The organism is Ramlibacter paludis, from assembly GCF_022012305.1.
In the GTDB taxonomy this organism is placed as follows: domain Bacteria; phylum Pseudomonadota; class Gammaproteobacteria; order Burkholderiales; family Burkholderiaceae_C; genus Ramlibacter; species Ramlibacter paludis.
This window is the reverse complement of the sequence record NZ_JAKLTM010000002.1, coordinates 670084-782267: the sequence shown is the minus strand read 5'-3', so window position 1 is coordinate 782267 and position 112184 is coordinate 670084. Positions and strand designations below refer to the sequence as shown.

At 69.0% G+C, this 112184-nt stretch carries 102 protein-coding genes, 2 tRNA genes and 1 pseudogene (2 of these 105 only partly in view); 54 read left to right on the top strand and 51 right to left on the bottom strand.

Annotation, left to right across the window (positions count from 1 at the left end; genetic code table 11):
* The 18 genes from LZ009_RS10400 to LZ009_RS10315 all read right to left on the bottom strand — a co-directional run.
* Positions 1–2037, bottom strand: the 5' portion of a protein-coding gene (locus LZ009_RS10400) for a phage tail protein (protein WP_275697836.1). Its footprint begins 87 nt before the window's first position; only the first 2037 of its 2124 coding nucleotides appear in the window; the start codon lies at positions 2035–2037; its stop codon lies beyond the left edge, outside the window.
* Positions 2037–4316 (bottom strand): putative baseplate assembly protein, encoded by a 2280-nt coding sequence (locus tag LZ009_RS10395; RefSeq protein WP_275697835.1) that lies wholly within the window; start codon positions 4314–4316, stop codon positions 2037–2039. Before LZ009_RS10395 ends, LZ009_RS10400 begins: the two co-directional genes overlap by 1 nt.
* Positions 4317–4323: 7 nt before the next feature.
* Positions 4324–4728 carry a GPW/gp25 family protein gene (locus tag LZ009_RS10390; protein WP_275697834.1) on the bottom strand — a complete coding sequence of 135 codons (405 nt, stop codon included), beginning with the start codon at positions 4726–4728 and terminating at the stop codon, positions 4324–4326.
* Positions 4725–6515 carry a hypothetical protein gene (locus LZ009_RS10385; protein ID WP_275697833.1) on the bottom strand — a complete coding sequence of 597 codons (1791 nt, stop codon included), beginning with the start codon at positions 6513–6515 and terminating at the stop codon, positions 4725–4727. The genes LZ009_RS10390 and LZ009_RS10385 overlap by 4 nt, the downstream gene beginning before the upstream one ends.
* The gene (locus tag LZ009_RS10380; RefSeq protein ID WP_275697832.1) at positions 6512–7180 is read right to left on the bottom strand and encodes a phage baseplate assembly protein V; all 669 of its coding nucleotides are present in this window, start codon (positions 7178–7180) and stop codon (positions 6512–6514) included. The genes LZ009_RS10385 and LZ009_RS10380 overlap by 4 nt, the downstream gene beginning before the upstream one ends.
* Positions 7181–7274: 94 nt before the next feature.
* Positions 7275–8369, bottom strand: a complete 1095-nt coding sequence (locus LZ009_RS10375) for a phage late control D family protein (protein WP_275697831.1) — start codon at positions 8367–8369, stop codon at positions 7275–7277.
* 12 nt (positions 8370–8381) lie between these two features.
* On the bottom strand, positions 8382–8555 hold the full coding sequence (locus LZ009_RS10370; RefSeq protein WP_275697830.1) for a hypothetical protein: 174 nt from the start codon (positions 8553–8555) through the stop codon (positions 8382–8384).
* A gap of 19 nt (positions 8556–8574) precedes the next feature.
* Entirely contained in the window at positions 8575–9762 is a 1188-nt protein-coding gene (locus tag LZ009_RS10365; RefSeq protein WP_275697829.1) for a CIS tube protein, read from the bottom strand.
* Entirely contained in the window at positions 9759–10313 is a 555-nt protein-coding gene (locus LZ009_RS10360; protein WP_275697828.1) for a phage tail protein, read from the bottom strand. The genes LZ009_RS10365 and LZ009_RS10360 overlap by 4 nt, the downstream gene beginning before the upstream one ends.
* Positions 10314–10317: 4 nt before the next feature.
* A complete protein-coding gene (locus LZ009_RS10355) occupies positions 10318–12315 on the bottom strand; it encodes a phage tail sheath C-terminal domain-containing protein (protein ID WP_275697827.1) in 1998 nt (665 codons plus the stop codon).
* A gap of 5 nt (positions 12316–12320) precedes the next feature.
* A complete protein-coding gene (locus tag LZ009_RS10350) occupies positions 12321–12770 on the bottom strand; it encodes a phage tail protein (RefSeq protein ID WP_275697826.1) in 450 nt (149 codons plus the stop codon).
* 13 nt (positions 12771–12783) lie between these two features.
* On the bottom strand, positions 12784–14652 hold the full coding sequence (locus LZ009_RS10345; RefSeq protein WP_275697825.1) for a phage tail sheath family protein: 1869 nt from the start codon (positions 14650–14652) through the stop codon (positions 12784–12786).
* A gap of 32 nt (positions 14653–14684) precedes the next feature.
* Positions 14685–15602 (bottom strand): hypothetical protein, encoded by a 918-nt coding sequence (locus LZ009_RS10340; protein ID WP_275697824.1) that lies wholly within the window; start codon positions 15600–15602, stop codon positions 14685–14687.
* The gene (locus LZ009_RS10335; RefSeq protein WP_275697823.1) at positions 15599–16222 is read right to left on the bottom strand and encodes a Pvc16 family protein; all 624 of its coding nucleotides are present in this window, start codon (positions 16220–16222) and stop codon (positions 15599–15601) included. Before LZ009_RS10335 ends, LZ009_RS10340 begins: the two co-directional genes overlap by 4 nt.
* A gap of 9 nt (positions 16223–16231) precedes the next feature.
* The gene (locus LZ009_RS10330; RefSeq protein WP_275697822.1) at positions 16232–16543 is read right to left on the bottom strand and encodes a hypothetical protein; all 312 of its coding nucleotides are present in this window, start codon (positions 16541–16543) and stop codon (positions 16232–16234) included.
* Between the two features lie 159 nt (positions 16544–16702).
* Entirely contained in the window at positions 16703–17974 is a 1272-nt protein-coding gene (locus LZ009_RS10325; protein WP_275697821.1) for a sigma-54 interaction domain-containing protein, read from the bottom strand.
* A 138-nt stretch (positions 17975–18112) separates the two neighbouring features.
* Positions 18113–18883, bottom strand: a complete 771-nt coding sequence (xth, locus tag LZ009_RS10320) for an exodeoxyribonuclease III (RefSeq protein WP_275697820.1) — start codon at positions 18881–18883, stop codon at positions 18113–18115.
* A 46-nt stretch (positions 18884–18929) separates the two neighbouring features.
* Positions 18930–19005, bottom strand: a tRNA-Lys gene (locus tag LZ009_RS10315).
* Between the two features lie 115 nt (positions 19006–19120).
* Here LZ009_RS10315 and LZ009_RS10310 point away from each other — a divergent pair.
* Complete coding sequence (locus tag LZ009_RS10310; RefSeq protein WP_430300232.1) at positions 19121–20941, top strand: aminopeptidase P family protein; 1821 nt, start codon at positions 19121–19123, stop codon at positions 20939–20941.
* Between the two features lie 44 nt (positions 20942–20985).
* Here the strand turns inward: LZ009_RS10310 and LZ009_RS10305 are convergent.
* From LZ009_RS10305 to LZ009_RS10290, 4 genes are all read right to left on the bottom strand, one after another.
* A tRNA-Ala gene (locus tag LZ009_RS10305) sits at positions 20986–21061 on the bottom strand.
* A 45-nt stretch (positions 21062–21106) separates the two neighbouring features.
* Positions 21107–22465, bottom strand: a complete 1359-nt coding sequence (locus tag LZ009_RS10300; RefSeq protein ID WP_275697818.1) for an NAD(P)H-dependent oxidoreductase — start codon at positions 22463–22465, stop codon at positions 21107–21109.
* Between the two features lies 1 nt (position 22466).
* On the bottom strand, positions 22467–23348 hold the full coding sequence (locus LZ009_RS10295; RefSeq protein WP_275697817.1) for a phytanoyl-CoA dioxygenase family protein: 882 nt from the start codon (positions 23346–23348) through the stop codon (positions 22467–22469).
* 34 nt (positions 23349–23382) lie between these two features.
* The gene (locus tag LZ009_RS10290; protein ID WP_275697816.1) at positions 23383–24066 is read right to left on the bottom strand and encodes a GntR family transcriptional regulator; all 684 of its coding nucleotides are present in this window, start codon (positions 24064–24066) and stop codon (positions 23383–23385) included.
* Positions 24067–24174: 108 nt separating this feature from the next.
* Here LZ009_RS10290 and LZ009_RS10285 point away from each other — a divergent pair, with 108 nt between their 5' ends.
* Positions 24175–25026 (top strand): alpha/beta hydrolase, encoded by an 852-nt coding sequence (locus LZ009_RS10285; RefSeq protein ID WP_275697815.1) that lies wholly within the window; start codon positions 24175–24177, stop codon positions 25024–25026.
* Positions 25027–25114: 88 nt separating this feature from the next.
* Here the strand turns inward: LZ009_RS10285 and LZ009_RS10280 are convergent, their stop codons facing one another.
* Positions 25115–26092 (bottom strand): GMP reductase, encoded by a 978-nt coding sequence (locus LZ009_RS10280; protein WP_275697814.1) that lies wholly within the window; start codon positions 26090–26092, stop codon positions 25115–25117.
* A 138-nt stretch (positions 26093–26230) separates the two neighbouring features.
* Entirely contained in the window at positions 26231–26905 is a 675-nt protein-coding gene (locus LZ009_RS10275) for a hypothetical protein (RefSeq protein WP_275697813.1), read from the bottom strand.
* A gap of 30 nt (positions 26906–26935) precedes the next feature.
* Here LZ009_RS10275 and LZ009_RS10270 point away from each other — a divergent pair, with 30 nt between their 5' ends.
* Positions 26936–29347, top strand: coding sequence for a UvrD-helicase domain-containing protein (locus LZ009_RS10270; protein WP_275697812.1), 2412 nt, complete (start codon positions 26936–26938; stop codon positions 29345–29347).
* Between the two features lie 16 nt (positions 29348–29363).
* Here LZ009_RS10270 and LZ009_RS10265 read toward each other — a convergent pair whose 3' ends face one another.
* Positions 29364–29819 carry a hypothetical protein gene (locus LZ009_RS10265; protein ID WP_275697811.1) on the bottom strand — a complete coding sequence of 152 codons (456 nt, stop codon included), beginning with the start codon at positions 29817–29819 and terminating at the stop codon, positions 29364–29366.
* Positions 29820–29920: 101 nt separating this feature from the next.
* Between LZ009_RS10265 and LZ009_RS10260 the strand changes: the two genes are divergently transcribed.
* Positions 29921–30400 (top strand): hypothetical protein, encoded by a 480-nt coding sequence (locus LZ009_RS10260; RefSeq protein ID WP_275697810.1) that lies wholly within the window; start codon positions 29921–29923, stop codon positions 30398–30400.
* A gap of 42 nt (positions 30401–30442) precedes the next feature.
* On the opposite strand, the gene LZ009_RS10255 is transcribed toward LZ009_RS10260, so the two are convergent.
* From LZ009_RS10255 to LZ009_RS10240, 4 genes are all read right to left on the bottom strand, one after another.
* Positions 30443–31189, bottom strand: a complete 747-nt coding sequence (locus tag LZ009_RS10255) for a FecR domain-containing protein (protein ID WP_275697809.1) — start codon at positions 31187–31189, stop codon at positions 30443–30445.
* Complete coding sequence (locus tag LZ009_RS10250) at positions 31186–31968, bottom strand: BPSS1780 family membrane protein (RefSeq protein ID WP_275697808.1); 783 nt, start codon at positions 31966–31968, stop codon at positions 31186–31188. The genes LZ009_RS10255 and LZ009_RS10250 overlap by 4 nt, the downstream gene beginning before the upstream one ends.
* 105 nt (positions 31969–32073) lie before the next feature.
* Positions 32074–33045 carry a homoserine kinase gene (locus LZ009_RS10245; RefSeq protein WP_275697807.1) on the bottom strand — a complete coding sequence of 324 codons (972 nt, stop codon included), beginning with the start codon at positions 33043–33045 and terminating at the stop codon, positions 32074–32076.
* Position 33046: 1 nt separating this feature from the next.
* Entirely contained in the window at positions 33047–33364 is a 318-nt protein-coding gene (locus tag LZ009_RS10240; RefSeq protein WP_275697806.1) for a hypothetical protein, read from the bottom strand.
* Between the two features lie 65 nt (positions 33365–33429).
* On the opposite strand from LZ009_RS10240, the gene polA reads away from it, so the two are divergent.
* The gene (gene polA / locus LZ009_RS10235) at positions 33430–36252 is read left to right on the top strand and encodes a DNA polymerase I (protein WP_275697805.1); all 2823 of its coding nucleotides are present in this window, start codon (positions 33430–33432) and stop codon (positions 36250–36252) included.
* A gap of 5 nt (positions 36253–36257) precedes the next feature.
* On the opposite strand, the gene LZ009_RS10230 is transcribed toward polA, so the two are convergent.
* Entirely contained in the window at positions 36258–36446 is a 189-nt protein-coding gene (locus LZ009_RS10230) for a 4-oxalocrotonate tautomerase (protein WP_275697804.1), read from the bottom strand.
* Between the two features lie 50 nt (positions 36447–36496).
* On the opposite strand from LZ009_RS10230, the gene LZ009_RS10225 reads away from it, so the two are divergent.
* From LZ009_RS10225 to LZ009_RS10205, 5 genes are all read left to right on the top strand, one after another.
* Entirely contained in the window at positions 36497–37339 is an 843-nt protein-coding gene (locus tag LZ009_RS10225; RefSeq protein ID WP_275697803.1) for a dienelactone hydrolase family protein, read from the top strand.
* Between the two features lie 46 nt (positions 37340–37385).
* Positions 37386–38204 (top strand): ZIP family metal transporter, encoded by an 819-nt coding sequence (locus LZ009_RS10220; protein ID WP_275697802.1) that lies wholly within the window; start codon positions 37386–37388, stop codon positions 38202–38204.
* A gap of 131 nt (positions 38205–38335) precedes the next feature.
* Positions 38336–39505: a hypothetical protein gene (locus LZ009_RS10215; protein WP_275697801.1), complete on the top strand. Its 1170-nt coding sequence runs from the start codon at positions 38336–38338 to the stop codon at positions 39503–39505.
* Between the two features lie 66 nt (positions 39506–39571).
* Positions 39572–40186 (top strand): DUF4142 domain-containing protein, encoded by a 615-nt coding sequence (locus tag LZ009_RS10210; protein ID WP_275697800.1) that lies wholly within the window; start codon positions 39572–39574, stop codon positions 40184–40186.
* 16 nt (positions 40187–40202) lie between these two features.
* A complete protein-coding gene (locus LZ009_RS10205; protein ID WP_275697799.1) occupies positions 40203–40787 on the top strand; it encodes a DUF4142 domain-containing protein in 585 nt (194 codons plus the stop codon).
* Between the two features lie 3 nt (positions 40788–40790).
* Here LZ009_RS10205 and LZ009_RS10200 read toward each other — a convergent pair whose 3' ends face one another.
* The gene (locus LZ009_RS10200; protein WP_275697798.1) at positions 40791–41255 is read right to left on the bottom strand and encodes a DUF4019 domain-containing protein; all 465 of its coding nucleotides are present in this window, start codon (positions 41253–41255) and stop codon (positions 40791–40793) included.
* A 50-nt stretch (positions 41256–41305) separates the two neighbouring features.
* A complete protein-coding gene (locus LZ009_RS10195) occupies positions 41306–42214 on the bottom strand; it encodes a DUF72 domain-containing protein (RefSeq protein WP_275697797.1) in 909 nt (302 codons plus the stop codon).
* Between the two features lie 29 nt (positions 42215–42243).
* Between LZ009_RS10195 and LZ009_RS10190 the strand changes: the two genes are divergently transcribed.
* From LZ009_RS10190 to LZ009_RS10145, 10 genes are all read left to right on the top strand, one after another.
* A complete protein-coding gene (locus LZ009_RS10190; protein ID WP_275697796.1) occupies positions 42244–44313 on the top strand; it encodes an ATP-dependent helicase in 2070 nt (689 codons plus the stop codon).
* Positions 44314–44334: 21 nt separating this feature from the next.
* Positions 44335–45030 (top strand): tyrosine-protein phosphatase, encoded by a 696-nt coding sequence (locus LZ009_RS10185; protein ID WP_275697795.1) that lies wholly within the window; start codon positions 44335–44337, stop codon positions 45028–45030.
* Between the two features lie 163 nt (positions 45031–45193).
* A complete protein-coding gene (locus LZ009_RS10180) occupies positions 45194–45556 on the top strand; it encodes a serine/threonine protein kinase (RefSeq protein ID WP_275697794.1) in 363 nt (120 codons plus the stop codon).
* A 19-nt stretch (positions 45557–45575) separates the two neighbouring features.
* A complete protein-coding gene (locus LZ009_RS10175) occupies positions 45576–46397 on the top strand; it encodes an alpha/beta hydrolase (RefSeq protein WP_275697793.1) in 822 nt (273 codons plus the stop codon).
* Positions 46398–46505: 108 nt separating this feature from the next.
* The gene (locus tag LZ009_RS10170) at positions 46506–47825 is read left to right on the top strand and encodes a cation:proton antiporter (protein WP_275697792.1); all 1320 of its coding nucleotides are present in this window, start codon (positions 46506–46508) and stop codon (positions 47823–47825) included.
* A gap of 104 nt (positions 47826–47929) precedes the next feature.
* Positions 47930–48430: a hemerythrin domain-containing protein gene (locus LZ009_RS10165; RefSeq protein WP_275697791.1), complete on the top strand. Its 501-nt coding sequence runs from the start codon at positions 47930–47932 to the stop codon at positions 48428–48430.
* 140 nt (positions 48431–48570) lie between these two features.
* Positions 48571–48876 (top strand): hypothetical protein, encoded by a 306-nt coding sequence (locus LZ009_RS10160; RefSeq protein WP_275697790.1) that lies wholly within the window; start codon positions 48571–48573, stop codon positions 48874–48876.
* Entirely contained in the window at positions 48876–49172 is a 297-nt protein-coding gene (locus LZ009_RS10155; protein ID WP_275697789.1) for a hypothetical protein, read from the top strand. Before LZ009_RS10160 ends, LZ009_RS10155 begins: the two co-directional genes overlap by 1 nt.
* Positions 49173–49258: 86 nt before the next feature.
* Positions 49259–50326, top strand: coding sequence for an adenosine deaminase (gene add / locus LZ009_RS10150; RefSeq protein ID WP_275697788.1), 1068 nt, complete (start codon positions 49259–49261; stop codon positions 50324–50326).
* On the top strand, positions 50323–51300 hold the full coding sequence (locus tag LZ009_RS10145) for a Bug family tripartite tricarboxylate transporter substrate binding protein (RefSeq protein WP_275697787.1): 978 nt from the start codon (positions 50323–50325) through the stop codon (positions 51298–51300). Before add ends, LZ009_RS10145 begins: the two co-directional genes overlap by 4 nt.
* A 9-nt stretch (positions 51301–51309) precedes the next feature.
* Here LZ009_RS10145 and LZ009_RS10140 read toward each other — a convergent pair whose 3' ends face one another.
* The 3 genes from LZ009_RS10140 to LZ009_RS10130 all read right to left on the bottom strand — a co-directional run bounded on the left by LZ009_RS10140 (position 51310) and on the right by LZ009_RS10130 (position 54336).
* Positions 51310–52194 carry a sulfurtransferase gene (locus LZ009_RS10140; protein ID WP_275697786.1) on the bottom strand — a complete coding sequence of 295 codons (885 nt, stop codon included), beginning with the start codon at positions 52192–52194 and terminating at the stop codon, positions 51310–51312.
* Between the two features lie 90 nt (positions 52195–52284).
* The gene (locus LZ009_RS10135; RefSeq protein ID WP_430300227.1) at positions 52285–53184 is read right to left on the bottom strand and encodes a DMT family transporter; all 900 of its coding nucleotides are present in this window, start codon (positions 53182–53184) and stop codon (positions 52285–52287) included.
* Positions 53185–53187: 3 nt separating this feature from the next.
* Positions 53188–54336, bottom strand: coding sequence for an aromatic ring-hydroxylating oxygenase subunit alpha (locus LZ009_RS10130; protein ID WP_275697785.1), 1149 nt, complete (start codon positions 54334–54336; stop codon positions 53188–53190).
* A 136-nt stretch (positions 54337–54472) separates the two neighbouring features.
* Between LZ009_RS10130 and xseB the strand changes: the two genes are divergently transcribed.
* From xseB to LZ009_RS10060, 14 genes are all read left to right on the top strand, one after another.
* Entirely contained in the window at positions 54473–54700 is a 228-nt protein-coding gene (gene xseB, locus LZ009_RS10125; protein ID WP_275697784.1) for an exodeoxyribonuclease VII small subunit, read from the top strand.
* Complete coding sequence (locus LZ009_RS10120; protein ID WP_275697783.1) at positions 54697–55584, top strand: polyprenyl synthetase family protein; 888 nt, start codon at positions 54697–54699, stop codon at positions 55582–55584. The genes xseB and LZ009_RS10120 overlap by 4 nt, the downstream gene beginning before the upstream one ends.
* A gap of 9 nt (positions 55585–55593) precedes the next feature.
* Entirely contained in the window at positions 55594–57480 is a 1887-nt protein-coding gene (dxs, locus tag LZ009_RS10115) for a 1-deoxy-D-xylulose-5-phosphate synthase (protein ID WP_275697782.1), read from the top strand.
* Between the two features lie 139 nt (positions 57481–57619).
* Positions 57620–58699, top strand: coding sequence for a TRAP transporter substrate-binding protein (locus LZ009_RS10110; protein WP_275697781.1), 1080 nt, complete (start codon positions 57620–57622; stop codon positions 58697–58699).
* Between the two features lie 152 nt (positions 58700–58851).
* Positions 58852–59931, top strand: coding sequence for a TRAP transporter substrate-binding protein (locus tag LZ009_RS10105; protein WP_275697780.1), 1080 nt, complete (start codon positions 58852–58854; stop codon positions 59929–59931).
* Positions 59932–60108: 177 nt separating this feature from the next.
* Positions 60109–61191, top strand: coding sequence for a TRAP transporter substrate-binding protein (locus tag LZ009_RS10100; protein ID WP_275697779.1), 1083 nt, complete (start codon positions 60109–60111; stop codon positions 61189–61191).
* A gap of 58 nt (positions 61192–61249) precedes the next feature.
* Positions 61250–62935 carry a cation:proton antiporter domain-containing protein gene (locus LZ009_RS10095; protein ID WP_275697778.1) on the top strand — a complete coding sequence of 562 codons (1686 nt, stop codon included), beginning with the start codon at positions 61250–61252 and terminating at the stop codon, positions 62933–62935.
* Positions 62936–62996: 61 nt separating this feature from the next.
* On the top strand, positions 62997–64019 hold the full coding sequence (locus LZ009_RS10090) for an NAD-dependent epimerase/dehydratase family protein (RefSeq protein WP_275697777.1): 1023 nt from the start codon (positions 62997–62999) through the stop codon (positions 64017–64019).
* Between the two features lies 1 nt (position 64020).
* Positions 64021–65088, top strand: coding sequence for a dihydrodipicolinate synthase family protein (locus LZ009_RS10085; protein WP_275697776.1), 1068 nt, complete (start codon positions 64021–64023; stop codon positions 65086–65088).
* Between the two features lie 176 nt (positions 65089–65264).
* Positions 65265–66275: a tripartite tricarboxylate transporter substrate binding protein gene (locus tag LZ009_RS10080; protein WP_275697775.1), complete on the top strand. Its 1011-nt coding sequence runs from the start codon at positions 65265–65267 to the stop codon at positions 66273–66275.
* Positions 66276–66285: 10 nt separating this feature from the next.
* On the top strand, positions 66286–66807 hold the full coding sequence (locus tag LZ009_RS10075) for a tripartite tricarboxylate transporter TctB family protein (RefSeq protein WP_275697774.1): 522 nt from the start codon (positions 66286–66288) through the stop codon (positions 66805–66807).
* Between the two features lie 7 nt (positions 66808–66814).
* The gene (locus LZ009_RS10070; RefSeq protein WP_275697773.1) at positions 66815–68350 is read left to right on the top strand and encodes a tripartite tricarboxylate transporter permease; all 1536 of its coding nucleotides are present in this window, start codon (positions 66815–66817) and stop codon (positions 68348–68350) included.
* Complete coding sequence (locus LZ009_RS10065; RefSeq protein WP_275697772.1) at positions 68347–69180, top strand: sugar phosphate isomerase/epimerase family protein; 834 nt, start codon at positions 68347–68349, stop codon at positions 69178–69180. Before LZ009_RS10070 ends, LZ009_RS10065 begins: the two co-directional genes overlap by 4 nt.
* Complete coding sequence (locus tag LZ009_RS10060) at positions 69167–70588, top strand: enolase C-terminal domain-like protein (RefSeq protein WP_275697771.1); 1422 nt, start codon at positions 69167–69169, stop codon at positions 70586–70588. The genes LZ009_RS10065 and LZ009_RS10060 overlap by 14 nt, the downstream gene beginning before the upstream one ends.
* On the opposite strand, the gene LZ009_RS10055 is transcribed toward LZ009_RS10060, so the two are convergent.
* Genes LZ009_RS10055 through LZ009_RS10045 form a run of 3 tightly spaced genes read right to left on the bottom strand, consistent with a single transcriptional unit; the run spans position 70585 to position 73174 of the window.
* Entirely contained in the window at positions 70585–71076 is a 492-nt protein-coding gene (locus tag LZ009_RS10055; protein ID WP_275697770.1) for a hypothetical protein, read from the bottom strand. The genes LZ009_RS10060 and LZ009_RS10055 overlap by 4 nt on opposite strands.
* A 1-nt stretch (position 71077) precedes the next feature.
* Entirely contained in the window at positions 71078–72589 is a 1512-nt protein-coding gene (locus LZ009_RS10050) for a TRAP transporter large permease (RefSeq protein ID WP_275697769.1), read from the bottom strand.
* 45 nt (positions 72590–72634) lie between these two features.
* A complete protein-coding gene (locus LZ009_RS10045; protein ID WP_275697768.1) occupies positions 72635–73174 on the bottom strand; it encodes a TRAP transporter small permease subunit in 540 nt (179 codons plus the stop codon).
* 142 nt (positions 73175–73316) lie between these two features.
* Here LZ009_RS10045 and LZ009_RS10040 point away from each other — a divergent pair, with 142 nt between their 5' ends.
* Complete coding sequence (locus LZ009_RS10040) at positions 73317–74576, top strand: SUMF1/EgtB/PvdO family nonheme iron enzyme (RefSeq protein ID WP_275697767.1); 1260 nt, start codon at positions 73317–73319, stop codon at positions 74574–74576.
* 39 nt (positions 74577–74615) lie between these two features.
* Here LZ009_RS10040 and LZ009_RS10035 read toward each other — a convergent pair whose 3' ends face one another.
* Genes LZ009_RS10035 through LZ009_RS10025 form a run of 3 tightly spaced genes read right to left on the bottom strand, consistent with a single transcriptional unit; the run spans position 74616 to position 84578 of the window.
* Positions 74616–75755 carry a substrate-binding domain-containing protein gene (locus LZ009_RS10035; protein ID WP_275697766.1) on the bottom strand — a complete coding sequence of 380 codons (1140 nt, stop codon included), beginning with the start codon at positions 75753–75755 and terminating at the stop codon, positions 74616–74618.
* Between the two features lie 28 nt (positions 75756–75783).
* Positions 75784–77445, bottom strand: a complete 1662-nt coding sequence (locus LZ009_RS10030) for a response regulator (protein WP_275697765.1) — start codon at positions 77443–77445, stop codon at positions 75784–75786.
* On the bottom strand, positions 77442–84578 hold the full coding sequence (locus tag LZ009_RS10025) for a HAMP domain-containing protein (protein ID WP_430300226.1): 7137 nt from the start codon (positions 84576–84578) through the stop codon (positions 77442–77444). Before LZ009_RS10025 ends, LZ009_RS10030 begins: the two co-directional genes overlap by 4 nt.
* A 187-nt stretch (positions 84579–84765) precedes the next feature.
* Between LZ009_RS10025 and LZ009_RS10020 the strand changes: the two genes are divergently transcribed.
* The 3 genes from LZ009_RS10020 to LZ009_RS10010 are packed head-to-tail and all read left to right on the top strand — an operon-like array spanning position 84766 to position 86995.
* Entirely contained in the window at positions 84766–85500 is a 735-nt protein-coding gene (locus LZ009_RS10020) for an ABC transporter permease (protein WP_275697764.1), read from the top strand.
* Positions 85497–86195 carry an ABC transporter ATP-binding protein gene (locus tag LZ009_RS10015; RefSeq protein WP_275697763.1) on the top strand — a complete coding sequence of 233 codons (699 nt, stop codon included), beginning with the start codon at positions 85497–85499 and terminating at the stop codon, positions 86193–86195. Before LZ009_RS10020 ends, LZ009_RS10015 begins: the two co-directional genes overlap by 4 nt.
* Positions 86192–86995, top strand: coding sequence for an ABC transporter substrate-binding protein (locus LZ009_RS10010; protein WP_275697762.1), 804 nt, complete (start codon positions 86192–86194; stop codon positions 86993–86995). Before LZ009_RS10015 ends, LZ009_RS10010 begins: the two co-directional genes overlap by 4 nt.
* 9 nt (positions 86996–87004) lie before the next feature.
* Here LZ009_RS10010 and LZ009_RS10005 read toward each other — a convergent pair whose 3' ends face one another.
* A complete protein-coding gene (locus LZ009_RS10005; RefSeq protein ID WP_275697761.1) occupies positions 87005–87265 on the bottom strand; it encodes a hypothetical protein in 261 nt (86 codons plus the stop codon).
* Positions 87266–87365: 100 nt separating this feature from the next.
* Between LZ009_RS10005 and LZ009_RS10000 the strand changes: the two genes are divergently transcribed.
* Positions 87366–87779, top strand: a complete 414-nt coding sequence (locus tag LZ009_RS10000; protein WP_275697760.1) for a hypothetical protein — start codon at positions 87366–87368, stop codon at positions 87777–87779.
* A gap of 6 nt (positions 87780–87785) precedes the next feature.
* On the opposite strand, the gene LZ009_RS09995 is transcribed toward LZ009_RS10000, so the two are convergent.
* Complete coding sequence (locus tag LZ009_RS09995) at positions 87786–88532, bottom strand: PIG-L deacetylase family protein (protein ID WP_275697759.1); 747 nt, start codon at positions 88530–88532, stop codon at positions 87786–87788.
* A 70-nt stretch (positions 88533–88602) separates the two neighbouring features.
* Between LZ009_RS09995 and LZ009_RS09990 the strand changes: the two genes are divergently transcribed.
* The 9 genes from LZ009_RS09990 to LZ009_RS09950 all read left to right on the top strand — a co-directional run bounded on the left by LZ009_RS09990 (position 88603) and on the right by LZ009_RS09950 (position 101038).
* A complete protein-coding gene (locus tag LZ009_RS09990; protein WP_275697758.1) occupies positions 88603–91305 on the top strand; it encodes a hybrid sensor histidine kinase/response regulator in 2703 nt (900 codons plus the stop codon).
* Position 91306: 1 nt separating this feature from the next.
* Positions 91307–93091: a DUF885 domain-containing protein gene (locus LZ009_RS09985; RefSeq protein ID WP_275697757.1), complete on the top strand. Its 1785-nt coding sequence runs from the start codon at positions 91307–91309 to the stop codon at positions 93089–93091.
* Positions 93092–93188: 97 nt separating this feature from the next.
* A complete protein-coding gene (locus LZ009_RS09980; RefSeq protein WP_275697756.1) occupies positions 93189–93698 on the top strand; it encodes a hypothetical protein in 510 nt (169 codons plus the stop codon).
* Between the two features lie 61 nt (positions 93699–93759).
* Entirely contained in the window at positions 93760–93987 is a 228-nt protein-coding gene (locus LZ009_RS09975; RefSeq protein WP_275697755.1) for a hypothetical protein, read from the top strand.
* Positions 93984–95240 (top strand): DEAD/DEAH box helicase, encoded by a 1257-nt coding sequence (locus LZ009_RS09970; protein WP_275697754.1) that lies wholly within the window; start codon positions 93984–93986, stop codon positions 95238–95240. Before LZ009_RS09975 ends, LZ009_RS09970 begins: the two co-directional genes overlap by 4 nt.
* A 70-nt stretch (positions 95241–95310) precedes the next feature.
* Positions 95311–97533: a patatin-like phospholipase family protein gene (locus LZ009_RS09965; RefSeq protein WP_275697753.1), complete on the top strand. Its 2223-nt coding sequence runs from the start codon at positions 95311–95313 to the stop codon at positions 97531–97533.
* Positions 97530–98441: a pseudouridine-5'-phosphate glycosidase gene (locus LZ009_RS09960; protein ID WP_275697752.1), complete on the top strand. Its 912-nt coding sequence runs from the start codon at positions 97530–97532 to the stop codon at positions 98439–98441. The genes LZ009_RS09965 and LZ009_RS09960 overlap by 4 nt, the downstream gene beginning before the upstream one ends.
* Before the next feature lie 273 nt (positions 98442–98714).
* A complete protein-coding gene (locus LZ009_RS09955) occupies positions 98715–99356 on the top strand; it encodes a hypothetical protein (protein ID WP_275697751.1) in 642 nt (213 codons plus the stop codon).
* 152 nt (positions 99357–99508) lie between these two features.
* The gene (locus LZ009_RS09950; RefSeq protein ID WP_275697750.1) at positions 99509–101038 is read left to right on the top strand and encodes a TIR domain-containing protein; all 1530 of its coding nucleotides are present in this window, start codon (positions 99509–99511) and stop codon (positions 101036–101038) included.
* A gap of 284 nt (positions 101039–101322) precedes the next feature.
* Here the strand turns inward: LZ009_RS09950 and LZ009_RS24360 are convergent, their stop codons facing one another.
* Together LZ009_RS24360 and LZ009_RS09945 are read right to left on the bottom strand one after the other, a co-directional pair.
* Complete coding sequence (locus LZ009_RS24360; protein WP_430300257.1) at positions 101323–101544, bottom strand: hypothetical protein; 222 nt, start codon at positions 101542–101544, stop codon at positions 101323–101325.
* Positions 101545–101556: 12 nt separating this feature from the next.
* Positions 101557–102377: pseudogene (locus LZ009_RS09945) on the bottom strand (IS110 family RNA-guided transposase); the annotation flags it as partial.
* Between the two features lie 306 nt (positions 102378–102683).
* Between LZ009_RS09945 and LZ009_RS09940 the strand changes: the two are divergent.
* From LZ009_RS09940 to LZ009_RS09930, 3 genes are all read left to right on the top strand, one after another.
* Positions 102684–103016 (top strand): hypothetical protein, encoded by a 333-nt coding sequence (locus LZ009_RS09940; protein ID WP_275697749.1) that lies wholly within the window; start codon positions 102684–102686, stop codon positions 103014–103016.
* Between the two features lie 121 nt (positions 103017–103137).
* Complete coding sequence (locus LZ009_RS09935; protein ID WP_275697748.1) at positions 103138–103731, top strand: 2-hydroxychromene-2-carboxylate isomerase; 594 nt, start codon at positions 103138–103140, stop codon at positions 103729–103731.
* Positions 103732–103833: 102 nt separating this feature from the next.
* The gene (locus LZ009_RS09930; RefSeq protein WP_275697747.1) at positions 103834–104274 is read left to right on the top strand and encodes a DUF7673 family protein; all 441 of its coding nucleotides are present in this window, start codon (positions 103834–103836) and stop codon (positions 104272–104274) included.
* Positions 104275–104309: 35 nt separating this feature from the next.
* Here LZ009_RS09930 and LZ009_RS09925 read toward each other — a convergent pair whose 3' ends face one another.
* From LZ009_RS09925 to modA, 4 genes are all read right to left on the bottom strand, one after another.
* Positions 104310–105131 (bottom strand): isocitrate lyase/PEP mutase family protein, encoded by an 822-nt coding sequence (locus LZ009_RS09925; protein WP_275697746.1) that lies wholly within the window; start codon positions 105129–105131, stop codon positions 104310–104312.
* Positions 105132–105261: 130 nt separating this feature from the next.
* Complete coding sequence (gene modC, locus LZ009_RS09920) at positions 105262–106335, bottom strand: molybdenum ABC transporter ATP-binding protein (RefSeq protein WP_275697745.1); 1074 nt, start codon at positions 106333–106335, stop codon at positions 105262–105264.
* Positions 106332–107015 (bottom strand): molybdate ABC transporter permease subunit, encoded by a 684-nt coding sequence (modB, locus tag LZ009_RS09915; protein ID WP_275697744.1) that lies wholly within the window; start codon positions 107013–107015, stop codon positions 106332–106334. Before modB ends, modC begins: the two co-directional genes overlap by 4 nt.
* Complete coding sequence (gene modA / locus LZ009_RS09910) at positions 107012–107737, bottom strand: molybdate ABC transporter substrate-binding protein (RefSeq protein ID WP_275697743.1); 726 nt, start codon at positions 107735–107737, stop codon at positions 107012–107014. Before modA ends, modB begins: the two co-directional genes overlap by 4 nt.
* 81 nt (positions 107738–107818) lie before the next feature.
* Here modA and LZ009_RS09905 point away from each other — a divergent pair, with 81 nt between their 5' ends.
* The gene (locus LZ009_RS09905; RefSeq protein WP_275697742.1) at positions 107819–108562 is read left to right on the top strand and encodes a TOBE domain-containing protein; all 744 of its coding nucleotides are present in this window, start codon (positions 107819–107821) and stop codon (positions 108560–108562) included.
* A gap of 6 nt (positions 108563–108568) precedes the next feature.
* Here the strand turns inward: LZ009_RS09905 and LZ009_RS09900 are convergent, their stop codons facing one another.
* Entirely contained in the window at positions 108569–109090 is a 522-nt protein-coding gene (locus LZ009_RS09900; RefSeq protein WP_275697741.1) for a hypothetical protein, read from the bottom strand.
* 166 nt (positions 109091–109256) lie between these two features.
* On the bottom strand, positions 109257–110384 hold the full coding sequence (locus LZ009_RS09895) for a sigma-54-dependent Fis family transcriptional regulator (RefSeq protein WP_275697740.1): 1128 nt from the start codon (positions 110382–110384) through the stop codon (positions 109257–109259).
* A 173-nt stretch (positions 110385–110557) separates the two neighbouring features.
* Here LZ009_RS09895 and LZ009_RS09890 point away from each other — a divergent pair, with 173 nt between their 5' ends.
* Together LZ009_RS09890 and LZ009_RS09885 are read left to right on the top strand one after the other, a co-directional pair.
* Positions 110558–111031: a (2Fe-2S)-binding protein gene (locus LZ009_RS09890; protein ID WP_275697739.1), complete on the top strand. Its 474-nt coding sequence runs from the start codon at positions 110558–110560 to the stop codon at positions 111029–111031.
* A 10-nt stretch (positions 111032–111041) separates the two neighbouring features.
* Positions 111042–112184, top strand: the beginning of a protein-coding gene (locus tag LZ009_RS09885) for a xanthine dehydrogenase family protein molybdopterin-binding subunit (protein WP_275697738.1). 1233 nt of this gene lie beyond the right edge of the window; the window shows 1143 of its 2376 coding nt (coding positions 1–1143); its start codon is at positions 111042–111044; the stop codon falls past the right edge of the window.

Here is a 112184-nt window from a genome sequence, read left to right as displayed (position 1 = left end):
CGCCGGCTGGAAGCCGGCCGTGCGGCCGATCACGGAGGAGATGCCGATGTGCGAGCCCACGCCCGCGCGCACGCCCGTCTCGGCGGTGCACAGCGTGAAGGCCGTGTGCGCCGGCTTGTGCTGTTCGACCAGGCGGCGCGCGCAGGTGAGCTGCTCGTCGCTCAGCGCGGCGACGATGGTGACGGTGAAGCGATGCGCGAAATCGTCGAAGTCCGGCGGCGGCGCGTCTTCGATGGTGCCGGTCGACGGCTCGCCGATGCGTCCGCCGACGCGGTAGCCGCCGCCCAGCACGGCCTGCGACACCACCGATGCCGGATTGCCGACCACGCCGCCGCCGCGCAAGCGGAACTGCTCGATGATCACCACCTCGGCCCCGGTCAGCAGCTCCAGCATGCGCTGCAGGCTGGCGAGGGTGCCGCGTGTGCGGAACAAGGGTGCGGCCTGCGGGATCAGGCGCCGCTGCACCTCGGGCGGCCAACAGGGGTCGAGCACCAGGCCGACGAATTGCGCGAGCCAGGGCAGCGCAGCGCCGGGCGCGATGCGCGGATCGAGCAGGCGCTGGCGGCCGGCCGCCACCGACTCCCATTCGTCGAGCATGGCGGCAATCGGCGCCAGCAGCCGGTACAGGAATTCGCGCGCGGCCGGTTCGCGCCACAGCGTACGTGGCAGAAGTTGCAGCAGGGCATGGCCCGGATAGGCGACGCGGGCGCCGCGCAGGCGCGGGCTCTTGCTGCGCGTGCCTTCCAGCTGGAACACCAGGAACAGGTAGCGTCCGGGCGGCGCGATGACGGGGGCGTCGTAGAGCGCAAAGCCTTCGGCCGGCGCCACGGTCATCGGACGCAGCGAAGGATCGCGATACAGCGCCTGCGGTTCGCGCTCGTCGAGCGTCCAGCTGGCTTGCGACAACACCGGCAGCACGCCCGCCGGCGTGGGCCCGCCGACCGGTTCGTTGAAAAAATCGAGTTCGTCGCGCGTGAAGGCCCAGAAGCGCAGCGTGGTTCCTTCGGGCAGGCAGGCTTCGACCAGCAGCCGGCCCCAGCGCGATTGGTCGTGCTCGGCGTCGAGCGCCGTCGCGAACAGCAGGCCGGTTTGCTGGTAGCGCCCGCGCGCGGGTGCCGCATGCCGCAGGCCCTGGGCGGTCCAGTAGGCGACGCGGCCGTCGGGCGCCAGTTCGATGCCGCGGCCGTCGTAGTTGGGCGCGACCAAGCCGGCCAGCGGTTCGTCGGTGGGCAGGATCTGTAGGCGCCGCAGCTCCTCGCCCGGGCGCTGCGCGAGGATCAGCACTTGCGAATCCGCCGGCGTAGCGCTCGGCTCGATCAGCAGGTCGGTGCAGAACGCGGCCGGCAGCGTGCGCGGCGCATGCAGCGCGTGCAACTGCGCACTCGGCTGCCCCGCGGCGCTGAGCACCCAGGCGCTGTGGCGGCCCTTGACCTTGGGACCGACCGCGAGCCGCTGCGCGCCGGCGACCAGCGGCCAGTCCATGCGCTGCGGGTCGTCGCACGGCGCCAGTTGCCAGATGCTGCCGTCGGCCAGCAACACGAACACGGCGTCGCCACTGGTGGCGAGGTCGAGCGGCGCCGCCGCGAAAGGCAGGCGGCGCGCGATCTCCTGCTGCCAGGTGTCGACCAGCCAGACCGCCTGGTCTTGCGGATCGGCGACGTACAGGAAGTCGGAAGCATCGCAGGCGAGTGCCAGCGGCACTTGCGGCAGGGCGCCACCGGCCACGTGGTCGCTGCCGGTGACGTCGAAAGGATGGGCCGCCCTTTCATGCACGCCGACCGCGTCGACCCGTCCCCACAGCACGAACTCGATCACGCGTTCCTCGGGCCGCGCGTGGAACAGGCGGCAGTGGCTGTCGAAGGCGAGGCCGGCAAAGCCGCCGGTGAAGGGCGGGCCGCTGTCGGCCGGCGGCGAGATCGGGTCGCTGCTATCGAGCATGACGAGTTCGCCGACGCACGCCGTCTGCTGGTGCACGCACAGCCGCCACTGCGCGCTGCCTTGCAGCACGCGCTGGCCGGTGTCGGGGACGATGCGCATCAGCACACCTCCTTCATCACCGGCACGGCCACCGGCGGCCGCGTGGGTGGTGGCGCGAGGCCGGTGCCGGGGGCCGGCAATTCGGTCTGGTCGTCGACGACGGTGACGGCGGCCAGGGCCGGCACTTCCCAGTCGGCGAGCTTGAGCACGTCGATCGCCGACCAGGTTTCGCCTTTGCCATCCGCGGTGGGCGTCGCGAAGTCCAGGCGCAGGGACTGGATGTATTCCACGCCTTCGACCTGCATGGCCGCGCCTTCGAGCTCGCGCGCCAGCACACGCCGGCCCAGCGGCCAGCCGCGGCCGTCGGGTCCATGCGGTGGCAGGGGCGCGAGGTACTGGCGCAGCAGCATCTCGACCCAATCGCGTACCGCGTCGAGGCCGAAGCCTTCGCGCACCTTCACCGACACCGCTACGGCGATGCGACGATAGGTGGGCGGGATCACATAGAGCTCGGTGGTGACCAGCCGCCAGCGATCGAGCCAGCCGCAAACCTGCGCGAGCTCCCAGGCATCCGGCAGCGGCGCATCGGGATGCTGCGGATCGCGCGCCGGCCACACCACCACGCTGACGCAGCCCGGCTTGCGTTCCCGGCTGGGCGCATGGAACAGCGGCAGGCACTCGGCGCGTGCCAGTTCGAGGCCGGGCGTCTCCAGCGCGAGGCTGGCGAAGTCGTCCTGGCAGACGGCGCGCCAGTTGCGCCGCAGCTCGGTGGGGATGCGGCGCAGCGCGGCATCCAGGCTTTCGTTGTCGACGCCGCCATAGGCGCGCAGCGGGTTCGACAGCTTCACGCCGGGCGGCGCATCGGGGCGGCGCAGCGGCGCGAGCGGCACCGGCGAGGACAAGGTCGCGCCGATCTTGTCGATGGCCTGCGGCGGCACGTTGCCCGCCGCGCCGCGGCTCGTGTGGTAGCGGTTGACGCGGATGCGCTCGCCCAGTTGCGGCGCGCGCGCGCCGAAGCGCACCGTGCCGGCTTCGGCATCGACGCTGAAGTGCGCGTCGCCGGCACCGGAGGCATCGAAGTTCTCCACGCGCAGCCAGTCGGTCCAGGTTCCTTGCTCCTCCACCTGCACTTCGACTGGATAGCGCGCATCGAGCACCACGGGCGCGTCGGCCAGGCGGTAGACCTGGTCCGGCTGGCCCGTGCCGGTGCCGAGCAGTTGCGCGGCCGCCGCGGCCACCTGCACGCAAGGCGCCGCATTGAGCGTGAGCAGCTGCACCTCGCCGATGCGGCTGCCGTCGCTGCGCCAGGCGCGCAGCCAGAACCACAGGCGCTGCGCGCGGTCGTCGTCCAGCTCGGGCGGGAAGGTGCCCGTGCCCGCCAGCCCCGCGGGCGCGGCCGGCGCGCCCAGGACGGCGAGGTCGACCGGCAGTTCCAGCCGCACCGTGCCTTCGCTGGTGAAGCCTTGCGTGGTGTCGCCCGCCACCCGCACGCTGCGGTAGGCCACGCTCCCGTCGGCCTTGGCTTGCGCCAGCGAGGCCTGCCATTGCAGCGTGGGGGCCGGCTGCCCGCAGGCCGGCGCTTCGTCCAGCGTGGGGAACCAGGCCTTGGGCGAGAAGCCGATGGAAAGCGGCAGCGGCTGGCCCGCGACCCGCTTGAGCCCTTGCACCGGGTCGGCCAGCATGGCCGGCGCGATGGGCGGGTCCTTGGGCGCCAGCACCGCGATCCACACGCACTGGTCCACGGTGTTGGAGAAATCGATGGCCGGATCCTTGCCGTCGGAGCCCATGGTCACCGTCTCGTAGGGCGCGACCGTTTCGCCTTCGCCCTGCGCGAGCTGGATGGCGTCGACGCTCGCCTGCACCGTGGTGCGCACGCCGGGGTCGAGATGCGCGATGTACTCGGCCACCTTGCCGGGCTGCGCCAGTTCCTCCTCGCTCAACAGGCTGCGCCGCGCCACGGCCACGCAATCCAGCGGCCACACCGTGAGTTCCTGCTCCAGCGTGAACAGCACCTTGCCGGCCTTGGCCTGGTCGCCCGCATAGAGGCGCACGCCGGCGGCCTGCTTGCTTTCGAAGCGAAGCAGGGCGCGGGCCGCGCGGGCCGGCCGCAGCGGCACGTCCAGCAGCTTGAGGAAGGCGAGGTGCGTCGCCTCGGGAATCTGGTTGAAGCGGAACTGCAGGCCCTCGCCGAGATAGGCAAACAGCTGCAGCAGCGTGATGCCGACGTCGCTGTCGTGGTGGTCGGTCCACTCGGGGGTGTAGACCGGAATGCGGTTGCGCAGTTCGAGGAACAGGTCTTCGAAGCTGCGGTCGTCCAGGACGGGGGCGATCAGCGGCATGGTCGGCTCACCGGTCGCGTTCCAGGTAGAACGGGTACACCAGCACGTCCTGCCGCGCATCGAGCACGTGGGCGTAGTGGATCTCGATCAGCACGCGCGCCGGGTCCTCGGTGCCCGTGACGGCGGTCTGCAGCAGGCGCACCCGCGGCTCCCAGCGGCGCAGGGCCTGCGCGATCTCGCGCTCGATGGCCGCCCGCGTCGTCGGGTTGTTGGGTTGCATCAGGTAGCGGCGCAGGCCGCAGCCGAAGTCTGGCCGCATCACGCGCTCGCCCGGGTCGGTGTCCAGCAGCGTGAAGATCGCCTGCCGCACCTTCTCCGGCCCCGACACCAGCGGCAGCCGGCCGGCCAGCGGCGCCGCGGGCTGGCCCATCCCCTGGCCGAGGCGCTGGTAGCGATCGAGCAGGGCGCTCATGCGACGCTCCCTTTCGTGGGCCAGACGGGCGTGACGCTGTCTTCGTAGACCAGCGGTTCGCCGGATGCGGGCGTGGCGGTCAGCGCCTTGTTGTCGCCGTAGGACTGCGCCAGGCCGGCCAGCGCCGTGTTGGACATTCCGCCCAGGTTGGGCGTCTCCGGCGCCTCGCCGTCGAGGTTCTTGCCGGCGTCCTCCAGCATCAGGTCTTCCAGCGTCGGCTCGCCGCCCTTGCCGTCGGCCAGCAAGGCCTGCAGTTGCGCGGCCGTCTTTGCGACGCCTTCGACCGAGACGGCGAAGTCGGCTTCGAAGTCCACGCCCGGCGGCGTCACGGCCAGGGCCGCATCGACCTTCAGCGACACCGAGACCTGCGGCAGGATGCAGAAGCGCAGCAGCAGCAGGAACCACAGCTGGAACAGGAACACCACGATCGGCAGGAAGATGTTCAGCAGGAACAGCGCCACGATCGTGATGAGCGGGATCGAGAAACTGCAGATCGACGGCGGGCCGATGCCGCCGGGCGACAGGTGCTGCGGCTGGTCGAAGTGCACCGGCGACAGCTTGCCGCGCGGGCGCAGCGCGGTCTGCGCCGCCAGGTCGCGCAGGTCCGGCATGCGGATGGTCACGGGCCGGTTGGCGCTGCCCAGCACGTCGAAGGCAGCGGCGAGGCGGAAGGCCTCGGTCGGCAAGCTCCAGACCAGGCGGCCGTTGCAATCGGGCTGCCGGCCGGCCTTGGGCGGACAGGCGTGGTGCACGCGCACGAAGCACCAGGCTTCGTAGGTGGTGCGGTCGTCGAAGTGCGGCTTGCCCTCGGGGTCGTGCTGCAGGTCCTGCGTGGGCACCACGCCGTAGTAGAAGGTGCGGTTGGCGGCGTCGTGCGTTGCCTCGCGCGGGTCAGGCACCAGCGGCAGCAGCGGGTACACCTGCTCGCCGGAGACGATGTCGGCCACGCGTGCGTCGCCTTCGAGCGGGCGCCATTCGCCGCGCGGTCCCGTGAGGGAACTGCCCGGTGTCGGGAACCAGCCGTCGATGGCCACGGAGACGCCTTGTTCCTGCTGCCACTGCGTGAAGGCCAGGCGCTTGTCGGCCAGCGTGCCGCGCAGGCGGGCCAACAGCGCCGCGCCGGACGGCAGCCACTGCGCCTCGGCCAGGTCCTCCAGCCGCTTCTGCGCGTTGGCGCGCAGCGTGGCGTCGGCCTGCGTGTCGGCGGCCACGCCGGCCAGCGTCTCCAGCTCGAACAAGTCGGCCTCGGCGGCGCGCACTTTCTTCGCCTGCGCCTCCAGCGCCTGCGGCGTGACCGCTTCCGGCAACACGCTGCGGCGGCGACGCACCACGAAGCCGGCCTGGCAGACCTGCTTGCGGTTCACGCGCGGGAAACCCGGCTCATCGCAGTGCAGCTCGCAGCTGACGACGTAGTGGCGGTCGTGCGTCGGCTGGTAGAGCTTGCGCAGCGTGCCCGGCGCCAGCCGTGCGCGGTAGGGATCGGCGGCGGAGCCCTTGGGCAGCGGGTCGCCCTTGGCGTCCAGTGCAAAGAAGGTGGTGAGCTTGCCCAGCTTGCTGCGGGCGCTGACCAGGTCGTGCTCCTGCACCACGTCGACTACCGGGTCGAACTTCAGCGTGTGCTGCGGCTGCTTCATGAACTGCACGATGAAATCGTTGCCGGCCAGCTTCTGCAGCGCCGCCGGCGCGGCGCGGCCGTCGTCGGGCAGGCCCGGCCGCGGCCAGCGGTACCAGGGCCCGACCAGGCGCCAGCGGGCGCCATCGGCATGGATGGCGGCGGTGGCGTTCACCACACGTTCCCCGCGCCCGGCGTGTAGCTGGGCGAGACCACGCCGGACGAAGCGATCAGCGTGGTGCATTGCACGACGCCGTCGCACATCACGGTGCCGGAATGGATGTTGACGGCGGAGGCGGTGATCTCCACCGTGGCATTCGCGGTGACGTTGACCTGGCCCGCGATGTTGATGTTGATCTTGCTGCCGTTGCTGTGCTCGAAGGTGATCTCCTGCGCGCTGTCGTCGAGCACCAGCTGGTGGCCGCTCTTCATCGACAGCGTCACCTTGGCCGCGCCCTCGGTGTCGTCGAACTGCAGCACGCTGCCCGAACGCGTCTTCCAGGTGCGCTTGTTGTTGGCCGACTCGGCCGATTCCGGCAGCGAACGGCTGCCGTTCCAGCAGCACCCCACGATGTAAGGACGCGTCGGGTCGCCGGCTTCGAAGCCCACCACCACCTGCGACTCCACCTCCGGCAGCACCTCGAAGCCCTGGTCCTTGTCGGCGTAAGGCGAGAGCAGGGTGGCCCAGGCCGAAACGCTTTCGCCGGCGGCGCCGAACATCGGGAAGGTGACCTTGATGCGGCCCTTGCCGTCGGGGTCGACCAGGTCGCTCACGATGGCCGGATACAAGCCGAACCAGCGCGGGCCGCCGCCGTCGCGAGGGTTGCGGTCATCAGTCATTGAGAATCCTCCCCCAGGATTGACCGCAGCGCGGTCTGCTCCTCCCCCCTCCGCAAGCGGAGGGGGCGAGCGCCTTCGGGCGGCCGTGCGGCGCTCATGAGAGGTCTCCCAGCCAGGGCCGCTCGGCCTCGAAGTGCGTGCGGTAGCCGGTCTCGAGGTCGAACTGGTGCTTCACGCGCGTGACGTAGAAGCCTTCGCCCTCGAACATGGGGCTGACCCGCTCCAGCTTCAGCAGCGTGCCGACGCGGATGCCGGTGTTGCCGTCGGCGATGCCGGTCACGCCGACGAAGCGGCGCGCGCGCGCCAGCAGGGCGGCCTTGGCGAGCGCGGTGGCCTGCGCATCCTGCACCGGCACCTCGCGCACCCGGTAGCTCACGCGCTCGCCGAAGGCGCGCTCCAGCACCTGTGGGCCATGCGTGTGGCCCTGCGCTTCGCCGGCCACGATGCTCGCGGCGGCCTCTTCGTCGATCGCATCCTGGTCCTGGTCGTCGAAGCCGCCGACCACTACCTTGCTGCGCTGGTGCGCGAGATCCGCCCGCAGCCGCGCCTGCACCAGCGTGCCGCCCTGGATCAACGTCACCTTGTTGCCGTTGCGCTTGTCGCGCGTGGCGACGTGCAGCGCCCCATCGGCCACCCAGACCTCCGCGGCGAGCCGGCGCGCGCGTTCGCGCAGGAAGGCGAGGTCGCTCTGGTTCCACTGCTGCACCAGCGGCCAGCTGGGGCCGTCCAGGTCGGCGCTGGGCGAGAGGCCGTGCTCGGAGGCGATCTGCGACACCAGGTCCGAGTCGCTGACGTTCTCGTAGGTCTTGAAGCGGCGCGTCATGCGCAGGTTCATCAAGGCGTCTTCGGCAAACACCATCACCTCGGCCGCGCGGCCCTGGTCCATCGCCAGCTCCAGGGCGCTCAGCTTGCCTTCGAAGACGGTTTCGCGCGCGTCGCTGGCGCCCATCGCGATGGCCACCGTCTTGCCGAAGTCCAGCACCGCGCCGTCCAGCCAGTTGAGCTTCTCGTCGCGCTCACCCTCGCGTGGGCCGATGGCGACGAAGCTGGCCTGCAGGCGTTTGAGGCCATGCACGTCTTCTTCCACCTGCAGCAACTGCAGGTCGCGCTGCAGCCCGGCCTGCACCTGGCCGTCGACCTTGATCTCGGGCAGGGTCGAGGCTTGCAGCGGGGCGTCGTTGGGGGGCATGCGGTGCTGCCTTCAGTCCTCGAAGCCCCAGGCCGAGGTGCGCAGAGCCAGTTCCGCATCGCGCCTCGCCATCTGCTGCCAGCGGGGCAGCGCATCCGGCTTCGGTTCGCTGCGCGGCGGCTCCGTCGCCTGCTCGGAGGTCTGGATGTCGACCTGGGTGTCGACTTCGTCGATGTGGATGGGCATGGTGGGCTTCCTTCCGGTTTCAGTGCTTGCCCTGGCAGGCGGAGCATCCGCAGCCGCCGCGATGCCGCGTGCCCACGCGCGGCGGCCGGGGCGTTGGCGGACGCGCGACGGCTTGCATCCTGGTGGCGGCGCCGGTGAATTTGGGGCGCAGCGGAACGCCGCTGCCCCAGGGCCGATCCGCCGCATCGGCGGTGGCCGCTCCGGCGTGGCCGAAGGCGCCCAGGCTGGCCGCTGCGCCTTGCTGGTGGGCGCTGCCTTTCACCTGCGCGATGGCGCCCTGCAGGCCGCCGCTCTGCGTCACGGCCTGGCCTTGCCGCACGGGGTCGGCGCTGGCCGACGCGGGCCGTGCTGCCTGCGGGCTGGCGGCGCCGTTGGCCGGGGCCTGTTGCGGCGCCACCAGCGGCAAGGCGGCGGTCGTGCGCGCCGGGTCGCTGCCTTGCGTGGCGCTGCCGGTCGCGCTGCCGCGGCCGCCGCCGGGTGGCAGCGGCACTTCCTGTCCGAGTTCCAGCTTGAGCGGGTTGGAGAGGCCGCTCGCGAGCGCGCGCCAGGCAGCGGGATCGAATCCGGCGCGGGCCGCGAGTTGCGCCAGGCTCTCGCCGGGCAGGGCCTGGACGATGCGGTCCGGCGCGAGGCCGTTGCCTTGCGTGCCCGGCGCGCCCGGCGGCAGGCCCGTGCTGCTGCCGGGAGGCGCGCCACCGGCGGCGGGCGGTGCGGCCGGCGCAGCGGGCGCCGGCGTGTAGGTCCAGCGCGGGTCCTGGCCCTTGATGCTGACCGCCACCTTGGCCCGCAGCGGCACGCCTTCGGCGTCGAAGAGGTCGAGGTCGATGTTGGCGCTTTCCATCGTGCCTTGCACCAGGAAGCCGCCCCACACGAACACGACGCGCGGCGGGGCTTCCTGGCCGGCACCCGCGCCCTTCGGCCGCACGAAACGTTCCACCGATTTGGTCTTTTCCAGCACGCTGACGCCGTGGCCGGTCGTGCCCTCGTCGGCGGTGTCGAACACCAGGTCGAAGCTGACCTGCATCTCGCCGGTGCCGGGCCGCTGCCGCGCCTGCGCGCCGGCCTGCTGGCCGCCGGCCGTGCGATTCGAGATCTGCACGCGCAGCGAGGTCGGGTTGAACTGCACCTCCACCTTGGTGCCGCCCACTTCCTGCGGGTTGTTGCCCGAGCCGATCTCGGCCAGGTAGGCCTTGGTCAATCCGGTCATGCCGCGGCTCCCGGGGGCGGCAGCAGCCGCAGGCCTTCGTGCGCGATGGTGAGTTCCTCGATCGCGATCTCCCCGGTCTTGGCATTGAGTTCGGGGCCGCGGATCTTGGCCGGCAGGCCGCGGTCGAACATCCAGCTGGCACGCACCTGGTTGTCCTGGCCCATCACGTGCACCACGCCGTCGTAGCGCGCCACGGGCCGTACGCCTTCGAGGATGCGCTGCAGCCAGAGCCACAGTTCGGCGTCGACCTGGGCTTCGCCTTCCTTGCGGTAGAAGAGGCCGCGTCTGAGCAGCAGCGGCTGGTACTTGGCGCGGCCGACGCGGCGCACCGTGCCGCTGTTGCGCCCGCCTTCGGTGTACTCCTGCACGTCCATCTCGATCTCGAGGCCGGTGCATTCCTGGAAGGCGCCGCTGCCCAGCCGGGCGCTGCCGCTGGGCTCCGCATAGCCGTCCTGGGCGCCGGGCGGCAACTGGCGCCCGGCCACGATGTCGGGTGCGCGCAGCAGCTGCACTTCGAAGCGGAACGCCGTGAGCAAGGAGGTGTCGGGCATGCGCTCACTCCTCCAGGTTCAGGGTGCCGTCGGCATCGCGCCGCAGCCGCACAAGGATGAACTCGAGCGGCTCGGCCGGCGCGACGCCGATCTCCACCACCAGCTCGCCGCGATCGAGCAGCACGCGTTCGGTGAGCACCCGCACGAAGAAGGATTCGCCCTCCGTGCGGCCGGCGAAGGCGCCGGCGCGGAACAGTCCGCGCAGCAGGCTCTCGATGGCATGGCGCACGTCGCGCCAGAGCGCCGGCCCGTTCGGCTCGAACACCACCCACTGCATGTCGGCCAGCAGCGCGCGGCGCAGCATGAGCAGCAGCCGGCGCACCGAGAGCTGGCGCCACTGCGCATCGCGCGCGAGCGTGCGCGCCGCCACCAGCGCGATGCCGCGCGGCTCGCGCACGTAGCAGTTGATGCCCAGCGGATGCAGAGCGTCGGCGCGGCCTTCCGGCTGCGGCTCGGCGACGTGCACGACTTCGCGGGCGACCTCGTTGGCCGGGCCCCACTGGATGCCGTGCTCCAGCTCGCGCCGCGCGATGATGCCGGCCGCGGCGGCCGAGGGTGTGAGGCGGCGCTCGTAGACCTGGCTGGCTTCGACATCGTCGTTCTTGCGGCGCGCGGGGATCAGCCACGGGTGGTAGGCCGCGACCCAGCTGCTGTCGAACGAGGCGCGCCAGTGTTCGATGCGGCCTTGCGACAGGCCGGGCGGCACGTCCAGGAGTGCGATCCGCAGGTCGTCCTCGCAATACGCCACCACGCGTTGCTGCAGGGCGATGATGGCGTCCAGCCCGGACTGCGTGCGCGGATCGAGCATCAGGCCGGTGAGTGCCGCCGGCGGCACGCTGGACTGCTGCGGGATCGCCTCGGTGACGACGCAGGCGCTGAATTCGGCGCCGGCCGTGCCACGCGGAACCTCGGCGATGAATTCGGGGCCGGCCCATTGCGCCGGCAGGTAGAGGTCGGGCACGCAGACCTGGGTCAGCGGTGCGATGGCGGCCAGCGCGGTGATGCCGCTGCCCGGGATCTCGTCCGCGGCCGACCACAGCGGGTCGAAGAAGTCGTCGGGCACCAGCTCGCCCCAGGCATCCTTGCCATCGTGGAAGCCGCCGGTGCGTGCGAGCAACTGCTCGCATTGCTTGCGCGCCGGCCACAGGTCGCTGCCGGCCCAGCCGGGATGCGGCCACAGGAGCGCCGAGTTCTCGCACAGCACGTTGGCCAGGCCCAGGGGATGGTCGGCCGCGAGCGCCAGGTGCTCGAAGCGTTCGCGCCGGCCGTCGCCGTCGTCGATCTCCAGCACCGCCTCGACCAGTTCGGCACGCACGGGCGGATAAGGCGGGACCGTGTCGAGCTCCACCAGCTTGCGCTCACGCGCGCGTAGCGGGTCGCGCAGGCGCGTGAGCCCGCTGACGCGGGCGAAGCTCAGGTGGCCGTCGGCGTCGGTCAGGCGCAGCGTGTCGCCCGCTTGCAGCGGCGTGCGTGCATCGGCTTCGATGCGGCCGCCGGCGCCGAAGGTCAAGGCAAGTCCCGTGACGCTGAAGGAGACGCTTGCGGACAGGCGATTGCCCCATTCGCCCTCGCTGCGGGCAATGAGGTCAATGGGGCTGGTGAAGCCGCCGGACAGCGTGCCGCTTGCGCAGCGGTCGTCGAAGCGGGCGCTGCGCACCTGCACGATGCGCAGCACCCAGGCACGCCGTCCCCCCTGCTCGAAGAAGCTGGCCACGGCCTGCGGCAGCAGGCCCGGGCCCTCGAAGCCGCCGAAGTGGCGGCGGTAGTCGTCGAAGCTGCGCACCGCCACCGGCACGCTGCGCTGCACCGGCCCCGCGTCGACCACGCGCCGCCAGCCCGTGGATTCGCCGTTGCTGCCCAGCGGCACGCGGGCCGGTCCGCGCGGCGCCACGCCGACGAAGGCGCAGGCGTCCATCCGCTGCGGGTGCAGCAGCGGCTCGGCCACCTCCGGCAGCGCGAACACGCCGGGAGCGCCAAGGGGAACGCGGGTGGTGGCGAGCATGCGGGCTACTCGTAGAGCACGCCTTCGTGCGCGATGTGCAGTTCTTCCATGGCCACTTCGCCGCCGCCCTTGGCCGCGAGCGTCGGGCCGACCCACTTCTTCGGCTGCGCGTTGGCGAGGCGGAAGGCGGCGACCGGCTTGCGGGCCTCGTCGAGCACGGTGATGGTGACGGTGCGGCGGCGGTCGGCGCCTTCGCGCACGTCCTTGACCCACTGGAACAGGTCGGTCGAGCCGATCAGGCCGCGCTTGAGCGTCACGTCCTCCTGCTTGAAGGTGTTGGCCACCTTGCGCACCGTGTTGACCAGGTCGTTGCCGTTGCGGTACTCGGAGTAGTTGATCTCGGTGCCGAGACCGGAGACATCCGAGAAGCCGGCGATGACGCTGGCCTCGTCGCCGTCGCCCAGCGACACGAGGAAGTTGAAGGCGCCGTAGGGGTTGTTGCGTTGCGTGGCCATGGTTCAAGCCTCCTCACACCTTGGAGTCGGCCGTCCACTGGCCGACGCGGAAGATCACGTATTCGGCCGGCCGGCTGGGCGCCAGGCCCACCAGGCAGATCATCCGGCCGTTGTCCAGGTCGTTCTGCGTCATGGTCGTGCGGTCGCAGCGCACGAAGTAGGCTTCCTCGGGCTTCTGGCCGATGAGGGCGCCGTCGCGCCACAGCACGAACATGAAGTCCTCCACCATGCGCCGGATGTTGGCCCACAGGCGGTCGTTGTTCGGCTCGAACACGGCCCACTGCGTGGCCTTGTCGATCGAGTGCTCGATGTAGATGAAAAGGCGCCGGACGTTGACGTACTTCCACTCGGGGTCCGAGCTCATGGTGCGGGCGCCCCAGACGCGGCTGCCGCGGCCCTCGAAGAAGCGCAGGCAGTTCACGCCCTCGGGATTCAGCACGTCCTGGCGCGCGCGGTTGATGTTCAGCTCGAACTTGGTGAGGCCGCGCACCACCTCGTTGGCCGGCGCCTTGTGCACGCCGCGCTCGATGTCGCTGCGGGCATAGATGCCGCAGACGAAGCCCGAGGGCGGCAGCAGCAGCTTGCGCGGCGGCACGCCCGGCACCACCGGGAACAGCGGGTCGAGGATCTCGATCCACGGGTGGTAGAGCGCGCCGTACTTGGTGTCGAACTTGCCGCGGAATTCGCGGATCTCCGAGATCGAGCTGCCATAGGGCGCGTCGACCACCGCGATGCGGTAGCGCTCCTTCTCGGCATGCGCGATCAGGTGGTCGGCCGCGGCCTGGCTCAGTTCCTTGTCGCCGGCGAGGTCGCCGGCGTCGGGCAGGGCGACGATGGCGATGTCCTCGATCTCGCCCAGCGCCTCCAGGCCGGTGGCGCGCAGCAGCACGTTGTCGGGATCGGCTTCCTTGCCGCGCAAGTCGTCGGGCGACGGCAGGTCGCCGTCGTTGCCGCCGAATAGGCGCTTGTCGGCGGATTGCAGGCCCATCATCAGCGAGGCGGCCGCAAAGCGGCTGGCACCCGGCGCCCAGTCCAGCCAGACCAGCGAGTTCTCGTCTTCGGGATCGTCGCGCTCGAGCACCTTGCCGATGAAGCGGCGCTGCGCCGGATGCGCCGCCAGGTACTCATAGTTGTCCGCGCGTTCCGAGCCCTGGTAGACCACGACCCGCAGTTCCACCAAGCTCACCGCCACGCCCGGCACGTCCGGCAGCAGCGCCGGGTTGCCGGTGCTGTCGATGAAGAACTGGTGGCCGTCGCTGTCGGTCTCCACCACGAACAGGTTCGCGCCGGCCAAAGGCGCATTGGCGATCGGCGCCGGTCCCGGCGGCAGCGTCAGTTCGACCACGGCGCCGGCCTTCGCCGTGCGCACCTGCACGCCCCACAGGTGCTTCTGCAGGATGTCGTTGGGGTCGTTGGGCCACTTGAAGGCCAGGTTCTTGCTGCGCACCGTGCGCGTGTCGACCAGCACGTTGCCGTCGTCGCCCGGCCAGCGCGCCACCCATGCCGCGCTGCCCAGCGTCGTCACCACCGGCATCCGGGCGCAGCTGTCGGCGGGCAGCTTGCCCGGCGCCGGCGCGAACACGCGCGAGATGTAGACGCGGCGGCCGCCGTTGTTGAAGAAGGCGCGCACCGCATGGGCCATGTAGTTCACGCGTTCGCCGCTCGCGAGCTGCACGGGCTGCAAGCTGCCATACACGCGCTCGTACTCGGTGAACGAGGTGATCAGCCGCGGCTTGGTGGTGGTGGGCCCGCCGGTGTACTGCACGGGACCCGAGCGCGCCACGCCGGCGAAGCCGGTCGTGCTGGTGGGCACGCCCTCGATCGACTTGGCGCGGAAGCTCACTTCCTCGACGTAGACGCCTGGTGCTAGGTACTCGGGCATGGTGGATCCCTCTGGTTAGCGTGGGTGGACGATCATGGAAACAGGAGGTCGGCGTCGGCGATGGCGACCACCTGGCCGAGCGGCAGCGTGACCGCGATGGGCCCGTGCCGCACATAGCCGGCCGGCGTCGCGGTGCCGCGCAGCACGTCGTTGAGCACCGCCGTGCCGGCCACTTCCAGCGGCAGGCTGGCCAGCGGGTCGGCGGCATCGAAGGCCGGCGCGGCCGGCGGGACGAAGATCCAGGCGTTCAGCGCGATGCTGGCCGGCAGTGCGGCGCCGCCGGTGACCGCGTTCGGACCCAGCACGCCGAGGAACTCGCCGCGGTCGTCGCCGTGCGCGTGGCCCAGGCGCGTTTCGGTGTTGAAGTTGGCGGGCGCGGGGCCGGGCCGCGTGAAGACCACGCGCGTCCAGGCGACCGGTCGCGCGACGGCCAGTGAAGCACCGCGGCGCACGCAGCCGCGCACCGCGCTCGCCTTGGTGGGCAGCGGATAGGCTGCGCCGGGCCAGACCCAGGCCTGCCGCACGTTGACCGCGCCGGCGCTGGGCAGGCCGCCCGCCTGCACCGGCGTGAGCGAGAGGCGGCGCGGCACGTAGTGGCGCGGATCGTTGCCGGTGGCGTACTGCGTGGCGCGCAGGTCGGCCAGGCCGTAGGCACGGGTCACGAGGTTGGTCGGGTCCTGCTCGGGCCCCGCCGGCGGCACGGCCAGCTTGTCCGCGGCGCCGCGCGCGAGCAGGCTGGCAAGGCGGCCCGCATGGCGCAACGCATGGCGGCCGCGCGGATGGAACTGGAAGGCTTGGAGCAGCGGCCGGACGCCCACCGCGCGCAGTTCCGTGGCCCAGTCCTTGCCGACCGCGCTGGCGGCCAGCGCATCGAACCACTCGATGCCGAGCGCGAGGCGGTGCCGCACGTGCGCGACGGCCACGGTGTTGGCGACGGACAGCGGGCTCATGCGGGCACCCTCAGCTCGATGTCCGCATCGGTCACCGGCGGCGGCAGGTCATCAGGCAAGGTGTCGATGCGCACCACGCGCGCCACGTAGGGAATCGAAAGGCGGTAGTCGCCCGGCAGCGAGTCGAAGGTGCGCATCAGCGCCTCGGTCGACACGTCCTCCAGCATCAGCTGCACGTTGTCGGTGGCGGTGGCGGTGGGCTCGTCGACGTACAGCGCCACCGGCGGCAGCGGCGGCTCGTACAGCAGCGGGCCGGACAGCATGCCGCGCCGCTCCAGTGCCTGCAGCGCGCGGCCGATGATCATGTGCTGGTGCTCGGCGTTGTCGGCCCAGGGCGTCAGCAGGTAGTGCAGGTCCAGCGGCAGGTGGCCGCGTCCGTCGGCGTGGCCCACGGCGGACCAGGCGGCACGCATCATCTTGTTGAAGTCGACGCGGTACAGCAGGATCGACAGGCCGTAGTCGCCGAGGATCGGCTTGATCAGGTTGCCGGCCAGGTCTTCCGTGCGGACCAGCGCCGCCTTGGTGGTCTTGCCGGGCACCGGCGGCCGCTCGGCGAAGGCCTGGGCCAGCAGGCGCTCGAGGCTCTTGCCGACGGCGGCGATCGCGGTGAAGCCGGCCATGCGCGCTGCCTAGTGGAGGACGCCGCGGCCCGCGTCGGGCGGCGGCGGCTGCAAGGAACGGGGATCGTCTTCGAGCGCCTGCAGGCGTTCGTCGAGGCCGGGGCCGAGGACGCGCCGATAGCGCGTGCGACCGTCGGCCGCGCGGGCGGATGCGACGACGCCGCAGCCTTCCATCCAGGCCAGCGCGGCTTCGACCAGCAGGGTCGGCGTGTCGTCGGCGAGCCACCAGCGCACGATGCCTTCGCTGGTGTCGCACACGTTGGGGTGCAGCCGCAGGTGGCGGGCAAGGCGCTGCACGGTGGACGGGACGTCGGGCTCCATGACCCACCGCTCTTTGCAACTTCCTTGCCACGTGGCGTTCCCCGGGAGAAACACGCGTGTCCGCCCTGCAAGTGGGACAAATCCGTCCTGCTCCATCGAAGGGAAGAACACGCGCAAGTCCGCGCCGCCATTGGCAACGGCGGCCAGGACAAATTCAGCCTAGGCCTGTTCGCGGAAGTCGCCGGACTCGATGCTGTACTTGCGCATCAGCTCGAAGAAGGCGCGGCGGTTCTTGCCGGCCGCCTGCGCGGCGCGCGTGACGTTGCCGCCGCTGCAGGCGAGCAGCTGCAGGATGAAGCCACGCTCGAAAGTCTCCACCACGCGTGCCTTGGCGCTGCGGAAGGATTCGGGACCGGCGTCGGCCACCGTGATCTCCGGCATGCCGTCGAGGTCGATGTCGGCGGGCCCCAGCACGCCGCCGGGGCACATCAGCACGCCGCGCTCCACCACGTTCTTCAGCTCGCGCACGTTGCCGGGCCAGTCGTGCGCGAGCAGCTTCTGCAACGCGGCGGCGGACAACGCGGGCACCGGCTTCTGCCATTGCGCCGCGGCGCTGCGCAGGAAGTGCAGGGCCAGCTGCGCGATGTCCGTGCGGCGCTCGCGCAGCGAAGGCATGTGCAGCGTCAGCACGTTCAGGCGGTACAGCAGGTCCTGGCGGAAGGTGCTGGTGGCGCGCAGCTGCTCGAGCCGGCGGCTGCTGGCGGCGATGATGCGCACGTCGGCCTGCTCCAGCGCGCTGGAGCCGACGGCGCGGTACGCCTTGTCCTGCAGGAAGCGCAGCAGCTTGCCTTGCGATTCGTAGGGCAGCGAGTCGATCTCGTCGAGGAACAGCGTGCCGCCTTCCGCTTCGCGCACCAGCCCCGCGCGGCCGGCGTGGGCGTGCGTGTAGGCGCCCTTGACGTGGCCGAAGAGCTCGGACTCGAGCAGCTCCGTGGGAATGGCGGCGCAGTTCACGGCGACCCAAGGCCCCTCCGCGCGCGCGGACAGGTAGTGGATGGCCTGCGCGCACAGTTCTTTGCCGGTGCCGGTGTCGCCGAGGATCATCACGCTGGCGTCGTATTTCGCGAACACCGGCAGCCGCGCCACCTGCTGCTGGAACGCAGGGCTTTCGCCGACGAGGGCGCGCAACGCGGGATGCGGGGGCGACGGCGCGCACGCAGGCAGCGCCAGCGGGACAGTGCAGCCGTCGACCGCATCGCGCCGAGCGGCGAGTTGCGCGAGGGCGGCGGCGAGGTCGGGCGCGCTGGCGAGCAGCACGACGAGTTCGTCGCCGGACACGTCGGCATCGAGGTCCGCGCATTCCGCGGCCTGGCCTTCCAGCCGCAGGAAAGAGGCGATCGTTTCGGCCAGCGCGGCCTGGGCCGGCGCTGCGCACACCACGACCCGGGGGGCCGGACCCGGGCGGGGAACAGCAGGTTTCGTTCTGGGCATGAACGGCTCCGTCTTCTTCTGCTGCCGGGAAGCACGTCACCATGATCCGGCAAAGGAATGCGGAGGACACCTTCCCGATTGGGGTAGGGCGGCGGGGTTTTGGTTACCGACTGCTAATGCCGGTGTGCAAGTACGCGCTCAGGACTGGACCTGCATCCATACCGGCGCGTGGTCGCTGGCCTTCTCGCGGCCGCGATGCTCAGCGTCCACGCCGGTGGCGACGAGTCGCTCGCGCAGCGCGGGGCTGACCAGCAGGAAGTCCATGCGAAAGCCCGCGTTGCGCTGGAAGGCCGCGTCGTTGACCCAGAACGTGTAGATGCGCTCCTTGGGATGCAGGTGGCGCGTGACGTCGGTCCAGCCTTGCGCGAGCAGGGACTCGTAGGCTGCGCGGGTCTGCGGCTGCATCACCGCGTCCCAGCGCCAGGCCCAGGCGTTGTAGATGTCGAAGTCGGTGGGCACCACGTTGAAGTCGCCGGCCAGCACCGCGGGTTCGCCGCTGGCGAGCAAGGCCTGCGCGTGCCGGTTGAAGCGGTCGAACCAGGCCAGCTTGTAGTCGAACTTCGGGCCGGGCTGCGGATTGCCGTTGGGCAGGTAGGCCGACGCGACCCGCACGCCGTTCACGCGCGCTTCGAGATAGCGCGCCTGGCCGTCGGCGTCGTCGTAGGGGAGGCCGCGCCGGAGCTCTTCCGGCTGCGTGCCGCGTGCGAGGATGGCGACGCCGTGGTGCCGGGGCTGGCCGTGCCAGACGGCCTCGTAGCCGGCCTCGCGGATCGCATCGATCGGAAAGCGCGGATCGCTGGTCTTGATCTCCTGCAGGCAGGCGACGTCGGGCGCGGTTTCGCGCAGCCAGTCCAGCAGGCGCGGCAGGCGGCCGTTGACGCCGTTGACGTTGTAGGTCGCGATCTTCACGGCGCGACTCTACCCGTGGGGGCGAGGAGACGAGGGGGGGATGGAGTGGTGGGTCCTGTAGGATTCGAACCTACGACCTACGGATTAAGAGTCCGCTGCTCTACCAACTGAGCTAAGAACCCACTGCCGAAAGCGACGTGGCAGGGAGGAGAAAAACCTCGCTCGCTGCCAGGAGCGTGATCATACCAGAGGTTGAGATGGGGCTGCCAGCGGGGGCCGCGGCGACTCTCCAGCAGAATGGCGGCCATGCTCGCCCCGATCTCCCCCATCCGCTCGCGCCTCGAGAGCCTGCGCGCCGCCATGCGTGCGGCAAACGTGCACGCCGTCCTGGTGCCGTCTTCCGATCCTCACGTTTCCGAATACCTGCCCGAGCGCTGGCAGGGTCGTGCCTTTTTCAGCGGCTTCACCGGTTCCACGGCCACGCTCGTCGTCACGCTCGACCAGGCGGCGCTGTTTGCCGACAGCCGTTACTGGAGCCAGGCCGAGAAGGAACTGGCCGGCACCGGCGTGTCGCTGGTGAAGGTGCCCCAGGCCGCGATCAAGCCGGCGCTCGACTGGGTCGCCGCCGAACTGAAGCCCGGCAACACCTTGTCGTTCGACGGACAGGTGCTCAGCCTGGCGGCCGCGCAGCAGGTGCGCGGCGCGATGGAAGCGGCGGGCATCGCCGTGAAGAGCGATGCAGACGTGCTCGACGCAGCCTGGGCCGGCCGTCCGGGCCTGCCCGACGCGAAGGTGTACGAACACGCCGCGCCGGAAGCGACCGTGACGCGCCAGGCGAAGCTTGCCGGGATCCGCGAAGCGATGCAAAAGGCGGGCGCGACCCACCACTTCATCTCGTCGCTCGACGACGTCGCGTGGCTCCTGAACCTGCGCGGCGCCGATGTCAGCTACAACCCGGTCTTCGTGGCGCACGTGCTGCTCGACGCGCAGTCGGCAACCCTGTTCATCGCCGACGGCAAGGTCGACGCCGCCCTCGCAGCGCGGCTCGCGGCCGACGGCGTGAAGCTCGCGCCGTACGCCGAAGCCCCGCGCGCGCTCGGTGCGCTGCCCGCGGATGCGGTGCTGCTCGTCGATCCGCGCCGCATCACGCTCGGCTTGCGCGAAGCCGTGCCCGCGACGGTGCGCGTCGTCGAAGCCGTGAATCCGAGCACGTTCGCCAAGAGCCGCAAGAATGCCCAGGAGGCGGAGTTCGTGCGCCGCGCGATGGCCGAAGACGGCGCCGCGATGTGCGAGTTCTATGCGCGCTTCGAAGGCGCACTCGCGCGCGGCGAGCGTGTTTCCGAACTCACCGTCGACGAATGGATCACGGAAGCCCGCGCGCGCCGTCCCGGTTTCGTGGGACGCTCCTTCAGCACGATCGCCGGCTTCAACGCCAATGGCGCGTTGCCGCACTACCGGGCGACGGAAGACTCGTACTCCTGGATCGAAGGCGACGGGCTGCTGCTCATCGACTCCGGCGCGCAGTATCTGGGTGGCACCACCGACATCACGCGCGTCTGGCCCATCGGCCGGATCACGGCCGCGCACAAGCGCGACTTCACCCTGGTGCTGCGGGGCATGATCAACCTGTCGCTCGCCGTGTTCCCGCGCGGCACGCCGGGGCCGATGCTCGATGCGATCGCACGGCTGCCGCTCTGGCAGGCGGGCTGCGATTTCGGCCACGGCACCGGCCACGGCGTGGGCTACTTCATGAACGTGCACGAAGGCCCGCAGACCATCTCGCGCGCCGTCGTCGAGCCGCACATGGCCATGGAGCCGGGCATGATCACGTCGAACGAGCCCGGGCTCTACCGGGCCGGCCAATGGGGCGTGCGCATCGAGAACCTCGTGCTGAACGTGGCGGTGGACACGCCGGAGCAGGGAAAGTTCGGCGACATGCTGGCTTTCGAGACGCTCACGCTGTGCCCGATCGACACGCGCTGCATCGACAAGTCGCTGATGCGCGCCGACGAGATCGCCTGGCTGAACGAGTACCACGCGACAGTGCGCAAGCGCCTGGCGCCGCTGGTGACGGGGGTTGCGCTCGACTGGCTGGTCGCGCGGACCGAGCCGCTCTGAGCCAAGAAAAAAGGCCTCGAAGATCGAGGCCTTTGGAAAGATTGTGGTGGAGAGGAGGAGGATCGAACTCCCGACCTTCGCATTGCGAACGCGACGCTCTCCCAGCTGAGCTACCCCCCCACAACGATTCGTATTCTAGCAAAAGCCGAGCGGCCTTTCCGGCGCTCAGGCGACTTTCAGTTGCGGCGGCGCGAACAGGGCCTCCATCTCGCGCCGGATCCGGTAGGCGTGCGTGCCTGAGTCCATGGCCACGTCGCTCCAGCTCAGGCTCTGTCCCTTCTTCACCGGCCGCACGACCTTGACGTCGTGCGCCAGGCCGAGCGGCAGGCCGCCAAGCCGCACCGAGGCTTCCGCCGGCAGCAGCTTGCCCCAGACCGTGTAGCCGCCTTCGCCGTCGAGGATTTCGCCGGGCGCGAGATCGCGCTTGGCCGTCGCCACCACGTCGGCGTTCCAGCAGGTGGCCACGCCGGTCGCCTCGCCGCGCAGGGCCACGCTTGCCACCGACATCCCGACTTCCAGGCCGATCAGGTGCCAGCGCTTGTAGAGCGTGAAGTAGCGCCCGCTCGGGTCGGTGTGCGCGTTGTATTCCTCGAAGCAGTTCTTCACGTACTCGGTCTCGGCTTCGACCGTGACCCACACGCCCATGCGGATGTCGTAGGGGATCTTGCGGCCGTCCGCCTCCAGCGAGGAGATCACCTCGACCATGCCCTTGCGTTCCAGCACGCCGCCTTCGCTTTGCGGGCGCGTGACGAAGGGGATGTCTTCCACGCTGGCGGGCGGATAGAGCAGGCCGTTGCTGGGCACCGTCAGGCCCGTGGCATTGGCGACGGCGGTGCTTTCGATCGAGGGCTTGGAGCCGTCGAGGAAACTGTTGAACATCTTGGGGTTGAGGCCGCCGCGCTTCGCCTGTTCCGGCGTCAGGCCGTAGTTGCCCCACACCGTCTCGGGCGTCGACTCGCTGAAGTGCGGCAGCCACTTGTGGCCGCGCCCGGCCGCCACCACCGGGAAGCCGCAGGTGCGCGCCCAGTCCACCAGGTCGCAGATCAGCGCCGGCTGGTCGCCGAAGGCCAGCGAATAGATCACGCCGGCCTGCGCCGCCTTGCGCGCCAGCAGCGGGCCGCAGAAGGCGTCGGCTTCCACCGTGACGTTCACCACGTGCTTGCCGTGGGCGAAGGCCTCCAGGCAGTGGTCGACCGCGGCGATCGGATGGCCCGTGCATTCGACGACGACGTCGATGGCCGGGTGGCGCACCAGCGCCTGCCAGTCGGCGCCGATGTGCGTGGCGCCGGTCTTGAGCGCTTCCTCGATCGAGCTGGCCTGCGTGCGTTCCGCCTTCCAGCCCACGCGCGCCAGGTTGGCGCGGGCCGCGTCCGGTGACAGGTCGGCGATGGCGGCGAGGTGCACGCCGGGCGTGCGCGGCACCTGCGCCAGGTACATCGAGCCGAACTTGCCGGCCCCGATCAGGCCGACGCGGATCGGCTTGCCTTCGGCGGCGCGCTTCTGCAGTTGTGCGTGCAGCGACATGTCAGGCGGCCCTCTTCATGTCGGCGAACGGCTCGGAAGACGTGGCCAGGGCGCTGGCGGGCATGCCGGTCTTCCACGGCAAGTCCACCGGGTAGTCCTTCAGCAGGCAGTCGTCCGGCAGCATTTCGATCGGCGCGAAGTCCCGATGCGCGATGTACTCCGGCCGTTTGAAGCGGCGGATGTGGTTGGAGATTGCGCACAGCGACAGGTAGACGCTGACGCGGTTCCAGGGCGACAGGTTGCTGGTCGACGCATGCACCAGGCAGCTGTGGAACAGGATCATCGAGCCGGCCGGGCCCTTGGGCGAGACGATGCCGCCGTTCTTGCCGCCGGCGCGTTCGACCAGCTGCGCGATCAGGGCGTTGTCGACGGTCCACAGCGGGTAGCTGGTGGTGGTGAGGTCGTGCTTCGCATCGACCACGCCCTTCTTGTGGCTGCCGGGGATGAACATCAGCGGGCCGTTGTACTCGTTGACGTCGTCCAGGAAGATCGCGACGTTCATCGCGCGCTCGGTCGGCATCTGGTCGTCGTTGAGCCAGGTGCCGTAGTCCTGGTGCCACTGCCAGACGTCGCCCTCGAAGGCCATCTTGCCGTTGATCTTGAACTGGTGCATGTAGACCTCTTCGTCGAAGAGCTCCATCACCGGCTGCACCATGCGCGGATGGCGCGCCAGGCGCGCAAAGGGTTCGCTGACCATGTGCGCGGCGAAGTTCGTGCGCACCGCGTCGCTGCCCTTTTCGCGCACGTTGAAGGCCTCGCGCCGCGCGTACAGCGCGGGGACGGCGGCGGTCAGCGTGCGCGTTTCCTCCGGCGTGAACTGGCCGGGGAAGAACAGGTAGCCCTCGCGGTCGAACTGTTCGCGCTGTTCCTTCGTCAAGTGCATGGCGGTGTCTCCAGGAGTCTGTCGTTGGCGGATTTCAGGACGGCTGCGCGTCCCGGCTCTTGAGCACGAAGTCCAGCCGCTCGCCCAGGTTGTCGCTGGCGTGGCGGCTGTGTTCCTCGATCAGGCGGGCGGCGGCGTCGCCATCGCCCGCGGCCATCGCCTGCGCGATCGCCTCGTGTTCGTCCCAGACCGCTTCGCGCTGGCCGCTTTGCTGCAGCACCGCGCCCATCACGCGGCGCAGGTGGCGCCAGTGCAGTTGCGCGCTCTGCTCGATCAGCGGGTTGCCGGCGGCGGCGTAGATGGCGGCGTGGAAGGCGAGGTCGGCGTCGATCATGGCCATCACGTCGTCGCCGCGCGCCGCCTTGCGGCCTTGCTGCAGCAGGGCGGCGGGCAGGCGGAAGCGGCGTTCGGCGGCCAGCCGTGCCGCCAGCGCGTCGAGCGCGCCGCGCACCTGGTAGACCTTGCGGATCCAGTCCGGGTCCAGCTGCGCGACCTGCAGGCCGCGGCCCGGCGCATCCTGGACGAAACCATCCTTTTTCAGCAGGCGCAAGGCCTGGAGGACGGGTTGACGCGACACCGCGAGTTGCTGCGCAATGTCTTCCTGCGTGATGCGCTGGCCGGGCGCGAGCGAGCCGTCGCTGATGGCGTCGATCAGGGTGCGGTAGACGCGGTCGACGAGGTCGGGGGCGGCCTCCAGCTGGAGCAGTTGCGCAGGCATGGCTGTATTCTGTATACGGAGTACAGATGGCGTCAACAGCCTAAGAAGTTGCAGAATATGACTACTTGTGTCAAAGTGTTGCAAACGGAAGAGTAGCGAGAGGCAGTAATGGATTCGCACGACGGCGGCTGGCACGACCGCATGTACAACAACCGGGAGCTGGTGCCGGACCACGGGGAGTTCCTGGCGCGCTGGGCCGAATCGTCATCCCGCGCGCGTGCCGCCAACCCTTGCCACCTGGACCTGCGCTACGGCGACCAGCCTGGCGAAACGCTCGACGTGTTCCCGGCGCCGCAGCCGAACGCGCCGGTGCTGGTCTTCATCCACGGCGGCTACTGGCGCGCGCTGGACAAGGCCGACCACTCCTTCATCGCGCCGTCGTTCACCCGGGACGGCGCCTGCGTGGTGATCCCCAACTACGCACTGGCGCCGGCCGTCACGGTGCCGCAGATCACGCTGCAGATGGTGCGGGCCGTCGCCTGGACTTTCCACAACATCGCGCGCTTCGGCGGCGACCCGCGCCGCATCAAGGTGGCGGGGCATTCCGCGGGCGGCCAGCTGGCGGCCATGCTGCTGACCTGCCAGTGGGCGCAGCACGACGCCGCCTTGCCGCGTGACCTCGTGCGCGAGGCGCTGGCGATCTCCGCGCTGCACGACCTGGAACCGATCATGCGCGCGCCCTTCCTGCAGCAGACGCTGGCGCTGACGCCACAGCAGGTGGCGCAGGCCAGCCCGGCGCGGCTGCCGGCGCCGCGGCAGGGGACGCTGTATTCGGTGGTGGGCGGTGCGGAGAGCGAGGAGTACCTGCGCCAGAACCGCCTGATCCACGAGGCCTGGGGCCCGCGCCGCGTGCCGGTGTGCGAGGCGCTGCCGGGGCGGCACCACTTCAGCGTGCTGGATGCGCTGGTGGAGCCGAGCCATCGGCTGCACCAGCTGGCGCTGGACCTGCTGCGGGTCTGAAGAAAAGCCGCGCGCTGCGCGGCCCCTGGATGGATCCCTGCCTGCGCAGGGATGACGCGGCTACGCCCCGCGTGCGGGGCCGCGCGCGTCACATGAGCAGGTGTTCGCCTGCGTTGTCCCCGCCCAGGATCACGTAGTTCACCTTGCGCACGTCCGCCAGCTTCGTCCCGCCCGCATAGCTGATCGACGACTGCAGGTCCTCCTGCATCTCCTTCAGCGTGTCGGCCAGCTTGCCCTTCACCGGCTCGAGGATGCGCTTGCCTTCCACGTGCTTGTACTCGCCCTTGTTGAAGTCCGAGGCGCTGCCGTAGTACTCCTTGAACAGGCGGCCGTCGACTTCCACCGTCTGGCCGGGCGATTCCTCGTGGCCGGCCAGCATGGAGCCGACCATCACCATCGTCGCGCCGAAGCGGATGCTCTTGGCGATGTCGCCGTTCTCGCGGATGCCGCCGTCGGCAATGATCGGCTTGGTCGCGACGCGGGCGCACCACTTCAGCGCCGACAACTGCCAGCCGCCGGTGCCGAAGCCGGTCTTCATGCGCGTGATGCAGACCTTGCCCGGCCCGATGCCGACCTTGGTGGCGTCGGCGCCCCAGTTCTCGAGGTCGATCACCGCTTCCGGCGTGCCGACGTTGCCGGCGATCACGAAAGTCGAAGGCAGCTTCTTCTTCAAGTGGAAGATCATGTTCTTCACCGTGTCGGCGTGGCCGTGCGCGATGTCGATCGTGACGTATTCCGGCGCCAGGCCGGCGGCGGCCAGCTGGTCCACCACCTCGTAGTCGGCCGGCTTCACGCCCACCGAGATCGAGGCGAAGGCCCCCGCTTCCTTCATCTGCCGGGTGAAGGCGACGTTGTCCAGGTCGAAGCGGTGCATGACGTAGAAGTAGCCGTTCTTCGCCAGCCACAGGCAGATCTTCTCGTCCACCACCGTCTTCATGTTGGCCGGCACGACCGGCAATTTGAATTTGCGCCCGCCGAGCTCCATCGAGGGGTCGCATTCCGAACGGCTTTCCACGCGGCACTTGCGCGGCAGCAGCAGGACCTTGTCGTAGTCGAAGATTTCCATTTGATTCCAGGCTCCGGATGACTGTTGAAAAACAGGTTGAGCGCTTGGATCGTGCCCGGCTTGCGCGGTGGAGGGCCCACCAACGAAAAACCGGGCCACAAATGCTTGGGCCCGGTGACTGATTCTACTGCGCTGCCTTCACGGGGAACATTCGGTTTGCGTGATAGCCCTTATCGCGCCGTGCCCATCGGCCAGCACCGCCACCAGCCGCAGGCGGTCGGTACGGCTGCCTTCGTGGATCTGCATCGCGCGGTCCTCGGCCACCAGGTCGCGCGGGCGGGACATCACCTTGTCCCACTCGGGCCGGAACACGTTGCGCACCAGGTTGCGCGGCACCGGGCTGCCCTCCAGCCCGGCCGGCAATTTTTCCACCAGCAGCAGCCAGGCGCGCCAGCGTTCGCGGCCCGGCTGCTTCAGGGTCATCGAGGTGCCGATGTAGTCGTTGAAGGCCTCGCCCTGCGCCAGGCGCAACTGCGCGGCCGGGCCTCCGCGCGCCAGCGTCACGCTGGCCGTGCGTTCGGGCGAGGGCAGCTTGAGTTCGTAGAGCCGGTCCAGCGCTTCGTCCAGCGCCACCGAGGCCAGCGGCGCGTCCTCGCCCTTGCGGCCTGGCAGCACCCAGTCGAGCGCGAGCGTGCCCGGCGCCGCCTTCGGCGTGGCGGGGTCCTGCCAGCAATCGGCGCAATCGGCGTTGACGAAGCGCTCGAGCACGGCCCGGGGCTGCGGCACGTTGTCGCTGGTGCAAAGGGCATGGGCGACCGGCGCCAGGGCCAGCAAGCCCAGCAGGACGCAGCAGGAAGGAAGCAGGCGGAGCATTTGGGGACGGCAGGCTTTCTACAATGCCCTATGTTCCCAGAAGTTGCCGCCGAATCCCCGCTGCTCGCCAATCTCAATCCTGAACAGCGCGCGGCGGTCACTCTGCCGTCCGAGCACGCGCTGATCCTGGCGGGCGCCGGGTCGGGCAAGACCCGCGTCCTCACCACCCGCATCGCCTGGCTGCTGGCCACGGGCCAGATCGGGCCCGCGAACGTGCTGGCTGTCACCTTCACCAACAAGGCCGCCAAGGAAATGATGACGCGGCTGCAGGCCATGCTGCCCGTCAACGTGCGCGGAATGTGGATCGGAACCTTCCACGGCCTGTGCAACCGCTTCCTGCGCGCGCACTACAAGCTGGCCGGGCTGCCGCAGGGCTTCCAGATCCTGGACACGCAGGACCAGCTCTCGGCCATCAAGCGCCTGATGAAGCAGCACAACGTCGACGACGAGCGCTTCCCGGCCAAGGAGACCCAGTGGTCCATCGCCGGCTGGAAGGAAGAGGGTCTGCGGCCCAACATGGTCGAAGTGCGCACCGAGGAGGATCGGCGGAAGGTCGAGATCTACCAGCTGTACGAGGAGCAGTGCCAGCGCGAAGGCGTCGTGGACTTCGCCGAACTCATGCTGCGCAGCTACGAGCTGCTGCGCGACAACGACCCGATCCGCGAGCACTACCAGCGCCGCTTCCACCACATCCTGGTCGACGAGTTCCAGGACACCAACAAGCTGCAGTACGCGTGGCTCAAGATGTTCGCCGGCCCGTCGAACTCGGTGTTTGCCGTCGGCGACGACGACCAGAGCATCTACGCCTTCCGCGGCGCGCGCGTGGGCAACATGGCCGACTTCGTGCGCGAGTTCACGGTGGCGCACCAGATCAAGCTGGAGCAGAACTACCGCAGCTTCAGCAACATCCTCGACTCCGCCAATGCGCTGATTTCGCACAACAAGACCCGCCTGGGCAAGAACCTGCGCACCGACCAGGGTCCCGGCGAGCCGGTGCGCGTGTACGAGTCGCCTACCGACATGGCCGAGGCGCAGTGGATGGTCGAAGAGATCCGCCACCTGGTGCGCGAGGATTTCCCGCGCCACGAGATCGCCGTGCTCTATCGCAGCAACGCGCAGAGCCGGGTGATCGAGACGGCGCTGTTCAATGCGGCCGTGCCGTACCGCGTCTACGGCGGCCTGCGCTTCTTCGAGCGCGCCGAGATCAAGCACGCGTTGAGCTACCTGCGGCTGCTGGAGAATCCGCAGGACGACACCAGCTTCCTGCGCGTGGTGAATTTCCCGGCGCGCGGCATAGGCGCGCGCACCATCGAGCAGCTGCAGGACGCGGCGCGCGTGGCCGGCACTTCGCTGCACGACGCGGTGACGGGCACCACCGGCAAGGCCGGCGCGAACCTGGCGGCGTTCGTGCAGAAGATCGACGCGATGCGCGTGGAGACCGAGGGCCTGACCTTGCGCGAGATCATCGAGGTGATGCTCCAGCGCAGCGGGCTGGTCGACCACTACAAGGCCGAGCGCGACGGCGGCGACCGCATCGAGAACCTGGAAGAACTGGTGAACGCGGCGGAGAGCTTCGTCACCCAGGAAGGCTTCGGCCGTGATGCGGTGGCGCTGCCGGTCGACGAGCTCGGTGGCACCGTGCTGCGCCAGTCGCCCGCCAGCCAGGGCCTGGACCCGAGCTTGCCGGAAATCAACGAGCCGGCGCCCGACTACGTGCCGCCCGATGCCGAGACCGGCGAGACCTTGTCGCCGCTGGCGGCCTTCCTCACGCACGCCGCGCTGGAGTCGGGCGACAACCAGGCGCAGGCCGGCCAGGACGCCGTGCAGCTGATGACGGTGCATGCGGCCAAGGGCCTCGAGTTCGACGCCGTCTTCGTGACCGGCCTGGAAGAGGGCCTGTTCCCCAGCGAACGCTCGCTATCCGACTACGAGGGCCTGGAAGAAGAGCGGCGCCTGATGTACGTGGCGATCACGCGCGCGCGCAAGCGCCTCTACCTCAGTTATTCGCAGACGCGACTGCTGCACGGCCAGACCCGCTACAACGTCAAGAGCCGCTTCTTCGAGGAGCTGCCGGAGTCGGCGCTGAAGTGGCTGACGCCCAAGAACCAGAACTTCGGCGGTTCGTCCTTCGGCTACGGCATGGGCTATCCGAGCACGCGCTACGCCGGTGGGGGTTCAGGCTATGGGCGTGGTGGCAGCAGCAGCGGCAGCGGCAGCGGCAGCGGCAGCGAGACCTTCGCCAGCCCGCCGGTGCCGCCGCAGAAGGCGGAGCCGGCCCACGGCCTGAAGCCGGGACTGAAGGTCTTCCACGCCAAGTTCGGCGAGGGGACGGTGCTGACCCTGGAAGGTTCGGGGCAGGACGCGCGGGCGCAGATCAATTTCCCGCGGCACGGGGCCAAGTGGCTGGCCCTGTCGGTGGCGAAGCTGACGCCGGTGCCTTGAACGCCGGAGCCGGCGCTCAGTCGGCGTACAGCCAGTCGCTCTTCGGCAGTCCCGCGAGGAACTCGCAGGCCTCGGCCACGCAGCCGTTCTGCACGGCCCACTCCGCCTGCTCGCGGAAGCACATGCGCTTGGCCGACGGCGGCGTCGCGGCCCAGGCGGACCCGGTGAGCGGCGGCGAGGGCAACGGCTGCCGGCCGGCGTGATCCTGCAACAGCCGGAAGAACTCCAGCCAGCGCGTGGGCTGGGGGCAGACCCGGTTGTCCTTGCGCAGTTCGGCCATCAGCTCGTACTCTCCGGCTTCCACGGGTGCGAGGCTCAGCTCGGTGCGGGGCGGGGTGGGGCGGGCGCTGAGCGGCATCGGTTCGGTCGGCGCGTCGAAGTCGCCGCCGGGCGGCAGGGTCATCGGCATCGTCGACGCCGGCTCCGTGTCCGCGAACTGTGAAGGCTTCCTGCCCCAGAGCGGCTTGTTCATGCTTCCTCCCTCAGGAAGTGATTGGGTCGAAGCATTGTAACAATGGCTTACAGAATTGCAACAGAGTCAACATTAAGTTCTCTCTTCACCAGGAGCGAAGCATGAAGGAATCCCTGTTGCTGGCAGCTTTGCTGGCTGCCGCCGGTCCGGCCTCGGCCGTCGACACCGTGGAGCCCGCGCCTGCCCGGCGCGCCACGCCGGCCCGCCAGGTCGACCGCCTGGCAACGGCCCGCAGCGCCATCGCGCTGAAGGACTGGGACGGTGCCATGCGCGAATTGACGGTGGCGGTGCGCGAGCAGCCGCAGAACGCCGACGTGCACAACCTCCTGGGCTACACCTACCGCAAGCGGGCCAGCCCGGACATGGCGAAGGCGTACGAGCACTACGGCATGGCGCTGAAGATCAACCCGCAGCACAAGGGCGCGCACGAATACATCGGCGAGGCCTACCTGATCGACAGGAAGCCGCAGCAGGCCGAGCAGCACCTGGCCGAACTCGAGCGCATCTGCGGCGGCCGCGACTGCGAGGAGTACCAGGACCTCGCGAAGTCCATCGCCGAGTACAAGTCGAAGCTGCAGTGACGGGCAGCTTCGTCCCCGCGCAGGCGGGGACCCAGTTCCCAATCAGCGCGGCGTCAGCGGATGCTGCTGGCCCGGGTCCATGTAGCCCGAGCCGTCCTTCACGCCCTTGCGGCCGGCGGCCTGCCAGGCCGTCTGCTGGCCCACCAGGCCGGCGAGGAATTCCAGTTCCTCGTCGGTGTGGTTGATCGCCAGCGCCGGGGTCAGCATGCGGCCCGCGCGCGGCTGCGCCTCGCCCCAGAAGGACTGGTGGTACATCGATTGCGACACGAAGCGCTCGCCGGCGGCCGACATGTCGACGGTGCCGTAGCAGTTGCAGAAGTAGCTGCGGTAGCCCTGGTCGGCAAACACCTCGGTGTAGACGCCGGTGCCGCGGATGCCCGCGGTCAGCGTCGGCGTGACGATCTGGCGGTTGCTGCCGCGGCCCCACACGCTGACCACGGCGCCCGTCAGCATGCGCAGCACGCTGATGGTGTTGAGCGTCTGGCCCCGTTCCACGGTGATGCGCGAGTTCTCGCGCACGTGCAGCGCCGCGTTGCCGATCACGAAGGAGAGGTTGGAGCCCGGCCCGGTCTCGATGCGGTCGCCGGTCTGGATCGACTGCTGGCGCCGCAGCGGCTGGCCATTGAGCAGCGCGTCGCCCTGCATCTCGACGACGTTGCTGCGCTGCTGCGCGTGCGCGGCCGCGAAGCCGCCCCCGGCCGTCCAGGCCAGCGCGCCCTGCAGCACGCTGCGGCGGCGAAACCAGAGCACTTCGTCTTCGGTGCGTCCTTGCAGGATGTGGCTGCTCATCGCGGTTCTCCTCGTTGGTTATCGGATTCTTCGGCGTCCGCGACGAAGCTGTCGCGGAACGAGAAATACATCGACGTGAACAGCATCGCCAGGAAGACGATGCTGAAGGGCGCCAGGAACTGCAGCATCACCACCCGGTTGCCGCCCGACACCAGCAGCAGCAGGATCAGCAGCAGCGACAGCAGCAGGAACCAGGTGGCGGCGTAGGTGACGAAGGCGCGGATGTTGCGCCAGAAGGCGATGGCGCTGAAGAACAGGCTCTTGCCGGGCGTGATGCCGTGCCAGTAGACCAGCGCCGGCGCGAAGGCAAAGAGCACCAGCAGCGGCAGTTGCAGCACGAAGGCCACGAGGATCACGGGCGACAGCTGCACCTTGGCCGGCGCCGACGCCGTGGCCTCGGTGGCCTGGATCGCGGGGCCGGGGAAGAAGAGGGCCAGCGCGCCCAGCAGCACCACGAGGATGGTGACGTGCATCAGCCCCAGCACCAGCATCGCGCGGCTGCAGGCGGGATTGGCGCGGAAGCCCGCGATGAACACGGAGGGCATCGGGAAGATGCCGTTGGTGACGCGGTCGGCGGCGACGAACATGCCCAGCGTCGCGGCCGGCGTCAGCACTGCCAGGGCCACGACGCCGACGAAGGGAATCGCCGCCAGCAAGGCATACGCCGCCCCGTACATGAAGACGAGGCCCGTGAGGCCGAGGGGCTGGCGGAAGAAGGTCTGGATGCCGAGCTTGACCCATTGGATGCCGGTGCGTGCGGGGACGATGTTGAGTTTCACGAACGGATACGCGGCAGGTGCGGGTTTCGATGCAGGTTTGTGCAGACTATCCGCCGGAGCGGGGCAAGTGCGTGAAAAAGTTGACGCAAGTCGCCACGGCGGGCGTCAGAGCGTGCTCGCCGCAACAGGATGGGCGACGCGCTGGCGCAGGACCCGCTCGAAATGGGTCGGGTCGTGCGCCTTGAGCATCGAGGCCTCGCGCGGCAGGTGGAAGTCCCACAGGCGCGAGATCCAGAAGCGCAGCGCCCCGGCGCGCAGCATCGCCGGCAGCAGTTGCCGCTCCGCCGCGGCCAGCGGCCGCACCGCGGCATAGGCCCGGACGAAGGCGCTCGCGCGTTCGGGATCGTGGGTGCCGGTCGGCAGGTCGATCGCCCAGTCGTTCAGGCACACGGCCAGGTCGAACAGCCAGGCATCGACGCCGGCGAAATAGAAGTCGAAGAAGCCGGTGAGCTGGCCGTCCTCGAACATCGTGTTGTCGCGGAACAGGTCCGCATGCACGGGCCCGCGCGGCAGGGCGCGGTAGGCCGAGCTGGAGGCGACGTGGTTCTGGAAGGCCAGCTCGCTGCGCAGGAGGGCCGCCTGCGGCTCGGTGACGAAGGGCAGCACCACCGGCACCGTTTCGTTCCACCAGGGCAGGCCGCGCAGGTTGGGCTGGTGCCGGTTGTAGTCGCGGCCGGCCAGGTGCATGCGGGCCAGCATGGTGCCCACCTGCGCGCAGTGGTCGGCGCTGGGCGCCAGCTCGTGCCGGCCCTCCAGCTTGTTGACCAGCGCCGCCGGCTTGCCCGCCACGGTGTGCAGGATGTCGCCGCTGGCGTCGGCGGCCGGGTCCGGAACCGGGATGCCGTGCTGCGCCAGGTGCTTCATCAGGTGCAGGTAGAAGGGCAGCTGCTCGAAGGTGAGGCGCTCGAACAGCGTCAGCACGAACTCGCGCTCGCCCAGCACGTCGCGCGCCGTGACGAAGTAGTTGGTGTTCTCGATGCCGCTCTGGATGCCGCGCAGCGAGGCCAGCTCGCCCAGCTTCAGCGCGCGCAGCAGCGCGCCGGCCTCGTCTTCCGAGACTTCCGTGAAAACCGCCATCTCAGAATCCGAAGACGTTCCAGACGCGCTGGCTGCGGCCGGCCAGGCCTTCGCGGCTGTCGGCCGGGCGCGTGCGCGCCATGTCGCTCGGCTGGATCTCGTAGCCCGGCACGGCGGCCTTGGGCTGCACCTTCACCGACTTGGTCTGGCCGCCCACGCGCAGTTCGTCGATGGTGGCGTGGTCGTCCTCGGCATGCAGCCGCTCGATCTTCTGGTTGTGGCGCGGCTCGCCGTCGGGCTCGCGGGTGAGGGGAGCCTGGGCCTGCGCGAGCGCGGCCACGGGGAATGCCAGTGCCAACAGGAACGGGATCGAACGCATGCGGCCATTGTAGGCCGTGGTGAGGAACGAACCGCGGCACGTGCCGCAGGCACAATCCCCCTCCTATGAGCGAGACGGACGAAGTTCCCACCCCCGAACCCAAGACCCTGCTGCTGGTCGACGGCTCCAGCTACCTGTACCGGGCCTTCCATGCCATGCCGGACCTGCGTGCCGTGCCGGGCGACCCCGCGAGCCCGGCCACCGGCGCCATCCGCGGCATGATCAACATGATGACGAAGCTGCGGCGCGACGTGCGCGCCGACTACGCCGTCTGCGTGTTCGACGCGCCGGGCAAGACTTTCCGCGACGACCTCTATCCCGACTACAAGGCGACGCGCTCGCCGATGCCGCCGGACCTGCGCGCGCAGATCGACCCGATCCACGAGGTGGTGCGCCTGCTTGGCTGGAAGGTGCTGAACGTCCCCGGCGTCGAAGCCGACGACGTGATCGGCACGCTGGCCTGCGTGGGGACGACCCACGGACTGCAGACGGTGATTTCCAGCGGCGACAAGGACCTGTCGCAGCTGGTGAACGAGAACGTGGTGGTGATCGACACCATGAACGACCGCAAGCGCGACATGGCCGGCGTGGAGGCCGAGTTCGGCGTGCCGCCGCGGCTGATGGTGGACTACCAGACGCTGGTCGGCGACTCGGTCGACAACGTGCCGGGCGTCGACAAGGTCGGCCCGAAAACCGCGGTGAAGCTGCTGACCGAATACGGCTCGCTCGACAACCTGGTCGCGCGCGCCGCCGAAGTGAAAGGCGCCGTCGGCGAGAACCTGCGCAAGGCGCTGGACTGGATCCCCAAGGGCCGCGCGCTGGTGACCATCCGCACCGACTGCGACCTGAAGGACCACATTGCCGGCTTCCCGGCGCTGGAAGACATCGTCATCGGCGGCCAGGACGTCGAGGGCCTGAAGGGCTTCTACGAGCGCTACGGCTTCAAGGGCCTGGTCAAGCAGCTGGAGTCGCACGACGTGCCGCCGGAACTGCTGGAGGAGCACAAGAGCCGCAGGAAGGTCGGCCCGGGCAGCACCGGCGGCCTGTTCGAGGAGCCGGACCTGAGCGGCCTGTCGCAGGCCACCAACCTGCACTACGACACCGTCTTCACCTGGGAAGAGTTCAATCCCTGGCTGGAACGCATCGAAGCCGCGCAGCTGGTGGCGCTGGATACCGAGACCAACTCGCTGGACGAGATGAAGGCCGAGATCGTCGGCCTGTCCTTCAGCACCGAGCCGGGCCTTGCCTGCTACATCCCGCTGGCGCACGACTATCCCGGCGCGCCCGACCAGCTGCCGCGCGACGAGGTGCTGGCGAAGCTGAAGCCATGGCTGGAAAACCCCGAGAAGCACAAGCTGGGGCAGCACGTGAAGTACGACCGCCACGTGTTCGCCAACCACGGCATCGAGGTGCGCGGCTACGTGCACGACACCATGCTGCAAAGCTACGTGCTCGAAGTGCACAAGCCGCACGGGCTCGCGAGCCTCGCCGAGCGCCACCTGGGCCGCAGCGGCATCGACTACGAAACCATCGCCGGCAAGGGCGCGCACCAGATCACCTTCAACCAGGTCTCGATCGACAAGGCCTCCGAGTATTCCTGCGAGGACTCGGACCAGACCCTCGACGTGCACCTGGCGCTGTGGCCCAAGCTGGAGCGCGACGCCAAGCTGAAATTCATCTACGACCTGGAGATGGAGTCCAGCGAGGCGCTGTACCGCGTGGAGCGCAATGGCGTCCTGATCGATGCGACCGCGCTCGCCCAGCAAAGCAACGAGCTGGGCAGCCGCATGATGCAGCTGGAGCGCGAGGCGCACGACCTGGCCGGGCAGCCCTTCAACCTGGGCAGCCCCAAGCAGATCGGCGAAGTGCTGTTCGTGAAACTGGGCTTGCCGGTGAAGCGCAAGACCGCGAGCGGCGCGCCGAGCACGGACGAAGAGGTGCTGCAGGAACTGGCCGAGGACTACCCGCTGCCGGCCAAGCTGCTGGAGCACCGCAGCCTGTCGAAGCTGAAAGGCACTTACACCGACAAGCTGGCGCAGCTGGCGCATCCGCGCACGGGCCGCGTGCACACGCACTACGCGCAGGCGGTGGCGGTGACGGGGCGCCTGTCGTCCAACGACCCCAATCTGCAGAACATCCCGGTGCGCACCGTCGAAGGCCGGCGCGTGCGCGAGGCCTTCATCGCGCCGCCGGGGCACCGCATCGCGAGCGCCGACTACAGCCAGATCGAGCTGCGCATCATGGCGCACATCAGCGAGGACGAGGCGCTGCAGCGCGCCTTCCGCGAGAACCTGGACGTGCACCGCGCCACCGCGGCCGAAGTGTTCGGCGTGGCGCTGGAGGAAGTGTCGAGCGAGCAGCGCCGCTACGCCAAGGTGATCAACTTCGGCCTGATCTACGGCATGAGCAGCTTCGGGCTGGCGCGCAACCTCGGCATCGAGACGGCGGCGGCCAAGAACTACATCGAGCGCTATTTCATGCGCTATCCGGGCGTGAAGCAGTACATGGACGAGACGCGGCTGTCGGCCAAGAGCCGCGGCTACGTGGAAACCGTGTTCGGCCGGCGCCTGTACCTGCCCGAGATCAACTCACCCAACGGCCCGCGCCGCGGCAGCGCCGAGCGCCAGGCCATCAACGCGCCGATGCAGGGCACGGCGGCCGACCTGATCAAGCTGGCGATGTGCAAGGTGCAGGACGTGCTGGACCGCGAGCAGCGCCGCACGAAGATGATCATGCAGGTGCACGACGAACTGGTGTTCGAAGTGCCCGAGGACGAGGTCGACTGGGTGAAGGCCGAGATCCCCCGCCTGATGGCCGGCGTCGCGGAACTGCGCGTGCCGCTGCTGGCCGAGATCGGGGTGGGGGCGAACTGGGAAGAGGCGCACTGACGCCGCTATTTCTTCTCCGACCACAGCTCCCCACCCGTCGCCCAATCCGTCTTCTTGATGTCGAAGAGGATCACGTCGACGCTCTCGGCCTTGCTGCCCAGGGTTTCGACGCAGGCTTGCGTGAGCGCCTGGACGAGGTTCTTCTTCTGTTCCGGCGTGCGGCCTTCGAACATCTCGACGCGGATGGTGGGCATGGGGTTCTCCTTCGTTTGCCTGCCGCGGATTGTGCCTAGACTTGCGCCGCATGAACCGCTCCATGAACCGCCGCACCGCACTGAAGGCCGCCCTCGGCGTGGGCTACGCCGCCGCCGCCGCTCCCCTGGTCGCCCAGACCGCCATCCGCACGTCCTCCGAAGGCCTCGTCACCGGCGAGATCACGTACGAGGTGGACGGCTTCCGGGTGCCGGCCTTCCGCGCCGCGCCGGCCGGCCGCAGCAAGCTGCCGGTGGTGCTGGTGGTGCACGAAGTCTTCGGCGTGCACGAATACATCGCCGACACGGCCCGGCGCTTCGCCCGCGCCGGCTACCTCGCCATCGCGCCGGAGCTGTTCGCGCGCCAGGGCGACCCGGGCAGCTATGGCGAGCTCGCGAAGCTGATGGCCGAAGTCGTGTCGCAGGCGCCCGATGCGCAGGTGCTGGCCGACCTCGATGGGGCGCTGCGCTGGGCGGGCGCGAACGGCGGCGACGTGCAGCGCGCGGCGATCACGGGCTTCTGCTGGGGCGGGCGCATCACCTGGCTGTATGCGGCGCAAGGCCCCGTGAAAGCCGGCGTGGCCTGGTACGGACGCCTGGTCGGCACGCCCAACGCCTTGCAGCCACGCAACCCGGTCGACATCGCGGCGCAGCTGCGCGCGCCGGTGCTCGGGCTCTATGGCGGGGCCGACACCGGCATCCCGCTTGACACGGTTGATAAGATGAAGGCTGTCCTCGCGACCGGCACGCCGGCCGCGCGGGCCTCGCAGTTCGTCGTCTATCCCGACACGCCGCACGCCTTCCACGCCGACTACCGCCCCAGCTTCCGCCCGGGGCCGGCCGAGGACGGCTTCCAGCGCGCGCTGGCCTGGATGCAGGCGAACGGCGCGGCCTGATCCCCATTCACTAGCCGCCGCAGCCGCCTGGAAGAGGCGGCTTTCCATGACCACTGCCTTCACCATCGTGTTAGCCACCTTCGCCGCCGGCATCGGCAGCGTGTGGCTCGCCGCCGGCCTCATGCGCCTGGGCTGGGGACCGGAGCCGCGCGTGCGCGGCTTGAAGGAGCAGCACCTCCTGAGCCTCGCCGCGGGCGCGCTGCTGGCCACCTCGTTCATGCACCTGCTGCCCGAGGCGCTGGAGAGCAGGGCCGGTCCCAAGCCGCTGTTCGCGGTGCTGCTGGTGGGCCTGGTGTTCTTCTTCCTCCTGGACAAGGCGGAGCTCTGGCACCACGGGCACGAGCACCATCACGACGCCGGCGAGGGCGAGCATGACCATCACGGTCACGATCACCATTCGCATCCGCCCGCGCGCAGCGGCGGCTGGGCCGTGCTCACCGGCGACAGCGTGCATTGCTTCGGCGACGGCATCCTCATCGCGTCGGCCTTCATCGCCAACCGCCATCTCGGGCTGGTGGCCGCGCTGGCGGTGCTCGCGCACGAGGTGCCGCACCATATCGGCGACCTCGCGGTGCTGCGCCAGACCAGCCGCAACCGGCGCGCCGCGCTGGTGAAGGTCACGCTCGCCGGCGCGGTCACGCCCCTGGGCGGACTGGTGGGCTGGTGGCTCGTCGACCAGCTGGTGGGTTACCTGCCGTACTTCCTGGTCGTGGCCAGCAGCAGCTTCATCTACGTGGCGCTGGCCGACCTGATCCCGCAACTGCAGAGGCGGTTGGGCGCGCGCGAAACGCTCGCGCAGATCGCCTGGTTGCTCGGCGGCATCGCGCTCGTCACCATCGTGAGTACTTTCGCCCACGCGCACTGAACACGGCGCAAAAGCAGTCCTACGGCCAAGCGGAACTTGTCCGACAAGCTCGTTCCCTGCAGCGTCCTAAGGTTGTGGATCGAAGGAGGCAACACCTCCCTCACAACGACCCACTTCCTGAAGGAGATCAGATGGCTTCGCGTGATTACGACGACCGCGACCGGCAAGGCCGCTGGGGCAGCGACCAGCAGCAGCAGGACCGCGGCCAGGGCTACGGCGGCAACAACCAGCAGCAGGGCGGCGGCTACGGCTCGCAGGGTTCGCAGGTATCGCAGGGCTACGGCCAGCGGTCCGGATCGGAGTTCGGCGGCCAGCAGTCGTCGGGCTATGGCGGCTACGGCGGCGAGAACCACGGCTACGGCCGCGGCAGTTCCGGCGGCGAGTACGGCGGCGGCCATCAGGGCAGCTGGGGCCGGGGTGAGGCGGGCCGCGAGTTCGGCGGCGACCGCGGCGGCATGCAGCAGTCCGGCTACGGCAGCAGCTACGGCGGCAGCACCTACGGGCAAGGCAGCGGCTACGGCGGCGGCAGCCAGGGCTTCGGCGACAACCAGGGCTACGGCGGCGGCAGCCAGGGCTATGGCCAGTCGGGCCAGCGTTATGGCCAGGGTGGCGGCGGCAGCTGGGGCGGCCAGGCCAGCCAGGGCGACTGGGGCCGTTATGGCGGCCAGCAATCCAGCTGGAGCGGCGGCGTCGGCCAGCAAGGCGGATACGGCCAGGGCGGCGGCTACAGCAGCGGCGGCCAGGGCTACGGCCAGATGGGCGGTGGCGGCGGCCAGGGCTACACCGGCGGCAGCTACGGCGGCGGCAGCCAGGGCTATGGCGGCGGCGGCCAGCACAGTAGCGCCAATTACGGCGGCCAGGGCGACACCTACTACCAGGGCAGCTACGGCAGCCGTGGCGGCTCCATGGGCGGCCAGGGCCAGGGCTACGGTGGCGGCAGCCAGGGCTACGTGTCGGGCGTGCAGCAGGGCTACGGTGGCGGTTACGGCAGCGGCCAGCGCCAGCACGACCCCGAGTACCACCAGTGGCGCGAGGAGCAGATCCGCAACCTCGACAACGACTACCAGTCGTGGCGCGAGGAGCGCTACAAGAAGTTCAGCGACGACTTCAGCAGCTGGCGCAGCAGCCGCAGCGGCGGCCAGGGCCAGAACCAGGGCGGCGGCATGAGCGGCGGCGGCGCGAGCGGCAGCTCGGGCTCCGGCAGCTACGGCTCCACCGGCCAGAGCGGCTCCAGCAGCCTGTCGGGTAGCGCGGGCAGCAGCGGCAGCTCGGGAACGTCCTCGTCGTCCAAGACCAAGTGATGCGCAGGCGCGCATGACCACCGCGGCGCCGTCACCGGCGCCGCTTTCATTTCGGGAGAACGAAGAATGAACAAGATCGCTTACGTCGCCGCCGCAGCGCTGGCCCTCGCGCTGGGCGCGGCCCAGGCCCAATCCGCGGCGCCCGGCGCCGGCAGTTCCATGACGGGCGGCCAAGCCGCCCCCGCGGCGCAGCCCGGCACGGGCACGCGCAACATGCCGGACGCGAAGAACAAGCTGGCGCGCGCCGACCGCAAGTTCATCGAGAACGCGGCCGAGGGCGGCATGTTCGAGGCGCAAGCCGGGCAGCTGGGCGCATCCAAGGCCAGCGACGCGCAGGTGAAGAGCTTCGCCAGCATGCTGGTCGACCAGCACACGGCGGCCAATAACGAGCTGGTGAAGCTGGCCAACGCGAAGGGCGTGGAACTGCCGGCGGTACCCGGCCACGGCATGCGGCGCGACATCGACAAGCTCGGCAAGCGCAACGGCGCCGACTTCGACGAGCACTTCGTGCGCGAGGTCGGCATCAAGGCGCACGAGAAGACCATCAAGATGTTCGAGAAGGCCGGCAAGGACGTGAAGGATGCGGAGCTCAAGGCTTTCATCGACAAGACGCTGCCGAGCTTGCGCGACCACCTCGCCATGGCGCAGAAGCTGCCGCAGGCCGGCAAGAAGGGCGCTTGAGCCCTATCATCGGCGCGTGAACACGCTTCGTCTTTCCCGCGCGCCCTTCATCGCTGTCGCGCTGCTGCTGGCGGCCTCGCTGCCGCCCGCCGCGCTGGCCCAGCTCTCGCCCCAGTACTCGCGCGACGCGAGGCCGCTGCCGCCCGCGCAGCGGCAGGAGCGCTACTTCCTGCAGCAGTCGTCGGCCCACGTCCGGCTGCAGGCCGAGGCGTCGCAGCTCGCGCTGGCGCGCAGCAACAATCCGGCGGTGAAGGAGCTGGCCAAGCTGGTGCTCGCGCGGCACCGCACGGCGCAGCCCGAGGTGCTGCGCATGCTGCAGTCGCGCGGCATGGCCATGCCCCTCAGCACCAACGAGGCGAACAAGCTGATCAAGCAGCTGTCCAAGCTCAAGGGCGCGCAGTTCGATCGGCTCTATGTCGAGGAGGCGGTGCTGCGCACCTACCAGATGGACGTGGTGAACTACGAGAAGATGGCGACGCAGGCCGAGGACTCGGTGCTCAAGGCCTGGGTCGAGCGGCAGCTGCCGGTGCTGCGCACCCACGTGGAGCAGGCTTCGCGGGCCTTGCCGGGCGCGTCCCTGCGCGGGCAGCGCGCCGTCTGATCCTCACTTCACCGGCTTGGGGTTGTAGCCCGTCACGCGCCAGCGGCCGTCGCTCTCGCGCACCGTGGTCACGATCTCGTGGACGTTCTCGTTCTTGTACTGGCTGGCGAACAGCACGGTGACGTACTGGCCGTCGGGCCGGCCCGGCAGGCTGGTCTTGTAGATCGCTTCCACGGCCTGGCGTTCGACCAGCGCGCCATAGGGCTGGCGCACCTTGGGAATCGCATCCATCCACGAGCCGAGCGGCACAGTCTGGCGGAACACGGCGCTCGAGGCGTCCCAGGCCGTGCCCCAGTCCTGGCGATCCAGCAGCAGCAGCCAGCCCTGGGCGGCGTTCTTGCCCGCGGTTTCCAGTTCGGCGTTGGCGCTGGCGGCAGCCTGCGGCGCCGCGGCGGGGGCCTGAGCCTGCACGGCGGCGGTGGCGGAAAGGGCCAGGGTGAGCGAGGCGAGGAAGAAAATCGGCTTCATCCGGGGAAGTCTAGCGGCTGCCAACCGGCCTTCCGGCGCGGTACAAGGTTTTACCGGTCGTTTACGGCCAGCAGTTTTCGCATCATGCGCGCGCCGGCCTGGCCCTGGTCTTCGTGGTTGGTGTTGAAGACCACGTGCACCTTGCCGGCCTGCGTGCCCAGGTGGCGGACCTCGGGCACCATCGCCGCCAGTTCGTCCTGGCTGTAGCTGTAGTCGAAGCGGCTGGACGAGGCCGCCAGGCCCTTGCGGTTCCAGGCTTCCTGGTTGCGCCCGTGCAGGCGCACCAGCGCAAGCTGCGGGTTCGTCACTTCCCAGATGCAGGGCACGCAGTTGGCAAAGCCCTGCGGCGAGTCGACCACCGTGTGGACCAGGCCGAGGCTGCGTTCCCAGTCCAGCGTGGCGTCCACGTGGTCGTCCGCGAACCAGCTCTGGTGCCGGAACTCCGCCGCCACGAGATGCCCTGCCATCTGCTCCGCGCAGTGTTCGACGTGCGCGATGCCGACGCGGTTGCGCATCACCCAGGGCGCGAACTGGAGGTGCACGGCGCCGAGCTTGCCCGCGTCGCGCAAGGGCGCGAGTGCTTCGTGGAAGCGGCGCCAGAGTTCCTCGCGGATGTCCTGCGGCAGGTCGGCGTAATACAGCGTGCGTGCAAACGCCGGCCCCAGCGCCTGCTGGATGTCCTTGTGCAGCACCTTCGGGTCGGTCTGGTGGCCGGTGAAGAGGCGGAAGGCCTTGATGTTGAAGGTGAAGCCGTCCGGCGTGCGCTCGGCCCACAGCTGCGTGTTCTGCGGCGTCGGCATGCCGTAGTAGCTGGAGTCCACTTCCACCAGCGGGAACTGCTGCGCGTAGAAGCGCAGGCGCTGCTCGGCGGAGTTGCAGCCGGGTGGGTAGAAGCGGCCGCAGGCGATGAGGGTGGGGTCGGTCCAGGATGCGGACCCCGTCAGGATGGTACCGGTCACTGTACTAATATACAGTTCCAGGAAGCCCCATGCAGTACCCAGACCCCCTCGCCACCCTCAACCCGCAACAGCGCGAAGCCGCCACCCACGGCACGGGCGACAGCGCCGGCGACACGCGCCCGCTGCTGGTGATCGCGGGTGCCGGCTCGGGCAAGACCAACACGCTGGCGCATCGCGTCGCCAACCTGATTCGCCATGGCGCCGACCCGCAGCGGATGATGCTGCTCACCTTCAGCCGGCGCGCCGCGCAGGAGATGGAGCGCCGCGTCGGCGGCGTGCTGCAGCAGGCGCTGGGCCTGCAGAACACGGCCGCCTTGCCCAACCTGCCGTGGAGCGGCACCTTCCACGGCCTGGGCGCGCGGCTGCTGCGCGAGTACGCGCCGCGCATCGGGCTGGAGGACAGCTTCACCATCCACGACCGCGGCGACTCCGAGGACCTGATGGGCCTGGTGCGCCACGAGATCGGCTTCTCCGAAACGAAGAAGCGCTTCCCGCTCAAGGGAACCTGCATGGGCATCTACTCGCGCGTCCTCAACACGCGCGACCCGCTGCCGCTGGTGCTGCAGTCGGTCTACCCGTGGTGCACGCAGTGGGAGGACGAGCTGAAGAAGCTGTTCGGCGCCTACGTCGAGGCCAAGCAGCAGCAGAACGTGCTGGACTACGACGACCTGCTCGGCTTCTGGGCCGACATGATGGCCGAACCCACGCTGGCCGCGGAAAGCGGCGGGCGCTTCGACCACCTGCTGGTCGACGAGTACCAGGACACCAACAGGCTGCAGTCGGAGATCATCCTCGGCATGAAGCCGACGGGGCAGGGCGTGACCGTGGTGGGCGACGACGCGCAGAGCATCTACTCCTTCCGCGGCGCCACGGTGCGCAACATCCTCGACTTCCCGCGCCAGTTCACGCAGGAGGCGCGCATCGTCACGCTGGAGCGCAACTACCGCAGCACCGCGCCCATCCTCGATGCGAGCAACGCAGTGATCGCGGCAGCGCGCGAGCGGCATGCGAAGAACCTGTTCACCGACAAGGCCTCGAGCCAGCGCGCGCAGCTGGTGCTGGTGCCCGACGAAGCGCAGCAGGCGCGCTGGGTCGCCGACCAGGTGCTGCGCCAGCGCGAGGCGGGCAGCACGCTCAAGTCGCAGGCGGTGCTGTTCCGCACCAGCCACCACAGCGCGGCGCTGGAACTGGAGCTCGCCCGCCGCAACATCCCCTTCGTCAAGTTCGGCGGCCTGAAATTCCTGGAGGCGGCGCACGTGAAGGACGTGATGGCGCTGCTGCGTTTCGCCCAGAATCCGCGCGGGCGCATGGCCGGCTTCCGCGTCGCCCAGCTGGTGCCCGGCATAGGCGCCGCCACCGCGACGCGCCTGCTCGAAGCGATGGGCGAAGCCAGCGACCCGCAGCAGGCCCTGCAAGCCTTCGAGCCGCCGGCGCAGGCCAAGGAGGAATGGGCGCAGCTGGCGGCGCTGTTCGCCAAGCTGGATGATCCCGAGCTCGCCTGGCCCGCCGACATGGAACTGGCCAAGAGCTGGTACCTGCCGCAGCTCGAACGCATGCACGACGACGCGCAGGTGCGCAAGCTGGACGTCGAGCAGCTCGCCCGCCTGGCCGCCGGCTACGGCAGCCGCGAGCGCTTCCTCACCGAACTCACGCTCGATCCGCCTGACGCCACCAGCGACCAGAGCGGCCCGCCGCATCGCGACGAGGACTACCTGATCCTCTCCACCATCCACAGCGCCAAGGGCCAGGAATGGAAGGCCGTGCACGTGCTGAACTGCGTCGACGGCTGCATCCCCAGCGACATGGCCACGGGCACCACCGAGGAACTGGAAGAGGAGCGGCGGCTGCTGTACGTGGCGATGACGCGCGCCAGGGAGCACCTGCACCTGCTGGTGCCGCAGCGCTTCTACGTCACCCAGCAAAGCGGAGGCGGCGACCGGCACATGTATGCGGGCCGCACCCGCTTCATCGCGCCCGGCATGGTGCAGCACTTCGAGGAAGTCACCTGGCCCGAGGCGGTGCCGCAGGCCGCGCTGGAAGTGAAGCCCCAGGCGCCGCTGCTGCAAGTCCGGGCCCGGGCCCGTGCTGCATGGAAATAGCGGGCGGGCGAAAATAGCGGGATGCGGCTGACCAGCTCCACCAATTTCCGACCCATCCACTCCCTGCGTCCGGTCCTCTACCGCTCCGACCACCTCGGGGCCCTGAACGACGACGACGCCCGCCAGATCCAGGCCCTGGGCATCACCCGCGTGCTCGACTTCCGCGGCGTCGACGAGCGCACGGCCTTCGCCTGCACGCTGCCCGGCGTCACCGTGCACTCGCTGCCGATCGAGCCCACGATCGTGCAGCAGCTGCAGGCCCTGCTCGCCAGCGGCCGCGACGTGACCGAGGCCGACGTGGTGGCCCACATGCAGGACACCTACCGGGGTTTCGTTCGCCACAACACTGCGCGCTTCGCCGAGTTCTTCGGCCACCTGCTGGAATCGGCCGAACCGACGGTGTTCCACTGCACCGCCGGCAAGGACCGCACCGGCTTCGCCGCGGCCTTGCTGCTGCACGCGGTCGGCGCCAGCCCGCGGCAGGTGATGGAGGACTACCTCCTGACCAACGAGCGGCTCGCCTTTCCCGCCGAAGGCAAGCTGGCCTTCCCGCGGCCGGTGATGCAGGTCCTGTGGCGCGTGCAGCCGGAGTTCCTGCAGGCGGCGCTGGCCGAGGCCGATGCGCTGCACGGCTCGCTCGATGGCTACCTGCGCGAAGGCCTGGGCATCGGTCCGGCGCAGCGCGAACGCCTGCGCGCGCTGTACCTGGCCGCCTGAAGCGGGCTGCTTCCTTCCGCGCCGGCCGCTTGTTGGCTGATTGCCCGCCGCGCTTGATTCCTACGTGATCCCCCTGTAGGAGCCGACAGGTCGTCCATTGGGCGTGGCGAACACTGCGTGTCATGGGAGGTCGAAAGGCCGCCAAGACACAAAAGGAGTCGCAATGCCCAACCAGGAAAACTCCCGCGAAGGGAAGGACACCCGCAAGGCCGAGGACAAGTCCTCGCCCGACTACCGCGGAGACGGCCCGGGCAAGATCGGACTGAACAGCGATGCGCAGCCCGACCTCGTGGCGCCCTCCGGCGTCAACGAGCGCGACCACGGCGCCGCCGACGACAAGCCCATGGGCGGCGGCTCGCTGAACTTCGAGGACGGCGACATGGCCCGTCCCTACGGCAACACCACCCGCACCGGCGGCACCTGGAACGAGAAGAAGCCCAGCGACGCGGGCGAACTCGGCACCCCCGACGTGGGCATGTCCGACCACAACGGCCCGAGCGATCCAGATGCGAAGCGCAGCCGCTAAGGCGATGTCCGGAGGCAACATGGTCTACGCAATCTTTTCCGCTTCGGTGGTCCTGGCGATCGGCGCGATCTACGCCGGCGCCGTCGGCTACCTCTGGTTCCGCCAGGAACGCCTGCTGTTCGAACCCGATCCGTTGGCCCACGACGACCCGATCTGCAGCGACTGCGACACGCGCGAGTACTTCATCGACGTGCCCAATGCGCGGCTGTCCGTGGCGCACCTGCAGTGCCCCAATCCGCGCGGCGTGTTCTTCTTCCTGCACGGCAATTCGGGCAACCTGAAGAAGTGGTTCGTCGAGCTCGACGCCTTCCGCCAGGCCAATTTCGACGTGGTCATGTTCGACTACCGCGGCTTCGGCAAGAGCAGCGGCACCATCGAAAGCGAAGACCAGCTGCGCGCCGACGTCCGGGCGGTGTGGGACCACGTGGCGCCCCAATACGCCGGCAAGCGCGTGGTGATCTCCGGCCAGTCGCTGGGCACGGGCCTCGCCGCCGGCCTGTCCGCCGCACTGGGCGCCGAGGGCAAGGCCCCCGACCTGACGATGCTCGTGTCGCCTTACAGCAGCATGCGTGCCCTGGCCGCCGAGCTGTATCCGTGGGTGCCGACCCAGGTGCTGCGCTACCCGCTCCACACGCTGGAGCACGCCGCGAAGATGCTGGGCCCCGTGATGCTGATCCATGGCGACCGCGACGAGCTGATCCCGATCAAGCACAGCGAGACCCTGGCCAAGGCCATGCGCAACAAGGTCCGCCTGCTGCGGGTGCGTGGCGCCGGCCACAGCGACGTGCACCAGTTCCCCACGGTGCGCAAGGCGCTGAAGTCGGCCCTCGGCCGGCTGTAGGAACCGCCTTTCCTCGCACGCGATCCCTGCCTCGGCGGGGATCGCGCGCTTCTGTTTGCGGCATTTCCCCACACGCCGCGCCGGCCGCTGGCCCAACAATCCGCATGCATGGAATTCGCGATCTGGGCCGTCATCGTCGGCCTGCTGCTGGTGCTGATGGCGCTCGGCTCCACGGTATTGCAGCGCCTGCCGCTGTCGACCGCCATGCTCTACGTGCTGGTGGGACTCGGGGTGAGCCCGTTGTGGCTCGGCATGCTGCCGCTGGAGCCGCGCGCGCACTCGCACATCCTGGAGCGCATGGCCGAGGTCGTCGTGCTGCTGTCCCTCTTCAACGCCGGCCTGAAGCTCAGCCCCGGCCTGCTGGACAGGCGCTGGCGGCTGCCGGTGCGCCTGGCCCTGAACTCGATGGTGATCACGGTGGCGCTGGTGGCGCTCGTGGCGTGGGTCTTCCTCGGCTGGCCGCTGGGCGCCTGCGTCCTCCTGGGAGCAATCCTGGCGCCCACCGATCCCGTGCTGGCCTCGGAAGTGCAGTTGCAGGAAGCCGGTGACCGCGACAAATTGCGCTTTGCCCTGACGGGCGAGGGCGGGCTGAACGACGGCACGGCCTTCCCCTTCGTCATGCTGGGACTCGGCCTGCTGGGCCTGCACGACCTGGGCGAGGGTGGATGGCGCTGGCTGGCCGTCGACGTGCTGTGGAGCACCGCAGCCGGCCTGGGCGTGGGCTGGGTCCTGGGCATCGCCGTGGGCCGCCTGGTGCTGTTCCTGCGCCGCGAGCACAAGGAAGCCGTGGGCCTGGACGACTTCCTCGCGCTCGGCCTGATCGCGCTTTCCTACGGCAGCGCGCTGCTGCTGCATGGTTCCGGCTTCCTGGCGGTGTTCGCGGCGGGAGTTGCCCTGCGCCGGCTGGAGCAGCGCCAGAGCCCGGGCAAGGCCAGCAGCCAGCAGGTGGAGAAAGCCATGGCGCACCCGGACCGCAGCATGGCCGACAACCTGGCGGTCGATCCGCAGCACGCGCCCACCTTCATGGCGCAGGCGGTGCTGCTGTTCAACGAGCAGGCCGAGCGCATCGGCGAGGTGGCGATCGTGATCGCGATCGGCGCCTTGCTCTGGGCCGTGCCCTGGTACGACGCGGCCTGGTGGTTCGTGCCGCTGTTGCTGCTGGTGATCCGCCCGGTGTCGGTGGCCCTGGGCATCCGCGGCGCCGGCGCGTCGCGCAGCCAGCGCTGGCTGATCGGCTGGTTCGGCATCCGCGGCGTGGGCTCGCTGTACTACCTGATGTATGCCTTGAACCATGGCTTGTCCGGCACGCTGGCCGACCAGCTGGTGGGGCTCACAATGGCCGTGATGGTGGCCTCGATCGTGGTCCACGGCGTTTCCGTCACGCCCTTGATGGCCGCCTACGAGAAGCGGTCGCCACGCGCCACCTGACCGCGCAAAGCTGTGCTCCTACATCAAGCCCGATTCCGTGCTGACAGCGCGGCAGGCGCGACAACCTAGAGTGCAGGCAAGACCTGAAAGCATTTGCAAGCACCATGAAAAAACAAGCGCCCGACGCCATCGACCTGCTCGACGCGGACCACCTGGCCGTGCATGCGCTGTTCCAGTCCTACCGCGAGCTGGTGCGCGATCAGGCCAGTGCACTCAAGCGCCGCGCGCTGGCCGAGGAGATCTGCCTCGAGCTGGCGATCCATGCGAAGCTCGAAGAGGAACTGTTCTATCCGGCCGTGCGCGCGTCGCTGCGCGACGACGACCTGCTGGACGAAGTGGAAGACCAGCATGGCAGCCAGCGCGAATTCATCGCGCAGATCCTGGCCACGCGCCCGGAGGACGAGCTGTACGACGCCAAGGTGGCGGTGCTCGGCGAATACGTTGCGCGCCACGTTGCAAAGGAACGTGAGGAAGTGTTCAACCGCGTGCTCGCTTCGCGGCTGGACCTGCAGTCGCTCGGACGCGCCATCACGGTGCGCCAGGCGGAACTGCGCGCCGTGGCGGACGCCTTGCGCGAAGAGGCCCTCGCATCGGCGCTCGCCTGAGGCTTGTCCTACAGGCATCGACCGTTCAGGACGACATGGCGGGAGCCTCCGCCACCCAAAATGATTCGCAACAGCAAATCTGCTGTCCCCCCCGTTAGACCCCCGATTCAGTGAATCGAACAAATCCTGGAGTTTTCCCCATGCAAGAAAAAACCGTTGCCCGTTGCGCTGCCCTGGCCCTGATGGCCGCCCTGAGCCTGTCCATGGCCGCCTGCGGCAAGAAAGAAGTGACCGACACGTCGACGACTTCGTCCACCACGACCACGGTGCCCGCCACTTCGTCGACCGACACCGCCGCCAGCACCACCACGCCGAGCACCGACCCGGCCGCCAGCACCACCGGCAGCGGCACGTCGATGGGCGCTTCGGGCTCGCCGAGCACCAGCACCGACATGAGCGGCACCGCCTCGCCCAGCACCCCGGCGGCGACGACCACCACGCAGTGATGACGAAGAGGTCATCCTGGGGCCTCGCCGGCGTCCTGCTGGCGGCCCTCGCCCTGGGCGGCTGCAACAAGCCCCAGGGCGGCAACACGCCCCAGGCCGAGGCCGGCACGACCGGCGCCGCGACTGCCGGCGCCGCGCCGCAGCCGGGCAGCGGCCTGAACGGCGGACTGGGCACCGGCATGACCGGCAGCTTCCCGTCCACGTCCACGTCCACCGGAGTGACGACCGGCACGCTGGGCAACAACGAAGGCAGCACCAACGCCACCCCCGGCAGCGCAGTCGGCACGCGCCCCTGATCCAGCTGCCCTAACGCTCCCACCGCCGCGCGCGGATGTGGGTACCACGCAGGCAAAACGCAGCGCCGGCGCATTAGCATGGTGCGATGTCCGCGCCGTCGCCCCTGGAACAGTTCCTGCACGCGATTCCCAAGGCGGAATTGCATTGCCACTTGCTGGGCACGGTTCGTCGCGCCACCTTCACCGAGCTCGCGCAGCGCGAGAACGCACCGCTCACTCCCGAAGAAATCCAGGCCTTCTACACCCGTGGCGAGAAGCCCGTCGGCGTGCTGCGCGTGCTGCGCGCCCTTGATGCCTGGCTGATCAAGCAGCCGGCCGACCTGCATCGCCTGGCCTACGAGTACCTGCAGGACGCGGCGGCCCACAACGTGCGCTACGCCGAGTTCTTCTGGAACCCCACCGGAACCGCGCGCGAATCGGGTATCGCCTATCCGCGCGCGCAGTCCGCCATCCTGGCCGCCATCGACGATGCGCAGCGCGACTTCGGCATCATCGGCCGGCTGGTGCCCTCCATCGACCGCGAAGCGGCGCCGGCCGACGCGCTGGAAATGGTGCAGTGGGTCATCGCCAACCGCGACCCGCGCGTGCCCGGCATCGGCATCGATTACCGAGAGAACGACCGGCCGCCGGAACTGTTTGCCGAGGCCTATGCAGCCGCGCGCCGCGCCGGCCTGCGCACCACGGCGCACGCCGGTGAATTCGGCATGCCCTGGACCAACGTGCGCACGGCCGTCGAGGACCTGCAGGTCGATCGCATCGACCACGGCTACACGGTGGTCGACAACCCGGAGTTCGCCGCGCGCTGCGCCGAGCGCGGCATCGTCTTCACCGTGGTGCCCACCAACTCGTACTACCTGCGCACGCTGCCGCCCGAGCGCTGGGCCCTGGACCATCCGATCCGACGCATGCCGGGGCTCGGCCTGCGCATCCATCCCAACACCGACGACCCGACGCTGCACCACGTCGACCCCACGCGGGCCTGGCTCATGATGTCCCGCGACTTCGGCTTCGGGCTGGACGACTTGCGCGGCTTCCTCGTCAACGGCATCGATGCGGCCTGGATGGATGCGAGCGACAAGGCCCGCCTGCGCGCCGCCTGGAGCGCCGAGTTCGACACGCTGCGCGCCGCCCTGAATCCCCAAGGAAACGCATGATCTCCCGCCGCACCCTCCTCGCCCTTTCGGTGGCCGCCAGCTTCGCCGGCGCGGCCGTGGCCCAGCCCCAGTGGCCGGCCGCCAAGCCCATCACCATCATCGTGCCCTTCAGCGCCGGCGGCAGCGTCGACGCCAGCGCGCGCCTGCTGGCCACCAAGCTGGCCGAGCGGCTGAAGCAATCGGTGGTGGTGGAGAACGTCGCCGGCGCCGGCGGCGCGATCGGTGTCGCCAAGGCGGTGTCTTCCGCGCCCGACGGCTACACGCTGGTGATGGGCGCGGACAGCCCCATCGCGATCGCGCGCCTGGTCAACCCGGCGGCGGTGAAATACGACGCCATGAAGGACCTGGCGCCGGTCGGCCTGGTGAACACGGCGCCGATGGTGCTGGTGGCGCGTCCGGGCCTGCCGGCCAACACGCTCGCCGAAGTGATCCAGCTGGCCAAGTCCAAGCCGGGGCAGCTGAGCTACGCGACGTCGGGCATCGGGACCGTGCTGCACCTGGCGATGGAGCTGATCAAGGACCAGTCGAAGACCTTCATCACGCACGTTCCTTATCGCGGCGGTGCGCAGATCGTGACGGACGTCGTCGGCAACCAGGTCGACCTGGCGCTGCTGGTCAGCGTGACGGCCACCCCGCAGGTGCAGGCGAAGAAGATGAAGGCCATCGCGGTCACCGACGACAAGCGGCTGCCGACGCTGCCCGACGTGCCGACGGTGTCGGAAACGCCGGGTTTCAAGGACTACGACGTCGTCTCCTGGACCGGCCTGTTCGCGCCCGCGCACACGCCGGCGGCGATCGTCGACCGGCTGAACCACGAGCTGAACGAAGTGCTGCGCGCCGAGGACGTGAAGGCCAAGATGGCGGAGCAGGGCGCCATCGGCGGCAGCGGCACGCCCGCCGATTTCTCCCGCTTCGTGGCGCGCGAGCAGGAACGCTATGCGCGGATCGTGAAGGCGGCGAACATCAAGGAGTGATCTCGGGGATCAACCCTTCTCCACCGGCAGCTTCGGATTGCGCGACCACTCGCTCCAGCTGCCCGCATACAGCGCCGTCGGCGCGTAACCCGCCAGTTCCATCCCGATCACGTTGGGCACCGCGCTGACGCCGCTGCCGCAGTGGTGCACCACCGTGGCCGGATCGCGGCCGGCGAGCAGCTGCTCGAACTCCGCGCGCAGTTGCGCCGCCGGCTTGAACTTGCCGTCGGCGCCCAGGTTGCTGCCGAAGGGCCGGTTCAGCGCGCCCGGGATGTGCCCGGCCACCGGATCCAGCGGCTCGACCTCGCCCTTGAAGCGCGGCGTCGCGCGCGCGTCGATCAGCGTCTGGCCCTTGCCGAGGCGGTCGACCACGTCCTGCGTGGTGGCCAGCGTGCGCAGCGGCTCGCCCAGCTCGAAATTGGTCTGGAAGTGCGAAGGCTCGTCGCCCGCGCGCACTTCGCCGCCCGCGGCCTGCCAGGCCTGCAGCCCGCCGTCGAGGATGGCGACCGCGTCGTGGCCGGCCCACTTGAGCATCCACCACAGGCGGCCGCAGTAGTTGGCGCCGTTGCGGTCGTAGACCACGGCCTGCATGTCGTTGGCGAAGCCGACGGAAGACAGCCACATCGCGAACTTCTCGCGCCGCGGCAGCGGATGCCGGCCGCCGGAAGCGGCGCCGGCATGCGGCATCACCTGGCCGTCGGGACCGAGGGAGCCCTTGTCGCTCAGGGCATCGTCGAGGTGCGCATAGACCGCGCCCGGAATGTGCGACTGCTGGTAGGCATGCTCGCCCGCCGCCGGGTTCATCAGCTCGAAGCTGCAGTCGAAGATCATGAGCCGGGCCTTGGCGGATTGCAGGGCCTTCAGTTGTTCAACGGAGATGAGCTTGGTGTACATGGCAGGGGCTAGAGGCTGGAGGCTAGGTGTTAGGGCGAGTCTAGAGCCTCTGGGCGCCCTAGTCTCTAGCCTCCAGTCCCCAGTCCCTCGTCAGTGCTCTTCGCCCGGCGCATCCGGCGCCGCCTTCGCGCGCAGGACGGTCGCGGCCACGCCGCTCGCCAGGATCAGCGCCATGCCCACCCAGCCCAGGAGCGGGATCCGGTCGCCGAACAGCAGCAGGCTGTACAGCGCGCCGAACACGATGCCCGCGTACTGCAGGTTGGCCACCACCAGCGTGGCGCCGTGGCTGTACGCACGCGTCATGAAGAGCTGGCCGAGCGAAGCCAGCAGGCCCACTGGAAGCAGCCACAGCGCATGCAGCCAGTCCCAGTCCGACACGCCCGTGAAAGCCATTCCGGCCGCGCCGGCCACCGCCGATCCGACCGCGAAATAGAACACCGTCCGCGATTCCGGCTCACCGATCTTGCCGAGCGCCATGACCTGCATGTAGGCAAAGGCAGCCAGCAAGCCCGACAGCAAGCCGACCAGGCCGGCGAACATCTGGTGCTGCTCCACGGTCGGCCGCAGCATCAGCAGCACGCCGCCGAAGCCGCCCAGGACGGTCAGCGCCAATGCGCCCTGGCGCGCGGGCAAGGGCGCGCCGCTGCGCGGGTTCCAGGCCACCAGCGCGCCGCCGACCAGGAAGGCCGCGACCCAGACGCTGCTCATGTAGTTGAGCGTCATCGCGGTGGCAAGCGGCAGCAGGGCCAGCGCATGGAACCAGGCGCCCAGCGAGGCGACGCCGACCATGCTGCGCCAGGCATGCATGCCCGGGTAGCGCGTGGCCAGGGTCTCGCCGCGCGAGCGGGCCCACAGCCACATCGTCACCATGCCGATGAGGCCGCGCCAGAAGACGAGTTCGGCGGAGGTGAACCAGGCGGAGGCGAACTTGACGCACACCGCCATGGTGGCGAACGCAAGCGACGCCACCAGCATCCAGAGCGCGGCCAAGCGCTACTTCTTCAGCAGGTGCTGCGCGCCGATCGCGCCGCGGTACCACTCGTGGAAGTGCTGCATGCCGTCTTCCATCGGGCTCTGGTAGGGGCCGACCTCGTTGTCGCCGCGCTCCATCAGGGCCTTGCGGCCCGCGTCCATGCGCAGCGCGATCTCGTCGTCCTCCTCGCAGGTCTCCATGTAGGCGGCCTGCTGGGCTTCGACGAACTCGCGTTCGAAGGCGGTGATTTCCTCGGGGTAGAAGAACTCCACCACGTTCAGCGTCTTCTGCGGCCCGCGCGGATGCAGCGTGGAGACCACCAGCACGTTGGGGTACCACTCCACCATCACGTTCGGGTAGAGCGTGAGCCAGATGGCGCCGTACTTGGGCGGGCGGCCCTCGCCGAAGCGCAGCACCTCGTCGTGCCACTTGCGGTACACGTCCGAGCCGGCCTTGCCCAGCTTGCCGGCCACGCCGACGGTCTGCACCGAGTATTCGCGGCCGAACTCCCAGCGCAGGTCCTCGCAGGTGACGAAGTTGCCCAGCCCCGGGTGGAACGGGCCCACGTGGTAGTCCTCGAGGTAGACCTCGATGAAGGTCTTCCAGTTGTAGTCCACCTCGTGCGTGATCACCTTGTCCAGCACGTAGCCGGAAAAATCGAGGTCCGCCTTCGGGCCCAGCTTGGCCAGCGCCCGCGGCACGTCGTAGCCGTTGGACTCGAACAGCAGGCCGTTCCAGTTCTGGAGCCGGTAATTTTTCAGGTTCAGGCAGGGATCGGTGGCGAAGTGCGGCGCGCCCAGCAGCTCACCGGCGGGCGCGGGGCCGCCGGCGCTGTAGGTCCAGCGGTGGAGCGGGCACACGATGTTGCCTCCCGCCGCCGGGTCGTGGCGCACCGAGCCGCGCCCGCGCAGCATCACCGCCTGCCGGTGGCGGCACACGTTGGAGATGAGTTCCACGCCCTGCGGCGTGCGCACGAGCGCGCGGCCCTCCCCTTCGTGCGGGAGCGCGTGGTAGTCGCCGATCTCGGGAACGGCCAGTTCGTGCCCCACATAACGGGGCCCTTGCTGGAAGATGTGGTCCATCTCGCGCTGGAAGAGCGCCTGGTCGAAATAGCTGGAAACGGAGAGTTGGCTTGCGGCCTGCTGTAACTGAAGACTTAAATCAGACATGTCCTGACCTAAAGATCTCCCCCTATGAAGGGGACAGGGCCGCGCTTGGGAGCGCGACGGAGGGGAGGGCGATTGTAGCCCGCCCATCCATGTGGGGGCCGTCAGCCTAAAATCCAGGGTTGACCAAAGCCAATTCATGACCAAGGCCCCTTTCAAGACCCCCGCCAGCTATGAGTCCGCAATGGAAGAGCTCGAGCAGCTCACCGGCCTGATCGAATCGGGCCAGCTGCCGCTCGAACAACTGCTTGCCGGCTACGAACGCGGCGCGGAGCTGCTGAAGTTCTGCCGCGACAAGCTGCAGGCCGTGGAGGAACAGATCAAGGTCCTCGACGCGGGCGTGCTCAAGCCCTGGGCCGGCGAGTGAGTTTCGTCCTGAAGGCCTGGTCGGCCGAACGACTCGGACAGGTGGAACGCGCGCTCTCCGCCTGGGTTCCGCACAAGGCGCCGGCGCAGCTCGGTGAAGCGATGCGCTACGCCGTGCTCGATGGCGGCAAGCGGCTGCGCCCGCTGCTGGTGCTGGCGGCCTGCGAGGCGGTGGGCGGCCACCTCGAAGCGGCGCTGCGCGCGGCCTGCGCCGTCGAACTGATCCACGCCTATTCGCTGGTGCACGACGACATGCCGTGCATGGACAACGACGTCCTGCGCCGCGGCAAGCCCACGGTGCACGTACAGTTCGGCGAGGCCACCGCGCTGCTCGCGGGCGATGCCCTGCAGGCGCTGGCCTTCGAACTGCTCGCGCCCGCGAACGGCGACATCCCGGACGCCGTGCAGGCGCGCCTGTGCCGCCTGTTGGCGCAGGCCGCAGGCCATGCCGGCATGGCCGGGGGCCAGGCCATCGATCTCGCCGCGGTGGGCCAGTCGCTCACCGAAGACCAGCTGCGCGAAATGCACAGCCTGAAGACCGGCGCGCTGCTGCAGGCCAGCGTCATGATGGGCGCGGCCACCGGCGAGATCGGCGCGGCCGCCCGCCAGGGACTGGCCGACTACGGCCGCGCGCTGGGCCTGGCCTTCCAGGTGGTGGACGACATCCTCGACGTCACCGCCGATTCGGCGACACTGGGCAAGACCGCGGGCAAGGACGCCGCGCAGGACAAGCCGACCTACGTCTCGCTGCTGGGCCTGGAGCGCGCCGGCGCCTATTCGCTGGAGCTGCTGCAGCATGCGCGGGCGGCGCTGGCGACCACGCGGCTGGCCGATACGCGGGCGCTGCTGGCGCTGGCCGAGATGGTGGTCATCCGCGAACACTGAGAAGACAAGATGTCCAAGCTTCTGGAAACGATCAACGACCCGGCCGACCTGCGCCGCCTGCCGCGCGCCCAGCTCGCCGGCCTGGCCGAAGAACTGCGTGCGTACGTGCTCGACTCGGTGTCCAAGACCGGCGGGCACCTGAGCTCCAACCTGGGCACGGTGGAACTGACCATCGCGCTGCACTACGTCTTCAACACGCCGGAAGACCGCATCGTCTGGGACGTGGGCCACCAGACCTATCCGCACAAGATCCTGACCGGCCGGCGCGAGCGCATGGCCTCGCTGCGCCAGCTGGGCGGCCTGGCCGGCTTCCCCCAGCGCAGCGAAAGCGCCTACGACCCCTTCGGCACGGCGCACTCCTCGACCAGCATCTCCGCGGCGCTGGGCATGGCGATGGCGGCGAAGCAGAAGGGCGAACAGCGCCACGCGGTGGCCGTGATCGGCGACGGCGCCATGAGCGCGGGCATGGCCTTCGAGGCGCTGAACAACGCCGGCGTGTGCGACTGCAACCTGCTGGTGATCCTGAACGACAACGACATGTCGATCAGCCCGCCGGTGGGCGCGCTCAACCGCTACCTGGCGCAGCTGATGTCGGGCCGCTTCTACGCGGCCACCAAGGAACTGGGCAAGAAGGTGCTGCACGTGGCGCCGCCGCTGTTCGAACTGGCCAAGCGCTTCGAGGAGCAGGCCAAGGGCCTGGTGGTGCCGGCCACGCTGTTCGAGAAGTTCGGCTTCAACTACATCGGCCCCATCGACGGCCACGACCTCGAGTCGCTGATCCCGACGCTGGAGAACATCCGCCAGCTGAAGGGCCCGCAGTTCCTGCACGTGGTGACCCGCAAGGGCCAGGGCTACAAGCTGGCCGAGGCCGACCCGGTCGCCTATCACGGCCCGGGCAAGTTCGATCCCGCCGTGGGCCTGGTGAAGCCGGCCACGCCGCCCAAGCCCACCTTCACGCAGGTGTTCGGCAGCTGGCTGTGCGACATGGCGGCGCAGGACCCGCGCCTGGTGGGCATCACGCCGGCCATGCGCGAAGGTTCCGGCATGGTGGAGTTCCACCAGCGCTTCCCGGACCGCTACTACGACGTCGGCATCGCGGAACAGCATGCCGTGACCTTCGCCGCGGGCATGGCCACCGAGGGCCTGAAGCCGGTGGTGGCGATCTATTCGACTTTCCTGCAGCGCGCCTACGACCAGCTGGTGCACGACGTGGCGCTGCAGAACCTGCCGGTGGTGTTCGCGCTCGATCGTGCCGGCCTGGTCGGCGCCGACGGCCCCACGCATGCGGGCGCCTACGACATTCCCTACCTGCGCTGCATCCCCAACGTCAGCATCGCCTGTCCCGCCGACGAGAACGAGTGCCGCAAGCTGCTGACCACGGCCTACCGGCAGGAGCATCCGGTGGCGGTGCGCTATCCGCGCGGTGCGGGCGCTGGTGTCGCCGTCGAACCCGGACTGCAATCGCTGCCTTTCGGCAAGGGCGAGATCCGGCGCCAGGGCAAGGGCGTGGCGGTGCTGGCCTTCGGCACGCTGCTCTATCCCGCGCTGCAGGCTGCCGAGCGCCTGGACCTCACGGTGGTGAACATGCGCTGGGCCAAGCCGCTGGACACCGAACTGCTCTTGCAGGTCGCGGCTTCGCACGAGGCGCTGGTGACGATCGAAGAGGGCGCCATCATGGGCGGTGCCGGCAGCGCCGTCACCGAGGCCTTGCTGGCCGCGGGCGTGCAGAAGCCGGTGCTGCAACTGGGCCTGCGCGACGAGTTCATCCCGCATGGCGATCCGGCGAAGCTGCTGGCCCTGCAGGGGCTGGATGCGGCGGGGATCGAGGCTTCGATCAACGCGCGCTTTGCGCAGGTGCTGGGGCGCGGTGCGCCCAGCTTGAAGGTCGTTGGCTAGTCGCCGTGCATTCCTGAAGCTTTCCTGACGCCCCGACAGCCTCCCGCAAGGGAAACCCCTCGTTCTCGTAACCGACAGTTTCCTGACAATGGCGCGTCCGGCAGTTGTAGCCGGTTTTACTCACAACGAGGAGCGCTTCATGGATCGTCGATCAGTCATCAAGTCGGCAGGCATTGCCGGCATCCTGGCCGCGGGGGCGGCGCCTGCCGTGCACGCACAGGCCGCGATCCGGTGGCGCCTGGCCTCCAGCTTCCCGAAGTCCCTGGACACCATCTTCGGCGCCGCCGAAGTGTTCGCGGCCAAGGTCAAGGCCATGTCCGGCGGCAAGTTCGAAGTCTCGGTGCACGCGGCCGGCGAGCTGATGCCCGCCTTCGGCGTGGTCGACGGCGTGCAGCAGGGCTCCATCGAAGCGGCCCACACCGCGCCCTATTACTTCTTCGGCAAGAACGAGTGCTTCGCGCTCGGCTGCGCGATTCCCTTCGGCCTCAACAGCCGCCAGATGACCGCGTGGATGGTGGAGGGCAACGGCCTGAAGCTGATGCGCGAGTTCTACGCCAAGTTCAACATCATCAACTTCTGCGGCGGCAACACCGGCGCGCAGATGGGCGGCTGGTACCGCAAGGAAATCAAGACGGTCGCCGACGTCAAGGGCCTGAAGTTCCGCGTGGGCGGCTTCGCCGGCAAGGTGATCGAGCGCATGGGCGGCGTGCCGCAGAACATTCCCGGCGGCGAGATCTATCCCGCGCTGGAAAAGGGCACCATCGACGCCGCCGAATGGGTCGGCCCCTATGACGACCTGAAGCTGGGCTTCAACAAGGTCGCGCCCTTCTACTACTACCCCGGCTGGTGGGAAGGCGGCCCGCAGCTGGACTTCTTCATCAACGACAAGGCGTTCAACGCGCTGTCGGCGGAGAACAAGGCCATCGTGGAATCGGCCGCGTACGAAGCCCACGTGACCATGCAGGCCCGCTACGACGCGCGCAACCCCGCCGCGCTGAAGCAGCTGGTGGCCCAGGGCACCAAGCTGCGTCCCTTCTCCAACGAGATCATGTCGGAGGCCTTCAAGCAGGCCGAGGCGCTGTACAGCGAACTGAACGGCAAGAACGAGGACTGGAAGAAGATCTACGCGGACTACGCCAAGTTCCGCGCCGACCAGAACCTGTGGTTCCGCTTCACCGAAGCCGGCTTCGACCGCTTCATGCAATCGCAGAAGCTGTAAGCCGCGCGAGCGCACCACGACGGGGCCTGCGGGCCCCGTTTTGCTTGCGTCTACGGGTAAGCCCCGGTGCCGCGTGCCAGCGTGCTGAAAGCTTTCGGCTGAAGCCCGAACGCATCATCGCCCACGCAAAAACCACCAAGGAGCAAACCCGCATGGAACGCCGTTCCCTTCTGAAGAATGCCGGCCTTGCCGGCGTGCTGGCCGCCGGCATCGCGCCCGCCGTCCACGCCCAGGCCACGATCCGCTGGCGCCTGGCCTCGAGCTTTCCCAAGTCGCTCGACACCATCTACGGCGCGGCCGAGGTGTTCTCGCAGAACGTGAAGGCGATGACCGGCGGCAAGTTCGAGATCTCCGTGCACGCGGCCGGCGAGCTGATGCCCGCCTTCGGCGTCGTCGACGGCGTGCAGCAGGGCTCGGTGGAGGCCTGCCACACTGTGCCGTACTACTTCTTCGGCAAGGACGAGACCTTCGCCATCGGCGCGGCCATCCCCTTCGGCCTCAACAGCCGGCAGATGAGCGCATGGATGTTCGAGGGCAACGGCCTGAAGCTGATGCGCGAGTTCTACGCCAAGTACAACATGATCAACTTCCCGGGCGGCAACACCGGCTCGCAGATGGGCGGCTGGTTCCGCAAGGAGCTGAAGTCGGTGGCCGACGTGAAGGGCCTGAAGTTCCGCATCGGCGGCTTCGCCGGCCGGATCATCGAACGCATGGGCGGCGTGCCGCAGAACATTCCCGGCGGCGAGATCTATCCCGCGCTGGAAAAGGGCACCATCGACGCGGCCGAATGGGTCGGCCCCTATGACGACCAGAAGCTGGGCTTCCACAAGGTCGCACCCTTCTACTACTACCCCGGCTGGTGGGAAGGCGGCCCCGAGGTCGACTTCTTCATCAACCAGAAGGCCTACGACGCGCTGCCCGCCGAATACAAGGCGATCATCGCCAACGCATCGGGCTACGCGCACGTCGACATGCAGGCCAAGTACGACGCCCGCAACCCGGTGGCGCTCAAGCAGCTGGTGGGCAGCGGCGCCAAGCTGCGTCCCTTCCCGAACGACCTGATGACCGAGGCCTTCAAGATCTCGCAGCAGGTGTACGACGAACTGTCGGCCAAGAACGAGAGCTGGAAGAAGATCTACGCGGACTACGCCAAGTTCCGCGCCGACCAGAACCTGTGGTTCCGTTTCACCGAGGCCACCTTCGACCGCTTCATGCAGGCGCAGAAGCTCTGAGCGATGACCTGAGCGACGCTGCTCATGCAAAACGCCGCACGCCGTGCGGCGTTTTGTTTTCAAGTGCACGGTTTTCGCTTGCATCGCACCGCCGTGGTGCCAGCATCCTGAAAGCTTCCCCCGGGAAGCGCGCGCATCATTCCCGCGCAACGTTTGACACATCAGGAGTCTGAATCCATGGACCGTCGTTCCATCCTCAAGCACGCGGGCGTCGCCGGCGTGCTGGCCGCGGGCGCCGCGCCCGCCGTGCGCGCCCAGGCCGCCGTGCGCTGGCGCCTCGCCTCCAGCTTCCCCAAGTCCCTGGACACCATCTTCGGCAGCGCCCAGGTGATGGCCGAGACCGTGAAGAAGCTTTCGGGCGGCAAGTTCGAGATCTCAACCCACGCCGGCGGCGAGCTGATGCCTCCCTTCGCCGTGGTCGACTCGCTGCAGAACGGCTCGCTGGAAATGGCGCAGACCGCGCCCTACTACTTCACCGGCAAGGACTCCATCTTCGCCTTCGGCTGCGCCGTGCCCTTCGGCCTGACCGCGCGCCAGATGGACGCCTGGATGGAGCACGGCAACGGCCGCAAGCTGATGGACGCGTTCTACGCCAACTACAACATGCGCAGCTTCAGCTCCGGCAACACCGGCACCCAGATGGGCGGCTGGTACCGCAAGGAGATCAAGTCGGTGGCCGACCTCAAGGGCCTGAAGATGCGCATGGGCGGCGGCCTGTTCGGCGAGGCGATGGCCAAGCTGGGCGTGGTGCCGCAGAACATGCCGGCCGGCGACGTCTACTCCGCGCTCGAGAAGGGCACGCTGGACGCCACCGAGTTCGTCGGCCCCTACGACGACGAGAAGCTGGGCTTCAACAAGGTCGCGCCGTACTACTACTACCCCGGCTGGTGGGAAGGCGGCGCCGAGCTGGAGTTCTTCGTGAACACCAAGGCCTTCGACGCGCTGTCGGCGGAGAACAAGGAGATCCTGGTGGCCGCCACCAAGGTCGCCGCCCGCGACATGACCGCCAAGTACGACGCCGTGAATCCCACCGCGCTCAAGCGCCTGGTCGCCGCCAAGACCAAGCTCATGCCCTTCCCCAAGGACGTGATGGACGCCGGCTTCAAGGCCTCGATGGAAGTCTTCGCCGAGCACGAGGCGAAGTCGGCCGAGTTCAAGAAGATCCACCAGGACATGCGCGCGTTCCAGCGCGACCAGATCCTGTGGAGCCGCTTCAGCGAGTACCGCTACGACAGCTACCTGACCACGGTGAAGCTGTAAGCCTTCCGGCAGGCCCGAGTGCCTGCCGAGCTGGAAGCGTCGGGTAAAGTGGTCCGCAATGGACCACGACCTTCCGCTGATCACCACCATCGCAGCCGGCCTGGGCCTGGCCCTCGTCTTCGGCTTCCTGGCCGTGCGGCTGAAACTGCCGGCGCTGGTGGGCTACCTCTTTGCCGGCGTGCTGATCGGCCCCTTCACGCCCGGCTTCGTCGCCGACACCCACATCGCTTCGCAGCTCGCCGAGATCGGCGTGATGCTGCTGATGTTCGGCGTCGGCCTGCACTTTTCGCTGAACGACCTGCTGGCGGTGCGCAAGATCGCGATCCCCGGTGCGATCGTGCAGATCCTCGTGGCCACGGCCATGGGCGTGGGTGCCGCCAAGCTGTGGGGCTGGAGCCTGCCGGCCGCGCTGGTGTTCGGCCTCGCGCTCTCGGTCGCGAGCACGGTGGTGCTGCTGCGCGCGCTGGAAAGCCTGGGCCTGGTGGAAAGCTTCAATGGCCGGGTGGCGGTGGGCTGGCTGGTGGTCGAAGACCTGGCGATGGTGCTGGTTCTCGTGCTGCTGCCGCCGCTGGCCTCGGTGATGACGGGCAAGGGACCGGCGGAAGGCACCAGCCTGTGGCGCAGCGTCGCCGTCACGCTGCTGCAGGTGGGCGTGTTCGTCACGCTGATGCTGGTGGTCGGCCGCCGGCTGTTCCCCTGGCTGCTGTGGCAGGTGCAGAAGGTCGGCTCGCGCGAGCTGTTCACGCTGTGCGTGGTGGCCGCGGCGGTCAGCATCGCCTACGGCGCCACCCACCTGTTCGGGGTGTCCTTCGCGCTGGGCGCCTTCTTTGCCGGCATGGTGCTGCGCGAGTCGCAGTTCAGCCACCGCGCCGCCGAAGAGACCTTGCCGCTGCGCGACGCCTTCGCCGTGCTGTTCTTCGTCTCCGTCGGCATGCTGTTCGATCCCGGCATCCTGGTCGACCAGCCGCTGCGCGTGCTGGCGGTCGTCGCCATCATCGTGGTCGGCAAGTCGCTCGCCGCCGCGTTGCTGGTGCTGTTGCTGCGCTATCCGCTGCACACGGCGCTGACGGTGTCGGCGAGCCTGGCGCAGATCGGCGAGTTCTCCTTCATCCTGATCAGCCTGGGCCTGTCGCTGGGCGTCATGCCACCCGAGGCGCAGAGCCTGGTGGTCGCCGGCGCGCTGATCTCGATCGCGATCAATCCCGTGCTCTTCAAGGGCCTGCAGCCGCTGCAGCGCTGGCTGCTCGCCCGCTCGCAGCTGGCGCGCAACCTCGCGGCGCGCGACGACCCGCTGGCCGAACTGCCAATCACCACCGACGAGAAGTACCTGGCCCGGCAGGTGGTGCTGGTGGGCCATGGCCGCGTGGGCCGCAAGCTGGCCGAAGCGCTGGAGGCGCACGGCATTCCCTACGTGGTGGCGGAGCAGAACCGCGAGATCGTCGCGCGCCTGCGCGAGCAGGGCGTGCCGGCCGTGTCGGGCGACGCCAGCGAGCCGGAGGTGCTGGTGCAGGCGCACGTCGCGCGCGCCCGCATGCTGGTGATCGCCACGCCCGACACGCTGGACGTGCGCAAGATGGCCGCCAATGCGCGCCTGCTGAACCCCGGCATCGAGATCGTCGTGCGCTCGCACAACGAGGACGAGGCGCGGCGGCTGGAGCAGGAAGTGGTGGGCAAGGTGTTCGTCGGCGAGACCGAGCTGGCGCATGCCATGACGCGGCACGTGCTGGAGCGTTGCGCGGTCTAGGGTTCCACCGCATTGCATCAATTCACCATCCGGTGAATAGTGCGGCTTCCCAGGAGAAGCCATGGACCTGCCCGACCGCATTGCCGACCTCGAGGCGCTCAAAGAGCTGATGAGCCGGCCGTCGCCGGAACTGCAAGCAGCCTTGGCGCGTTCGCCCGGCGACCTGATGATCCTCGGCGTGGGCGGCAAGATGGGGCCGACGCTGGCGCGCATGGCCAAGCGCGCCGATCCCGCCCGTCGCGTGATCGGCGTCGCGCGCTTCTCCGAGCCGGGTTTGCAGCAGCGCCTGGAAAGCTGGGGCGTCGAGTGCATCGCCGCCGACCTGCTGTCGCGCGAAGCGCTGGCGCGCCTGCCCGATGCCGCCAGCATCGTCTTCATGGCCGGCCGCAAGTTCGGCTCCACCGGCAGCGAGTGGCTGACGTGGGCGATGAACGCGCACGTGCCGGCGCTGGTGGCCGAGCGCTTCGCCACTTCGCGCATCGTGGCGTTCTCCACCGCCTGCGTCTATCCCTTCGTGTCCACGGCGGGCGACGGCGCGACCGAAGACCAGCCGCCGACCGCGCCCTCGGGCGAATACGCCAACTCCTGCGTGGCGCGCGAACGCCTGTTCCAGCACTTCTCGCACGAGAAGCAGACGCCCGGCCGCCTGCTGCGCCTGTCGTATGCGATCGACATGCGCTACGGCGTGCTGCACGACGTGGCCCGCAAGGTGCTGGCGCGCGAGCCGATCGACCTCGCGATGGGGCACGCCAACATCATCTGGCAGGGCGAGGCCAACGACTGGGCGCTGCGCACGCTGGCGCACTGCACGACGCCGACCACGCCCTTGAACCTCAGTGGACCGAAGGTGAGCATCCGCCAGGTGGCGCAGGCACTGGGCGAACGCCTGGGCGTCGCGCCGGTCCTCACCGGCACGGAAGCGCCCACGGCCTGGCTGGTCGATTGCAGCGAAGCTTTCCGCCTGTTCGGGCCGCCGCAGGTGCCGCTGGAGCGCATGCTGGACTGGACGGCCGACTGGGTGCAGCGCGGCGGCGCCACGCTCGGCAAGCCGACGCACTACGAAGCCCGCGACGGAAAGTACTGACATGCACCGCACGCAGATCCCGGCCGACAGCCTCGCCGTGCTGCGCCGCGGCGCAGCGATTCCCGCGCACCTGCTGGCGCTGGATGCCCAGCGCAAGCTCGACGTGCGCCGCCAGCGCGCGATGACGCGCTACTACCTCGATGCCGGCGCCGGTGGCGTCGCGGTCGGCGTGCATTCCACGCAGTTCGCGATCCGCGAGGTCGGCCTCTACGAACCGGTGCTGGAGCTCGCGATGCGCACGGCGCGCGAGTGGGAGCCCCTGGGCGGGCGCCGGCCGCTGTTCATGGTGGCGGGCCTTGCGGGCAGGACGGAGCAGGCCGTCAAGGAGGCGCGCATCGCGCAGGGCCTCGGCTACCACGCGGGCCTCCTGAGCCTCGCTGCGCTGAAGGGCGCGAGCGAAGACGAGCTGGTCGCGCACTGCGCCGCGGTTGCCGAGGCGATGCCGCTGGTGGGCTTCTACCTGCAGCCGGCGGTGGGCGGCATCCACCTGCCGATGTCCTTCTGGCGGCGCTTCGCCGAAATCGACAACGTGGTGGCCATCAAGATGGCGCCCTTCCACCGCTACCGCACGCTGGACGTGATCCGCGGCGTGGTGGCGGCAGGCGCGGAGGAGCGTGTCACGCTCTACACGGGCAACGACGACCACATCGTGCTGGACCTGCTGGCGCCGTTCACTTTCATGCGCGACGGCGCGCCGGTGACCGTGCGCATCCAGGGTGGCCTGCTGGGGCACTGGAGCGTGTGGACGCGCGCGGCGGTGCAACTGCTCGATCGCATCCACCGCGCGGTGGAGCTGGGCAGCGCGCCGCTGGACCTGCTGGCGCTGGACAGCCAGGTCACCGATTGCAATGCGGCACTGTTCGACGTGGCGCACGACTTCCATGGCTGCATCGCGGGCTGCCACGAGATCCTGCGCAGGCAGGGCTTGCTGGAAGGGACGTGGTGCCTCGATCCGGCCGAGGGATTGAGCGCGGGCCAAGCCGAAGCCTTGACGCGGGTGGCGCGTGATTACCCGCATCTCACGGACGATGCGTTCGTGGCGGAGAACAGGGAGCGTTGGCTCGCGTAGTTTCGTCATTCCCGCGAAGGCGGGAATCCAGAGCTTCCGCATTCGCGGCACGAAAGCCCTGGATCCCCGCCTTCGCGGGGATGACGGATATGAGGGCAACCCGCGTTGACATCCTCCGCCTCTGCCCCGTACATTGACTCAATTAACCGTTTAGGGAATTAAACCGGAGACACCCCATGCAAAAGCGCCTTCTCCTGCAAACCGCCCTGGCCGCTGCCGCCGCATTCGCGCTTGCCGCGCCGGCCGCCGCGCAGAACTGGAAGCCCAGCCGCCCCATCAACCTGATCGTGCCCTGGGCCGCCGGCGGTTCTACCGACCAGGTCACGCGCGTGGCCGCGGCCGAAATGGAGAAGGCCCTGGGCCAGACCATCGTCATCGTCAACCAGCCCGGCGCTTCCGGCGCCATCGGCACCAAGAGCGCGCTGGACGCGCCGAAGGACGGCTACACCTGGACGGCCGGCGCCGCGCAGGACCTGGGCGCCTACCAGTCGCTCGGCTCGGTCAACACCAGCATCAAGGACTGGCACCTGTTCCTGAACGTCGCCAACATCCAGGTGATCGGCGTCAATCCGCAGCGCCCGTGGAAGGATGCCAGGGAGCTGATCGAGGACATGAAGAAGCGCCCCGGCCAGATCAGCGTGGCCACGGCGGGCGTGACCTCCGCCGCGCACGCCGCGATGGACGAGATCGTCAAGGCCACCGGCGTGAAGTACAAGGAAGTTTCCTACGACGGCGGCAATCCCGCGGTGGTCGCCACCGTCGCCGGCGAAGCCGACCTCACCACGCAGCTGGCCGTGGAGCAGGCCGACATGATCCGCGGCAAGCGCCTGCGTCCGCTGGCCACCGTGAGCGACAAGGCCCTGGAGCTGGAAGGCTACGGCACCATCCCGCCGCTGTCCGCCACGCTGCCCGGCTTCCACGCGCCGGCCAACTACTTCGGCATCTTCATTCCCAAGGGCGTGCCCGACGACGTGGTGAAGACCGTCGAGAAGATCTGGCGCGAGCAGATCGTCAAGAGCGAGGCGCTGAAGAAGTACGCCACCAGCCGCGGCGCGCTGTTCAACCCGCTGGCCGGCGAAGACGCGCAGAAGGCCGTCTGGCCCGCCGTGCAGGCCAACGCCTGGAACCTGCACGCGAGCGGCAAGACCAAGGTCGCTCCGGACACCGTGGGCATCCCCAAGCCCTGAGGCCACGCGGATGAACGATGCCGAGCTGGCGCCTGCGCGCGCCGACCTCAAGGACGCGGCCGGCTGGATAGCCTTCGGCATCGCGGTGCTGGTGGGCTCCATCACCATGGACCGGCTGGAGCGGCAGAACATCAACCCGGTCACCGTGCCGGGACTGCTGCCGGGCCTGTTGGGCATCGCGATGATCCTGCTCGGCGCCGTGCTGGGCGTGCGCAGCCTGCGGCGCGGCGCTCTGTCGCAGCCCTTGCCCCCGGCCAGCGCCGAGGACCGCGAGACGCGCAAGCGTGTCTGGATCGCCATCGCGCTGTGCTGCGGCTACGGCATCGTGCTGGTGGGCCACGGCATTCCGTTCTGGATCGCCTCGTCGGTCTACGTCACCGCCTCTATCCTCATCTTCCGCCGCCTGAGCCGCGAGCCCGAGGAGCGCCGCCTGGACGCCAAAGCGTGGATCAACGCGCTGCTGATCGGCGTGCTGTCCTCCGTCATCACCTGGCTCACCTTCGAGAAGCTGTTCCTCGTCCGCCTGCCCTGATTCCTCCATGCTGCAAGGACTGCAAGACCTCGGCTCCGCCTACTGGAGCTTCATGAACCCCATGACCCTGCTCTATGGGCTGGGCGGGGCCTTCGTGGGCATCGTGATGGGCATCCTGCCCGGGCTGTCGGCCACGCTGGCGATCGCGCTGCTGACGACGCTGACCATCAAGCTCAGTGCCAACGATGCGATCCTGGTGCTGATCTGCTCCTACGTCGGCGCCCTGTACGGCGGCTCGCGCACGGCGATCCTGCTGAACATCCCCGGCACCGCGGCCAACGCGGCGTCGTGCGCCGACGGCTACGCGCTGGCGCTGCAGGGCCAGGCCGGCCGCGCGATCGGCATCGCCACCTCGGGCGCCTTCGTCAGCACGCTGATCGGCGTGGTCTGCCTGGCGCTTTTCACGCCGCTGCTGGCGGAGGTCGCGCTGCAGTTCGGCGCCTTCGAATTCTTCTGGCTCGCGCTGTTCGGCGTGACGCTCTCCGGCAGCATCGTCGGCGGCGATCCGCTCAAGGGCTGGCTGATGGGCCTGCTGGGCCTCTTCCTCGCCCAGGTCGGACAGGAGACGCTCTATGCCTACAACCGCTTCACCTTCGATTGGGACGAACTCGCGGGCGGCATCGCGCTGATCCCCGCGCTGGTCGGCGCCTTCGGCCTCGCCGAGGTGCTGACGACGCTGGCCGACCCGGTGGAACGCAAGATCGCGGACCTGAAGGACTCGGTGCTGCCGCGCTGGAAGGAAATCATCCAGTACCGCTGGACCGTACTGCGCTCGGGGATCATCGGCGTGATGACGGGCCTGCTGCCCGGCGTGGGCGAGGACGCCGGCGCCTGGATGTCGTACGCTGCGGCCAAGGCCGCGAGCAAGGAGCCGGAGAAATTCGGCAAGGGCTCGATCGACGGCCTGATGGCGGCCGAGACCGGCGACATGTCCTCGATTCCGGGCCACATCATTCCCTGCCTCGCGCTGGGCATCCCGGGCTCGGCGCCGTCGGCGGTGCTGATGGCCGCCATGATCATCCACGGCGTGCAGCCGGGCCCGATGCTGATGATCCAGAACCCGCAGTTCGTCTACCACGTGGTCGCGATGACCACGCTGGCCTCGATCGCGATCCTGCTGTTCGGCCTGTTCGGGGTGCGGCCGCTGCTGCACGTGCTGAAGGTCCGGCGCAGCATCCTGATGCCCATCGTGTTCCTGCTGTGCACGGTGGGCGCATTCGCCACCGCATCGCGCCTGTTCGACATCTGGATGATGCTGGCGATCGGCATCGGCGCCTTCTTCCTGCGCCGCCGCGGCTACGAGATGGCGCCGCTGGTGCTGGGCCTGGTGCTGGGCCACCTCCTGGACAAGAGCCTGCGCCGCGGCCTGGTGCTGTCGGACGGCAGCATCCTGCCCTTCTTCACGCGGCCGATCGCGATGGCCTTTGCGGCGGTGACGATCTTCACGATCCTGCTGTACGTCAAGCCCTTCAAGGCCATGGTGCAGCGGGCCAAGGCCTGGGTGTTCAACGCGGTGCGCATGCTGTTCGCGCGAAGCGCATGAAGATCGCGCTCTGCAACGAGGTGCTGCAGCCGCTGGCCTTCGATGCGCAGTGCAAGCTGGCGAAGGACCTCGGCTACGACGGGCTCGAACTGGCGCCCTTCACGCTGGCCGAAGACCCGACGCAGCTGACCGATGCCGAAGTCGCGGGAATCCGCCGCACCGCGGAGGACAACGGCCTGCGGATCTTCGGCCTGCACTGGCTGCTGGTGGCGCCGGCGGGCCTGTCCATCGTCAGCGCCGACGCCGCGCTGCGCCTGCGTACGCAGGAAGTGATGGTGCGGCTGGTGGAGATCTGCGCGGCGCTGGGCGGCAGCTACCTGGTGCACGGTTCGCCGAAGCAGCGCAGCGTGCCGGCGGGCAGCACGCGCGAGCAGGCCTCGGCGCGCGCCCGCGATTGCCTGGCGGCCGCGGCGGCCGCCGCCGCGCGCTGCGGCGTCACCTATTGCATCGAGCCGCTGTCGCGCCGCGAGACCGACCTGGTCAACACCGTGGAAGAGGGCGCCCGCATGGTCACCGAGGTCGGCTCGCCGGCCCTGCGGACCATGATCGACTGCAGCGCCGCCGGCCAGGCGGAGGTCGAACCCGTGCACGAAGTGATGCAGCGCTGGCTGCCCACCGGCATGATCGGGCACGTTCAGGTCAACGACCCCAATCGCCGCGGCCCGGGGCAGGGCGACCTGGACTTCGCGCCCATCCTGCGCGTGCTGCGCGCCAACGCGTCGCACTACCCGGGCATCATCGCCGTGGAACCCTTCGATTACGTGCCCGACGGGCCGGGCTGCGCGGCCGAATCCATCCGCTACCTGCGGGAGCTGGATGCCCGTGGCTGAGGCGCCCGTCTTCCGCATCCGCGAAATCGCGCTGTACGAGCGGCCGGTCAAGCTGCGCATGCCGTTCCGCTTCGGCGTGGTGACGCTCACCGAATGCCCGCAGGCCTTCGCGCGCGCCCGCATCGAATTCGCCGACGGCAGCGGCGGCTGGGGTGCGGCGGCGGAGCTGATGGCGCCCAAGTGGTTCGACAAGGACCTGTCCCTCAGCAACGAAGACAACTTCCAGCAGCTGCGGCGCGTGCTGCGGCTGGCCGCCGATGCCTACCTGTCCGACGGGCAGCCGGCCACGGCCTTCGCCCATTTCGCCCGCCACCATGACGCGCACCAGCGGGCCGCGGCGGGCATCGGCTTCAATCCCCTGCTGGCAAGCTACGGGCCGGCGCTGGTCGACCGCGCGGTGCTCGATGCCTTCTGCCGCGCCCGGGGCGTCTCGTTCCAGGCGGCGATGCAAGCCAACCTGCCCGGCATGGGACGCGCGCATCCCCAGTTCACCGGGCTCGATTTCGATGCCTTCCTCGGCACGCTGCAGCCTTCGGCCGGCATCCATGCGCGCCATACCGTGGGCCTGGTCGACGCGATCACGGCGGGCGACCAGAAGGAGCGCGTCGGCGACGGCCTGCCGGAGACGCTGGAGGAGGTGATCGCCGCCTACGGCCACCGCTACTTCAAGCTCAAGGTCGCCGGCCAGGTGCAGGCCGACCTGGCGCGGCTGGAGGCGATCGCCGCGGTGCTCGATCGTTCCGCCGCGCCTTACTTCGCATCGCTCGACGGCAACGAGCAGTACGACAGCGCCGAGGGCGTGCAGGAACTGGTGCGCGGCATCCGTGCCGCGCCGCGGCTGCAGCGCCTGTGGCAGTCCATCCTCTTCATCGAGCAGCCGATCGCGCGCAAGCTGGCACTCGCCGTCGACCTCGGTCGGTCCGACTTCGGCAAGCCGGTGATCATCGACGAGTCCGACGGCGCGCTGGACAGCTTCGTGCAGGCGAGGGACCATGGCTATGCCGGCGTCTCGTCCAAGACCTGCAAGGGCTTCTACAAGTCGGTGCTGAACGCGGCGCGCTGCGCGGCGTGGAACCGCGACGAAGCAGGAGCGCATTACTTCATGTCGGCCGAAGACCTCACGACGCAGGCGGGGCTGTCGGTGCAGCAGGACCTGGCGCTGGTGGACCTGCTGGGGATCGCGCACGTGGAGCGCAACGGGCACCACTACGTCGACGGGATGGCGGCCTTGCCGCGCAGCGAGCAGGAGGCCTTCCTGGCGGCGCATCCCGACGTGTACGAGGACAGCCATGGCGCGGTGCGGTTGCGGATCCGCGACGGGCAGATCGCGATCGGGTCGCTGCAGCAGCCCGGGTTCGCCAGCGGAGCACTGCCGGCGTTCGACACGATGCAGGCGCTGGGCGCCTAGCGCCCCCGGAACTCCGCCAGTTCCTTCACCAGCCGCTCGAACTCCGCCACCATCGCCGGCTCCGCCGCGTAGAACACGTTGAACTTGCCGAGCAGCGTGCGCACGTACAGCCGCGGCGCGATCAGCCACTCCAGCCCTCGCACGCGAATCAGCTTGCCGTAGGCCAGCTCGCGCAGCTCCATCTTCTTGGTCCACACCCAGGTCTGCTTCAGCTGCTCGCCGTCGAGCGTGGTGACGCTGCGCACTATGCACCACCAGGTGTAGAGCATCATCGCCAGCGCGGCGAGGAACCAGGTGGCGAGCGACGAGCCGGCGCCCAGCTTGCCGCCTTGCCACAGCATCACCAGCCAGGCGCAGGCGCCGAAGACCAGCACCGTGGCCAGCGCCTTGAAAGCGGGGGAGTAGGCCGCGCTCTGCATGCGAGGCGGCCGCGAGGGCAGGAAGCGGAAAGGCGGCGGACCGAAGTCGCCGCCCGCGGGCGTTTCCACCTTACTTCTTGAACAGGTCGTCGACCTTCTTCTGCTCGTCGTCCGCGGCCTTCTGCGCCGCGTTCGGGTCGAGCGAGGCCGGCGGCGGCGCGTTCTCGTCGGCCGGCACCTCGATCTTGACCTTGTCCAGGTCGATCTTCTCCTGCTTGTCCAGGAACATGGTGACGGTCTGCGGCACGAAGATCACGATGGCCACCAGCAGCACCTGCATCAGCACCCAGGGCACGGCGCCCAGGTAGATGTCGTTGGACTTCACCGGCGCGTCGATGCGCTTTTCCTTGTACAGCGTGTCGGCGATGCCGCGCAGGTAGAACAGGGCGAAGCCGAAGGGCGGGTGCATGAACGACGTCTGCATGTTCACGCACAGCAGCACGCCGAACCACACCAGGTCGATCCCCATCTTCTCGGCCACCGGGCCCAGCATCGGCAGGATGATGAAGGCGATCTCGAAGAAGTCGAGGAAGAAGGCCAGGAAGAAGATGAAGAGGTTGACGACGATCAGGAAGCCGACCTGGCCGCCCGGCAGCGACGACAGCATGTGCTCCACCCACTTGGCGCCGTCGACGCCCTGGAACACCATGGAGAACACGCGCGAGCCGATCAGGATGAAGACCACCATCGCGGTCAGGCGCATCGTGCCTTCCATCGCCTGCCAGATCAGGTCGCGCGACAGGCGCTTGTGCATGGCCGCCAGCACCAGCGCGCCGACGCAGCCCATGGCGCCGGCTTCCGTCGGCGTGGCGACGGCGGTGTCGATGAAGGGCAGGCCGCCCATCGAGCCCAGCACGGCGAAGATCAGGATGGCCGAGGGAATGATGCCGCGCAGGCACTTCATCCACAGCGCGGCGCCGCTGAGCGTGCGCGCTTCCTTGGGCACGCCCGGCACGTGGTGCGGCTTGATGATGCCCAGCGCGAAGGTGTAGAGCGCGAAAATCAGCACCTGCAGGATGGAAGGGCCCCAGGCGCCCTTGTACATGTCGCCCACCGAACGACCGAGCTGGTCGGCCATCACCACCAGCACCAGCGAAGGCGGCACCAGCTGCGTGATGGTGCCCGAGGCCGCCAGCACGCCCGTGGTGTAGCGCATGTTGTAGCCGTAGCGGATCATCACCGGCATGGAGATCAGGGCCATGGCGATCACCTGGCCGGCCACCGTGCCGGTGATGGCGCCGAGGATGAAGCCCACGATGATCACCGAGTAGCCGAGGCCGCCGCGCACCGGGCCGAACAGCTGGCCCATGGAGTCCAGCATGTCCTCCGCCAATCCGCACTTCTCCAGGATCGCGCCCATGAAGGTGAAGAAGGGAATCGCCAGCAGCAGGTCGTTGGACAGGATGCCGAACACGTTGAGCGGCAGGTTCGCCATGAAGCCGGCGGGGAACCATCCCATCTCGATCGCGTAGAACCCGCTGACGAGGCCCAGCGCCGCCAGCGAGAACGCGACCGGGAAGCCGATCAGCATCACGAACACGAGCGCGCCGAACATGAAGGGCGCGAAATTTTCCATCTGCATGGTGGGAGTCCCGGTGTCTTGTCTTTGTTGGGGCGCGGGGCGTGCTTACTGCACCGGCTTCTCGTAGTGGGTGTCCATCTCGAACTCGCCGCGCAGGTAGGCGATGCGCTTGATGATTTCCGACAGGCCCTGCAGGAACATCAGCCCGAAGCCCACGGGCAGCAGCATCATCGCGGGCCAGCGCACCAGGCCCCCGGCGTTGTTGGACATCTCGTGGGTGAGGTACATCTTCACCAGCAGCGGCCAGGACAGGTAGGCCATGAGCGTCATCACCGGCATCAGGAAGAAAATCAGGCCGAACAGGTCGACGTAGACCGGCGCGTTGCCGCGCAGCTTGCCGTAGATCAGGTCCACGCGCACGTGTTCGTTCAGCTTCAGCACAATGGGCGCGCCCAGCATCACGATGCCGGCGAAGAGGTACCACTGGATCTCGAGCCAGCCGTTGGAGCTGACGTCGAAGCCATAGCGGATGAAGGCGTTGCCGGCGGAGATGAGGGCCGTGAGCAGCACGGCGATGGAGGCCAGCCAGCCAAGCCGCCTGCTGATCCAGTCGACGCCCAGGGCCAATTTGAGGAGGACGGACATGCGCTGCTCCGATTTCTGGTCGTTATGTAGTGAGGGGACCCCGTGGCCCCCTTAAACCGTAAATACTAAACCCCAGCCGCTGAAGCGACCCTGACAAAAACCCACGGGGTTTACCCGGGGCGCGGCCGTCAATAATGGGGCCATGTCCATGACGCAACGCGAGAGCGCAACCGGCGCCGCCGGCGCGGGGGCGCGAGCCCTGGGCCGCGAGCCGCTGTCGCTGGCGCTCATGGACGCGCGCAACTATACGCTGCAAATGCTGGGGCGCTTCGAGCAGGCGCCGGGCCCGGGGCTGCAGGTGCCGCCATCGGCCGACGCGCTGCCGCCCCTGTGGTTGGCAGGCCACGCGGCCTGGCTCGCCGAGTCCTGGATCGCGCGCAACCCGCAGCGTTCGCTGGGTCCGCGCTGCCCGCCGGAGCCGGTGCGCATCGGCTCGGTGGAGCCGCAGGCCGATGGCTGGTTCGATCCCACGGTGGTGCCGCCCGCGCAGCGCTGGTCACCGGAGCAGCCGGTTGGGGAGCACGTCAAGGCCTACCTGCTCGATACGCTGGAGACGACGCTCGAACTCTTGGACAAGACGCCGGACACGGACGACGCGCTCTACTTCTTCCGCATGGCGCTGTTCAACGAGGACCGCGTCGGCGAGCGGCTCGCGGTGCTGGCGCAGGCGGCCGGCGTGCCCGTGGGCTTGGCGTTGCCGGATGGCGCGCAGGCGCGGCCGCCCTTGCTGCTGCCGGCCACGCGCTGGGAGCTCGGTTGGGACGGGCCAGGCTTCGCACTGGGCGTGGAGCAAGGACGGGAAGCCGTCGCGGTGCCCGAGTTCGAGATCGATGCGCAGCCCGTCGCCTGGGCGCAATACGTGGAGTTCATCGACGACGGCGGCTACGACCGGCCGGAACTGTGGCATCCGCAGGGCTGGGCCTGGCTGGAGCAGCAGGCGCAGGCCGAGGGCCGCAGGGGGCCGCGCTACGTGGAGCAGATCGGGGTGGCCAGCGGCGCGGTGCTGCAGTCGCTGTTCGGCCGGCCGACGCGCATGGCGGCGAGCCAGAACGTGATGCACGTGAGCTGGTGGGAGGCCGATGCGTACGCGCGCTGGGCGGGGCGCAGGTTGCCGACCGAGGCCGAGTGGGAGATCGCCGCCGGCGTGGGATCGCGGCGCGGCTTTCGCTGGGGCGAAGTGCGCGAGTGGACGGCGGGCACGCTGCGGCCGTGGGAAGGCTGGCATGCCGATGCCTGGGCGCGGCAGGCGGAGCTCGATCCGGCCCCGGCCTTCGGCGTGGCGCGGGTGCAGCGCGGCGCGTCGTTCGCGACGCGGCCGCGGATGAAGTTGGTGAAGGCGCGGGGGTGGGGGATGCCGGAGAGCGACGGGGAGTTCGTGGGTTTCAGGACCTGCACGGTGTGAGAGGGGCGAGCCGCGGTTCGCCGGCGGGCTCACCACGGCCTACGCGGTTCGTCCCGTAGGCCGTGGTGAGGAACGAACCGCGGCTGCTCCCCGCTTCGGCGGCAGCTCCCACCAGGGCAGCTGCGCCTTCAGGCTCAACACCTCGCCGCTTTTCCACGGCGTGTATCCCGGCAGCGCCGCCAGCGCCTGCCGCCATGCGTCCTGCTGCAACACCGCGCGCAGCGCCGCGACCGGCGGCTCCTCCAGCGCATCCTTCAGGCACACCAGGTAGTAGCGCTCCGACAGCAGCGGCACGAAGTCGAGCCCGCGCGCCCGCGCCGCCGCCTCGATCCCCAGGCCGCAGTCCGCGGCGCCTGCCGCCACTGCCTGCGCCACCGCCGCATGCGAGGGCTCGTCGTGCGCGTAGCCGCCGATGTCTGCAGCCTGCAGTCCGTCGCGCGCCAGCAGTTCGTCGCACAGCAGCCGCGTGCCGCTGCCCAGCGGCCGGTTGACGAAGCGCGCCTGCCGGCGGGCGACGTCGGCGAGGCCCGCCAGCCGCAGCGGATTGCCCGCCTTCACCATCAGGCCCTGGCTGCGTTCGGCAAAGCCGATCAGCTTGTGCCGCCCGGGCTGCAGCAGCGGCTGGTAGGTGCGCTGCGTGACCGAGCCGAGGCCCGGTTGCTGCGAACTGTGGAAGCCGGCCAGCGTGCAGCGGCCTTCGTTGAGCGCCGCGATGGCATCGACGCTGCCGCAGAAGCGCACGTCCAGGTGCAGGTGCGCCTGCTCCACGGCGAAACCGCGCAACAGCGACAGGCCGTCGTCGTGGCTCGCGAACAGCGTCAGCACCTGCGCGCTGTCCTCGAAGGCCACGGCGAAGGCGCGTTCCAGGTCGGCATGCAGTGCCTCGATCTGCGGCGCCAGCCGCGCCTGCGCCTGGCGCTCGGCCCAGAGCAGCTTCTCGCCGAATGGGGACAGGCGCGCGGCCTGGCCCTTTTCCCAGAGGATGAGGGGATGCGCGAGCTCCGCTTCCCAGCGCTTGAGTTCGCCCCAGACGTGGCGGTAGGACCAGCCGAGCGCCTTGGCGGCGCCGGAGATGGAGCCATGTTCGCGCACGGCATGCAGCAGGTCCATCAGCGCGTTGCGGATGCCGCCCTGCGACGGGCGTGCCGCGAAGGCATAGGAGAGCTCGACTTTCCGCATGGGCGGAAGTATGCCCCCCACGCCCGGTTCAATTCGGCGCCGAGGCCGCGCTTCCGAGGACGGCCGCCAGGTCCCCCGGCTCCACCGGCTTGACCAGGTGCGTGTCGAAGCCGGCCTCGCGCGCGGCGCTGCGGTCGTCCTCCTGGCCCCAGCCGGTGACGGCCACGAGCCGCATGTCGGCGCCGCCGGGCAGGGCGCGGATCTGCTTGCAGGCCTGGTAGCCGTTCAGGCCCGGCATGCCGATGTCCAGGAAGGCGAGCTGCGGCTTGAATTCGGCCGCCGCTTCCACGGCCGCCTGGCCGTCGTGCACTTCGCGCACCGCGTAGCCCAGGGTCTGCAGCAGCATCGCCAGCGTGGCCGCGGCGTCGACGTTGTCGTCGGCCACCAGCACCCGCCGCTCGCTGCCTTGCGCCACTTCGACGAACTGCTGCTGCGGCGCCGCCGGGTCGTCCGCCAGGTCGCGCTGCACGGCCAGGGGCAGTTCCACGATGAAGCAGCTGCCGTGGCCCAGGCCCGCGCTCTGCGCATGGATGCTGCCGCCGTGCATCTCGATCAGGCGCCGCGCCAGCGACAGCCCCACCCCGAGCCCGCCGCGCGAACGCGCCAGCGCCGACTCCACCTGCGAGAACATCTCGAAGATCGAATCGAGCCGCTCCGGCGCGATGCCGATGCCCGAGTCGCGCACGGTCACCTCGACCCGGTCGGCCCGCGGCACCGCCACCAGTTCGATGCGGCCGTTGCGGTCGCTGTACTTGGACGCGTTGTTCAGCAGGTTGAGGAAGGCCTGCGCGAGGCGCGTGGCGTCCGCATAGAGCGGCGCGGGCTCGTCCGGCACCGACACGTAGAGCGTGTGGCCGCATTCGTCGATCAGCGGCCGTGCGGTCTCCACCGCTTCCTCGAGGATCTTGCCCAGCTCGACGCGCTCCAGGCGCAGGTCCAGCTTGCCCTGGTTGATGCGGCTCACGTCCATCAGGTCGTCGATCAGGCGCGCCATCGACTTGACCTGGCGGTCGATGATGCCGAAGCCCCATTGCTGCTCGGGCGCGACCAGCCCCTTCAGGCGGAGGATCTGCACGGCGTTGCGGATGGGAGCGAGCGGATTGCGCAGTTCATGCGCCAGCGTCGCGAGGAATTCGTCCTTGCGCTGGTTCGAGATGCGCAGCGCGTCCTCGCTGGCCTTCAGCGCCTCGGTGCGCTCGTGCACGCGCCGGTCGAGGCTGGCATTGAGTTCGGCCAGCGCGTGGTTGGCCGCATGCAGTGCGCGCTCCTTGCGGTGCAGCTCCGCGAACACCGCCACCTTGGAGCGCAGCACGCCGGGGTTCACCGGCTTGTGGAGGTAGTCCACGGCGCCGCTGCCGTAGCCCTCCATCATGTGCTGGTCCTCGTTGTAGTAGGCCGTGAGGAAGATGATGGGGATGCGCGCGGTCTTCTTGCGCTCCTTGACGATGGCCGCCAGCTCGAAGCCGGTCATGCCCGGCATGCGCACGTCCAGCACCAGCACCGCGAACTCGTGCGCCATCAGCGCCAGCAGCGCCTGGTCGCCGGAATTGGCGCGGATCAGCCGGTAGCCCGGGTCGTCCAGCACCGACTCCAGCACCGTCAGGTTCTTCGGCTCGTCGTCGACGATGAGGATGTTGACCGCGTCGCCGGAGACGTCGGCATCGGTCGGACTGTCGATCACGGCGTTCATCGATACAGCCAGACCCGCATGAGGGAGAGCAGTTCGTCGGTGTTGACCGGCTTGGCGATGTAGTCGCTGGCGCCGGCATCGAGGCACTTCTCGCGGTCGCCCTTCATGGCCTTCGCCGTCAGCGCCAGGATCGGCAGGGTGCGGAACTGCTGCTCCTTGCGGATCTCGCGCATGGTCTCGTAGCCGTCCATCTCCGGCATCATGATGTCCATCAGCACCATCGCCAGGTCCGGCGTGCCGTGCACCAGGTCGATCGCGTGGCGGCCGTTGGTGGCGCTGATCACGTCGACCTCGTGGTTCTCCAGCACCGAAGTGAGCGCGAAGATGTTGCGCGCGTCGTCGTCCACCACCAGCACCTTGCGGCCTTGCAGCACCTCGGTCGAGTTGTTCAGCTTCTCGATCAGTTCCTGCTTGGCCTTGGGCAGCTGCGTCACCACGCGGTGCAGGAACAGCGAGGTCTCGTCCAGCAGCCGCTCGGGCGACTGCACGTCCTTCAGCACGATGCTCTTGGCCATCGCGTTCAGGCGCGCGGTTTCCTGCTCGCTCAGGTCCTTGCCGGTGAACACCACCACCGGCACCTCGGCGAGGTCGCCGCCTTCGGCCTGGATCTTCTCCAGCAGCTCGAAGCCGGTCATGTCGGGCAGCCGCAGGTCCAGCACCACGCAGTCGAACTGCTGCTCGCGCAAGGCCTTGAGCGCCTCGTCGCCCTTGCCGACGGCGACGATCTCGATGTCCTCGTGTCCCAGCAGCTCCAGCACGGCGTCGCGCTCGATGTCGTTGTCTTCCACCACCAGCAGGCGGCGGGTGCGCGGCTCGGTGAATTCCTTGATCTTGTCGAAGGCCGCTTCCAGGCCCGAGGTGGTCGGGCCTTTCACCAGGTAGGCAAAGGCGCCGTGGGCCATGCCGTGGCGGCGCTCCTCCTCCATCGTCACCACCTGCACCGGGATGTGGCGCAGGTTCGGGTCCATCTTCAGCTGGTTCAGCACCGTCCAGCCCAGCATGTCGGGCAGGAAGATGTCCAGCGAGATGGCGGACGGCCGGAACTGGCGCGCCAGCGCCAGCCCATGCGCACCGCGGTTGGCCACCAGGCCCTTGAAGCCCTTGTCGCGCGCCAACCCGAGCAGGATGCGGGCGTAGTGCGGGTCGTCCTCGATGACCAGGAAGACGGCGTCGCCGGATTCGATGGTGTCGCGGTCGTCGGCAATGACTTCCTCGCGCGCGTTCGGCAGCGCGATCACCTGGCGGCTGGGCGCGGTGGGGTCGCCTTCGGCGCTGCGGACGACCTTGGCGCCGTCCGGGCCGGTGTAGTGCAGCGGCAGGTACAGCGTGAAGATGCTGCCCTGGCCGTGCACGCTGGAAAGGCGGATCTCGCCGCCCAGCAGCATCGCCAGCTCGCGGCTGATCGCCAGGCCCAGGCCGGTGCCGCCGTACTTGCGCGAGGTGCCGGCGTCGGCCTGCTGGAAGGCCTCGAAGATCAGGCGCTGCTTTTCCGGCGCCACGCCGATGCCGGTGTCTTCCACGGCGAAGGCCACGACGTGCGACGCGTTCTTCAGCACGGGGTGGTCGGGCGTCCAGCCCTGGCTGGCGAGGCCCACCCGCACTTCCACGTGGCCGTTCGAGGTGAACTTCACCGCGTTGGACAGGAGGTTCTTCAGGATCTGCTGCAGCCGCTTGGGGTCGCTGTCCATCGCGCGCGGCAGGTCGTCGGCGAAGCGGATGTGGAAGGGCAAGTTCTTCGCTTCCGCCACATGGCGGAAGTTGCGGTCGATGTTCTGGCGCAGGCTGTTGAAGGTCACTTCCTCCACTTCCACCGTCACCGTGCCCGACTCGATCTTGGACAGGTCCAGGATGTCGTTGATCAGGTGCAGCAGGTCGCTGCCCGAGCTGTTGATGTTGCGCGAGAACTCGATCTGCTTGGCCGACAGGTTGCCCGGCGCGTTCTCGGCCAGCTGCTGCGACAGGATCAGGATCGAATTGAGCGGCGTGCGCAGCTCGTGCGACATGTTGGCCAGGAATTCGGACTTGTACTTGGAGGTGAGGGCCAGTTCCGAGGCCTTTTCCTCCAGCGCCCGGCGGGCCTGTTCCACTTCGCGGTTCTTGCGTTCCACTTCCTCGTTCTGCTCGGCCAGCAGGCGGGCCTTGGTGCCCAGCTCCTCGTTGGTCTGCTGCAGCTCGATCTGGCGCGACTGCAGTTCCACCGTGAGCTGCTGCGACTGCGTCAGCAGGCCTTCGGTGCGCATCGTCGCCTCGATGGTGTTGAACACCGCGCCGATGCTGAGCGCCAGCTGGTCGAGGAAGTTCAGGTTGACCACCGTGAAGGGGTGCAGCGAGGCCAGCTCGATCACCGCCTTGGTCTGGTTCTCGAACAGCACGGGCACCACCACCACGCTGACGTGGCGCGAGGAGCCCAGGCTGGAGACGACCGTGACGAATTCGGACGGCGCGTCGGCCAGCAGGATGCGGCGTTTCTCCACCGCGCACTGGCCGACCAGGCCTTCACCCATGGCGATGGTGGGCGAGAGCTTGACCTCGCCCGCCTGCGCGTAGCTGGAAAGCAGCGAGAGCTCGTTCGGGTTCTCCTCGCTGCTGCCGCAGTGGTAGATGGTGCCCTGGTGCGCGTTGACCAGCGGTGCCAGCTCCGACAGCAGCATCTTGCCCACGGTGCGCAGCTCGCGCTGGCCCTGCAGCATGCCGGTGAAGCGCGCCAGGTTGGTCTTCAACCAGTCCTGCTCGCGGTTCGACTCGGTCGTCTCGCGCAGGTTGGAAATCATCGTGTTGATGTTGTCCTTGAGCTCGGACACCTCGCCCTTGGCTTCCACCTGGATCGAACGCGTCAGGTCGCCCTTGGTCACCGCCGTCGCCACTTCGGCAATGGCGCGCACCTGCGTCGTGAGGTTGGCCGCCAGCAGGTTCACGTTGCCGGTCAGGTCCTTCCAGGTGCCGGCCGCGCCCGGCACGTTGGCCTGGCCGCCCAGCCGCCCGTCCACGCCCACTTCGCGCGCGACGTTGGTCACCTGGTCGGCAAAGATGGCCAGCGTGTCCGTCATGCCGTTGATGGTGTCGGCCAGCGCCGCCACCTCGCCCTTGGCCTGCACCGTCAGGCGCTGGGTCAGGTTGCCGTTGGCCACCGCGGTCACGACCTTCACGATGCCGCGCACCTGCTCGGTGAGGTTGGAGGCCATGAAGTTCACGTTGTCGGTCAGGTCCTTCCAGGTGCCGCCCACGCCGCTCACCTGCGCCTGGCCGCCCAGCTTGCCTTCGGTGCCCACTTCGCGCGCCACGCGCGTCACTTCGCCGGCGAAGGAGTTGAGCTGGTCGACCATCGTGTTGATGGTGTTCTTCAGCTCCAGGATCTCGCCCTTCACGTCCACCGTGATCTTGCGGTTCAGGTCGCCGCGCGCCACGGCCGTCGTCACTTCGGCGATGTTGCGCACCTGCGAGGTGAGGTTGGCGCCCATGGTGTTGACCGAGTCCGTCAGGTCCTTCCAGGTGCCGGCGACGCCGGGCACCACGGCCTGCACGCCCAGGCGGCCTTCGGTTCCCACCTCGCGCGCGACGCGCGTGACTTCCGAGGCGAAGGAGCGCAGCTGCTCCACCATCGTGTTGATGGTCTCCTTCAGCTGGAGAATTTCACCGCGCACGTCCACCGTGATCTTCTTGGACAGGTCGCCGTTGGCCACGGCGATCGTCACGTCGGCGATGTTGCGCACCTGGTTGGTCAGGTTGGACGCCATCGAGTTGACGTTGTCGGTCAGGTCCTTCCAGGTGCCGGCGACGCCCGGCACGGTGGCCTGGCCGCCCAGCTTGCCTTCGGTGCCCACTTCCCGCGCCACCCGCGTCACTTCGGAAGCGAAGGCCGAGAGCTGGTCGACCATCGTGTTGATGGTTTCCTTCAGCTGCAGGATCTCGCCCTTGACGTCCACCGTGATCTTGCGGCCCAGGTCGCCGCGGGCGATGGCCGTGGCCACGTCCGCGATGTTGCGCACCTGGCCGGTCAGGTTGTTGGCCATGGAGTTGACGTTGTCGGTCAAGTCCTTCCAGGTGCCGGCGACGCCGGGCACCTGCGCCTGGCCACCCAGCTTGCCTTCGGTCCCCACTTCACGCGCCACGCGCGACACCTCGGCGGCGAAGGAGCGCAGCTGGTCCACCATGGTGTTGATGGTGATCTTCAGCTCGAGGATCTCGCCCTTCACGTCCACCGTGATCGTCTTGGAGAGGTCGCCGTTGGCCACGGCGGTCGTCACTTCGGCGATGTTGCGGACCTGGCCCGTGAGGTTGGAGGCCATGAAGTTGACGTTGTCGGTCAGGTCCTTCCAGGTGCCGGCCACGCCTTCCACCGCGGCCTGGCCGCCCAGCTTGCCGTCGGTGCCCACTTCGCGGGCCACCCGCGACACTTCGCCGGCAAACGCGTTCAGCTGGTCGACCATGGTGTTCATGGTCTCCTTCAGCTGCAGGATCTCGCCCTTCACGTCCACCGTGATCTTGCGCGAGAGGTCGCCGCGGGCGATGGCCGTGGCCACGTCCGCGATGTTGCGCACCTGGCTGGTGAGGTTGGACGCCATGAAGTTCACGTTGTCCGTGAGGTCCTTCCAGGTGCCGGCCACGCCGGGCACCTGCGCCTGGCCACCGAGCTTGCCTTCGGTACCCACTTCACGCGCGACCCGCGTCACTTCCGAGGCGAAGCCGTTCAACTGGTCGACCATCGTATTGATGGTGTTCTTCAACTCCAGGATCTCGCCCTTCACTTCCACCGTGATCTTGCGCGAGAGGTCGCCGCGGGCCACCGCCGTCGTCACGTCCGCGATGTTGCGGACCTGGCCGGTCAGGTTGTTGGCCATGGAGTTGACGTTGTCGGTCAGGTCCTTCCAGGTGCCGGCGACGCCGCGCACCAGGGCCTGGCCCCCCAGCTTGCCCTCGGTACCCACCTCGCGCGCGACGCGGGTCACTTCCGAAGCGAAGCCGTTGAGCTGGTCCACCATGGTGTTCAGGGTGTTCTTCAGCTCGAGGATCTCGCCCTTCACGTCCACCGTGATCTTCTTGGACAGGTCGCCGTTGGCCACGGCCGTTGCGACGTCGGCGATGTTGCGCACCTGCGCCGTGAGGTTGGACGCCATCGAGTTGACGTTGTCCGTCAAGTCCTTCCAGGTGCCGGCGACACCGAGCACCTGCGCCTGGCCGCCCAGCTTGCCCTCGGTGCCCACTTCGCGCGCGACGCGCGACACTTCGCCGGCGAAGCCGTTCAGCTGGTCCACCATCGTGTTGATGGTGTTCTTCAGTTCCAGGATCTCGCCGCGCACGTCGGCGGTGATCTTCTTGGAGAGGTCGCCGCGCGCCACGGCAGTCGTCACTTCGGCGATGTTGCGCACCTGGCCCGTGAGGTTGGAGGCCATGAAGTTGACCGAGTCGGTCAGGTCCTTCCAGGTGCCGGCGACACCGGGCACCTGCGCCTGGCCCCCCAGCTTGCCTTCGGTGCCCACTTCGCGCGCCACCCGCGTCACTTCCGAGGCGAAGCCGTTGAGCTGGTCCACCATCGTGTTGATGGTTTCCTTCAGCTCCAGGATTTCGCCGCGCACGTCCACGGTGATCTTCTTGGACAGGTCGCCGTTCGCCACGGCGGTCGTCACTTCCGCGATGTTGCGCACCTGGCCGGTGAGGTTGGACGCCATCGAGTTGACGTTGTCGGTCAGGTCCTTCCAGGTGCCGGCGACGCCGGGTACCTGCGCCTGGCCGCCCAGCTTGCCCTCGGTGCCCACCTCGCGCGCCACCCGCGTCACTTCCGACGCGAAGCCGTTCAGCTGGTCCACCATCGTGTTGATGGTTTCCTTCAGCGCCAGGATCTCGCCCTTCACTTCCACCGTGATCTTGGAGGAGAGGTCGCCCTTGGCGATGGCGGTTGCGACGCCGGCGATGTTGCGTACCTGGCCCGTGAGGTTGGAGGCCATGGAGTTGACCGAGTCGGTCAGGTCCTTCCAGGTGCCGGCGATGCCGGGCACCCGCGCCTGGCCCCCCAGCTTGCCTTCCGTGCCCACCTCGCGCGCCACCCGCGTCACTTCGGAGGAGAAGCCGTTCAGCTGGTCCACCATCGTGTTGATGGTTTCCTTGAGCTCCAGGATCTCGCCCTTCACGTCCACCGTGATCTTGCGGCTCAAGTCGCCGCGCGCCACGGCGGTGGTCACCGTCGCGATGTTGCGCACCTGCGAGGTGAGGTTGTTGGCCATGGAGTTGACCGAGTCGGTCAGGTCCTTCCACGTGCCGGCCACGCCGGGCACCACGGCCTGGCCGCCGAGGCGGCCGTCAGTGCCCACCTCGCGCGCCACCCGCGTCACTTCCGAGGCGAAGGAGCGCAGCTGGTCCACCATGGTGTTGGTGGCTTCCTTCAGCTGCAGGATCTCGCCGCGCACATCGACCGTGATCTTCTTGGACAGGTCGCCATTGGCCACGGCGATGGTCACGTCCGCGATGTTCCGCACCTGCGCCGTGAGGTTGCCGGCCATCTGGTTGACCGAGTCGGTCAGTTCCTTCCAGACGCCCGACACGCCTTTCACCTTGGCCTGGCCGCCCAGCTTGCCTTCCGTGCCCACTTCGCGCGCCACCCGCGTCACTTCGGAGGAGAAGACCGACAGCTGGTCGATCATGGTGTTCACCAGCTTGGCCGAGCGCAGGAACTCGCCCTTCAGCGGCCGGCCGTCCACCTGCAGGTCCATCGGCTGCGCGAGGTCGCCCTTGGCGACGGCGCCGATCGTGCGCGCGATGTCGGCGGTGGGCCGCACGAGGTCGTCGATCAGCGTGTTGAGCGATTCCACCTGCGACGCCCACGCGCCCACGGCGCCCGGCACGGCCATCCGCTGCGAGAGCCGGCCTTCGCGGCCCACCGAGGCGCTCATGCGATCGGCTTCGCGCGTGACGATCTGCGCGTGGTGGATGGTGCGGTTGAAGGCTTCGGCGATGCGGCCGTTGGTGCCCGGCCAGTCCACCGGCAGGCGCGCGTCGAAGTCGCCTTCGGAGAAGGCGATCATGGCCGCGAGGATCTGGCGCGACTGCGCGTCGTCGTCTCGGGCGGCTTGAGGCGGGGACTTCTTTGCGGCGCTGCGGGTCTTGGTCTTGGTGGCCCTGGGCCGGGTCGCTGCGTCCATGGCGTCTCCGTAATGCAAAGCGAATTCGAATGCGTACTACCGGGTTCTTACGTCCCAGGTGAGCAGTAGGAGAGTTTCGTCGGTCCCGGATGGCGGAGACGTAGGACGACTCCGACAGGTATGTACGGGCTTTCATAGCTCGCAAGCCCCATGCAGCCGGATGAGCGGGCAGCTTTACCATCCCGCCATGAATACTTTCGCCGACGGCCTGGCGCGGGCCCTCGGGTTGATCGCCGGCGCCGACACCACGCTCTGGTCCATCGTCTCGCGCTCCCTGGCCGTCAGCGGCGCGGCCTGCCTGCTCGCCTGCGGTTTCGGCCTGGTGCTGGGCGCCTGGCTGGGGGTGACCCGCTTCACCGGCCGCGGGGCCCTGGTCACGGTGTTGAACACCTCGCTCGCGGTCCCATCCGTGGTGGTGGGGCTCGTCGTCTATCTCCTGCTCTCCCGCAGCGGGCCTTTGGGTGCGCTGGGCTGGCTGTTCTCCTTCCAGGCCATGGTGTTCGCGCAGGCCCTGCTGGTGCTGCCCGTGTGCACGGCGCTGACCCGGCAAGTGGTGGAGGATGCGGACCGCGCCAATGGCGAACAACTGCAGTCGCTGGGCGCCGGCCGCCTGCTGCGCAGCCTGCTGCTGGCCTTCGACGAGCGCTATGCCTTGCTGACCGTGCTGCTCGCGTGCTTCGGACGCGCGATCTCGGAAGTGGGCGCGGTGATGATCGTCGGCGGCAACATCGACGGCTTCACGCGCGTCATGACGACGGCGATCGCGCTGGAAACGAGCAAGGGCGACCTGCCGCTCGCGCTGGCCCTCGGGATCGTGCTGCTGGCGGTCGTGCTGGCGCTCAATGCCTTGATCGCCGCGGTGGCGCGCTGGCGGGGCGCCCGTGCCGAGGGCCTCGGTGCGCTGCAAGGGGCGGGGGGATGAGCGCCTGGGTGAAGCTCAAGGGCGTGACGCTGCGCTACGGCGGGCTGGCGGCGCTGCAAGGCGTGGACCTGCGCATCGGCGTGGGCGAACGGGTGGCGTTGATCGGCGCCAACGGCAGCGGCAAGAGCTCGCTGCTACGCGTGCTGCACGGGCTGCTGCGTCCGAACACGGGCTCCATCCTGAAGGACGGGTCGCTGCGCCAGGCCATGGTCTTCCAGCGGCCCTTTGCCTTGCGCGCCTCGGCCCTCAGCAACGTGGCCCTGGGCCTGTGGCTGCGCGGCACGCGCTGGCACCAGGCGCGGCTGGACGCGATGCTGGCGCTGGGCCGCGTGGGCCTCGGCGGCGTAGCCTTGCAGAATGCGCGCACCTTGTCCGGCGGCCAGCTGCAGCGGCTGGCGCTGGCGCGGGCGTGGGCGTTGCGGCCGCACGTGCTGTTGCTCGACGAGCCCACCGCCAGCCTCGACCCGCATGCCAAGCGCGATGTCGAGGCGCTGATGGCGGACTTCGCGGCCTCGGGCATGACGCTGGTCTTCGCCAGCCACAACCTGGGACAGGTCAAGCGCCTGGCGACACGCGTGGTCTACCTGGAACACGGCAAGGTGCTGGCCGACCTGCCGGTGCAGGACTTCTTCGAAGGGCCGCTGGGGACGACCTCGCGCGAGGCCGAGTTGTTCGTGAAGGGGGAGCTGGGATGAAGCGAGCCTTCCTGCTGCTGATCGCGGCGGCGGCCCTGCAATTGCCCGGCCTTGCGCTGGCGCAGGCCACCATCGTGATGGCGTCGACCACGTCCACGGAGCAATCGGGCCTGTTCGGCCACCTGCTGCCCGCCTTCACCAAGGCGACCGGCATCGGCGTGAAGGTCGTGGCCGTCGGCACCGGCCAGGCCATCGACATGGCCAGGCGAGGCGACGCCGACGTGCTGTTCGTGCACGACACGGCGGCGGAGGAGAAGTACGTGGCCGAAGGCTACGCGCCGCGCCGCTACGCCGTGATGTACAACGACTTCATCCTGGTCGGGCCGAAGTCCGATCCGGTCGGCGTTCGCGGCCAGGACATCGTCGCGGCGCTGAAGAAGGTCGCGGCGGCCAAGGCGCCTTTCGTGTCGCGCGGCGACAAGAGCGGCACCGACGCCGCCGAGAAGCGCTACTGGGCCCAGGCCGGCCTGGCCGATCGCGGCCGCGGCTACAAGGAATGCGGCTGCGGCATGGGCCCGGCGCTCAACATCGCCGCCTCCACCAGCGCCTACGTGCTGGCCGACCGCGGCACCTGGCTCAGTTTCAGGAACCGCGCGGATCTCGCGGTGCTGGTGGAAGGCGACAAGCGCCTGTTCAACCAGTACGGCGTGATGCTGGTGAGCCCGCACAAGTATCCGCACGTGAAGGCGGCCGAGGCGCAGAAGTTCATCGACTGGGTGACTTCCCCGGCGGGGCAGGGCGTGATCGCTGCCTACCGGATCGGCGGGGAGCAGTTGTTCTTTCCGAATGCGGGGAAGTAGGCCGGCCTGCTAGGCGACCCCGCGATCCCGGCCTGGCGGGACGAGCAGCAGCTCGTCGCACATCCTCGCCTTGCAACGGTTCACGAACCGGAGGATCTCCGGCAGGTTCCCTGGATAGGCGTCGTGGGCTGCCTGGCTGAGTTCGTAGTACTCCTCGTAGTCCGCCAGCCGGTTGGACACGGGGATGGACAGGTAGAAGCGGCCGGATTCGACTTCGCGGCCGAGGCTGAAGCGATGTTCTGCGTTGACGTAGGAGTCGATGAATTTCACGGCGGTAATGTAGACCGAACTTCGCGACTCTTGACACGCGCCTTCCCCAGTGCCAAAACCCCGGCACCGCAATCCGCGGCCACCGAGAAGAGGGGACCCCATGTCGCAATCCACCGTATTCAAGTTGTCGGCCGTCATCATGGCCGCCTTCGGCGTCGTGCTGGTGCTGGCACCCAACCTGCTGCTCAAGATGCATGGCGCGCTGACCTTGAACAGTCCGGGCAACTACAACAGCATGCTGTACGGCTCCCTGCTGATCGCCCTGGCGGTGATCAACTGGTCGTACGCCGGTGCCGGCGCCGAGCAGGTGCGCGGCCTGGTGCTCGGCAACCTGGTGGGCGACGTGCTGGGGCTGGTGGTCACGCTGTACCTGCAGGCGACCGATCCCATCGTGCCGTCTTCCGCCTGGAGCAACGTGGTGATCTTCGCGGTGTTCACCGTCCTCTTTGGCCGTCTCTACCTGCGCTCGCGCGGCGTCGCAACGGTGGTGCCGGGCGACACGTCGGCCGCCTGAGTTGGCCTAGGGCGAGGGCGGCCCCAACCGCTGGAGCTCGAACACCTCCGCGTAAGGCAGCGGCTCGCCCACCTCGCGCGCCGCCTCGCGGTTCACCGCCAGCACCCGCGCGTCGAAACCCTCGCCGCGGGTGCGCAGGTTGCGCTCCTGCTGCGAGCGGTGGTGGCGCAGCAACTGCGCCTTCCAGGCCGCTTCTTCCTCGCCGAATTCGAAGACGAGGTCAGGCCGCATGCCCAGCGTTTTCGCGTCCCGATTGAGGCAGGCCCAGGCTTGCGAGCCGATCGCCGCGGCCGCCGCGCGCACCGCTTCGTAGGTCCGCCGGTGCGTCCTGTTGCTGTCGTTGCCGTGCGGCAGGAAGACCAGGTCGGCCGGCCGCGCCGCCATCCACGCACGCAGGCGCGCCGCATCCTCGGATTCCGGCGCGCCTTCCCACAGGCGCAGGAACTGCAGCCGATCGGCCGGCAGGCCGAAGAAGGCGCAGCTGGCGCGCTGTTCGGCCTCGCGCAAGGCCACCTTGGCGGCGGCGTCCACCGCCCCTTCGAATCCGTCCTCGACCCCGCCGGCGCCGCCCGTGAGCACGGCGAGCTGCAGGCGGTGCCCCAGCCCGTGCAGGTGGCGCAGCGTCAGGCCGATCGCGTCGAAGTCGTCGGGATGGGGCGCCATCACCAGCACGTCCAGCGGCCGAGGCCAGTCCAGCGCGCGCAGGGAACGCGGGCCGGGCAGGGCAAGGAGGGTGTCCAGCGGGTTGGTCATGGCGCAAGGAGTACTGCAAATGCCAGCATAGCCGCACCGGAGTAGCCGCCGCGGGCCCTAAACTCGCGGCATGTCGCTTGGCCGGCGGATCCTCGCCTCCCTGCTTTTCGTCTTGCTGCCGCTGCTGGCCCACGCCGCCCCCACCGGGGGCGCGGCGCTCGTGGCCGTGCAAGGGCGGATGGCGCTGGCGGCCGTGCCCGCGGAGCCGCTGCCGCTGCAGGGCGAGTGGGGCTTTGCCTGGCAGCAGTTCGTGGATCCGAACTGGAGCCAGCTGCCCACGCGCGCTTTCGCCACGGTGCCGGCCGCGTGGAACGACCTGGCTGCCGGCGGCAAGCCGCCGGGCGGCGCGGGCTGGGGCAGCTACGTGCTGCAGGTCGATTGCCCCGCGGGCCAGGCGCTGGCCGTCGAAGCCATGGCGCAGCGCACGGCCGGCCGCCTCTTCATCAACGGCACCCTCGTCGCCGAACATGGCGTTCCCGGTCCCTCCGCGGACCAGAGCTGGGCGGCCGTATTCAACCGCACGCCGATCACCCGGCCCTTCGCTTGTCCGCTGCGGCTGACGCTGCACGAGTCCAACTTCGACCACCGGGCGGGCGGCATGGTCCGGCCTATCCTGCTGGGCACGCCCGACGCGCTGGAGCAGCAGCGCGAGTCGCGCATCATCTACAACGCCTTCCTGCTGTCGGCCTACCTGTTCATGGGCGTGATCGCGCTGATCTTCTACGCGGTGCGGCGGCGCGAGCGCGTGCCGCTCGTGTTCGGGCTGTTCTGCCTGGCGATGGCCTGCTACACCGACCTGATCGGCGAGCGGCTGTTCCTGCGGCCGCTGCCGGCGCAGGTGTCCTGGTTCGCCTACATGCGTGCCGAGTACCTGACCTGGGTGGCGGCCATGGCCTTGTTCTTCCTCACGCTGCGCGGCCTGTTCCCCGCCGAGATCCACAAGCGGGTGGCGCAGGGGGTGGTGGGCACGCTGGCGGTGGCGGCTTGCGCCGTCGTGCTGCTTCCTCCGGCCGTGTACTCGCACGCCGCCGTCCCGGGCCAGGCCGTCGCAGTCGCCATGAGCCTGTACGTGGTGGCCGCGATCGTGCGCGCGCGGCGGCGCACGCCGGCCGACGCGCGCATCCTGCTGGCCGGCATGCTGGCGATCGTGGTGGCGCTGGCGCTCGACCTGCTGCTGATCGGCTCGATCGGCGCAGGCCGCAAGTTCACGCCGATCGGTTTCGCGCTGTTCATGCTGTCGCCCGCCGTAGTGATCGGCCGGCGCCTGAGCGAGGCGCTGAACGCCGAGGAGCGCAACCGCTCGCTGGAGGAAAACGCCCGCCTGCGCGAGGACGTGGAGCGCATGTCGCGCCACGACCTGAAGACCCCCTTGAACAGCATCCTGGGCGCCACCCGCCTGCTGCGCGACGACCCGCGGCTCAACACCGAGCAGCGCGAGCTGGTGGGCGTGCTGCAGCGCTCCGGCTTCCGGATGCTGGAGATGGTCAACCTGTCGCTGGGCCTGTTCAAGATGGAAACGGGCAGCTACGACCTGCGGCCGCAGGCGGTGGACTTGCGCGAGGTGGCCACGCGCGTGCTGGTGGACCTGCATTCCTACGCCGAGGCGAACTCGGTCACGTTGCAGCTGCAGGGCGAGCCCGTCCCGGTCTACGTGCGCGGCGAAGAGCTCCTGTGCTATTCGATCCTGGCCAACCTGGTGAAGAACGCGGTGGAAGCGGCCGGCCCGGGTAACCGCGTGCTGCTGACGCTGGAGCCGGGCGAGACCGTGGCGCTGCGCGTGCACAACCCCGGTGAGGTGCCGCAAGCGATCGCGCAGCGCTTCTTCGAGAAGTACGTGACCAGCGGCAAGAGCGGCGGCACCGGGCTGGGCACGTATTCCGCGCGGCTGATGGCCCGGGCGCAGCGCGGCGACGTCTCGCTGCAGACCAGCGCCACGCAAGGCACCACGCTCACGCTGACCCTGCCGCGCCTGAAGGGCGACGCCCCGCTTCCGGCTCCCGCGGCGCTGGCCGAGCAGCCGGTGGAGCGCTGGGTCGACGACATCCCCCCGCGCGACGTGCTGCTGGTGGACGACGACGAATACACGCGGCTCATCACGCGCCGCTTCCTGCCGTCGCCGCCGTTCGACGTGGAGACCGCGGCGAACGGCCAGGCCGCCACCGAGGCCATGGCGCGGCGCTGGCCGCACTACCTGCTGATCGACATGGAGATGCCGTTCAAGAGCGGCATCGAGACGGTGCAGTGGATGCGCGCGTACCAGGCGGAGCAGGACCTGCCGCACTGCCACGTCGTGATGCTGTCCGGCAACGACGACGAGGCTTCGGCCGCGAGCGCGCTGGCCGCGGGCGCCGACCGCTTCCTGGTCAAGCCGGTCAACCGCGAAGCGCTGCTCATGACCCTGCGCGAGCTCGAAGGCAAGCTGCAGCAGCAGGAACGCCAAGCGGCGGATCGGCCCACCACCGTCACCAGCAGCCTCGAAGACGAGGTGGTGATCGTGGACCCCGAGTGGCTCGAGGTCTTTCCCGGCTTCATGCGCTCGCAGCGCGAGACCGTCGACGCCATGGCGCGCGCGCTGGCCGCCGGCGACCGCGAAGACGTGCAGTTCCTCGCGCACCGCGCTTTCGGCGGCTTGGCGACCATGGGCCTGCACTGGGCCGCGCGCCAGAGCCGGGTGGTGGAGCAGGACGCCCTGCATGCCGCCACCGAAGAACTCGAACACCGGATCGCCGCGCTGCGCGAGCACCTGCGCAAGGTGCGCGTCGAGTCCGCCTGACATGAACCAGATGAACCCAAGCACGCTTTCGCGCCGCGCGTTCAACGCGGCCCTCGTTTCCAGTCTTGCCGCCCCCGCCGCCTGGGCGCAAGCCGCCGCGACGCCGGTGCAGCAGATCGCCGACGACTACTACCGCGGCATCTTCGCGCTGTTCCCGCTGGAGGCGACCGAAAACGCCGGCGACCCCGCCTACGAAGCGGCTTTCGAGATCGAGATCGCTCCGGCGCACCGTGCGCGCCAGCGCGCCTTCTACGAGCGCACCCTGGCGCGATTGCAGGCCATGGACGGCGCCAGCTTCTCGCGCGACGACCGCATCACGCGCGACCTGCTGGCCTGGGATGCGCGAGATCGCCTCGCCCTGATGGCGGTGCCGCACCACCTGATGCCCGTGACGCACGCCGGCGGCCTGCCGGTGCGGCTCGCGCAATGGGCGGGCGGCGAGGGCTCGCAGCCCATGAAGACGACGCTGCACTACGAGCACTTCCTGCAGCGCCTGCGCGGCGTACCGGGCTGGATCGACCAGGCCATTGCCAACATGCAGGAGGGCATGGCCGCGGGCATCGTGCTGCCGCGGGCGCTGGTCGAACGCACTTTTCCGCAGCTCGATGGCCTGCTGCCGGCCGATCCGCTGCAGAGCCCTTACCTGGCCGGCGTGCGCAACTTCCCCGCCACCGTGCCCGAGGCCGATCGCCCGCGGCTGCGCGAGGCCTACACGACCTTGGTGCGCGAACAGCTGGCACCGGCCGTGGGCCGCCTGCGCACCTTCATGCGCGAGCGCTACCTGCCGGCCGCCCGCACCACGGCGGGTTTTGGCGCGCTGCCCGGCGGCGCCGGCTGGTACGAGCTGCTGGTGCGATCGTTCACCACCACCGACATGACGCCGGAGGAGATCCACGCGCTGGGCCTGCGCGAAGTGGCGCGCATCCGCGGCGAGATGGAGAAGGTGAAGGAGCGCTTCGGCTTCCGCGGCGACCTGCAGGCCTTCTTCCAGTCGCTGGACACGCGCAAGGAGCTCACGCCCTTCCGCACCGACGACGAAGTGATGGCCGCCTACCGCGCCATCAACGAGCGCGTGCAGGCCGGCCTGCCGCGCCTGTTCGCCCGCGCCCCCAAGGCCAGGCTGGAGATCCGGCCGGTCGACCCGCTGCAGCGCGACACCGCGTCCTCCTATTACGTGCCGCCCTCGATCGACGGGTCGCGCCCCGGCGTCTTCTTCGCCGCGTTCACCGACGCGAAGACGGCGCGCACCACGCAGATGGCGGCATTGTTCCTGCACGAAGGCCAGCCCGGCCACCACTACCAGATCGCGCTGCAGCAGGAGAGCGCCACCAGCAGCTTCCGCCGCGGCGCCTGGTGGGACGCGCACGGCGAGGGCTGGGCGCTGTATGCCGAAGGCCTGGGCGGCGAGCTCGGCCTGTACGACGACGCCAATGCCTGGCTGGGGCGCCTGCAGATGGAGATGCTGCGTGCGCTGCGGCTGGTGGTCGATACCGGACTGCATGCCAAGGGCTGGACCCGCGAGCAGGCGATTGCGTACTCGCGCGAGAACGACGGTTCCAGCGAAGACGATGCGCGCCGGGCGATCGAGCGCTACATGGCGTGGCCCGGGCAGGCAACCGCGTACAAGGTGGGCGAGCTGCGCATCCTGGCGCTGCGCGACAAGGCGCGCGCGAAGCTGGGCGAGCGCTTCGACATCCGCGCCTTCCACGCGCAGGTGCTCGGCGATGGCTGCATGCCGCTGCGCATGCTCGAAACCAAAGTTGACGAATGGCTGGCCGCAGCCTGATCTTTACCTGGCGCGGGCCCAAGGGCCCCTTGCGTGCGCCCGGCGCCCGGCGTATGAATACCCCAGCGGCGCCGTCGCAAGCCGCCTGGAGAAGCGCATGAAGTCCGTTCTCTTGTCCCTGGCCCTTTGCGCGGGCCTGGGCGGCTGCGCGTACGCGCCCTACGGCTACCCGTATTACTACCCCGCCAACGTGGTCCAGGCAGGAACGACTTCCACCGTGACGGAGACGGCCGACGGCAGCGCGCCCGCCGGCCAGTATGTCTATCCCTACACGTACCCCTACGGCTACGCTTATCCCTATGTGTACCCGTATGCCTACACCTATCCGTATGCCTACCCGTACTACGGCGCCTACTGGTACGACGCGTTCTGGCTCTCCACCGGCATCTGGTGCTGCTCGGGGGGCGGGTACTACCACGGCGGTCATGGCGGCCATGGCGGCCATGGCGGCCACGGTGGCCATGGCGGCCACGGCGGAAGAGGCTGGACCGGCGGTGGCGGCGGCGGCATGGCCGCCACCGGCGCCGGCCGCGGGGGTGGCGGTGGCGGCTGGGGTGGCGGCGGCGGCGGTGGCGGCCGGGGCGGAGGCGGCGGCGGACGCCGTTGACGCCCGCCGCGCAGCACGTGCGGTGACAATGCGGGTTTCACCGCCCTGAAGAAAGACCGCATTGGCACGCCCCTCTCCCTGGCCCGACAAGGTGCTGGCCGTCCTGCGCGCCGGCAACCCGGCCGCCGCCATCGCGCAGATCAAGGTCGCGCCCAGCGTGCGTGACCTGCGCGCGCTGGAAAAGGCGCTGGCTGCGGCGCAACTCGGCGGCAAGTGGCGCGACGTCGACCAGGCGATCGCCGAAAGCCTGCAAGCGTTGTCCGCGCCGCGTCTGCACCGCTCGCCATGACGGCGGCCACCTTCGAATCGCTCGGGCTGGCGCCCGCGCTCGCGCACGCGTGCAAGGAAGTCGGCTACCTCGCGCCCTCGGCAATCCAGGTCGAGGCGATCCCGCCGCTGCTGCGCGGCCAGGACCTGCTGGGGCTCGCGCCCACGGGCTCGGGCAAGACGGCCGCCTTCGTGCTGCCGCTGCTGCAGCGCCTCGCGGAAGGCCGGCAACGCGCCTTCCGCCGCGTGCGCGTGCTCGTGCTGGTGCCTACGCGCGAACTGGCGACGCAGGTCGGCGAGGTGTTCCGCCGCCTGGGCGGCGCCAGCGCGCATCCGCCCAGGGTGTCCATCCTGCACGGCGGCGTGTCGGTGAATCCGCAGATGATGGCGCTGCGCGGTGGCGCCGACATCGTCGTCGCCACGCCGGGCCGGCTGCTGGACCTGATGGAACGCAACGCGCTGCGGCTGGACATCGTCGAGGCGCTGGTGCTGGACGAGGCCGACCGCCTGCTGGACCTGGGCTTCGCCGCCGAGCGCGAGCGCGTGCTGGCCGCCTTGCCCGCGCAGCGGCAGAACCTGTTGTTCTCCGCCACCTTTCCCGCCGAGGTGCAGGCGCTGGCCGATGCGCTGCTGCGTGACGCGGTGCGGGTCGAAGCGGCGACGCAGGCGCGCTCGGAGCCGCAGATCACCCAGCGCGTGATCGCGGTCGATGCGCCGCGCCGCACCGAGCTGCTGCGCCACCTGGTCGAAGAAGGCAAGTGGCCGCGCGTGCTGGTCTTCGTCGCCACGCGCCATGCGACCGAGCACGTCGCCGCCAAGCTGCGTGCGCGCGGCGTGCAGGCCGCGGCCCTGCACGGCGAGCTGAGCCAGGGCGGGCGCACCGACGTGCTCCGCGGCTTCAAGGAAGGCGCGTGGACCGTGCTGGTCACCACCGACCTGGCCGGCCGCGGCATCGACATCGCGGGCCTCGACGTGGTCGTCAACTACGACCTGCCGCGCTCCGCCGACGACTACGTGCATCGCATCGGACGCACGGGGCGCGCGGGCGCCGCCGGCCTGGCGATCAGTTTCACCAGCGCGGCCACCGAGCCGCACCTGCGGCTGATCGAAAAGCGCAACGGCCTGGCCTTGCCGCGCGAGCAGGTGCCCGGCTTCGAGCCCGTCGAAACGGAGGCGCCACCGCGCGCCGACGCCGGCACCGGCGGCATCAAGGGGCGCCGCCCCAGCAAGAAGGACAAGCTGCGGGCGGCCGCGGCCAAGGGCGCACCACCCTGAGGCATCGCCTCCGGGTTTATGGGACTTTTGTCCAATAGGACGGCCGCGACCCAGGCACGAACATGCTTGCGTGACCTGTCGCGCCTGGATGCTGGCTACCGCTGTCGCGGCGCTCACCCTCGCCGGCGAGGGGCACGCGCAGGCGCAGCCCGCGGCCCCGCAGGCGGGCGCGCGGCCCAAGATCTGCCTGGTGCTTTCGGGCGGCGGCGCGCGCGGCGCGGCGCACGTCGGCGTGCTCAAGGTGCTGCAGGAGATGCGGGTGCCGGTAGATTGCGTCACCGGCACCAGCATGGGCGCCATCGTCGGCGCGGCCTACGCCTCGGGCACCCCCATCGACGACATGCAGGCGGTGCTCTCCAAGATGTCGACCCGGCTGCTGTTCAAGGACCTGCCGCCGCGCGAGGAGCGTTCCGTCCACCTCAAGCGCGACGACGCCACCAACCTCGCGCCGTTCGAGCTGGGGCTGGGCAGCAAGGGACTGGCCCTGCCGCGAGGCCTGGTCTCGGGCGTGCAACTCGAAAGCGTGCTGCGTGAGTTGAGCCGCGCCGGCGGCATCCAGACCTTCGACCGCCTGCCCATTCCGTTTCGCGCCGTCGCCACCGACCTGATCACCGGCAAGCCGGTGGTGCTGTCGCAAGGGGACCTGCCCGCGGCCATGCGCGCCAGCATGTCGGTGCCGGGCGCGATCGAGCCGGTGCGGCTGCAAGGCCACCTGCTGGTGGATGGCGGGCTTACCAACAACCTGCCGGTGGATGTGGCGCGCGCGATGGGCGCGGACCTGGTGATCGCCGTCAACCTCGGCACGCCGCTGGGCAGCGCCGAATCGCTGAATTCCATCCTCGGGGTCACCGCGCAGATGGTGAGCATCCTCACCGAGCAGAACGTGCAGCGCTCGCTGGCCAGCCTGGGCCCGCGCGACATCCTGATCCTGCCGCTGCTGGGCGAATTCTCGGCTGCCGACTTCGACCACCTCGACGTGCCAGTGCCGCTGGGCGAAGCGGCGGCGCGGGCGGTCGCCGCGCAGCTCGCGCCTTATGCGCTGCCGCCCGAGGCCTACGTGGCCTGGGAGCAGCGCCGCATCGCGATCGACCGCACGCCGCTGCCCACCGTGGACGAGATCCGCTTCGAAGGCCTGCAGCGCGTGAACCCCGCCACGGCGCTGGCGGTGATGGAGACCCAGGTGGGGCAGCCCGTCGACCAGAAGGTGCTGGACCGCGACATGCGGCGGGTGTACGGCACCGGCGACTTCGAGCATGTGGGCTACCGCTTCCTCGAGGAGCCCGGCCAGCGCGTGCTGGCGGTCGACGCCGCGGAGAAGTCCTGGGGCCCGAACTACCTGCGCATGGGGCTGGGCCTCTCGTCCGACTTCAAGGGCGACTCCTTCTTCAACCTGCTGGCCAGCTACCGCATGACCTGGCTGAACGACCTGGGCGGCGAGTTCCGCACCGACGCCCAGGTGGGCCGCACCAACCGCCTGGGCCTGCAGTTCCACCAGCCGCTGCAGAAGGGCCCGGGCCTGTTCGTGGTGCCGCGCATCGAGCACGAACGCCGCACCACCGACGTCTTCAGCAACGACCAGCGCGTGGCCAGCTACGACACCAGTGCGACCGCCGTGGCGTTGGAGGCCGGCGCGCAGTTCACCCGCTACGGTGAAACCCGGCTGGGCCTCGTGTATTCGCGCTGGCGCACGTCGCTCGACACCGGCCTGCCGGTCGTTGCCGCGCCCGACGGCTACCAGTACGAGGGGGCCGTGACCTGGCGCGCGCTGGTCGATCAGCTGGACAGCGTGAGCTTTCCCCGGGCGGGCTATGGCGGCAGCGTCGAAGTGCTTGCCGCACGCAAGGAGCTGGGCAGCGAAGGCAACTACACCCGACTGGAACTGGCCGGCACCTACGTCAAGTCCTTCGACGACCACACCTTCCAGCTGGGCGTGAAGGTGGGGCAGCGCTACGGCTCCGATCCGCTGCCGCCGGTGCGGCAGTTCCAGTGGGGCGGCATGCTGCAGCAATCGGGCTATCCCACCGGCGCGCTGATCGGCGAGGACCTGCGGTTCGCGCGGCTCGTTTACTACAATCGCGTCGCACGTTGGCAGCTGCTGGAGGGAATCTACGTGGGAGGCTCGCTCGAGGTCGGCCGCATGGGGCGTCCGCTGGTTCCCGGCAACCAGCAGGGCACGCTGTATTCCGGCTCGCTGCTGTTCGGCGTGGACACGCCGATCGGCCCGCTCTACCTGGCCGCCGGACATGCGGCCCGCGGCTACAACGCCTTCTACCTGTTCCTGGGCCGGCCATGAAGGACCGGCTCGCCTTCAGCGCGCCCGTGGCCGCGGCGCAGGCCGAAGGCCGCGCGATCGTCGCGCTGGAATCCACCATCATCGCGCACGGCATGCCGTATCCCGAGAACGTGCGCACCGCGCGCGAGGTGGAAGCGGTCATCCGCGGACTGGGCGCCGAGCCCGCGACCATCGCGGTGATGGGCGGGCGCATCCGGATCGGCCTGTCCGACGAGGAACTCGAACTGCTCGGTCGCTCCGGCGAAGCCGCGAAGGTGAGCCGGCGTGACCTGCCGGCGGTGCTGGCCGGCGGCGGTCTCGGCGCCACGACGGTCGCCGGCACCATGATCTGCGCCGCCCTGGCGGGCATGCGGGTGTTCGTCACCGGCGGCATCGGCGGCGTGCACCGGGGCGCGGAGACCAGCTTCGACATCTCGGCCGACCTGCAGGAGCTCGCGAAGACGTCTGTGTGCGTGGTGTGCGCGGGCGCCAAGTCGGTGTTGGACATCGGACTCACGCTCGAATACCTGGAGACGCATGGCGTGCCGGTGTTGTCTTGCGAGCAGGACAACTTCGCCGCGTTCTACACGCGCGACAGCGGCTTTCGCGCCGACTACCGCTATGACGATCCGCGCGAGCAGGCGGGGTTCCTGCGCGCGAAGTGGGAGCTGGGCCTGGAAGGCGGCGTGGTCCTGAGCACGCCCGTGCCCGAGGGCGCCGCGATGCCGCGCGAGGAGATCGATCGGATTACGCGGCAGGCGCTGGACGAAGCCGCGGCGCAGGGCGTGGTGGGCAAGGCGGTCACGCCCTTTCTGCTGGCGCGCATCAAGGCGCTGACGGGCGGGCGCAGCCTGGCGACCAATATTGCGCTGGTGAAGCACAACGCGGAGGTTGGGGCGCGGCTGGCGCTGGCGCTGGCGCGAGGGTGAAGACGAACTTGCGTGGGTGCCCCCATCGAGGGTAGGCGGGATCGCGCATGGGCGATACGCCGGTCTACGGATTCGCCCGAGGGTGGAAACTCGCGCATGGCGGATTTGATTCCAGTTTATGTAACGGGGATTGGTGGGGCGGGGGAAAGCTGATAGAAATCGGAACCTTGCAGTGGGGAGGAGTTGACGGTGTTTTCGATGCGGTTACATGAAGGTGTGGAATTGGCGGCGGGTTGGCGCTCTATATCACGTTAGAGGTCACAGGAGACACCGATGACAAAGCACAGCCTTCGTATCCGGTTTCAGTGGGTGATTGGTTTCTACGCAGTTGCAGTGATCGCCGCGGTCTCTATTCGACTCGTAGATCAGACCAACGGTCAGTGGGTGTACGCGACGTACAAGGATCTCATGCCCCTCCTGATTGCGTTACCTGCAGCTTGGCTTGGCTACTGCTTGCAAAGGAGAAGTAGCTACATGCAGCAGTTGAGGTCGCTGTGGTCGAAGCTGGTTGAGACTATTCAGGTCGCGAATCAGTACACGTACTTGCACAATCCTACTCAGGAGCAGTACGCCGTAGTCCTTCAGCGGCTGAGTATCGCGATCGACGAGATTCGAGGTGTGTTCATGAACCTCGGTGAGCGCGACGGACAGCGGGGGCTGTACCCGTTCGAGCCTATTAAGCAAATTCACGCGGCGGTGCTGGCGGTCGGGTTTGGCTCCAACGCAACCCAGGAGAAGCTCGCGAAACTTCGGGAGCTCACATTCGAACTGTGGAGGGCGGTCCGCAACGAATTGCTGAAGGAGTTCGACCGCGAGCAGCCGACCTACTACCATTCACACTATGCCAGCCGAGATCATTGGCGCGAGATTCTGGGCGAGAAAGTTGGCGCCAAGAAGGTGGTGAATGAGCTCTAACAAATCGGTCGACTCGGACACGTTGCGGCAAGGGGCCGCACAGTGCCGTTGGAAATTGTGCACCGTGCGGCCCCTTGCCGCAACGCGCCGGTCACCTTCACGTTAGACCGCACAATCCGACGCTGTCGTCAATCAACAACCGAAGAAGAAAAATGCAAGAAGCTCCGGTGCTCGACCTAGAAGCCGTGTTTAACGAGGCGGCCTTTCCTGAGCATACGTATGTTGACCCGAAGGAGTACCCCTTCATCAAGTCCGCGCTTCGGGCGAAGGGAAAGCACGTGACGATTTCTGGTGCATCTGGCTCCGGGAAGACGACGGTGGTCAACAAGATTCTTCGAGATCTGGGCATCAAACCCACGGAGATATTGCTGATCAACGGGCGTGAATACAAGCACCACACGAACTACTTGGAGATGCTCGGCGCTATCGTCGGAGTGGACCCGACCTACGACGAAATCGCGCCTTACCTTGCCTCTCAGCGATTGGTCATCATCGACGACTTCCACCATCTGTCGGAGAGCGTGAAGGATGGCCTGTCTGAAGACCTCAAGCTTTGGCATGAGAAGGCAGTTCGCTTCGTTCTGATTGGGATTGCCTCTAGCGCTCGTGACCTTGCAGGCAACGACAAGGAGCTGGGTATCAGGAATGACGTCTTTGATCTGAGAACGCAGGATGAGAAGTTCGTGCGCCAATTGATGGTGCAAGGTGCAGGCCACCTGCGGCTGCGGTTCTCTGAGCGTTTCATTCAAGAGACAGCCGCGGGGTCTAAGGGCATTCCTTCAGTGGTGCAAGCGATTTGCCGCACGGCATGCATCAAGAACGGAATTGAGAGAACGCAAGCCGCTGAAGTGGAGATCGATGAGTCGCTCGCCAACATAAGACAGGAGGTCTTACGCATCTTCGAGCACAAGTACTTTGACAAGATCGTGGCGCTCTCAAAGGGGAAGCTTCAGGCAAAGTCTGTTCACAACACCTACTTCGACATCGTCGCTGCCATTGCCAAAGACGAGCGATCGGACATTCCAACCGAGTACTTGTACCGCACGATCGTCGCGCCTATCACAGATCCAAAGAAAAAGAATCAGAAATCGACGTCTTATTACAACTGCCTCAACTACCTTGGCGATGTGATTAAGGACTCCAAACTCGATGACGTGATCATGTATCGGAAGGGAAAATCGATTTCGATTGAGGATCCGACCTTCCGCTTCTACCTGAATCTGTTGGACTTGGACGATGTCCGTCGACGCATCCATATTCGGAACGACGAATACCCATGGGATGTCGCGGTTTCTTTCGCAGGCGAAGACCGCCCCACAGTCTTGAATTTCGTGAAGGGTCTGGAGGAGAAGGGAATCTTCCCCTTCTATGACTTCAACTACCAGGCGCAACTATGGGGTGTCGATCTGCAGAAGCGCCTCGCAGACATTTACGCGAACGATGCGCTCTATATGGTGATCTTCATCTCGTCCAAGTATCCCGAAAAGGATTGGACGCGATTCGAGTTCGAGATCGGAAAATCAGCAGGATCGAAGCGCCCCGAGGCGTACATCTTGCCGATCATCATCGAGGATGTCCCAATGGTTGGATTGGCGAACACACTCGGCAAAGTCTTTCTGAAGGATCATGACATTGCTTACTGCGTTGACTTGCTGACGGCCAAACTGACGGCGGAACAGTAGGTGTGGTCTAACAGATCTACAAGGACTTCCCGTTAGTTCAAGCCTCTCCTTCGTCGGCGCCTGACGGCATAGCAGCAACAGATTCAGACTGCACATCTACAAACGGTCTTGTTGCACAGGAGTGTGCGGACCCACATACCAACCGCTCAGCGAGGCTCCATTCGATCGGCGCGGTCGCGGCCGCTACCTGTTAGCCGAGTTCACTCGCTGCCGGTCTGACCTGTTTGGTGCATCTGCGTTACGCGCCTGAGTTGAAGAGACAATCGTTCTATATGTCGAATGCCCTAAGCCGAAGCAGTTCGTGCGCCGGCATAGTGCGGGTCATACGGTCGCTCTCGCACCAGGACGGCCCAGATGATGCGGGCATTCTTGTTGGCCACGGCCACCAGCGTCTTTTGCCAGCCGATGCGCTGCTGCAGCTGCAGGATCCATCGCGACACGGCGTCGCTGCGACGCGCCGCGGTACCCACGACGGAGCGGGCGCCCTGGATCAGCAAGGTGCGCAAGTAGTCTTCGCCGCGTTTGGTGATGCCGCCCAGTGAAGCCTTGCCACCGCTGGAGTTCTGCCGCGGCACCAGCCCAGCCAGGCGGCGAACTGGCCGGCGCTGCGGAACTGGCGAAAATCAGCCACGCAGGCGACCAGGGCGCTCGCACTGGTGGGGCCGATGCCGCGGATTGGCATCAAGCGCTGCGCCTGGGCATCTTGTTTGGCATGGTCGCTGATCTGTGCATCACACCACGCGATCTCCGCGTCCAGAGCGCGCCAATGCGCAAACGCGCGGTCCAATCCGAGGCGCGCACAGCCAGGAAGCTCGTTGGAGGCATCCTCCAGCGCGTCGCCCAGTTGCGCCCGCAGCGCGCCTGGACCGAGCGGAAACACCAGGCCGAACTCGCTGAGCAAGCCGCGTATGCGGTTGATGCACGCGGTGCGCTCCTCCTTGTAGGCTTCACGAAGCCGGTGCACGCAGAGCACGCCTTGCTGCGCGCAGCTCTTGATGGCGACAAATCGCATCTTGGGCCGGGACGCTGCTTCGCAGATGGCGGCGGCATCGGTTGCGTCGTTCTTGCCGCCTTTACCTTCCATGCGGTATGGCGTGACGAAGTGCGGCGCGATCAGCCGCGGCTGCAAGCCCAGTCGCTGAAGTCGGCGGGCCCAGTGGTGCGCACCCGAGCATGCTTCCATCGCGACAACGCAGCCTCCAGGCAACTGAGCGCACCAAGCGGCGAATTTCTGCCGGCTCATGCTGCGTGCGACGACCACCGCCTCCGTCGCGTCGACGCCATGCACCTGGATGACTTGCTTTGCCAGGTCCACACCCACTCGTGTAATCTCGGTCATGGACTTCCCCTTTCAAGGTTCAGATTGACTACCGCAAAAATCAATCTTGGCACTTTGATGCCGCTACCGCGATTGCGGGAAGTCCCTTCGTATTCGATCGACACGGGCGTGGAGCTTGCCTCGATCAAGCTGACACTCTGACCTAATGGCGAGAGTAGTCAATCGCGAATGGAAATAGGGCCTGACAAGCGCCGCCCACGCCGCTCCCTGCCGCTCCAACCCGTCGCCCCGCCACCCTGTTATCCCGCTTGATCCCCATTAGGCTCATTGATTCCGGCCACGCCACTCCCCGACGGATCCCGCCTCATGATCACCCGCTACGCCCTGTTCGAAGGCCGCATCCTGGAAGGGCAGACGGAAGCCTTTCGCGCCGCGGTCCTGGTGGAGGTCGTCCCGCACTGGAATGCGTTTCCGGGCGTTCTCGCCGTGCGGGTCTGCTTTGCCAACGAGCGCGATGACGGAGCCCCGGAGATCCCGTTGATTCTTGCCATCAGCTATGCGGATCGCGCAGCGGTGGACACCGCCCTGGCGAGCCCGGCCCGCGCTGCAGCGAAGGCGGCCACCGAAGCTATCCTGGCCCGCCACTTCGAGGGCCGGGTCCACCACCACATCACCGAAGCGCACGACTATCCGCACTAGTCGCGCAACGTGTGGCCGACTTTCGGTCTTGCGCTCAGCGCGCTTCATCGGCGCCTGAGGGTTTGCTCTGAAGCCGCCGCACCGCAGCGGCCGCACCATGATGGCCGCACGGAGGTAGCCCATGGCCAAGATCGAGTTGTGGCTGGAGTACGCCAGCACCTATTCCTACCTGACCGTCGCCCGCATCGGCAAGCTCGCCGACGCCAAGGGGCTGGCGATCGACTGGCAGCCCTTCTGGCTCTATCCCGTTCGCGAGGAGCAGCGCCTGCCCATGCCCTTCCCCGAAGGCTCGGCCCGCGCTCGGTACATGTGGACCGATCTCGAGCGGCGGGCGCGCGAGCTGGGCCTGCCTTACCGCAGGCCGGAGGTCTATCCCTTCAATTCGATGCCGATCGGCCGCGTCGCGTTGCTGGCCGCGCGTGAAGGATGGTGCAGGCCCTTCACGGAAGAGGCTTTCCGCCTGCACTGGACGCAAGGCGTCCTGATGGGAACGGCCGAGAACCTGGCGGCGGCGCTCGCGTTCGCGAAGCAGGACCCACAGCGGGTGCAGGCTCTGGCCGCGTCGGTGGAAATCAAGGACGCCTTCAAGCAGCAGACGGAGCGGGCGCTGGAGCGCGGCATCTTCGGCTCGCCCAGCTTCGTGGTGGACGGCGAGTTGTTCTGGGGTGACGACCGCCTGGAGGCCGCGATCGAGCGCGCGCTGCGCGCGGCCTGAGGCCACCGTGCAACCCCCCTTAACCTGGCTCCCGAGTTGCAGTACAAAGTCGAATCAGCAGGCCGCCCGCACCCGCCGGCAGCCGCCCGAAGGAGGCCTTCCATGGGCAGAGCCGAACGCCAGCGGCGGCATGACGCCAGCATGGAGCGCATCCAGCGCATGCAGCGCGTAGTGGGGCAGGGCGACCGCCTGCGCGTCGACCACGAAGGCACGGTGCTGGAACGCGCGCGCCTGATGATGGAGGAGATCCGCTCCCACGAGGCCACCGAGCTCGGGCTGGCCGCCTTCGACCGGCTGCTGCGGCTGGCCGAGGAACGCGATCCGCGCTACCACCGTGACATCGTCTGCTTCCTCGCGGCGATCTGGAACAACCAGTCGCTGCCCCTGGTCACGCTGCGCGGGCTGGACCAGGCCGTGGGCGACGACATGGTGGCGGTGCTCGATGCCTTTCGCTACGGGCGCATCAACCTGGCCGAGCAGGTCGAGGGCGGGCCGTCGCGCGTGGTGCGGGCGGTGCGGAGGGTGACTTTGGCGAAAGCCTGAATGGTGGGGTCGCCGGCGCGAACCCACCCTACGGGTCAACGGGATCCGCGGAAGAAAGCGTTGAGCTCCTGGCCCGAGGCTGCGCCGGCGAAACCATCGAAGCGGCCTTCCTTCGCGATCAGTTGCGCGGCGCGCTGGAAGCCGCCCCAGGCGGAACGCGCGAGTGCGCCGCCGACGCTGATGCGGCGCACGCCGAGGGCAGCGACGTCGTCCAGCATGAGCGGGCTGGCCGATCCGATCAGCAGGTTGACCGGTTTCGGCGCCACGGCGGCCACCACTGCGGCGATCTGCTCGCGCGTCTGGATGCCGGGCGCGTACAGGCAGTCGGCGCCGGCTTCCGCATAGGCCTGCAGGCGCCGGATCGCATCGTCCAGGTCCGGCACGCCGGCAAAGAAGTTTTCGGCGCGGCCGACCAGCAGGACGTCGGCGCCGCTCTCGCCGATCGCGGCGCGGGCCGCGCGCATGCGCTCCACGGCGGACGCCAGCTCGCGCAAGGGCTGCGCCGCGTCGCCGGTGGAGTCTTCGATCGAGAGGCCCGCGATGCCGGTGTCGATGGCGGCGCGCACGTTGCGCGCGACGCCGGCGGCATCGGGCGCGAAGCCGGCCTCGAAGTCGGCGTTCACCGGCAGCTCGGTGGCCGCCACCATCTCGCGCAAGTGCGCCAGCGTGTCCTCGAGCCCCATGCCGCCATCGGGCTGGCCGCGGCTCCAGGCGGCGCCCGAGCTGGTCGTGGCCAGCGCCTGGAAGCCCAGGCCTTGCAGGTAGCGGGCGCTGCCCACGTCCCAAGGGTTGGGGATCACGAAGCAGCCGCTGGCGTGCAGCTGGCGGAAGTGTTTGCGGCGGGCGGCGAGGTCCATGGCGGGGTTATACAGCGGGAGCCGCGGTTCGCAGGGGGAGCCGCGGTTCGGCTGCGCGCTCACCACGGCCTACGAACGCCGAACCGACGCGACCCCGTAGGCCGTGGTGACGCAGGAACCGCGGCTCCCCTCACGCCACCAGCGCCGCCGACTTCACCTGCGCCCACACCGGCATCCCCGCTTCCAGCCCCAGCCCATGCACCGCCCGCGCCGTGATGCGCGCCAGCAGCAGCACGCCGCCGCACTCCAGCTGCACCAGCGCCTGCGAACCATGCGCTCCTGGTGCGATCGCGCGCACGATGCAAGGCAGCACGTTCTGAATGCTGCTGCGCTCGGGCGGCGCCAGCGCCAGGCTGACGTCGCGCGCCAGCACGCGCACGCGCACCGCGTGACCGAGCGGCAGGCCCGGGTCGGGCAGCCAGAGCATGCCGCCGTCGAAGCGCACCAGCGCCAGCTGCCACTGCGTGTCGTGTTCCACCAGCGTGCCGTGCAGCAGCGCACCGGCTTCTTCGCCGGCCACGGCCGGCAAGTCGACGCGCGCCACGGTTTCCGCCAGCGGCCCGGAAGCGCGCACCTGGCCGGCTTCCAGCAGCACCAGGTGATCCGCCAGCCGCGCCACTTCGTCGCCGGAGTGCGTCACGTACAGCATGGGGATGCGCAATTCGTCGCGCAGCTTCTCCAGCCAGGGCAGGATCTCGCGCCGGCGCTGGAGGTCCAGCGATGCGAGCGGCTCGTCCAGCAGCAGGATGCGCGGCTGCGTCGCCAGGGCGCGCGCGATGGCCACGCGCTGGCGCTCGCCGCCCGACAACTCGTGCGGGCGGCGCCGCAGCAGGTGCTCGATGCCGAGCAGCGCCAGGAGGGGTTCGAGCGCTGTCGCGTCCGCTGCGGCCCGCCTGCGGCCGAACGCGAGGTTGCCCGCCACGTCGAGATGATCGAACAGGCTCGCCTCCTGGAACACGTAGCCCAAGGGCCGCTCGTGCGTCGGCAGCCGGATGCCGCGCGCCGTGTCCTGCCAGGTCGCGCCATCGACCACGATGCGTGCGTGGTCCGGCTGTTCGAGCCCCGCCACGCAGCGCAGGAGCGTCGTCTTGCCCGAGCCCGAAGGCCCGAAAACCGCGGTGATGCCGCTGGCCGGCAATTGCAGGTCCACATCCAGCAAGAAGCCGCCGCGCGCGAGCCGCAGTTGCAAGGCGAGCGCGCTCACCCGAACACCCGCGTGCTGCGCCGGTTCACCAGCGCCAGGGCCAGCAGCACCGTGAAGCTGAAGACCAGCAAGGCCGCCGACAGCGCATGCGCCTGCGCGTACTCCATCGCTTCCACGTGCCCGTAGATCTGGGTGGAGACGACACGGGTGCGCTCGGGGATGTTGCCGCCGATCATCAGCACCACGCCGAATTCGCCGACCGTGTGCGCGAAGGTCAGCACGCAGGCCTGCACGATGCCGCCGCGCGCGAGCGGCAGCACCACGTGGAAGAAGGTGTCCAGGGGACCCGCACGCAAGGTGGCCGCCACTTCCAGCGGCCGCTTGCCCACCGCCTCGAAGGCGTGCTGCAGCGGTTGCACCGCGAAGGGCAGCGAATAGAGCATCGAGCCGAGCAGCAGCCCGCCGAAGGTGAAAGGCAAGAGTCCGAGTCCCAGGCCTTGCGTCAACTGGCCGCCCCAGCCCTGCGGCCCGAAAGCGACCAGCAGGTAGAAGCCCAGCACGGTTGGCGGCAGCACGAGGGGCAGGGCGACGACCGCGGACACCGGGCCGCGCCAGCGCGAGCGCGTCTGCGCGAGCCACCAGGCCAGCGGCGCCGCGAGCACCAGCAGCAGCAGCGTGGTGGTCCCCGCCAGCTTCAGGGTGAGCCAGAGGGCCTGCAGGTCTTCGCGCGTGAAGCTCACCGGACCTCGTAGCCGTAGCCGCGCAGCGTCGCGCGGGCAGCGTTGCCCCGCAGATAGTTGATGAATGCGGCGGCGGCGGGATTTGACCCGCCCGGCTTCAGCACCACCGCGTCCTGCCGCAAGGGCGCGTGGTATTGGGCCGGCACGATCCAGGCGGAGCCCTTGGCAAGCTTGCCGTCGACCATCACTTGCGACAGCGCGACGAAGCCGAGCGGCGCGTTGCCCGTCGCGACGAACTGGAAGGCCTGCCCGATGCTCTCGCCTTGCACCAGGTGCGGCTGCCAGGCCGCCAGCACGCCGAGCTTCTCGAGCGTTGCCATGGCGGCAGCGCCATAGGGGGCCAGGCGCGGATCGGCAATGGCGAGCTTGCCCTGTGGCGCTCGCTGCAGCACGCGGCCCTGCGCATCGACGGCGGCCGGATCCGCGCTCCAGAGCGCGAGCCGCCCGGTCGCATAGGTGAAGCGCGTGCCCGGCACCGTGAAGCCCTCGCGCTCCAGCCTGGCCGGCGTCTCGTCGTCGGCCGCGAGCAGCACCTCGAACGGCGCGCCGCTTCGGACCTGCGCGTAGAACTTGCCCGTGGCGCCGAGCGCGACCACCGCTTCGTGGCCGCTCGCCCGGGCGAAGTCGGCGGCGATCTTCTGCATCGGCGCGGCCATGTTGGCGGCCACCGCGACCTGCACCTGCGCGGCCCCGGCGGTGCCGGCCGCCAGCAGGAGGGACAAGACAGCGGCACGGACCACGGAGCGCCTCGCTATTCAAAAAAGGAATAGCGAAAGTATAGGGGCGGCGGCACAATCGCGCCCATGCCCAAGAAGCCGCCCCTGGAGATCGCCGGCGCCCTCGGCCACCAGAGCGCCGACAAGCGGCTGGAGATCCTGCGCCGCGTCGCCGCGGTCGGCTCGATCTCGCAGTCGGCGCGCGATGCGGGGGTGAGCTACAAGGCCGCCTGGCAGGCGCTGGACACGCTCAGCAACCTGGCGGGCGCTGCGCTGGTGGAGCGGGCGGTGGGTGGAGCCGGCGGCGGCGGTGCCCGGCTGACCGCGGCCGGCGAGCAGGTGCTGCAGGCGGCCGACGAACTCGGCAAGGCGCGCGACGCCGTGCTGGAGCGCCTCGCCAAGCCGGGGCCGTCGCTGGCGGGCATCGGCTTGCGCACCAGCATGCGCAACCACTTGCCGGCGCGCGTCGCGGTCGTGCGGCCGCGCGCCGGGGCCATCGACGTCGTGCTGGTGCTGGCCGGCGGCGCTGCCCTGACGTCGCGCATCACGCGAGAAAGCGCGCAGTTGCTGGGGTTGCAACGGGGTCTCGATGTGCTGGCCTTGTGCAAGGCAACGGCCGTCACGGTCGCGGCCAGCGGTGAAGCGGGCGCCAACCTGCTGGAAGGAACGGTGACGCGCGCACCGCGTGCCACCGGCGGCGAAGTGGCCATGCAGCTGGATGGCGGCTTGCAGCTGGTCGGCTTCGCGGATGCCGCGAGCGGCCTGCGCGTGGGCAGCCACGCTGTGGCCCGCGTCGAGGCCGCGGCCCTGGTGATCGCCCTGCGGGAGTAGGGCCGGCTAGCGCGCCGGCGGTTCGTCCGCCGGTCCCAGGGTCCCCAGCACACTGGAGAAGGGCTCGGACGGCACGCCGCCCGCAGGTTCCGGATCGTGCGTCAGTTGCAGGATCAGCAGCCGCAGCTCCGCCATCGCCTCGGTCGACGTGAGCTGCTCGGACGCATGCAGCCAGAGGCCGCCGAAGTGGCTGACCTCGCCCAGCCAGAGGCTGCGCACCATCTTGCGGATCTTGGCTTCGAGCAGCGGCAGTCCCAGCAGCACGCGCAGGGCGGAGTCGCGCTGCCAGCGCGTGAGGCGCATCATGCAGCCGTAGATGTCGAGGCCGCTGTTGGTGCGCCCCAGGCGCCGCACTTCGAGGGTGATGCTCTTTTCGTCGATGCCCCAGCGCACGCATTGCGTGGTGATCAACGCTTCGTACTCGGCTTCCAGGTTGTGGCCACGCGGCGCCGAGTCGACCTCGGTGTCGCTTTCGCCCTCCCGCCGCTGGCGCGCGTCGCGCGCCATGATTTTTCGAAAACCGAACATCCGTACCGCCTTCTTGCCGCCTTGTGGGCGGCAGCCTTTCTGATCACGCGCGATTCCCGGCGCCGCGGCTTGCGGCGCGTTCTTCGAACGTGGGGCTCCCAGCTGGCTTCTTGTTGGCATGCCACTGTCGGGCATTGCGCGCCATTCTAGGCCGCCGTGGCGGAAGTCAAGGGGTTTTCGGGGCTTTTTGCGAGAGCTTGCGGTAAACCGTTGCGCGGCTGATACCCAGGGACCGGGCTGCCTCCATGACGTTGCCGCGGGCCTCGCTGACGGCCTTGCGGATCATGGCGATTTCCACCTCGCGCAGCGGCACGCGCTGCGCGCCCGCGGCCGCGCCGTCGCCGGCCAGCTGGGGCAGGGCCTGCAAGCGCAGGCCGGACCAGAGCGGCAGCTCCATCGGCGCCTGTTCGACGCAGCGCGCCAGGTCGTACAGCGGCTCCCAGGGCTGGGCGAAGAGTTCGCTGCAATGGACCGGCCCCGCCGGGTTGCCCGCCAGGCCGCTCACCATTTGCCGCGCCGCAGCATTGCTGCCGGTCACCCAGCCTTCGCCATCGAGGCAGACGATGCCGTCGTCGTCGTCGCCCAGCAGGCGGCCCGGCCAGTTCAGGCGCAACACCAGGTTGTGCGGGCGGGCCAGCGTCAACGCGTTCTCGATGCTGCGCGCGGACTGCACCACCAGGTGCTTCAGCTCCGGCCGTTCGGCGGCGTCGATGCCCGTGAGGTCCAGCATGCCGACGCAGGCGCCGTCGGGCCCGAACAGCGGCGCGCCGGCGCAGCTGTAGCAGCTGGTCTGCTCGTAGAAGTGCTCGCCGCGGTGCAGCCACACCGGCTGCAGTTCCGCGAGTGCGGCGCCGATGGCGGTGGTGCCCACGCTGCGCTCGGACAGGTCGACGCCGACGCGCGTGATGAGGGCGGCGCGCGGGTCGCTGCGGTCGATGGGGCCGTGGGCGTCGACCACCACGCCGTCCTGGTTGGTGAGGATGGCGAAGTAGCGCGTGCTGGCGATCGCACGGCCGAGCTGCTCCAGCACCGGCCGCGCCGCCGTCACCAGCTGGTGGTTGGCCTCTTCGACGCGGCGGAAGGCCTGGGCGGGCAGGACGTCGAAGCCGACGGAGTCGCCGGGCCGCTGGCCCGATTGCAGGCAGCGGCGCCACGAGCGCTCGATCCACGCGCCTTCGTACCAGCCATGGACGAGCATGTCCGTCATGGAGCCGCCCTCCTGCATCACGGCCTGGCGGGCGCGGGCGATCTGCAGCAATCGGCTGTGTGCGGTGCTTGTCTCGGGCACGTTCATCGGCGCTCCTGGCTGGCGTCTCGACGGGAGTGTAGGGACGGCCAACCCGGCCATTGTTCCATTTTGAGAATTTCCCGGCACGGCCCTTGCGCGCTTAGGGTTTCGCCTAGGGAGGTGCCTAGGGCCGAGTTCAACAATCGTTGTCCCGCAGTGCCCCGAAGGAGACAAGAGACATGCTGGTTCAACTCAAGGTCAACGGCAAGGCGTCGTCGGTGGACGTCGCGCCCAACACGCTGCTGGTCACCGCGCTGCGCGAGAACCTGCGGCTCACCGGCACGCACGTCGGCTGCGACACCGCGCAGTGCGGCGCCTGCACGGTGCTGGTCAACGGCCGCGCCATCAAGGCGTGCAACACGCTGGCGGTGCAGCACCCCGGCGCGGAAATCACCACCATCGAAGGCCTCGCGGCCGCCGACGGCACGCTGCACCCGATGCAGGCGGCCTTCAAGGAGTGCCACGGCCTGCAATGCGGCTTCTGCACGCCGGGCATGGTGATGAGCGCGGTCGACCTGTGCAAGCGCCACCCGGGGGCAAGCGAAACCCAGATCCGCGAGCAGCTCGATGGCAACCTGTGCCGCTGCACGGGCTACCAGAACATCGTCAAGGCGGTGCAGCAGGGCGCCGCCGCCATGGCCGGCAAGGCCTGAGGAGCGCGCCATGGGTGCCAAGGAAAACTTCGCGACGCTGCCGCACATCGGCGAGTCCGTGCGGCGCAAGGAAGACTACCGCTTCCTCACCGGCAGCGGCCAGTACACCGACGACATCAACCTGCCGAACCAGCGCTATGCCGTGTTCGTGCGCTCGCCGCATGCGCATGCGGCCATCCGAAGCATCGACGTCGCGCGCGCCGAGGCCATGCCCGGCGTGGCCCGGGTCTTCACCGGCAAGGACGTGGAGGGCAAGATGGGCGGGCTGCCCTGCGGCTGGCTGATCACCAGCACCGACGGCCAGCCGATGAAGGAGCCGCCGCACCCGATCCTGGCGCAAGGCAAGGTGCGCTACGTCGGCGACCACGTGGCCATGGTCGTGGCGGACACCATCGAGCAGGCGCGCAACGCGGCCGAAGCGGTGGATGTCGTGTACGACGTGCTGCCCGCGGTCGTCGACGTGCGCGATGCGGCCAAGGCCAGCGCGCTGCACGACGCCGCGCCCGACAACCACTGCTACAAGTGGGCGATCGGCGACAAGGCGGCGGTCGATGCGATCTTCGCCAAGGCGCACCACGTGACGAAGCTGGACCTCGTCAACAACCGCCTGGTGCCCAACGCGATGGAGCCGCGCGCGGCCATCGGGAGCTTCAACCGCGCGAGCGACGAATACACACTCTACGTGGCCAACCAGAACCCGCACGTCGAGCGCCTGCTGATGACGGCCTTCGTGCTGGGCCTGCCCGAGCACAAGGTGCGCGTGATCGCACCGGACGTGGGCGGCGGCTTCGGCTCCAAGATCTTCCTCTATGCGGAAGACGTCGCGCTGACCTGGGCGGCCAAGCAGCTCAATTGCGCGGTGAAGTGGACGGCCGACCGCAGCGAGGCCTTCCTGTCCGACGCGCACGGGCGCGACCACGTGACGCATGCCGAGATGGCGCTCGACAGCCAGGGCCGCTTCCTGGCGCTGCGCGTGCACACCGACGCCAACCTCGGCGCCTACCTGTCGACCTTCTCGACGGCGGTGCCGACCATCCTCTACGCCACGCTGCTGGCCGGCCAGTACAAGACGCCGCAGATCCACGTCGAGGTCGATGCGTGGTTCACCAACACCGCGCCGGTGGACGCCTACCGCGGCGCCGGACGGCCCGAA

What these genes read in the sequence shown, in the direction of transcription:
- LZ009_RS10395 (WP_275697835.1), bottom strand. Translation starts at nt 4,316, where the DNA reads ATGCCGCTGATCGCCCCCGTCCTGGACGACCGCAGCTTCGAAGACCTG.
- LZ009_RS10390 (WP_275697834.1), bottom strand. Translation starts at nt 4,728, where the DNA reads ATGAGCGCCCTGCTCGATCGCTACCAGCGCCTCGGCCAGGGGATGGGC.
- LZ009_RS10380 (WP_275697832.1), bottom strand. Translation starts at nt 7,180, where the DNA reads ATGACTGATGACCGCAACCCTCGCGACGGCGGCGGCCCGCGCTGGTTC.
- LZ009_RS10375 (WP_275697831.1), bottom strand. Translation starts at nt 8,369, where the DNA reads ATGCCCCCCAACGACGCCCCGCTGCAAGCCTCGACCCTGCCCGAGATC.
- LZ009_RS10370 (WP_275697830.1), bottom strand. Translation starts at nt 8,555, where the DNA reads ATGCCCATCCACATCGACGAAGTCGACACCCAGGTCGACATCCAGACC.
- LZ009_RS10365 (WP_275697829.1), bottom strand. Translation starts at nt 9,762, where the DNA reads ATGACCGGATTGACCAAGGCCTACCTGGCCGAGATCGGCTCGGGCAAC.
- LZ009_RS10360 (WP_275697828.1), bottom strand. Translation starts at nt 10,313, where the DNA reads ATGCCCGACACCTCCTTGCTCACGGCGTTCCGCTTCGAAGTGCAGCTG.
- LZ009_RS10355 (WP_275697827.1), bottom strand. Translation starts at nt 12,315, where the DNA reads ATGCTCGCCACCACCCGCGTTCCCCTTGGCGCTCCCGGCGTGTTCGCG.
- LZ009_RS10350 (WP_275697826.1), bottom strand. Translation starts at nt 12,770, where the DNA reads ATGGCCACGCAACGCAACAACCCCTACGGCGCCTTCAACTTCCTCGTG.
- LZ009_RS10345 (WP_275697825.1), bottom strand. Translation starts at nt 14,652, where the DNA reads ATGCCCGAGTACCTAGCACCAGGCGTCTACGTCGAGGAAGTGAGCTTC.
- LZ009_RS10340 (WP_275697824.1), bottom strand. Translation starts at nt 15,602, where the DNA reads ATGAGCCCGCTGTCCGTCGCCAACACCGTGGCCGTCGCGCACGTGCGG.
- LZ009_RS10335 (WP_275697823.1), bottom strand. Translation starts at nt 16,222, where the DNA reads ATGGCCGGCTTCACCGCGATCGCCGCCGTCGGCAAGAGCCTCGAGCGC.
- LZ009_RS10330 (WP_275697822.1), bottom strand. Translation starts at nt 16,543, where the DNA reads ATGGAGCCCGACGTCCCGTCCACCGTGCAGCGCCTTGCCCGCCACCTG.
- LZ009_RS10325 (WP_275697821.1), bottom strand. Translation starts at nt 17,974, where the DNA reads ATGCCCAGAACGAAACCTGCTGTTCCCCGCCCGGGTCCGGCCCCCCGG.
- LZ009_RS10310 (WP_430300232.1), top strand. Translation starts at nt 19,121, where the DNA reads ATGGCGGCCATGCTCGCCCCGATCTCCCCCATCCGCTCGCGCCTCGAG.
- LZ009_RS10300 (WP_275697818.1), bottom strand. Translation starts at nt 22,465, where the DNA reads ATGTCGCTGCACGCACAACTGCAGAAGCGCGCCGCCGAAGGCAAGCCG.
- LZ009_RS10295 (WP_275697817.1), bottom strand. Translation starts at nt 23,348, where the DNA reads ATGCACTTGACGAAGGAACAGCGCGAACAGTTCGACCGCGAGGGCTAC.
- LZ009_RS10290 (WP_275697816.1), bottom strand. Translation starts at nt 24,066, where the DNA reads ATGCCTGCGCAACTGCTCCAGCTGGAGGCCGCCCCCGACCTCGTCGAC.
- LZ009_RS10285 (WP_275697815.1), top strand. Translation starts at nt 24,175, where the DNA reads ATGGATTCGCACGACGGCGGCTGGCACGACCGCATGTACAACAACCGG.
- LZ009_RS10280 (WP_275697814.1), bottom strand. Translation starts at nt 26,092, where the DNA reads ATGGAAATCTTCGACTACGACAAGGTCCTGCTGCTGCCGCGCAAGTGC.
- LZ009_RS10275 (WP_275697813.1), bottom strand. Translation starts at nt 26,905, where the DNA reads ATGCTCCGCCTGCTTCCTTCCTGCTGCGTCCTGCTGGGCTTGCTGGCC.
- LZ009_RS10270 (WP_275697812.1), top strand. Translation starts at nt 26,936, where the DNA reads ATGTTCCCAGAAGTTGCCGCCGAATCCCCGCTGCTCGCCAATCTCAAT.
- LZ009_RS10265 (WP_275697811.1), bottom strand. Translation starts at nt 29,819, where the DNA reads ATGAACAAGCCGCTCTGGGGCAGGAAGCCTTCACAGTTCGCGGACACG.
- LZ009_RS10260 (WP_275697810.1), top strand. Translation starts at nt 29,921, where the DNA reads ATGAAGGAATCCCTGTTGCTGGCAGCTTTGCTGGCTGCCGCCGGTCCG.
- LZ009_RS10255 (WP_275697809.1), bottom strand. Translation starts at nt 31,189, where the DNA reads ATGAGCAGCCACATCCTGCAAGGACGCACCGAAGACGAAGTGCTCTGG.
- LZ009_RS10245 (WP_275697807.1), bottom strand. Translation starts at nt 33,045, where the DNA reads ATGGCGGTTTTCACGGAAGTCTCGGAAGACGAGGCCGGCGCGCTGCTG.
- LZ009_RS10240 (WP_275697806.1), bottom strand. Translation starts at nt 33,364, where the DNA reads ATGCGTTCGATCCCGTTCCTGTTGGCACTGGCATTCCCCGTGGCCGCG.
- polA (WP_275697805.1), top strand. Translation starts at nt 33,430, where the DNA reads ATGAGCGAGACGGACGAAGTTCCCACCCCCGAACCCAAGACCCTGCTG.
- LZ009_RS10230 (WP_275697804.1), bottom strand. Translation starts at nt 36,446, where the DNA reads ATGCCCACCATCCGCGTCGAGATGTTCGAAGGCCGCACGCCGGAACAG.
- LZ009_RS10225 (WP_275697803.1), top strand. Translation starts at nt 36,497, where the DNA reads ATGAACCGCTCCATGAACCGCCGCACCGCACTGAAGGCCGCCCTCGGC.
- LZ009_RS10220 (WP_275697802.1), top strand. Translation starts at nt 37,386, where the DNA reads ATGACCACTGCCTTCACCATCGTGTTAGCCACCTTCGCCGCCGGCATC.
- LZ009_RS10215 (WP_275697801.1), top strand. Translation starts at nt 38,336, where the DNA reads ATGGCTTCGCGTGATTACGACGACCGCGACCGGCAAGGCCGCTGGGGC.
- LZ009_RS10210 (WP_275697800.1), top strand. Translation starts at nt 39,572, where the DNA reads ATGAACAAGATCGCTTACGTCGCCGCCGCAGCGCTGGCCCTCGCGCTG.
- LZ009_RS10200 (WP_275697798.1), bottom strand. Translation starts at nt 41,255, where the DNA reads ATGAAGCCGATTTTCTTCCTCGCCTCGCTCACCCTGGCCCTTTCCGCC.
- LZ009_RS10190 (WP_275697796.1), top strand. Translation starts at nt 42,244, where the DNA reads ATGCAGTACCCAGACCCCCTCGCCACCCTCAACCCGCAACAGCGCGAA.
- LZ009_RS10185 (WP_275697795.1), top strand. Translation starts at nt 44,335, where the DNA reads ATGCGGCTGACCAGCTCCACCAATTTCCGACCCATCCACTCCCTGCGT.
- LZ009_RS10180 (WP_275697794.1), top strand. Translation starts at nt 45,194, where the DNA reads ATGCCCAACCAGGAAAACTCCCGCGAAGGGAAGGACACCCGCAAGGCC.
- LZ009_RS10175 (WP_275697793.1), top strand. Translation starts at nt 45,576, where the DNA reads ATGGTCTACGCAATCTTTTCCGCTTCGGTGGTCCTGGCGATCGGCGCG.
- LZ009_RS10170 (WP_275697792.1), top strand. Translation starts at nt 46,506, where the DNA reads ATGGAATTCGCGATCTGGGCCGTCATCGTCGGCCTGCTGCTGGTGCTG.
- LZ009_RS10165 (WP_275697791.1), top strand. Translation starts at nt 47,930, where the DNA reads ATGAAAAAACAAGCGCCCGACGCCATCGACCTGCTCGACGCGGACCAC.
- LZ009_RS10160 (WP_275697790.1), top strand. Translation starts at nt 48,571, where the DNA reads ATGCAAGAAAAAACCGTTGCCCGTTGCGCTGCCCTGGCCCTGATGGCC.
- LZ009_RS10155 (WP_275697789.1), top strand. Translation starts at nt 48,876, where the DNA reads ATGACGAAGAGGTCATCCTGGGGCCTCGCCGGCGTCCTGCTGGCGGCC.
- add (WP_275697788.1), top strand. Translation starts at nt 49,259, where the DNA reads ATGTCCGCGCCGTCGCCCCTGGAACAGTTCCTGCACGCGATTCCCAAG.
- LZ009_RS10145 (WP_275697787.1), top strand. Translation starts at nt 50,323, where the DNA reads ATGATCTCCCGCCGCACCCTCCTCGCCCTTTCGGTGGCCGCCAGCTTC.
- LZ009_RS10140 (WP_275697786.1), bottom strand. Translation starts at nt 52,194, where the DNA reads ATGTACACCAAGCTCATCTCCGTTGAACAACTGAAGGCCCTGCAATCC.
- LZ009_RS10130 (WP_275697785.1), bottom strand. Translation starts at nt 54,336, where the DNA reads ATGTCTGATTTAAGTCTTCAGTTACAGCAGGCCGCAAGCCAACTCTCC.
- xseB (WP_275697784.1), top strand. Translation starts at nt 54,473, where the DNA reads ATGACCAAGGCCCCTTTCAAGACCCCCGCCAGCTATGAGTCCGCAATG.
- dxs (WP_275697782.1), top strand. Translation starts at nt 55,594, where the DNA reads ATGTCCAAGCTTCTGGAAACGATCAACGACCCGGCCGACCTGCGCCGC.
- LZ009_RS10110 (WP_275697781.1), top strand. Translation starts at nt 57,620, where the DNA reads ATGGATCGTCGATCAGTCATCAAGTCGGCAGGCATTGCCGGCATCCTG.
- LZ009_RS10105 (WP_275697780.1), top strand. Translation starts at nt 58,852, where the DNA reads ATGGAACGCCGTTCCCTTCTGAAGAATGCCGGCCTTGCCGGCGTGCTG.
- LZ009_RS10100 (WP_275697779.1), top strand. Translation starts at nt 60,109, where the DNA reads ATGGACCGTCGTTCCATCCTCAAGCACGCGGGCGTCGCCGGCGTGCTG.
- LZ009_RS10095 (WP_275697778.1), top strand. Translation starts at nt 61,250, where the DNA reads ATGGACCACGACCTTCCGCTGATCACCACCATCGCAGCCGGCCTGGGC.
- LZ009_RS10090 (WP_275697777.1), top strand. Translation starts at nt 62,997, where the DNA reads ATGGACCTGCCCGACCGCATTGCCGACCTCGAGGCGCTCAAAGAGCTG.
- LZ009_RS10085 (WP_275697776.1), top strand. Translation starts at nt 64,021, where the DNA reads ATGCACCGCACGCAGATCCCGGCCGACAGCCTCGCCGTGCTGCGCCGC.
- LZ009_RS10080 (WP_275697775.1), top strand. Translation starts at nt 65,265, where the DNA reads ATGCAAAAGCGCCTTCTCCTGCAAACCGCCCTGGCCGCTGCCGCCGCA.
- LZ009_RS10075 (WP_275697774.1), top strand. Translation starts at nt 66,286, where the DNA reads ATGAACGATGCCGAGCTGGCGCCTGCGCGCGCCGACCTCAAGGACGCG.
- LZ009_RS10070 (WP_275697773.1), top strand. Translation starts at nt 66,815, where the DNA reads ATGCTGCAAGGACTGCAAGACCTCGGCTCCGCCTACTGGAGCTTCATG.
- LZ009_RS10065 (WP_275697772.1), top strand. Translation starts at nt 68,347, where the DNA reads ATGAAGATCGCGCTCTGCAACGAGGTGCTGCAGCCGCTGGCCTTCGAT.
- LZ009_RS10060 (WP_275697771.1), top strand. Translation starts at nt 69,167, where the DNA reads ATGCCCGTGGCTGAGGCGCCCGTCTTCCGCATCCGCGAAATCGCGCTG.
- LZ009_RS10050 (WP_275697769.1), bottom strand. Translation starts at nt 72,589, where the DNA reads ATGCAGATGGAAAATTTCGCGCCCTTCATGTTCGGCGCGCTCGTGTTC.
- LZ009_RS10045 (WP_275697768.1), bottom strand. Translation starts at nt 73,174, where the DNA reads ATGTCCGTCCTCCTCAAATTGGCCCTGGGCGTCGACTGGATCAGCAGG.
- LZ009_RS10040 (WP_275697767.1), top strand. Translation starts at nt 73,317, where the DNA reads ATGTCCATGACGCAACGCGAGAGCGCAACCGGCGCCGCCGGCGCGGGG.
- LZ009_RS10035 (WP_275697766.1), bottom strand. Translation starts at nt 75,755, where the DNA reads ATGCGGAAAGTCGAGCTCTCCTATGCCTTCGCGGCACGCCCGTCGCAG.
- LZ009_RS10030 (WP_275697765.1), bottom strand. Translation starts at nt 77,445, where the DNA reads ATGAACGCCGTGATCGACAGTCCGACCGATGCCGACGTCTCCGGCGAC.
- LZ009_RS10025 (WP_430300226.1), bottom strand. Translation starts at nt 84,578, where the DNA reads ATGGACGCAGCGACCCGGCCCAGGGCCACCAAGACCAAGACCCGCAGC.
- LZ009_RS10020 (WP_275697764.1), top strand. Translation starts at nt 84,766, where the DNA reads ATGAATACTTTCGCCGACGGCCTGGCGCGGGCCCTCGGGTTGATCGCC.
- LZ009_RS10015 (WP_275697763.1), top strand. Translation starts at nt 85,497, where the DNA reads ATGAGCGCCTGGGTGAAGCTCAAGGGCGTGACGCTGCGCTACGGCGGG.
- LZ009_RS10010 (WP_275697762.1), top strand. Translation starts at nt 86,192, where the DNA reads ATGAAGCGAGCCTTCCTGCTGCTGATCGCGGCGGCGGCCCTGCAATTG.
- LZ009_RS10000 (WP_275697760.1), top strand. Translation starts at nt 87,366, where the DNA reads ATGTCGCAATCCACCGTATTCAAGTTGTCGGCCGTCATCATGGCCGCC.
- LZ009_RS09995 (WP_275697759.1), bottom strand. Translation starts at nt 88,532, where the DNA reads ATGACCAACCCGCTGGACACCCTCCTTGCCCTGCCCGGCCCGCGTTCC.
- LZ009_RS09990 (WP_275697758.1), top strand. Translation starts at nt 88,603, where the DNA reads ATGTCGCTTGGCCGGCGGATCCTCGCCTCCCTGCTTTTCGTCTTGCTG.
- LZ009_RS09985 (WP_275697757.1), top strand. Translation starts at nt 91,307, where the DNA reads ATGAACCAGATGAACCCAAGCACGCTTTCGCGCCGCGCGTTCAACGCG.
- LZ009_RS09980 (WP_275697756.1), top strand. Translation starts at nt 93,189, where the DNA reads ATGAAGTCCGTTCTCTTGTCCCTGGCCCTTTGCGCGGGCCTGGGCGGC.
- LZ009_RS09970 (WP_275697754.1), top strand. Translation starts at nt 93,984, where the DNA reads ATGACGGCGGCCACCTTCGAATCGCTCGGGCTGGCGCCCGCGCTCGCG.
- LZ009_RS09960 (WP_275697752.1), top strand. Translation starts at nt 97,530, where the DNA reads ATGAAGGACCGGCTCGCCTTCAGCGCGCCCGTGGCCGCGGCGCAGGCC.
- LZ009_RS09955 (WP_275697751.1), top strand. Translation starts at nt 98,715, where the DNA reads ATGACAAAGCACAGCCTTCGTATCCGGTTTCAGTGGGTGATTGGTTTC.
- LZ009_RS09950 (WP_275697750.1), top strand. Translation starts at nt 99,509, where the DNA reads ATGCAAGAAGCTCCGGTGCTCGACCTAGAAGCCGTGTTTAACGAGGCG.
- LZ009_RS09940 (WP_275697749.1), top strand. Translation starts at nt 102,684, where the DNA reads ATGATCACCCGCTACGCCCTGTTCGAAGGCCGCATCCTGGAAGGGCAG.
- LZ009_RS09935 (WP_275697748.1), top strand. Translation starts at nt 103,138, where the DNA reads ATGGCCAAGATCGAGTTGTGGCTGGAGTACGCCAGCACCTATTCCTAC.
- LZ009_RS09930 (WP_275697747.1), top strand. Translation starts at nt 103,834, where the DNA reads ATGGGCAGAGCCGAACGCCAGCGGCGGCATGACGCCAGCATGGAGCGC.
- LZ009_RS09925 (WP_275697746.1), bottom strand. Translation starts at nt 105,131, where the DNA reads ATGGACCTCGCCGCCCGCCGCAAACACTTCCGCCAGCTGCACGCCAGC.
- LZ009_RS09905 (WP_275697742.1), top strand. Translation starts at nt 107,819, where the DNA reads ATGCCCAAGAAGCCGCCCCTGGAGATCGCCGGCGCCCTCGGCCACCAG.
- LZ009_RS09900 (WP_275697741.1), bottom strand. Translation starts at nt 109,090, where the DNA reads ATGTTCGGTTTTCGAAAAATCATGGCGCGCGACGCGCGCCAGCGGCGG.
- LZ009_RS09895 (WP_275697740.1), bottom strand. Translation starts at nt 110,384, where the DNA reads ATGAACGTGCCCGAGACAAGCACCGCACACAGCCGATTGCTGCAGATC.
- LZ009_RS09890 (WP_275697739.1), top strand. Translation starts at nt 110,558, where the DNA reads ATGCTGGTTCAACTCAAGGTCAACGGCAAGGCGTCGTCGGTGGACGTC.